This is a genomic window from Streptomyces sp. NPDC053750, assembly GCF_044544295.1.
Taxonomy (GTDB): domain Bacteria; phylum Actinomycetota; class Actinomycetes; order Streptomycetales; family Streptomycetaceae; genus Streptomyces.
This window is the reverse complement of the sequence record NZ_JBITXB010000019.1, coordinates 57,672-142,879: the sequence shown is the minus strand read 5'-3', so window position 1 is coordinate 142,879 and position 85,208 is coordinate 57,672. Positions and strand designations below refer to the sequence as shown.

Below are 85,208 nucleotides of genomic sequence, written 5' to 3'. Positions count from 1 at the left end.
CCGGACAGACCAACACAAGGACAGCCCAGCAGGGCGTCAGTCAGTGCCCGAGTCACGACCGCCGGAACCCGAGTATCAGCATCAATGTCAGTGCCGTGCTGTGCCCTCTGGGGGGCGACCCCCAGACCCCCGGTAGGGTTCTTGCGTGGAGCCCGACCTGTTCACCGCCGCAGCAGAAGAACGCCAGGAGAAGGACCCGACCGGCAGCCCCCTCGCCGTGCGGATGCGCCCGCGCACCCTCGACGAGGTCGTCGGCCAGCAGCATCTGCTCAAGCCCGGTTCGCCCCTGCGCCGCCTGGTCGGCGAGGGTGCCGCCGGCCCCGCCGGGCCTTCCTCGGTCATCCTCTGGGGCCCGCCGGGCACCGGCAAGACCACCCTGGCGTACGTCGTCTCCAAGGCCACCAACAAGCGCTTCGTGGAGCTGTCGGCGATCACCGCGGGTGTCAAGGAGGTCCGCGCGGTCATCGACGGCGCCCGCCGCGCGGTCGGCGGGTACGGCAAGGAGACCGTCCTCTTCCTCGACGAGATCCACCGCTTCAGCAAGGCCCAGCAGGACTCCCTGCTCCCGGCCGTCGAGAACCGCTGGGTCACCCTGATCGCCGCCACCACCGAGAACCCGTACTTCTCGGTGATCTCCCCCCTGCTCTCCCGCTCCCTCCTCCTCACCCTCGAACCGCTCACCGACGACGACGTCCGGGGCCTGCTGCGCCGCGCCCTCACCGACGAGCGCGGGCTCAAAGAGGCGGTGGGCCTCCCCGAGGACACCGAGGAGCACCTGCTGCGCATCGCCGGCGGCGACGCCCGTCGCGCGCTGACCGCCCTGGAGGCCGCCGCCGGGGCCGCGCTGGACAAGGGCGAGACGGAGATCGGGCTCACCACGCTGGAGGAGACCGTCGACCGGGCCGCGGTGAAGTACGACCGCGACGGCGACCAGCACTACGACGTCGCCAGCGCCCTGATCAAGTCCATCCGCGGCTCCGACGTGGACGCCGCCCTGCACTACCTGGCCCGGATGATCGAGGCCGGCGAGGACCCCCGGTTCATCGCCCGCCGCCTGATGATCTCCGCCAGCGAGGACATCGGCCTCGCCGACCCGAACGCCCTGCCGATCGCCGTCGCCGCCGCCCAGGCCGTCGCCATGATCGGCTTCCCCGAGGCCGCCCTCACCCTCAGCCACGCCACCATCGCCCTGGCCCTCGCCCCCAAGTCCAACGCCGCGACCACCGCCATCGGCGCCGCCCTGGACGACGTACGCAAGGGGCTCGCCGGGCCCGTCCCCGCGCACCTGCGCGACAGCCACTACAAGGGCGCGGGCAAGCTCGGACACGGCCAGGGGTACGTGTACCCGCACGACCTGCCGGAGGGCATCGCCGCCCAGCAGTACGCCCCGGACGCCCTGAAGGAGCGGACGTACTACACGCCGACCCGGCACGGCGCCGAGGCGCGGTACGCCGACGCCGTGGAGTGGACCCGGGGGCACCTCGGTCGCAAGCGGCCGTGAGCAGCCTGTAGACTCGGGGGGAGTGCCACGTCCCGTGCAGTCAGAACGGGGCGACCGGCCGGAACCCCCAGCGGGTTCCAGGAGCGTCGCGCACCGTCGATCGGTGTCGCGGGCAGCCCACCACCACCCGGAGCTCCGGGAGAGGTTGGTGGGCCACTCGCGTGCTGCACGTATGTGCCCAGACCAGGGGAGCGGCTGCCCGGCAGGTCCCACCCGGACCAGGCGGGTTTCCCCGGCTGCGGATGCGACCTCCCTCAACCCTGACAAGCCGGAAACTCAGAAAAGAGACACAGACAGTGGCGAACCAGTCCCGCCCCAAGGTCAAGAAGTCGCGTGCCCTCGGCATCGCGCTGACCCCGAAGGCCGTCAAGTACTTCGAGGCCCGCCCCTACCCGCCGGGTGAGCACGGCCGCGGCCGCAAGCAGAACTCGGACTACAAGGTCCGTCTGCTCGAGAAGCAGCGTCTGCGCGCGCAGTACGACATCAGCGAGCGCCAGCTCGTCCGCGCCTACGAGCGTGCCTCCAAGACCAGCATGAAGACCGGTGAGGCCCTGGTCATCGAGCTCGAGCGCCGTCTCGACGCGCTGGTCCTGCGTTCGGGCATCGCCCGCACGATCTACCAGGCCCGCCAGATGGTCGTCCACGGCCACATCCAGGTCAACGGCCAGAAGGTCGACAAGCCGTCCTTCCGCGTCCGTCCGGACGACGTCGTGCAGGTGCGCGAGCGCTCCAAGGAGAAGACGCTCTTCACGATCGCCCGTGAGGGTGGCTTCGCCCCCGACGGCGAGACCCCGCGCTACCTCCAGGTGAACCTCAAGGCCCTGGCGTTCCGCCTGGACCGTGAGCCGAACCGCAAGGAGATCCCGGTGATCTGCGACGAGCAGCTCGTCGTCGAGTACTACGCCCGCTGACCCCAGCCCCGGCGCAGTACACCCGCGGTACCTCAGCCCGCCGTCTCCCCGCCCTTCCGGGTGGGCGAGGCGGCGGGCTTCGCCGTCCGCGCTTCCTGGGCGGCACGCCGCCCGCCCCCGCGCGGCGCCGGCACCGAGCCCGGCGCGCCGGGCCGCCGCAGCGCCCGCGCCACCACCTCCCGGCGGCCGAGCCGCGCTCCGTGCCGCACGCACTCCTCGTACCGCTCGTCGCCCAGCTGTTCCCGGGCGGCCGTCTCGCACAGCTCGTGCGGCGCGTTGTAGTGCGCCGAGCCGAACAGCGGCAGCCCCACCGACGGCCACATCCGCCCGGCCGCGCCCTGGAGCACCGCCGCCTCGGCGGCGTCCCCCTCCGCCAGCGTGACCAGGGCGAGCAGCTCCACCGCCAGCACCGAGCCCAGCTGGTCCCGGAAGCGGTGCGCACTGCGCAGGCAGTCGGCCAGCAGCTCGTGGGCACGCGCCGGTTCGCCGTCGTTCCAGGCCGCGTAGGCCAGCACGTACAGCGCATAGCTCCGGGCCCAGCGCTCCCCGTGGTCCTCGCACACCTGGCGCACGTCCTCGCACAGCCGCACCGCGTCGGGCAGATCGCCCTGGAACGCCCGTGCCATCGCCAGCTCCACCTGGCCCATCAGGACATTGCTGTTGAGCTCGCCGATCTCCCGGTAGCGGTGCAGCGCGGAACGCAGCAGCGTCTCTGCGCGTGGCATGTCGTCCGTGACCAGCGCAAGACAGCCGGTGCGGTGCTCCGCGTACGCCATCGCCGTGGGGTTGGCCGACCGCTCGGCCTCCTCCCGGCACTCCTGGAGCGCCGCCAGCGCCGGCACCATGTCGCCCTGCAGGATCGCCACGTAGGCGAGCACCCACAGCGCCTTCAGCCGGGACTGCTCGCCCGCCGTCCGCTCGGCGTCCAGCCGCACCGCCTGCTCCAGCCAGTGCCGCCCCTCCGACAGCCGGCCGCAGCCCACCCAGTGGAACCACAGGGCGCCGGCCAGGTACTGGCCCAGGTGGGCCTCGTCCGGGTCGGCCAGACAGTGCTCCAGGGCGCTGCGCAGATTGGGCAGCTCCGCGTCCACGCGCGCGGCGACCTGGCGCTGACGGGGCGAGAACCACTCCAGCTCGCACCAGGTCGCCAGCCCCACGTACCAGTCCCGGTGCCGACGCCGCAGCCGCGCCGCGTCGCCTGTCGCCTCCAGCCAGTCGGCGCCGTACGCCCGCACGGTGTCGAGCATCCGGTAGCGCACCCCGGCAGGGCTCTCCTCGCGGGTCAGCACCGACTGGGCGAGGAGCGCGGAGAGCACGTCGAGCACGTCCTCGGCGGGCAGACCGCCGCCGCTGCACACGTACTCGGCGGCCTCCAGATCGAACGGCCCCGCGAACACCGACAGCCGCGCCCACAGCAGCCGCTCGCCGGGGCTGCACAGCTCATGGCTCCAGCCGATCGCCGTACGCAGCGTCCGGTGCCGCGGCAGGGCGGTGCCGTCCTCGCAGGTCAGCAGGCGGAAGCGGTCGTCCAGTCGCTGCAGTACCTGGCCGGGCGACAGCGTGCCCAGCCGTCCCGCGGCCAGTTCGATCGCCAGCGGGATCCCGTCCAGGCGCCGGCACAGCTCGCGCAGCTCCCCGCGACCCTCGTCCAGGTCGTCCTCGCACCCGTAGGTCACGTGCCGCTGCGCCGCCCGGACGGTCAGCAGTTCCACCGCCTCCTCCGAGGTCAGCGGCGCCAGCGGAACCAGCCGCTCCCCGGCCACCCCCAGCGGCCTGCGCCCCACCGCCAGGATGCGCAGCCCCGGGGCGCGGCCCAGCAGGTCCTTCGCCAGCGCGGCGCAGGCGCCCACCAGGTGCTCGACCCCGTCGAGGACCAGCAGCAGCTCCCGCTCGGCGAGATGCGCGAGCAGTGTCTCGCGCGGCAGCCGCGTCGTGTGGTCGGTCAGGCCCAGCGCCTCCACGACCGCGTAGTCGACGAACTCCCCGTCGCGCACCGGCGCCAGCTCCACCCGCCAGACCCCGTCCCGGGGCGCGCACCGCGCGGCCGCCCGCGCCGCCAGTCGGGACTTGCCGACCCCGCCGGTCCCGGTCACGGTCACCAGCCGCGCGGAGTCCAGCGCCCCGGCCAGCCCGGCGAGTTCCGGCGCTCTGCCCACGAAGGTGTCGAGTTCCAGCGGGAGGTTGCCGGGCGGGGTGCCGTCGCGCCGAAGTTCTCGCATGGAACACGAAGCGTACTCATTCGTATGCACTGCGTACAACCGCCGGACCCGACTCCACTGTGCGCGGACGGTAATCCGGTGCGGAGCTCCACGCCCGGCGCGATAGGCTCGGTGCACGACTTTCTCGATGTTCAGGCACGTCTTTCAGGGAGCGGGTGCACACAGTGTCCGGTGGCGAGGTGGCCGGGATCCTGGTGGCCGTCTTCTGGGCGATCCTGGTCTCCTTCCTCGCCGTCGCACTGGCGAGGCTGGCCCAGACGCTCAGGGCGACCACCAAGCTCGTGGCGGACGTGACCGACCAGGCCGTCCCGCTGCTGGCCGACGCCTCCTCGGCGGTGCGTTCCGCGCAGACTCAGATCGACCGGGTCGACGCGATCGCGTCCGACGTCCAGGAGGTCACCTCCAACGCCTCGGCACTGTCGACCACCGTGGCCTCCACCTTCGGCGGCCCCCTGGTCAAGGTCGCGGCGTTCGGGTACGGCGTGCGCCGGGCACTCGGCGGTCGCAAGGAGGACCAGCCGGCCAAGGAGCCGCGGCGCACTGTGATCGTCGGCCGTACGATCCCGTCCGCGCGGCGGACGAAGCGGAAGAAGGACTGATCCAGCGATGTTCCGCCGTACGTTCTGGTTCGGCACCGGCGTCGCCGCCGGCGTCTGGGCCACCACCAAGGTCAACCGGAAGCTCAAGCAGCTGACCCCCGACAGCCTCGCCGCGGCCGCGGCGAACAAGGCCCTCGACGCCGGCACCCGGCTCAAGGACCGGGCGGTGGGCTTCGCACTGGACGTCCGGGAGAACATGGCCCAGCGGGAGGCCGAACTGGACGACGCGCTCGGGCTGAACGCCCCCGTCGACCACGAACTCCCCACCCCCAGGCGCTACGCCGCCATCGAGAACCGCAACGACCCGAAGTCCGTCGTCGACGTCAGGACGACGTACTCGTACAACCGGAATGAGGACCACTGATGGAGTCGGCCGAGATTCGTCGCCGCTGGTTGAGCTTCTTCGAGGAGCGCGGTCACACCGTCGTCCCTTCGGCGTCGCTCATCGCGGACGACCCGACTCTGCTGCTGGTCCCGGCCGGCATGGTGCCCTTCAAGCCCTACTTCCTCGGTGACGTCAAGCCGCCCTTCAGCCGCGCCACCAGCGTGCAGAAGTGCGTGCGCACGCCCGACATCGAAGAGGTCGGCAAGACCACGCGGCACGGCACGTTCTTCCAGATGTGCGGCAACTTCTCCTTCGGCGACTACTTCAAGGAAGGCGCCATCAAGTACGCCTGGGAGCTGCTCACCAGCCCCCAGGACAAGGGCGGTTACGGCCTCGACCCCGAGCGCCTGTGGATCACCGTCTACCTGGAGGACGACGAGGCCGAGCGCATCTGGCGCGACGTCGTCGGCGTGCCCGCCGAGCGCATCCAGCGCCTCGGCAAGAAGGACAACTACTGGTCCATGGGCGTCCCGGGCCCGTGCGGCCCCTGCTCCGAGATCAACTACGACCGCGGCCCCGAGTTCGGCGTCGAGGGCGGCCCGGCCGTCAACGACGAGCGGTACGTGGAGATCTGGAACCTCGTCTTCATGCAGTACGAGCGGGGCGAGGGCATCGGCAAGGAGGACTTCGAGATCCTCGGGGACCTGCCGAGCCAGAACATCGACACGGGCCTCGGCCTGGAGCGACTCGCCATGATTCTGCAGGGCGTGCAGAACATGTACGAGATCGACACCTCGATGGCCGTCATCAGGAAGGCCACCGACCTCACCGGTGTCGCCTACGGCGACGCCCACGCCTCGGACGTCTCCCTGCGCGTGGTCACCGACCACATGCGCACCTCCGTGATGCTCATCGGTGACGGCGTCACCCCCGGCAACGAGGGCCGCGGCTACGTGCTGCGCCGCATCATGCGCCGCGCCATCCGCAACATGCGCCTGCTGGGCGCCACCGGCCCGGTCGTCAAGGACCTGATCGACGTCGTGATCGGCATGATGGGACAGCAGTACCCCGAGCTGATCACCGACCGCGAGCGGATCGAGAAGGTCGCCCTCGCCGAGGAGAACGCCTTCCTCAAGACGCTGAAGGCCGGCACCAACATCCTCGACACCGCCGTGAGCGACACCAAGGCCGCCGGCGGCACCGTCCTCGCCGGCGACAAGGCCTTCCTGCTCCACGACACCTGGGGCTTCCCGATCGACCTCACCCTGGAGATGGCCGCCGAGCAGGGGCTGTCCGTGGACGAGGACGGGTTCCGCCGCCTGATGAAGGAGCAGCGGGAGCGCGCCAAGGCCGACGCCCAGGCCAAGAAGACCGGCCACGCCGGTGTCGGCGCCTACCGCGAGATCGCCGACCAGTCCGGTGCCACCGACTTCGTCGGCTACACCGACACCGAGAGCGAGTCGACGATCGTCGGCATCCTCGTCGACGGTGCCTCCTCCCCGGCCGCCTCCGAGGGCGACGAGGTGGAGATCGTCCTCGACCGCACCCCGTTCTACGCCGAGGGCGGCGGCCAGATCGGCGACACCGGCCGGATCAAGGTCGACACGGGCGCCGTCGTCGAGATCCGCGACTGCCAGAAGCCGGTCCCGGGCGTGTACGTCCACAAGGGCGTCGTCCAGGTCGGTGAGATCACCGTCGGCGCCAAGGCCCACGCCGCCATCGACGGCCGGCGCCGCACGGCCATCGCCCGCGCCCACTCGGCCACCCATCTCACCCACCAGGCCCTGCGCGACGCCCTCGGCCCGACGGCCGCCCAGGCCGGCTCCGAGAACCAGCCCGGCCGCTTCCGCTTCGACTTCGGCTCCCCGTCCGCCGTGCCGACGGCCGTGATGACCGACGTCGAGCAGAAGATCAACGAGGTGCTCGCCCGCGACCTGGACGTGCAGGCCGAGGTCATGGGCATCGACGAGGCCAAGAAGCAGGGCGCCATCGCCGAGTTCGGCGAGAAGTACGGCGAGCGCGTGCGCGTCGTGACCATCGGAGACTTCTCCAAGGAGCTGTGCGGCGGCACCCACGTGCACAACACCGCCCAGCTGGGTCTCGTCAAGCTGCTCGGCGAATCCTCCATCGGTTCCGGTGTGCGCCGTATCGAGGCCCTGGTCGGTGTGGACGCCTACAACTTCCTCGCCCGGGAGCACACGGTCGTCGCCCAGCTCCAGGAGCTGATCAAGGGCCGTCCGGAGGAGCTTCCGGAGAAGGTCTCCGCCATGCTCGGCAAGCTGAAGGACGCCGAGAAGGAGATCGAGAAGTTCCGTGCCGAGAAGGTCCTCCAGGCCGCCGCCGGTCTCGCCGAGTCCGCCAAGGACGTCCGCGGTGTCGCCCTCGTGACCGGTCAGGTGCCGGACGGCACCACCGCCGACGACCTGCGCAAGCTGGTCCTCGACGTACGCGGCCGCATCCAGGGCGGCCGGGCCGCGGTCGTGGCCCTGTTCACCACGGTCAACGGCAAGCCGCTGACGGTGATCGCCACCAACGAGGCCGCCCGCGAACGCGGTCTCAAGGCCGGTGACCTGGTGCGCACCGCTGCCAAGACCCTCGGCGGCGGCGGTGGCGGCAAGCCGGACGTCGCCCAGGGCGGCGGCCAGAACCCGGCCGCCGTCGGTGACGCCGTCGACGCCGTCGAGCGCCTCGTGGCGGACACCGCCAAGTGAGCGCCGAGCAGCAGGACACCCCGGCGCTGCGCCGGGGCCGCCGCCTCGCCGTCGACGTCGGGGACGCCCGTATCGGGGTCGCTTCGTGCGACCCCGACGGGATCCTCGCCACCCCGGTGGAGACGGTCCCCGGCCGGGACGTCCCGGCAGCCCACCGCCGCCTGCGACAGCTCGTCGAGGAGTACGAGCCGATCGAGGTCGTCGTCGGCCTCCCTCGCTCCCTCAAGGGGGGCGAGGGCCCGGCGGCGGTCAAGGTCCGTCGCTTCGCGCAGGAGCTGGCGCAGGGCATCGCGCCCGTCCCGGTGCGCCTCGTCGACGAGCGGATGACGACCGTGACCGCCAGTCAGGGACTGCGCGCCTCCGGAGTGAAGTCCAAGAAGGGCCGGTCCGTCATCGACCAGGCCGCCGCTGTGATCATCCTCCAGCAGGCACTGGAATCCGAACGGGTGTCAGGCAGGCCACCCGGTGAGGGCGTCGAAGTGGTCATCTGATCGCGATACGGTAACGTTCCGCGCGATGCGGCGGCATTCGAACAGCCACCGCACAGCAAGAGGCGGAACGGAAGCCGGCCCTCATGACAGGCCGCGCACACCACCGTCTCGCGGCTCTAGGGGATCGATGACTGAGTATGGCCGGGGCCCAGGCTCCGAACCGTGGCATCCGGAGGACCCGTTGTACGGGGACGGCGGATGGGGCGGACAGCAGGCCCATACGGGTCAGCAGTCCCCCTACGGCGGCCAGCCGCAGCAGTATCCGCAGCAGCCGCAGCAGCCGCAGCAGCCGCAGTACGGCGACTGGGGCGACGGTGGCCAGGCCGCTTACGGCCCGCAGCCGCAGTACGACCAGTACGGCCAGCAGCACCCCGAGCCGCAGTACGACCAGTACGGTCAGCAGCCTTACGACCAGGGACAGTACGGCGGGCAGCAGTACGAGCAGCAGTACGGCTCCCCGGCCATGTCCCAGCAGGGCTACGACAACGGCGGCTGGGAAAGCGGGGCGCAGTCCCACCCCCAGTACCCCGCCGACCCGTCGGACCCCTACGGCGGGCCGACCGCCTCCTACGGCGCGGAGCAGCCCGACTTCTACGGCACGCCGGAGGCGTACCCCCCGCCGGAACCCCCCGCCCGCCGCCGCACCGAGCCCGAGCCGCAGCGCACCGACTGGGACCCCGGCCCCGACGAGGGTGAGCAGGCCTTCTTCGCAGGCGGGGACGCGGACGACGAGGGCGAGGGCGACGACGGCGACCGCGGCGACCGCAGGGGCCGGGGCGGCAAGCCCAAGAAGCGCCGCAACGGATGCGCCTGCCTCGTGGTCTGCCTGGTGCTGGGCGGAGGCGTGGCCGGGGTCGGGTACTTCGGCTACCAGTTCTACCAGGAACGTTTCGGCCCGGCCCCGGACTTCGCGGGCGACGGCAACGGCGAAGCGGTGACCGTCACCATCCCGAAGGGTGCGGGCGGCTCGACCATCGGCCAGGAGCTCAAGCGCAAGGGCGTGGTGAAGAGCGTCGACGCCTTCATCTCCGCCCAGCAGAGCAACCCCCAGGGCAAGAGCATCCAGGACGGCGTGTACACGCTGCAGAAGGAGATGTCGGCCGAGAGCGCGGTCAAACTCCTGCTCAGCCCCCAGAGCCGCAGCAACCTGATCATCGCCGAGGGCAAGCGCAACGTCGACGTCTACAAGCTCATCGACAAGCGCCTCGAGGTGGCCGAGGGCACCACGGCCAAGGTCGCCAAGACCGAGTGGAAGAACCTCGGCCTGCCCGAATGGGCGATGAACCACAAGAACGTGAAGGACCCCTTGGAGGGCTTCCTCTACCCGTCCAGCTACTCGGCGGCCAAGGGTCAGAAACCCGAGGACGTGCTGAAGCAGATGGTGGCACGTGCCAACGAGCAGTACGAGAAGGTCGGACTGGAGGAGAAGGCCGAGGGCCTGGGCCTCGACGGTCCGTGGCAGCTGCTCACCGTGGCGAGCCTGGTGCAGGCCGAGGGCAAGACCCACCAGGACTTCCGTCAGATGTCCGAGGTCATCTACAACCGGCTCAAGCCCACCAACACCGAGACCAACCAGGAACTTCAGTTCGACTCGAGCTTCAACTACCTCAAGGGCCAGAGCGAGATCCGTATCAGCGAGTCCGAGATCAACAGCAACCCGGACCCGTACAACACGTACACCAACGCCGGCCTGCCGCCCGGACCCATCGGCAACCCCGGCGAAGAGGCCCTGCAGGCGGCGCTGAACCCCACGTCGGAAGGCTGGATGTACTTCGTGGCCACCGACGGCGTGAACAAGACCGAGTTCGCCAAGACGCATGACGAGTTCCTGAAGCTGAAGGAAAAGTTCGATGCCGCATCCGGCAACTGACCGTCGCCGGGCCGCTGTTCTCGGCTCCCCGATCGCCCACTCCCTCTCCCCGGTGCTGCACCGCACCGCCTACGCCGAGCTCGGGCTCCGGGACTGGACGTACGACCGCTTCGACGTCGACGAGGCGGCCTTGCCGGGCTTCTTCGAGGAGCTCGGCCCCGAGTGGGCCGGCCTGTCGCTGACCATGCCGCTCAAGCGGGCGGTCATCCCGCTGCTCGACGAGATCAGCGAGACGGCGACCTCCGTGGACGCGGTGAACACCGTCGTCTTCACCGAGGACGGCCGCAGGACCGGCGACAACACCGACATCCCCGGCATGGTCGCCGCTCTGCGCGAACACGGCATCGAGAAGGTGGAGAGCGCCGCGATCCTCGGCGCCGGCGCCACCGCCTCCTCCGCGCTGGCCGCGCTGGCCCGGGTCTGCACCGGCGAGGTCGCCGTCTACGTGCGCAGCGAGGCGCGCGCCGCCGAGATGCGGGGCTGGGCCGAGCGGCTGGACGTCGACGTCCGCATCGCGGACTGGGCGGACGCCGAGGAGGCGCTGAGGGCCCCGCTGGTCGTGGCCACCACCCCGGCCGGCACCACCGACGCGCTCGCCTCCGCCGTCCCCGAGATGCCCACGACCCTCTTCGACGTGCTCTACGACCCCTGGCCCACCGCGCTCGCCGCCCGCTGGTCGGCGTACGGCGGTGCCGTCGTCAGCGGACTCGACCTGCTGATCCACCAGGCCGTGCTCCAGGTGGAGCAGATGACGGGGCGCACTCCGGCCCCGCTCGCCGCCATGCGGACGGCGGGAGAGCGCGCCCTCGCGGACCGTTAGCGCCTCGCCCTTCCCGCGGGCGAGCCCCGGCGCCGGCCCGTGTCCGCGCCCACGTCCGCCAGGTGGACCGGCGGCAGGGGCCGGTGCCCGGACGTGGGAGGATCGGAGGTGGCGGACCGGGGCCCGCGCACCCGGACCCGCCGTCGCCGTACGCACACAGGACGCGTACGCAGGGCATATCCGGGGCGCGAGCACTGAGGAGCACCGTTGAGCAGGTTGCGCTGGCTGACCGCGGGGGAGTCCCACGGTCCCGCACTCGTCGCGACGCTGGAGGGCCTGCCCGCCGGCGTGCCGATCACCACGGACATGGTGGCGGACCATCTCGCGAGGCGGCGGCTCGGCTATGGACGCGGTGCCCGGATGAAGTTCGAGCGGGACGAGGTCACCTTCCTCGGTGGCGTCCGGCACGGCCTCACCCTCGGCTCCCCGGTCGCGATCATGGTGGGCAACACCGAGTGGCCCAAGTGGGAACAGGTCATGTCCGCCGACCCGGTCGACCCGGAGGTGCTGGCGGGTCTGGCCCGCAACGCCCCGCTGACCCGCCCGCGGCCCGGCCACGCCGACCTGGCCGGCATGCAGAAGTACAACTTCGACGAGGCCCGGCCGATCCTGGAGCGCGCCTCCGCGCGGGAGACGGCCGCCCGGGTCGCGCTGGGCGCCGTGGCGCGGTCGTACCTCAAGGAGACGGCCGGGATCGAGATCGTCAGCCACGTCGTCGAGCTGTGCTCGGTGAAGGCGCCGCAGGGCGTGTACCCGGCCCCGGCGGACGTCGAGAAGCTGGACGCCGACCCGGTGCGCTGCCTGGACGCGGACGCCTCGAAGGCGATGGTCGCGGAGATCGACCAGGCCCACAAGGACGGCGACACCCTGGGCGGTGTGGTCGAGGTGCTGGCGTACGGCGTGCCCGTCGGCCTGGGCTCGCACGTGCACTGGGACCGCAAGCTGGACGCGCGCCTCGCCGGTGCCCTGATGGGCATCCAGGCGATCAAGGGCGTGGAGATCGGCGACGGCTTCGAGCTGGCACGGGTGCCCGGCTCCAAGGCGCACGACGAGATCGTGAACACGCCGGAGGGCATCAAGCGCGCCTCCGGCCGCGCCGGCGGCACCGAGGGCGGTCTGACCACCGGTGAGCTGCTGCGGGTGCGCGCCGCGATGAAGCCGATCGCGACCGTGCCGCGTGCCCTGCAGACGGTCGACGTGACCACCGGCGAGGCGGCGCAGGCCCACCACCAGCGCTCCGACGTCTCCGCCGTGCCGGCCGCCGGCATCGTCGCCGAGGCGATGGTCGCCCTCGTCCTCGCGGACGCGGTCGCGGAGAAGTTCGGCGGGGACTCGGTGACCGAGACCCGCCGCAACGTCCGGTCGTACCTCGACAACCTGGCCATCCGATGAGCACGCCGCTGATCGTCCTGGTCGGCCCCATGGGCGTCGGCAAGTCCACGGTCGGGCAGCTGCTGGCCGAGCGTCTCGGCACCCGTTACCGGGACACCGACGAGGACATCGTCTCCGCACAGGGACGGACCATCGCCGAGATCTTCGTGGACGAGGGCGAGCCCGCCTTCCGTGACCTGGAGAAGAGGGCCGTGCACACGGCCCTCGCCGAGCACGACGGCGTCCTCGCCCTCGGCGGCGGCGCGATCCTCGACGCGGACACGCGCGGCCTGCTCGCCGGACAGCGCGTCGTCTACCTCTCGATGGACGTCGAGGAGGCCGTCAAGCGCACCGGCCTGAACGCCGCGCGCCCGCTGCTCGCGGTCAACCCGCGCAGGCAGTGGCGCGAGCTGATGGAGGCCCGCCGGCACCTCTACGAGGAGGTCGCCACGGTCGTCGTGGCCACCGACGGCCGTACGCCCGAACAGGTCACCCAAGCCGCCCTGGACGCACTGGAGATGACTGTGATTCCCGGGGGACAACCCCCGGACCCCCGGCCGGAGGACGCTGTGGTGAACGATGTGACGAGGATCCAGGTCGGCGGCACCGCGGGATCCGATCCCTACGAGGTCCTGGTGGGCCGTCAGCTCCTGGGCGAGCTCGGCGGCCTGATCGGCCCGAAGGCCAAGCGGGTTGCGGTGATCCATCCCGAGGCCCTCGCCGAGACCGGTGACGCCCTGCGCGCCGACCTCGCGGAGCAGGGCTACGAGGCGATCGCCATCCAGGTGCCCAACGCGGAGGAGGCGAAGACCGCCGAGGTCGCCGCCTACTGCTGGAAGGCGCTCGGCCAGTCCGGCTTCACCCGCACCGACGTCATCGTCGGCGTCGGCGGCGGCGCCAGCACCGACCTGGCCGGGTTCGTGGCCGCGACCTGGCTGCGCGGGGTGCGCTGGATCGCCGTACCCACCACCGTGCTGGCCATGGTGGACGCGGCCGTCGGCGGCAAGACCGGTATCAACACCGCCGAGGGCAAGAACCTCGTCGGCGCCTTCCACCCGCCGGCCGGCGTCCTGTGCGACCTGGCCGCCCTGGACTCCCTCCCGGTCAACGACTACGTCTCCGGTCTGGCCGAGGTCATCAAGGCCGGCTTCATCGCCGACCCGGTGATCCTGGACCTGATCGAGTCCGACCCCCAGGCCGCGCGCACCCCGGCCGGACCGCACACCGCCGAGCTGATCGTGCGCTCCATCAAGGTCAAGGCCGAGGTCGTCTCCTCCGACCTGAAGGAGGCGGGCCTCAGGGAGATCCTGAACTACGGCCACACCCTCGGCCACGCCATCGAGAAGAACGAGCGCTACAAGTGGCGCCACGGCGCCGCGGTCGCGGTCGGCATGCACTTCGCCGCCGAACTGGGCCGTCTGGCGGGCCGGCTGGACGACGCCACCGCCGACCGCCACCGCAGCATCCTCGAAGCGGTCGGCCTCCCGCTGCACTACCGCTACGACCAGTGGCCCAAGCTGGTCGAGAACATGAAGGTCGACAAGAAGTCCCGCGGCGACCTGCTGCGCTTCATCGTCCTGGACGGCCTCGCCAAGCCCACCGTCCTGGAGGGACCCGACCCGGCCGTCCTCCTCGCCGCCTACGGCGAGGTGGGCGAGTAGTACCCCGGCGCACCTTCCGCCCGATTCGCCCTGCGGGACGGGCACTTCGGGCCGCCCCCGGCCGTTCACCAAACGACGGCCGGGGACGGTACCGTTCGGTAGCAGCGGGCGGGTCACCCCCTCCCGCCGTCAGCGCCCATCGCCTGTACGAGACGGAGTGGCACCGGATGCAGCACGCAGTGGGTTCTCCGCTGCCGCCGCCCCCTCAGCCGGGGCACGGACCGGCCGTCGGCTGGTCCCCGGCCGCACACCACCCGGGACCGCACCAGGGTTCCACCCCCGTGCCACCGCCTCCCGCGCCGGGCTACCCCGTGGGGGCCCCGCACCCTCCCGTGGCCCCGCAGCAGGCGCCCGCCCCGCAGCAGGTTCCGGGCCCGCCCGTGCCCGACACCACCGGCCATGTGGCGTTGCCGCCCGGCGGTCCCGTGGCCATGCCCAGCGCACCCCCCGCCGCGGCCGCCGCGCCCGACCCCACCACGACCACCCTCGCGGTGCTGCTCATCGGCCCCGCGGGTGCCGGCAAGACCAGCGTCGCGAAGTACTGGGCGGACCACCGCCGGGTCCCCACCGCGCACATCAGTCTGGACGACGTCCGCGAATGGGTCCGCTCCGGCTTCGCCGACCCCCAGACCGGCTGGAACGAGCACTCCGAGGCCCAGTACCGTCTCGCCCGGCGCACCTGCGGCTTCTCGGCGCGCAATTTCCTCGCCAACGGCATCTCCTGCATCCTCGACGACGCGGTCTTCCCGGACCGCCCGGTCGTCGGCCTCGGCGGCTGGAAACGGCACGTGGGCCCCGGCCTGCTCCCGGTCGTCCTTCTGCCGGGCCTGGACATCGTCCTGGAGCGCAACGCCGAACGCAGCGGCAACCGGCGGCTCACCGACGAGGAGGTCGCCCGCATCCACGGCCGCATGGCCGGCTGGTACGGCTCGGGCCTCCCCATCATCGACAACTCCCAGCTCGGCATACCGGAAACGGCCCAACTCCTGGACGAGGTCCTGTCCCGCTCCATAGCCAGCCCGCCGAGCTGGTGAGCGACGATCAGGGCAGCGCCCCGAAGGGGCGCGTGCCCTGAGGGCGCGGGGCTGCATCAACATGCGGCTTCGCCGCGGGGCGCGACCAGCCCCCACCGCCCCGCAGACGCCACACCACGACAATCCCCAACCCGCTGGGCGCACCTGCACACCTCCCCACTCGGCCCTCCCGAGCGGCGCCCCCCGAGCGGAGCTCTTACGCTCGGCTCATGTCAGAGGTGTACGCGGCCCGCCGGACGCGCCTACGAGAACGCTGCAACGCGGGCGGCAGCGCGGCGGCGCTCGTCTCCCGCCCCGCCAACGTGCGCTATCTCGCGGGCGCCGCCCCGCAGGGCGCCGTGCTGCTGCTGGGCAAGACCGAGGATCTGCTGGTCTGCGCCGGGCCTCCCGGCGACCGGCCGACGGAGGCCCGGCCCGACGAGTCCCTGCCGGTGCGCGCGCTGCCCGGCCCCGGCGGCGACCCGGCCGTCGCGGCCACCGGACTCGCCGCGGCGCAGGGCGCCGAGTCCCTCGCCGCGGAGGACCACCACCTCACCGTGGTCCGGCACCGCGCCATGCGCTCGGTTGCCCCTCGGCTGCGCCTCACCGACCTCGGCCAGGCGGTCGAACAGCTCCGGGTGGTCAAGGACGAGGAGGAGATCTCCTGCCTGCGCATCGGCGCCGAGATCGCCGACCAGGCCCTCGGCGAGCTCCTGGAGTCCATCCTGGTCGGTCGCACCGAGCGGCACCTCGCGCTGGAGCTGGAACGCCGCCTGGTCGACCACGGCGCCGACGGCCCCGCCTTCCCGACCTCCGTCGGCACCGGCCCCCACGCGGGACGCCGTGGACACCGGCCCACCGACCGGCGCGTGGAGGAGGGCGACTTCCTCTCCGTCTGCCTGGGCGCGACCTACCGCGGATACCGTTGCGAGATCGGTCGCACGTTCGTCATCGGTACCTCGCCGGCCGACTGGCAGATCGAGTTGTACGACCTCGTCTTCTCCGCGCAGCGGGCCGGCCGGGAGGCCCTGGCACCCGGCGCCGCCTGCCGCGATGTGGACCGCGCCGCCCGCCAGGTACTGGACGCCGCCGGGTACGCGGAGAACCTTCCGGCCCTCACCGGTCACGGTGTCGGACTCGAAATCGACGAGGACCCGCAGTTGGCCCCCGCGGCCATGGGTAAACTGGACGCTTGTGTGCCGGTCACCGTCGAACCGGGGGTCCACCTCCCGGGCCGGGGCGGGGTCCGGATCGATGACACGCTCGTCGTACGCCCCGAGGCGGACGGCGGACCCGAGCTACTCACCATCACGACCAAGGAGCTGCTCGCGCTCTAGCCTTCGCGCTGTGCGCCGGCCGGCACCGGGGTCGTCCACGTCAGTCCAGTCCAGGAGATTCCGCAACCGTGGCTTCCACGAACGACCTCAAGAACGGCATGGTGCTCAAGCTCGAAGGCGGCCAGCTCTGGTCCGTCGTCGAGTTCCAGCACGTCAAGCCCGGCAAGGGCCCGGCCTTCGTGCGCACCAAGCTCAAGAACGTGCTTTCCGGCAAGGTCGTCGACAAGACCTTCAACGCCGGCGTCAAGGTCGAGACGGCCACTGTCGACAAGCGTGACATGCAGTTCTCGTACATGGACGGCGACTACTTCGTCTTCATGGACATGGAGACCTACGACCAGCTGCACATCGACCGCAAGGCCGTCGGCGACGCCGCCAACTTCCTGGTGGAGGGCTTCACCGCCACCGTCGCGCAGCACGAGGGCAATGTGCTCTTCGTCGAGCTGCCCGCCGCCGTCGAGCTGACCATCCAGGAGACCGAGCCGGGCGTCCAGGGCGACCGCTCCACCGGCGGCACCAAGCCCGCCACGCTGGAGACCGGCCACCAGATCCAGGTCCCGCTCTTCATCACCACCGGTGAGAAGATCAAGGTCGACACCCGTTCGAGCGACTACCTCGGCCGGGTGAACAGCTAACCGTGGCTGCTCGCAACACGGCCCGCAAGCGCGCCTTCCAGATCCTCTTCGAGGGCGATCAGCGCGGCGCCGACGTCCTGACGGTCCTCGCGGACTGGGTCCGGCACTCCCGGTCCGACACTCGGCAGCCGCCGGTGAGCGAGTACACGATGGAGCTGGTCGAGGGCTACGCCGAGCGCGCGAAGCGCATCGACGAGCTCATCGCCCAGTACTCGGTCGGGTGGACGCTCGACCGTATGCCGGTCGTCGACCGCAACATCCTGCGTCTTGGCGCGTACGAGCTGATCTGGGTCGACGCGACCCCGGACGCCGTCGTCCTCGACGAGATGGTGCAGCTGGCGAAGGAGTTCTCCACGGACGAGTCGCCCGCGTTCATCAACGGCCTGCTCGGCCGGCTGAAGGAGCTCAAGCCTTCGCTGCGCCGGGACGAGGCCTGAGGGACCCCCGCCTACGCCTGAGGGCCCGCGGCGCGAGATTCGCGCCGCGGGCCCTCAGGCATGTGGGCAGGGTGCTGGGTGGCTGAGGGCTGGGCGCACCTCAGGCCCGTAGCACACCGCCGGGGGGGGGGGGCCCCCGGGGGGGGGCCCCCCCCCCGCCCCGGGGGGGGGGGGGGGGGGGGGGGGGGCGCGGCGCCGGCGTGGCCCGTCGCCCCCGGCGGGGGGGCCGGCACCCTGGGGGCCGGCCACCCCGGCGGCACGTTTCTGCTGAGGCGGCTGCGGGTCAGACGTCCTCGTGGGACGCCACCGCGCGGCGCGCGTCGGCGTCCAGGACGCCCCAGCTGATCAGCTGCTCGGTGAGGACCGAGGGGGACTGGTCGTAGATGACGGCGAGGGTGCGCAGGTCGTCCTGGCGGATCGAGAGCACCTTGCCGTTGTAGTCACCGCGCTGCGACTGGATCGTGGCCGCGTAGCGCTGGAGCGGGCCGGCCTTCTCGGGCGGCACCGTGGCCAGCCGCTCCAGGTCCAGGACCAGCTTCGGCGGCGGCTCGGCGGCACCGCCCGGGGTGGTGCCCGGCAGCAGCTCCTGCACGGGAACGCCGTAGAAATCCGCCAGCTCGGCGAGGCGCTGCACGGTCACGGCACGGTCGCCGCGCTCGTACGAACCGACCACCACGGCCTTCCAGCGGCCCTGGGACTTCTCCTCGACACCGTGGAGGGAAAGGCCCTGCTGGGTGCGGATGGCCCGGAGCTTGGCCCCGAGCTGTTTGGCGTATTCGCTGGACATATGGCTCCCCGGACAAGGTGTCGACGCGGCCTGCTGTGTTGCGTGCCGCGCGGCTGGTAACTCACTGTGAGGTTACGCAGCGTTACTCTTCTGCGTCAAGCCGAATGGTCCGCACCGACTCTTCCGTGGTATCGGTCATCCGTTACTCCGGGGGAGTGATGCGGGGGTGGCAGAAGGGTGACAGGGGGGCGATCAGGGCACTCTTCGGAGGCTGCTAACGTAGGTGGCGCAATTCCGACGTCCTTTAAGGTCCGTCCCGTGAGGCGGAGAAGGAGGTCCGTTTCGTATGGACAAGCAGCAGGACACCCAGCAGGACCCACAGTCCGATGCCCGGCCCGTTCTCGAAGGGCCCGACATCGCGCGGGTGCTGACCCGCATCGCCCACGAGATCGTCGAACGCGCCAAGGGCGCCGACGACGTGGTGCTCCTCGGCATTCCGACCCGGGGCGTCTTCCTCGCCCGGCGGCTCGCCGCCAAGCTCGAGCAGATCACCGAGCGCAAGATGCCGGTCGGCTCGCTCGACATCACCATGTACCGCGACGACCTGCGCATGCACCCGCCGCGTGCGCTGGCCCGCACCGAGATCCCCGGTGACGGCATCGACGGTCGCCTGGTCGTCCTCGTCGACGACGTGCTCTTCTCCGGCCGCACCATCCGCGCCGCCCTCGACGCGCTGAACGACATCGGCCGCCCCCGCGCGGTGCAGCTCGCGGTCCTCGTCGACCGCGGCCACCGCGAGCTGCCCATCCGCGCCGACTACGTCGGCAAGAACCTCCCGACGTCGCTGCGGGAGACGGTCAAGGTCCAGCTCGCCGAGGAGGACGGTCGCGACACCGTGCTGCTCGGCGCCAAGCCGGCCACCCCGGGCGCCCACCCGTAGCACCCCGCCGTACGCGCGCACCCGTGCCGTACGCCTGCTCGGCGCGCCCCCGCACGCGCCCGGCCGCCCGAATCATTCCGCTCTTCCGCATGAATCGCCCTACGGAGCCTGACAGATGCAGCGTCATCTCATCTCGGCCGCCGACCTCACCCGCGACGACGCCGTCCTGATCCTCGACACCGCCGAGGAGATGGCCCGGGTCGCGGACCGGCCGATCAAGAAACTCCCGACCCTGCGCGGCCGGACCGTCGTCAACCTCTTCTTCGAGGACTCCACCCGGACCCGGATCTCCTTCGAGGCCGCCGAGAAGCGGCTGTCCGCGGACGTCATCAACTTCACGGCCAAGGGCTCCAGCGTCTCCAAGGGCGAGTCCCTCAAGGACACCGCCCAGACCCTGGAGGCGATGGGCGTCGACGCCGTCGTCATCCGGCACAGCGCCTCCGGCGCGCCGTACCGTCTGGCCACCTCCGGCTGGATCGACGCCGCCGTGGTCAACGCCGGGGACGGCACCCACCAGCACCCCACCCAGGCCCTGCTGGACGCCTTCACCATGCGCCGCCGCCTGGTCGGCCGCGACGCCGGGCTCGGCAAGGACCTGGACGGACGCCGGATCACCCTCGTCGGCGACATCCTGCACAGCCGCGTCGCCCGCTCCAACGTCGACCTGCTGCACACCCTCGGCGCCCAGGTCACCCTCGTCGCCCCGCCCACCCTGCTGCCGGTGGGCGTCGAGACCTGGCCCTGCGAGGTCTCCTACGACCTCGACTCCACCCTGCCGAAGTCCGACGCCGTCATGCTCCTGCGCGTGCAGCGCGAGCGCATGAACGCCGCGTTCTTCCCGACCGAGCGCGAGTACTCCCGCCGCTACGGCCTCGACGGCGACCGCATGGCCAAGATGCCCGAGCACGCCATCGTCATGCACCCCGGCCCGATGGTCCGCGGCATGGAGATCACCGCCGAGGTCGCCGACTCCGACCGCTGCACCGTCGTCGAGCAGGTCACCAACGGCGTCTCCATCCGGATGGCCGTCCTGTACCTGCTGCTCGGCGGCAACGAGCCCGCCGTCACCCACGCCCGCCCCACCGAGGAGAAGTAAGAACATGAGCAAGATCCTGATCCGCGGTGCGAAGGTGCTCGGCGGCGAGCCGCAGGACGTGCTGATCGACGGCGCCGTCATCGAGGCGGTCGGCCAGAACCTGTCCGCCGAGGGCGCGGAGGTCGTCGAGGCCGACGGCAAGGTGCTCCTGCCGGGCCTGGTGGACCTGCACACCCACCTGCGCGAGCCCGGCCGCGAGGACTCCGAGACCGTCCTGACCGGCACCCGCGCCGCGGCGAGCGGCGGCTACACCAACGTCTTCGCCATGGCCAACACCTTCCCGGTGGCCGACACCGCCGGTGTCGTCGAGCAGGTGTGGCGGCTCGGCCAGGAGTCCGGCTACTGCGACGTGCAGCCCATCGGCGCCGTCACCGTCGGCCTGGAGGGCGCCAAGCTCGCCGAGCTGGGCGCCATGCACGAGTCCACGGCCGGCGTCACCGTCTTCTCGGACGACGGCAAGTGCGTCCACGACGCCGTGATCATGCGCCGTGCCCTGGAGTACGTGAAGGCCTTCAACGGCGTCGTCGCCCAGCACGCCCAGGAGCCCCGGCTCACCGAGGGCGCCCAGATGAACGAGGGCGTCGTCTCCGCCGAGCTGGGCCTGGGCGGCTGGCCGGCCGTCGCCGAGGAGTCGATCATCGCCCGGGACGTGCTGCTCGCCGAGCACGTCGGCTCCCGCGTCCACATCTGCCACCTGTCGACCGCCGGGTCCGTCGAGATCGTCCGCTGGGCCAAGTCCCGCGGCATCGACGTCACCGCCGAGGTCACCCCGCACCACCTGCTCCTCACCGACGAGCTGGTCCGGTCGTACAACCCGGTCTACAAGGTCAACCCGCCGCTGCGCACCGAGCGCGACGTCATGGCGCTGCGCGAGGCGCTCGCCGACGGCACGATCGACATCGTCGCCACCGACCACGCCCCGCACCCGCACGAGGACAAGGACTGCGAGTGGGCCGCCGCCGCCATGGGGATGGTGGGCCTGGAGACCGCGCTGTCGGTGGTGCAGGAGACCATGGTGGACACGGGCCTGCTGGACTGGGCCGGCGTCGCCGACCGGATGTCCTTCAAGCCCGCCAGGATCGGACAGGCCACCGGACACGGTCGTCCCGTCTCGGCTGGTGAGCCCGCCAACCTCACCCTCGTCGACACGGCATACCGTGGCCAGGTGGACCCCGCGGGCTTCGCCTCGCGCAGCCGCAACACCCCGTACGAGGGGCGTGAGCTGCCGGGCCGCGTGACGCACACGTGGCTGCGGGGCAAGGCCACGCTCGTCGACGGGAAGCTCACGTGACATCTGTAGCACCGGTAATCCTGCTGGCCGCCGAGAAGGAATCGGCGGAAGTGACCGACTGGGCCGCCCGCATCGGCTGGGTCGTCGGCCTCGGCCTGTTCGTCGCGCTCGTCTACTGGCTGATGCGCGAGGGCTGGAAGTGGCGCGGCACCCTCCAGGGCGACCTGCCGGAGCTGCCCAGCGCGCCGGAAGGCCCCGGCCCGGCGAAACTGGTGCTGAGCGGCCGCTACCACGGCTCGACCACCGCCGGTCAGTGGCTGGACCGCATCGTGGCGCACGGTCTGGGCACCCGCAGCCGGGTCGAGCTCACCCTGACGGACGCGGGACTGGACGTCGTACGCCCCGGCGCGAACGACTTCTTCGTCCCCGTCGCCGCGCTGCGCGAGGCCCGGCTCGACAAGGGCATCGCCGGAAAGGTCCTCACCGAGGGCGGCCTGCTGGTCGTCACCTGGGAGCACGGCGACAAGCTGATCGACTCCGGCTTCCGCTCCGACCACGCGGCCGAGCACAACGAGTGGGTCGAAACCCTGAACGACATGATCAACAAGACGGAAACGGAAGGCGCACGATGACGACCTCCACCCGGGGAGCTGTGAAAACTCCCGCCGTACTCGTCCTGGAGGACGGCCGGATCTTCCGCGGCCGTGCCTACGGGGCCGTGGGGGCCACGTTCGGCGAAGCCGTGTTCTCCACCGGCATGACCGGCTACCAGGAGACCCTCACCGACCCGTCGTACCACCGCCAGGTCGTCGTGATGACCGCCCCCCACGTGGGCAACACCGGCGTCAACGACGAGGACATGGAGTCCAGGAAGATCTGGGTCTCCGGCTACGTCGTGCGCGACCCCGCGCGCGTGCCCTCCAACTGGCGCTCCACCCGCTCCCTCGACGAGGAGCTGGCCGCCCAGGGCGTCGTCGGCATCTCCGGCATCGACACCCGCGCCCTCACCCGTCACCTGCGCGAGCGCGGCGCCATGCGCGTCGGCATCTTCTCCGGCAACGCGCTGCCCGACGAGGGCACCATGCTCGCCGAGGTCCGCCAGGCCCCCGAGATGAGCGGCGCCGACCTCTCCGCCGAGGTCGCCACCACCGAGCCGTACGTCGTCCCCGCGATCGGCGAGAAGAAGTTCACCGTCGCTGCCGTCGACCTCGGCATCAAGGGCATGACCCCGCACCGCATGGCCGAGCGCGGCATCGAGGTGCACGTGCTGCCGGCCACGGCGACCGTCGAGGACGTCTACGCGGTCAACCCCGACGGCGTGTTCTTCTCCAACGGCCCCGGTGACCCGTCCACCGCCGACCACCCCGTCTCCGTCATGCAGGGCGTCCTGGAGCGCGGCACCCCGCTCTTCGGCATCTGCTTCGGCAACCAGATCCTGGGCCGCGCCCTCGGCTTCGGCACCTTCAAGCTGAAGTACGGCCACCGCGGCATCAACCAGCCCGTGCAGGACCGTACGACCGGCAAGGTCGAGGTCACCGCGCACAACCACGGATTCGCCGTCGACGCCCCGCTCGACCAGGTCTCCGACACCCCCTACGGCCGCGCCGAGGTCTCCCACGTCTGCCTCAACGACAACGTGGTGGAGGGCCTCCAGCTCCTCGACAAGCCGGCCTTCAGCGTCCAGTACCACCCCGAAGCGGCAGCGGGCCCGCACGACGCCGCCTACCTGTTCGACCGCTTCGTGAACCTCATGGAGGGCCAGCGTGCCTAAGCGCACCGATATCCAGTCCGTCCTGGTCATCGGCTCCGGCCCGATCGTCATCGGCCAGGCCGCCGAGTTCGACTACTCCGGCACCCAGGCGTGCCGGGTCCTCAAGGCCGAAGGCCTGCGCGTCGTCCTGGTCAACTCCAACCCGGCGACGATCATGACCGACCCGGAGATCGCCGACGCCACCTACGTCGAGCCGATCACCCCCGAGTTCGTCGAGAAGATCATCGCCAAGGAGCGCCCCGACGCGCTGCTGCCCACCCTGGGCGGTCAGACGGCCCTCAACACCGCGATCTCGCTGCACGGCAACGGCGTGCTGGAGAAGTACGGCGTCGAGCTGATCGGCGCCAACGTCGAGGCCATCAACAAGGGCGAGGACCGCGACCTGTTCAAGGAGGTCGTCGAGGAGGTCCGCAAGAAGATCGGCCACGGCGAGTCCGCCCGCTCCTACATCTGCCACTCCATGGACGACGTCCTCAAGGGCGTCGAGGCGCTCGGCGGCTACCCCGTCGTCGTCCGCCCCTCCTTCACCATGGGCGGCGCCGGCTCCGGCTTCGCCCACGACGAGGAGGAGCTGCGCCGCATCGCCGGACAGGGCCTCACCCTCTCGCCGACCACCGAGGTGCTCCTGGAGGAGTCCATCCTCGGCTGGAAGGAGTACGAGCTGGAGCTGATGCGCGACAAGCACGACAACGTCGTGGTCGTCTGCTCCATCGAGAACTTCGACCCCATGGGCGTCCACACCGGCGACTCGATCACCGTCGCGCCCGCGATGACGCTGACCGACCGCGAGTACCAGGTGCTGCGCGACGTCGGCATCGCGATCATCCGCGAGGTCGGCGTCGACACCGGCGGCTGCAACATCCAGTTCGCGGTGAACCCGGTCGACGGCCGCGTCATCGTCATTGAGATGAACCCGCGCGTGTCGCGCTCCTCGGCGCTGGCCTCCAAGGCGACCGGCTTCCCGATCGCCAAGATCGCCGCGAAGCTCGCCGTCGGCTACACGCTGGACGAGATCCCGAACGACATCACGCAGGAGACCCCGGCCTCCTTCGAGCCGACCCTCGACTACGTGGTCGTCAAGGCCCCGCGCTTCGCCTTCGAGAAGTTCCCCAGCGCCGACTCCACCCTCACGACCACCATGAAGTCGGTCGGCGAGGCCATGGCCATCGGCCGCAACTTCACCGAGGCCTTCCAGAAGGCGCTGCGCTCGCTGGAGAAGAAGGGCAGCCAGTTCACCTTCGTCGGCGAGCCCGGCGACAAGGCCGAGCTGCTGCGCGAGGCCGTCCGGCCCACCGACGGCCGGATCAACGCCGTCATGCAGGCCATCCGCGCGGGCGCCACGCCCGAGGAGGTCTTCGAGTACACGAAGATCGACCCCTGGTTCGTGGACCAGCTCTTCCTGATCAAGGAGATCGCCGACGAGCTGGCCGCCGCCCCCGAGCTGACGAGTGAACTGCTCGCCGAGGCCAAGCGGCACGGCTTCTCCGACCAGCAGATCGGCGAGATCCGCGGCCTGCGCGAGGACGTCGTCCGCGAGGTCCGGCACGCCCTCGGCATCCGCCCGGTCTACAAGACGGTCGACACCTGCGCCGCCGAGTTCGCCGCGAAGACGCCGTACTTCTACTCCTCCTACGACGAGGAGACCGAGGTCGCGCCGCGCGAGAAGCCGGCCGTCATCATCCTGGGCTCCGGCCCGAACCGCATCGGCCAGGGCATCGAGTTCGACTACTCCTGCGTCCACGCCTCCTTCGCGCTCAGCGACGCCGGGTACGAGACCGTGATGGTCAACTGCAACCCGGAGACCGTCTCCACCGACTACGACACCTCCGACCGGCTGTACTTCGAGCCGCTCACCCTGGAGGACGTCCTGGAGATCGTCCACGCGGAGCAGCAGGCCGGACCGGTCGCGGGCGTCGTCGTCCAGCTCGGCGGCCAGACCCCGCTGGGCCTGTCCCAGGCGCTCAAGGACAACGGCGTGCCGATCGTCGGCACCTCGCCCGAGGCCATCCACGCCGCGGAGGACCGGGGCGCCTTCGGCCGGGTCCTGGCGGAGGCGGGCCTGCCCGCCCCCAAGCACGGCACCGCCACCACCTTCGCCGGCGCCAAGGCGATCGCCGACGAGATCGGCTACCCGGTCCTCGTGCGGCCCTCCTACGTCCTCGGCGGGCGCGGCATGGAGATCGTCTACGACGAGACCCGGCTGGAGGCGTACATCGCCGAGTCGACCGAGATCAGCCCGTCCCGCCCGGTCCTGGTCGACCGGTTCCTGGACGACGCGATCGAGATCGACGTCGACGCCCTGTACGACGGCGAGGAGCTCTACCTCGGCGGTGTCATGGAGCACATCGAGGAGGCCGGCATCCACTCCGGCGACTCGGCGTGCGCCCTGCCCCCGATCACGCTGGGCGGCTTCGACATCAAGCGGCTGCGCGCCTCCACCGAGGGCATCGCCAAGGGCGTCGGCGTGCGCGGCCTGATCAACATCCAGTTCGCGCTGGCCGGGGACATCCTCTACGTCCTCGAGGCCAACCCGCGCGCCTCGCGCACCGTGCCCTTCACCTCGAAGGCGACCGCGGTGCCGCTGGCCAAGGCCGCCGCCCGCATCTCGCTGGGCGCCACCATCGCCGAGCTGCGTGCCGAGGGCCTGCTCCCGGCCACCGGTGACGGCGGTGAGCTGCCGCTGGACGCGCCGATCTCCGTCAAGGAGGCCGTGATGCCGTGGTCCCGCTTCCGGGACATCCACGGCCGCGGTGTCGACACCGTCCTCGGCCCGGAGATGCGCTCCACCGGCGAGGTCATGGGCATCGACTCCGTCTTCGGCACGGCGTACGCCAAGTCGCAGGCGGGCGCCTACGGCCCGCTGCCCACCAAGGGCCGCGCCTTCATCTCGGTCGCCAACCGCGACAAGCGCTCGATGATCTTCCCGGCGCGTGAGCTGGTCGCCCACGGCTTCGAGCTGCTCGCCACCTCCGGCACCGCCGAGGTCCTCAAGCGCAACGGCATCAACGCCACCGTCGTGCGCAAGCAGTCCGAGGGCACCGGCCCGAACGGTGAGAAGACCATCGTCCAGCTCATCCACGACGGCGGGGTCGACCTCATCGTCAACACCCCGTACGGCACCGGCGGCCGCCTCGACGGCTACGACATCCGTACGGCGGCCGTGGCCCGCTCCGTGCCGTGCCTCACCACGGTCCAGGCGCTCGCCGCGGCGGTCCAGGGCATCGACGCCCTGGGCCGCGGGGACGTGGGAGTGCGCTCGCTCCAGGAACACGCGGAATTCCTGACCGCGGCCCGCGACTAGCAGCCCCGAGGGGGACACCGGAAACGGTGTCCCCCTCTTCATGAGGAAACCATGTACAAGACCTTCTTCTCTCTCGTCTTCAAGCGGATGGACCCGGAAGGGGCCCATCACCTGGCCTTCCGCTGGATCCGCCTGGCCGTGCGCATCCCCGTCCTGCGCACCTTCGTCGCGGCCCTGCTGGCACCCCGTTACAAGGAACTGCGCACCGAGGCCCTCGGCCTGCGCATGCACGGCCCCTTCGGGCTCGCCGCCGGCTTCGACAAGAACGCGGTGGCCATCGACGGCATGGCGATGCTGGGCTTCGACCACGTCGAGATCGGCACCGTGACGGGGGAGCCGCAGCCCGGCAACCCCAAGAAGCGGCTGTTCCGGCTCGTGAGCGACCGTGCGCTGATCAACCGCATGGGCTTCAACAACGACGGCTCCCGGGTCGTCGCGGCCCGCCTGGCCTCGCGCACGCCCGTCTTCAGGACCGTCGTCGGCGTCAACATCGGCAAGACGAAGGTCGTCCCGGAGGAGGAGGCCGCCGGTGACTACGTGAAGTCCGCCGAGCGCCTGGCGCCGTACGCCGACTACCTCGTGGTGAACGTCTCCTCGCCGAACACCCCGGGCCTGCGCAACCTCCAGGCCACCGAGGCGCTGCGGCCCCTGCTGAGCGCCGTCCGCGAGGCCGCCGACCGCGTGGTCACCACGCGGCGCGTCCCGCTCCTGGTCAAGATCGCGCCGGACCTGGCGGACGAGGACGTCGACGCGGTCGCCGACCTGGCCGTGGAGCTGGGACTGGACGGCATCATCGCCACCAACACCACCATCGCGCGCGAGGGACTCGGCCTGACCTCCTCGCCCGTCGTGGTCCAGGAGACCGGCGGCCTGTCCGGCGCCCCCCTCAAGGCGCGCTCCCTGGAGGTGCTGCGCCGCCTGTACGCGCGCGTGGGCGACCGGATCACCCTGGTGGGCGTCGGTGGCATCGAGACCGCCGAGGACGCCTGGCAGCGCATCCTGGCCGGGGCCACGCTTGTGCAGGGCTACAGCGCGTTCATCTACCAGGGGCCCTTCTGGGGCCGCGCAATCCACAAGGGGCTCGCCGCCCGCCTGCGGCAGAGCCCGTACGCCACCCTCGCCGACGCGGTCGGCGCCGATGTGAGGAAGCCCCGATGACCGGCCTGACCGAGCCCTTCGGCGCGCGCCTGCGCCGCGCGATGGACGAACGCGGCCCGCTGTGCGTCGGCATCGACCCGCACGCCTCCCTGCTCGCCGAGTGGGGCCTGAACGACGACGTGGCCGGACTGGAGCGCTTCAGCCGCACCGTCGTCGAGGCGGTGGCCGACCGGGTCGCCGTCCTCAAGCCGCAGAGCGCGTTCTTCGAGCGCTTCGGCTCGCGCGGCGTCGCGGTCCTGGAGAAGTCGGTCGAGGAGGCGCGGGCGGCGGGCGCACTGGTCGTCATGGACGCCAAGCGCGGCGACATCGGCTCCACCATGGCGGCCTACGCCGAGTCCTTCCTGCACAAGGACGCCCCGCTGTTCTCGGACGCGCTGACCGTCTCGCCCTACCTCGGCTACGGCTCCCTGAAGCCGGCCGTCGACATGGCACGCGAGAACGGCGCGGGCCTGTTCGTGCTGGCGCTGACCTCCAACCCGGAGGGCGGCGAGGTCCAGCACGCGGTCAGGACCGACGGGCGGAGCGTCGGGGCGACGATGCTGGCGCACCTGGCCGCCGAGAACGCCGACGAGGCGCCGCTCGGCTCCTTCGGCGCGGTGGTCGGCGCCACCCTCGGTGACCTCTCGTCGTACGACCTGGACATCAACGGACCGCTCCTCGCGCCGGGCATCGGCGCGCAGGGAGCCACACCCGCGGAGCTGCCGCGGGTGTTCGGCGCGGCGGTGCGCAACGTCGTTCCCAATGTCAGCCGGGGTGTTCTGCGTCACGGTCCCGATGCGGCCGCGTTGCGGAGGGCGGCGGACCGCTTCGCGGAGGAGATTCGGACCGCGGTCACGGCCGTCTGACTCTGGATACATCCTCAAATCCGAGGCAGTATGTCCTAAATGTCTGGCCTGATGGAGGCTGACCAGGACTTTTCCTCTGTTCTCGCTGACTCTGGCGGGCAGGACCGCTAGTCTCCGACGAGAGTCAACGGGCTAGCGTGTTGCTCGTGGCTCGCCAGGTGTGGGGCGAATAGGTTCCTCACCGGTCCGTATCCGACAGTTCGACATCCGAGGTGACGTAGGCGTGGCTCTTCCGCCCCTTACCCCTGAACAGCGCGCAGCCGCGCTCGAAAAGGCCGCCGCGGCTCGCCGGGAGCGGGCCGAGGTCAAGAATCGACTCAAGCACTCCGGCGCCTCCCTCCACGAGGTCATCAAGCAGGGCCAGGAGAACGACGTCATCGGCAAGATGAAGGTCTCCGCCCTCCTCGAGTCCCTGCCGGGCGTGGGCAAGGTCCGCGCCAAGCAGATCATGGAGCGACTGGGCATCTCCGAGAGCCGCCGCGTGCGTGGGCTCGGTTCCAACCAGATCGCATCCCTGGAGCGTGAGTTCGGCAGCACCGGCAGCTGAGTCCGGACCACTCCGGGATTGCTGGAATAATCGCTGCATGGCTGCAACACCCCGGGGGACGTCCCCCGTACCCCCGGACGCACGTCCGCGGCTGACCGTGCTCTCCGGCCCCTCGGGGGTCGGCAAGAGCACGGTCGTCGCCCATATGCGCAAGGAACACCCCGAGGTCTGGCTCTCGGTGTCGGCGACGACCCGTAAGCCCCGGCCGGGCGAGCAGCACGGAGTCCACTACTTCTTCGTCACCGACGAGGAGATGGACAAGCTGATCGCCAACGGCGAGTTGCTGGAGTGGGCCGAGTTCGCCGGCAACCGCTACGGCACGCCGCGCGCGGCCGTGCTGGAGCGCCTGGAAGCGGGTGAGCCGGTGCTCCTGGAGATCGACCTCCAGGGCGCGCGGCAGGTCCGCGAGTCCATGCCGGAGGCCCAGCTGGTGTTCCTGGCTCCGCCCTCCTGGGAGGAGCTGGTGCGCAGGCTCACCGGCCGGGGCACCGAGCCGCCGGAGGTGATCGAGCGCCGCCTCGCCGCGGCCAGGGTCGAGCTGGCGGCCGAGCCCGAGTTCGACAGCACCCTGGTCAACACCTCCGTCGAGGACGTGGCGCGCGAGCTGCTAGCCTTGACGAACGTCGTGTGATCGCTACTGGTCACCCTGACTGAATCTTTCCCATCCATCGGAAGGTAGAGCGTGTCCTCTTCCATCTCCGCGCCCGAGGGCATCATCAACCCGCCGATCGACGAGCTCCTCGAGGCCACGGACTCGAAGTACAGCCTCGTGATCTACGCGGCCAAGCGGGCCCGCCAGATCAACGCGTACTACTCGCAGCTCGGCGAGGGTCTCCTCGAGTACGTCGGTCCGCTCGTTGACACCCACGTCCACGAGAAGCCGCTCTCGATCGCCCTGCGCGAGATCAACGCGGGTCTGCTGACCTCCGAGGCCATCGAGGGCCCGGCGCAGTAACACCGGCGGTAGTATTTTCAGCCTGAAGCTGACTTATCCACAGGCCCGGCAGCCCGACTGTCGGGCCTGTGGTGTGTGATGGGTCGTACGCGATATCCGAGTCGGGGAGAGACGGTGGACAAGCCCAAGGTCGTTCTGGGGGTCAGCGGCGGCATCGCCGCGTACAAGGCCTGTGAGCTGCTGCGCAGGTTCACGGAGTCGGGGCACGAGGTCCGGGTCGTCCCCACCGCCTCCGCGCTGCACTTCGTCGGCGCCGCCACCTGGTCCGCCCTCTCCGGCAACCCCGTGTCCACCGAGGTGTGGGACGACGTCCACCAGGTCCCGCACGTGCGCATCGGCCAGCACGCCGACCTGGTCGTCGTCGCCCCCGCCACCGCCGACATGCTCGCCAAGGCCGCCCACGGCCTCGCCGACGACCTCCTCACCAACACGCTGCTCACGGCCCGCTGCCCGGTCGTCTTCGCGCCCGCCATGCACACCGAGATGTGGGAGCACCCGGCCACCCAGGAGAACGTGGCGACGCTGCGCCGCCGCGGCGCCCTCGTGATCGAACCGGCCGTCGGCCGCCTCACCGGCGTCGACACCGGCAAGGGCCGGCTGCCCGACCCGGGCGAGATCTTCGAGGTCTGCCGCAGGGTGCTCGCCCGCGGCGTGCGGGAGCCGGACCTCGCCGGACGGCACGTCGTCGTCAGTGCCGGCGGCACCCGCGAGCCCCTCGACCCCGTCCGCTTCCTGGGCAACCGCTCCTCGGGCAAGCAGGGCTACGCCCTCGCCCGCACCGCCGCCGCCCGGGGCGCCCGCGTCACGCTGGTCGCGGCGAACGCGTCGCTGCCGGACCCGGCCGGAGTGGACGTGGTCCCGGTCGGCACCGCGGTGGAACTGCGCGAGGCGATGCTGCGCGCCGCGGCGGACGCCGACGCCGTCGTCATGGCCGCGGCGGTCGCGGACTTCCGCCCGGCGGCGTACGCCACCGGGAAGATCAAGAAGAAGGACGACCAGGAGCCCGCACCGATCACCCTGGTGCGGAATCCGGACATCCTCGCGGAAATATCGGCCGACCGGGCGCGCTCCGGTCAGGTGGTCGTCGGCTTCGCCGCCGAGACCGACGACGTCCTCGCCAACGGCCGGGCCAAGCTGAAGCGCAAGGGCTGCGACCTGCTCGTGGTGAACGAGGTGGGGGAGCGCAAGACCTTCGGCTCCGAGGAGAACGAGGCCGTGGTCCTCGGCGCCGACGGCAGCGAGACCCCGGTGGCGCACGGCCCGAAGGAAGCGCTGGCCGAAACCGTGTGGGACCTCGTGGCGGAACGGCTCGGCTGAATGCCACATTCGTGCCACGGGTCCTCGCGAACCCCGCGCCTTCGAGCGTGGTGCCCCTGGCCAAGGGCGCCGCGTTCCGGGCATGATGCCCGTGCTGCAGGTCACAGCCCTTCCGAGAGGCGAGACGGGTGGGCCTGCGGCAGAGTGCGACCGATAAACTGTTCTCGGACGTCGCCGGGTGCAGCTCCCCGTGCCGTCCACCAATGATCAGCCAGCAGCCGCTGCAACCCCAGGGAGCGTTGTGTCCCGTCGCCTGTTCACCTCGGAGTCCGTGACCGAAGGTCACCCCGACAAGATCGCTGACCAGATCAGCGACACGATTCTCGACGCGCTTCTGCGCGAGGACCCGACCTCCCGGGTCGCCGTCGAAACCCTGATCACCACCGGCCTGGTGCACGTGGCCGGCGAGGTCACCACCAAGGCCTACGCGGACATCGCCACCCTGGTCCGCGGCAAGATCCTGGAGATCGGCTACGACTCCTCCAAGAAGGGCTTCGACGGCGCCTCCTGCGGTGTCTCGGTCTCGATCGGCGCGCAGTCCCCGGACATCGCGCAGGGCGTCGACACGGCGTACGAGAACCGGGTCGAGGGCGACGAGGACGAGCTGGACCGGCAGGGCGCCGGCGACCAGGGCCTGATGTTCGGCTACGCGTCCGACGAGACGCCGACGCTGATGCCGCTCCCGGTCTTCCTGGCGCACCGCCTGTCCAAGCGTCTCTCCGACGTCCGCAAGAACGGCACCATCCCCTACCTGCGCCCGGACGGCAAGACGCAGGTCACCATCGAGTACGACGGCGACAAGGCCGTCCGCCTCGACACGGTCGTCGTCTCCTCCCAGCACGCGAGCGACATCGACCTGGAGTCGCTGCTCGCTCCCGACATCCGCGAGTTCGTCGTGGAGCCGGAGCTGAAGGCGCTGCTCGAGGACGGCATCAAGCTCGACACCGAGAACTACCGCCTCCTGGTCAACCCCACCGGCCGTTTCGAGATCGGCGGCCCCATGGGTGACGCAGGCCTCACCGGCCGCAAGATCATCATCGACACGTACGGCGGCATGGCCCGCCACGGTGGCGGCGCCTTCTCCGGCAAGGACCCGTCCAAGGTCGACCGCTCCGCGGCGTACGCGATGCGCTGGGTCGCCAAGAACGTCGTCGCCGCGGGCCTCGCCGCCCGCTGCGAGGTCCAGGTCGCCTACGCCATCGGCAAGGCCGAGCCGGTCGGCCTCTTCGTGGAGACCTTCGGCACGGCCAAGATCGACGCCGAGAAGATCGAGAAGGCGATCGACGAGGTCTTCGACCTCCGTCCGGCCGCGATCATCCGCGACCTCGACCTGCTCCGCCCGATCTACGCCCAGACCGCGGCGTACGGCCACTTCGGCCGTGAGCTTCCCGACTTCACCTGGGAGCGCACGGACCGCGTGGAGGCGCTGCGGCAGGCCGCGGGTCTGTAGGGCGCCCGAGGCGCCGCGCGCAACGGCACGTCGCGAGGCCCGGTGTCCCCATGCGGGATGCCGGGCCTCGGCGCGTCGAGGGCTGCACGCGAGTGGGGTGGATATCCGTTCGCGCACCACGCGTGCGGGTCCCTACCCTGGCAGTCCGGGCGCCCGGTGCGAAGGTGACGGGTACTTCGGGCGATACGCCCTCGCGGGTTCGAATCCCGCCGCCGACCGGCCGAGTCCGGCGGTGTGGCCGAGTGGTCCAAGGCAGAGTCGGGCCGTCGCCGTGCCGAATGCTGTGCAGAACGGTGTGAACTCGGGCGCCCTCCGTTGTCAGTGGTCTTTGTAAGAATGCAGGCGTGAGCAGCGAGAACGAACGGGCGGGCGGTGGCGCGGAGGACGCGGCGCCCGAGCAGCTCGCGCTCATCCGGGAGAGCGTGCGCAAGGCGAAGGCGCCGCGGGCCAAGCCGCGGACCTGGCGTGGAGCCGCGCTCGCCAAGGAGCTGCCCGTCGCCCGGGTCCTGGTCGACAAGGGCGTACTCCATCTCGACCGGTACTTCGACTACGCCGTGCCCGAGGAGCTGGACGCCGACGCGCGGCCCGGTGTGCGGGTGCGGGTGCGCTTCGGGGCCGGGCGGCACCGGGTGCGGGACGGGCGGCGCGAGGGCGGGGGGCTCATCGACGGCTTCCTGATCGAGCGGCTCGCCGAGTCCGACTACTCGGGTCCCCTGGCCGCACTGGCCCAGGTCGTCTCGCCGGAGCCGGTGCTCGACGAGGAGCTGCTGGGACTCGCGCGGGCGGTCGCCGACCGGTACGCGGGCAGCCTCGCCGACGTGCTGCAGCTGGCCGTACCCCCGCGCAACGCGCGCGCCGAGCAGCGCTCCTCGCCCGACCCGCTGCCGCCCCCACCGGTGCCCGAGCCCGGCTCCTGGGCGCGCTACGAGCAGGGGGCAGCCTTCGTCGCCTCCCTGGCCGCGGGAGGAGCGCCGCGCGCGGTGTGGAACGCGCTGCCCGGCCCGCAGTGGAGCGAGGAGCTGGCGCGGGCCGTCGCGGCGACGCTGGCCTCCGGCCGGGGCGCGCTCGTCGTCCTCCCCGACGGGCGGGCCGTCGCCCGCGCCGACGCCGCGCTGACCGCCCTGCTGGGCGAGGGACGGCACGCCGTGCTCACCGCCGACGCCGGCCCCGAGAAGCGGTACGCGCAGTGGCTCGCGGTGCGCCGCGGAGCCGTACGGGCCGTCATCGGGACCAGGGCCGCGATGTTCGCCCCGGTCCGGGACCTCGGGCTGGTCGCCCTCTGGGACGACGGCGACGACAGCCACAGCGAGCCGCACGCCCCCCAGCCGCACGCACGCGAGGTACTGCTGCTGCGCGCCGCCCAGGACAAGTGCGGATTCCTTCTGGGCGGCTGGAGCTGCACCGTGGAGGCCGCCCAGCTCGTGGAGACCGGCTGGGCCCGGCCCCTGGTCGCCGCGCGGGAACAGGTGCGGGCCGCCGTCCCCCTCGTGCGGACCGTCGGCGACCAGGACCTCGCCCGCGACGAGGCCGCCCGGGCCGCGCGGCTGCCGACCCTGGCCTGGCAAGCCGTCCGGGACGGACTCCGGCGGGGGCCGGTGCTCGTCCAGGTGCCCCGGCGGGGCTATGTGCCGCGGATGGCGTGCGCCGCCTGCCGGACCCCCGCCCGGTGCCGGCACTGCTCCGGGCCGCTGGCGGGACAGGAGGCCGGGGCCGCGCTGCGGTGCGGCTGGTGCGGGCGCGAGGAGGGCGGCTGGCACTGCCCGGAGTGCGGGTCGTACCGGTTGCGCGCCCAGGTCGTGGGGGCGCGGCGCACCGCCGAGGAACTGGGGCGGGCCTTCCCGGCCGTTCCCGTGCGCACCTCCGGGCGCGAGCATGTGCTGGACACCGTGTCCGAGGCCCCCGCGCTGGTCGTGAGCACCCCGGGCGCCGAACCCGTCGCCGAGGGCGGCTACGCGGCGGCCCTGCTGCTCGACGGCTGGGCGATGCTCGGGCGGCCCGACCTGCGCGCCGGAGAGGACGCGCTGCGGCGCTGGCTGGCCGCGGCCGCGCTGGTGCGCCCGCAGAGCGCCGGGGGCACCGTCGTCGCGGTCGCGGAGGCGACCCTGCGGCCGGTGCAGGCGCTGGTGCGCTGGGACCCCGTCGGCCATGCGGTCCGGGAACTCGCCGAGCGCGCCGAGCTGGGCTTCCCGCCGGTGTCCCGGATGGCGGCCGTGGCGGGGCCGGCGGACGCGGTGAACGGCTTTCTCCGCACCGTGGAGCTGCCGCGCGAGGCCGAGGTGCTGGGCCCGGTGCCGCTGCCGGTCACACCGGCGGGCCGTCCGCGGCGCCTGGGTGCGCCGCCGCCCGGGGAGCATTGGGAGCGGGCGCTGGTCCGGGTGCCGCCGGGGCGCGGGGCGGCGCTGGCCGGTGCGCTGAAGGCCGCTCAGGCGGCGCGGATGGCGCGGGGGAGCGAAACGGCGGTGTGGGTGCGGATCGATCCGCCCGACATCGGCTGAGAGGCGTACACAGAGGGGGCGTACACAAAGGGGGGCCTGCACAAAGGGGGGCCTGCACAGAGCGGCCCGCTGCCCTCCCGGACGGAACCGGGGGCAGCGGGCCGGGGAGCCGCGATGGGTCAGCCGCTGCGCGGGCCGGGGAAGGCGGTCGGCCGGACGTCGTCGCGCAGGGCGGGACTGCCGGCCGTCGGCTGGGTCGGCATGGAACGGGCGGCCGGGACCGTGGGCACGGTCGTGGGCACGGCCGGGAGGCCGGAGCCCACGTTGACCGCGCGGGGACTCGTCGGCTCCGGTGCCTGCTCGGGGGACTCGGAGGTCGCTGCCGCCGCCTGGGCCGCGGCTCGGCGGGAGCCGTAGCGGCGGTGCACCGCCTGCTTGGTCACGCCCAGCGCGGAGCCCACCGCGTCCCACGAGAAGCCGAGCGAACGGTCGAAGTCCACGGCGGCGGTGACCAGGGTCTCGACACTGTCCCGCAGTTCCTGGGCGAGACGGACCGTCGGAGCCGGGGCTCGTCCGTAGACGACGAAGCCCGTGGAGGGGCCGGAGCGGCGCGGACGGTAGACGTTGCCCAACTGGGCGGTGAGGGTGCGCAGTGCGTCCACCTGCCGGCGGACCCGCTCGATGTCCCGCACCAGCAAGTGCAGGCTGGCCCGAGCCTGGGCGTCGTGGGTTGCGTGGTCGGCCATGAACAAGCCTCTCGAACCGGCGTTGAAAGGAATCGGGCCGCGCGGGCGGCCCGGGGTCAACTCTTCCTTGACCAACGCGTCAGCGCTCCGCGGGTCACGGGGTGGGGGCGTGGCGGCATATGCGTGCGCCCGGTGTGGCGGGGTTGCGCCTCGGCCTGCGGCCCTCGGCTTTTTGTTTCCCACCCGCGCACCACCCGTTTCCAGTCGGTCAAGAGGTCGAGCTCTGCCGTGGGGGTGCTGCGCCGTCGGCGGCTCGGCGGTCCGCCGTGGGCTCGTAGACTGGTGCGTCGCCCGCAACCAACCCTGTCCGAGAGGCCCGTCCCACCCATGAAGCTGGTCTTCGCCGGTACCCCCGAGGTCGCCGTTCCCGCCCTGGACGCCCTGATCGCCTCCGGACGCCACGAGGTGGCCGCCGTCGTGACGCGGCCCGACGCTCCGGCCGGGCGCGGGCGCCGGCTGGTCGCCTCTCCCGTGGCCGAGCGGGCCGAGGAGGCCGGGATCGAGGTGCTCAAGCCCGTCAAGCCGCGGGACGAGGAGTTCCTGGAGCGGCTGCGCGAGATCGCCCCCGACTGCTGCCCCGTGGTCGCCTACGGTGCCCTGCTGCCCCGCGTGGCCCTGGACGTCCCCGCCCAGGGCTGGGTCAACCTGCACTTCTCGCTGCTGCCCGCCTGGCGCGGTGCCGCCCCCGTCCAGCACGCGCTGATGGCGGGGGACGAGATCACCGGGGCGTCCACCTTCCTGATCGAGGAGGGGCTCGACTCCGGACCCGTCTACGGGACGGTCACCGAGACCGTCCGGTCCACCGACACCAGCGGCGACCTGCTGACCCGGCTCGCCTTCGCCGGGGCGGGTCTGCTCGCCGCGACCATGGACGGCATCGAGGACGGCAGCCTGAAGGCCGTACCGCAGCCGGCCGACGGCGTCACCCTCGCCCCGAAGATCACCGTCGAGGACGCCAGGGTCGACTGGGCCGCACCGGCGCTGCGCGTGGACCGGGTGGTGCGCGGCTGCACCCCGGCCCCCGGCGCCTGGACCACGTTCCGGGGCGAACGGCTCAAGCTCGTACAGGCCGCGCCCGTGCCCGACCGCACGGACCTCGCCCCGGGGCAGCTCGCCGCCGGCAAGAACAACGTGTACGTCGGTACCGGCTCGCACGCCGTGGAGCTGCTGTGGGTGCAGGCCCAGGGCAAGAAGCCGATGCGGGCGGCCGACTGGGCGCGCGGCGTGCGGATCGGCGAGGGCGAGCTGCTCGGCGGCTGACCTCCGCCGCCGTATCGGCGTCCACCTGTCCGACGTAGGCTGGTGAGCGCACTTCATCCCACACCCGGAGCACTTTCTTCGTGAGCGATCAGCCTCGTCGTCCCCGTAAAACCGGCAAGCCGTACCGCAGGCCCCAGAAGGACCCCGTCCGCATCCTCGCCTTCGAGGCGCTCAGGGCCGTGGACGAGCGGGACGCGTACGCCAACCTCGTCCTGCCGCCGCTGCTGCGCAAGGCCCGGGAGGGCGGCGACTTCGACGCCCGGGACGCGGCGCTCGCGACCGAGCTGGTGTACGGGACGCTGCGTCGGCAGGGGACGTACGACGCCGTCATCGCCGCCTGCGTCGACCGGCCGCTGCGGGAGGTCGATCCGCCGGTGCTGGACGTGCTCAGCCTCGGTGCGCACCAGCTGCTCGGGACGCGGATCCCGACCCACGCGGCCGTGTCCGCCTCCGTCGAGCTGGCGCGTGTGGTGCTCGGGGACGGGCGGGCGAAGTTCGTCAACGCCGTGCTCCGCAAGGTCGCCCAGGACGACCTCGACGGGTGGCTGGAGCGGGTCGCCCCGCCCTACGACGAGGACCCCGAGGACCACCTCGCCGTCGTGCACTCGCACCCGCGCTGGGTCGTCTCCGCGCTGTGGGACTCGCTCGGCGGCGGCCGGGCCGGCATCGAGGACCTGCTGGCCGCCGACAACGAGCGGCCCGAGGTCACGCTGGTCGCCCGGCCCGGACGGGCCACGCGCGAGGAGCTGCTCGACGAGGAGGCCGCCGTCCCGGGGCGCTGGTCGCCGTACGCCGTGCGGCTGAGCGAGGGCGGCGAGCCCGGAGCCGTCGAGGCCGTACGCGAGAACCGGGCCGGCGTGCAGGACGAGGGCAGCCAGCTCGTCGCGCTCGCGCTGGGCAACGCGCCCCTGGACGGACCGGACCGGCGCTGGCTGGACGGCTGCGCCGGACCGGGCGGCAAGGCGGCGCTGCTCGGTGCGCTGGCCGCCGAGCGGGGGGCCTTCCTGCTCGCCTCCGAGAAGCAGCCGCACCGAGCCGGGCTGGTCGCCAGGGCGCTGGACGGGAACCCGGGGCCGTACCAGGTGATCGCCGCCGACGGCACCCGTCCGCCGTGGCGCCCCGGCAGCTTCGACCGGGTCCTGGTCGACGTGCCGTGCACCGGGCTCGGCGCCCTGCGCCGCCGCCCCGAGGCGCGCTGGCGGCGCCGGCCCGAGGACCTGGACGGATTCGCCCCGCTCCAGCGCGGGCTGCTGCGCAGCGCCCTGGAGGCGGTGCGGGTGGGCGGCGTCGTCGGCTACGCGACCTGCTCGCCGCACCTCGCCGAGACCCGGTCCGTCGTCGCCGACGTGCTCAAGCAGGTGCCCGGCACCGAACTCCTCGACGCCCGGCCGCTGCTGCCCGGCGTACCGGACCTGGGCGAGGGCCCCGACGTACAGCTGTGGCCGCATCTGCACGGAACCGACGCTATGTACCTGGCGCTCGTCCGCCGGACGGCGTGAGGGGGACTGGTGAGGTCACGACGTCGCGTGTGACGGCACCGAGGCCGAGCTAACGCCGGCTGACCTTCACCCGTTCCCCGCCCGGCAGTTCCGGCTTCAGGTCCACCTGGACCTGATGGGTGGTCTGGCGGTCGACATTGCCGCCGAGTTCGGCCGTCACCACGCCGATCCGGACGCCGCCGCGGCCGGTGGCGGAGCGGTGGACCTGCACGGTGAAGTTCAGGCTCACGTTCTCCACGGTGAAACCGAGGGCCCGGCCCTCCGCCTCGGCGCGGGCCTCCTCCAGTTCGCCCCGGATCTGACGGATCACCTCGGCCAGCCCCACGAACCCCGGTTCGTTCGTCAAGTCGCCTCCACACAAGGCTCGTTCACCTCTTGTCGCACCAGTATGCGGCAGGAGCACGCGCCCGTATAGTTCTGCTATGGCTGCTGGCGGGGGAGTCCAGAGCGCCTCGTTGACGGGCACGCCGAGATGGGCGGTGCGGATCCGGGGAGCGGACGGCGAGATCGCGGGGGCCGGCATTCTGCTGAGCCCCGACCGGGTGCTCACCTGCGCGCACGTGGTGGACCGTGCGGCGGACCGGATCACCGCCGAGTTCGTCGGCGCGGCCGACCACAGCGTGCCCGCGGTCCCCGCCCGCGTGGAGGGTGACGCGTACGTGCCCGAAACGCAGGACGCCGACGGCGACCCCAGCGGGGACGTGGCGTTGCTGCGACTGGAGTGGCCCCGGCCCGCGGAGGAAACGGTACGGCTCCACCGGCTGTCCGCACCCGACCGCGAGGTGCGGATGTACGGCTTCCCCTACGACCACAACGGCGGCATCTGGTTCCGCGCCACCGTCGTCGGCGGCTGCGGACGCGACGGGCAGGTGCAGCTGAGCCCGACGAACCCGGGCGAACTGGCCGGCCCCGGATGCAGCGGCGCGGGCGTCGCCGACCGGGAGACCGGCGAGGTCATCGGCATGGTGCTGAGCGGCCAGCGGGACCAGCACGGCAACCGGTTCTCCTTCATGAGCCCCGCCGAGACCATCGCCCGTCACCTGCCCCGGCTCAAGCCGTACATCGTGGGGCCGCCCGCCGTCGACGACCGGCTGCGCTCCACCCGCGGCGACGCCTCACCGGACCTGCTCGACGAGCCGTTCGCCCAGCGCCTCGCCGCCTGGCTGCGCAACGACGGCAGCCGGGTGAAGATCAGCGTCGTCCGGCACGACGACGCCGCGCGCGACGCCACGCTGCTCCGCGCCATCGCCCTCGCCGACCGCGAGCTGCGCACCCCGGTCTCCGTCGACCGCGCCTCCCTCGACCCGCCCGGTACCGTCCCGTCGGCCGGCGGCCACGACCTCGCCGTGCACGCGGGTGGACTGACCTCCGCCGAGGTCGCCCGGCGGATCGCCGAACGCATGGGGCTGTGGCAGCACCCGGACGACCCTCCGCTCGACCGCATCCGCACCGCGAAGGCCACCCTCGACCTGGTCGTCGTCGGCGTCGACGAGGCGGTCGACCCGCTCGCCCTGCTGGATCTGCTGGACGTGCTGCGTGCCGGGGGCAGCCGCCTGCTGCTGGTCTTCCGCACCGCCGGCGACTGCCACCGCCGCGCCGTCGAACGGCTGGTGACCCGGCCCGCGCTGGAGCGCCGTACCCGGCTCGTCGCACGGCTGAAGGAGATCACCGGACCTCTGGCAGGGGCCCTGCACGAACGCCGCGCGGCCGTACTGCCGGACGGCGTGCGGCCCCTCGACTCGGACCTGGTCGCCGCGCACGCCGCCCTCGCCGACCTGCTCCGCGCCCAGGACCGCGACCCCGGCCACGGCCCCGACCCGGCCCGGTACGAGCGGCTGGCCGACCGGGTCACCGACCGGCTGCGGACGAGCGTCGGCCGGCTCGACCGGCTGCGCGACCGGCGCGACGAACTCACCGGCCGCCTGCGCAGCTACCACGTCCTGCACCAGCACACCACTCAGGGCGAGGAGGACCCGGCGGTGGACGCCCTCTACCTCCGGGCCCACGACCTGCTCCGGGCGAGACCGTGCGACGTGCGCGCGGCGGAATCAGCGGTGGAGGCCTACACCCGCCGCGTCGACGACCACGTCCAAGGAGGCGCGCGCGATGACGCCGAGAACGCCGGGGCGGCCGGGCGGCGGGACGGGGAGCCGCCGGTATGAGTGAGACGGCCTGTGTCAGACCCGGCTGCCGGGGCGGCCGCATCATGGTCACCGGCTTCTGCGACACCTGCCAGCGCCGCCCCCTCGCCCCCGAGCCTCCCTCGCCGCCGCCCGCCCCCGACCCGGTCGACCCCGCCGCGCCGGAACCGCACCCGCCGCGCCCCACCGCCGCGCCCGTCGGCGAGCTGGACCGCGACGGACTGCTGGTCCTGCCCGACCTGCCCTCCCCGGACCCCGCCAAGGCCGCCGACACCGCCGCCCGTCCCCCCACCGGCGGCCGGCGCTGCGGTGTCGACGACTGCGCCGGCACCATCGGCGTCGCGTACGACGACGGCCCCGCGCCCGACCACGGGTTCTGCCCGGCGTGCGGTGCGGAGTACTCCTTCCGGCCGAAACTGCGCCCCGGTGACCGGGTCGGGGGCCACTACAAGGTGCTCGGCTATCTCGCGGTCGGCGGCCACGGCTGGGTCTACCTGGCCGAGGACACCCGGGTGCCCGGTCTGTACGTCGTCCTCAAGGGGCTGATCAACACCGGGGACGCCGTGGCCCGGCGCGCCGCCGTCGAGGAGCGGCGCTCGCTCACCACGCTGCACCACCGGGACATCGTCCGCATCGTCACCCACGTCGAGCACCGGGCGCCCGGCGACGCCGAACCGACCGGCTACATCGTGATGGAGTACGTCGGCGGCCGTTCCCTCGCCTGGATCCGGTTCGCCCCCGAGGAGGAGCTGGCGCGGCTGTTCGGCGACGGCGGATTCCAGTTCGGGCACGTCATCACGTACGGCTGCAAGATCCTCGGCGCCCTGGAGTACCTGCACGACCAGGGCCTGCTCTACTGCGACATGAAGCCCGAGAACGTCATCCACTACGGCCGCGAGATCAAGGTCATCGACCTGGGCGCCATCCGCCGGATCGACGACCGCTCCTCCGGGCTCGTCCACACCCACGGCTACGCCCCGCCGAAGAAGGAACGCGACCAACGCGGCCTCGACGTGGACAGCGACCTGTACACCGTCGGCCGGACCCTGAAGGTGCTCGCCGAGCGGGCCGCTCCGCCCGCCGGGCTGGCCGCCCGCTCCTTCGACGCGCTGATCCGCCGTGCCACCCACCCCGAGCCCGCCGCCCGGTTCCGCTCCGCCGCGGAGATGTCCCGTCAGCTGTGGGAGGTGCTGCGCGAGCACCAGGCGCTCGGCGGGCACGAGCCGTACCCGGAGCGTTCGACCCGGTTCGAGCCGACCGCGGCGGTCTTCGGCGCCGCCCTCGGCACGGTCCCGGCACTGGAGCGCTGGACGCGCCGCGTCGGCACCGGGGCACCGGCACTGCCGGCCGGCGCCCCGGACCCCCGGGTGACGGCGCGGGCGCTGCCGGTACCCCTGCCCGACGCCTCGGACGAGGCGGCCGTACTGCTCGGCGGGCTCGCCGCCCAGACCCCCGACCGCATCGCCGCACGCGCCGACGGCGACCCGGCGCTGCGCACCGTGGAGACCGCGCTGTGGCTGTGCCGCGCCTACCTGGACGCCGGGAACGCCGAGCGGGCCGGGGCATGGGTGGCCCGGGCCAAGGAGTGGAGCGGCGACTACGACTGGCGGATCTTCTGGCACCAGGGCCTGGTCCGTCTCGTGCGCGGCGCGGTGGAAGAGGCGGAGGACGAGTTCGCCGCCACCTACGCCGCGCTGCCCGGCGAGGCGGCGCCGAAGCTGGCCCTCGGATACTGCGCCGAGTACCTGGCCGAACGGCTGCGAGAGCCGGCCCACAGTGAGCCCGCGCCGCGGGAGCCCGCCCCGCACGAGGCGGGCACGGAGGCCTCCGGGACGGCCCCGGCGCGGCCCCGGCCCGCCGAGCCGCAGGCCGCGCGGGCGCGGGCCCGTGAGCGGCAGGCCGAGGAGTACTACGAGGCCGTCCGGCGGCGCGACCCCACCCAGGGCAGTGCCGCCTTCGGACTGGCCCGCATCCGGCTGCTCCGCGAAGGCCGCGGCCGGGCCGTCGCCGTACTGGACGAGGTGCCGACCACCTCCCGGCACTACGACGCCGCACGCGTCGCCGCGGTGCGGGTGCTGGCCGGCCGGCTGCCCGGCGGACCCGGGCCGCTCGCCGCCGAGCTGCGCGAGGCCGCCGAACGGCTGCCCGAACTGCATCTGGACGGCAGCGGGGCCTGGGACCGGCTGGTGACCGAACTGCGGGAACACGCGCTCGTCTGCCGCCCGCCCGGCGGCTGGGGAAACGACTTCCCCGCCGGTGAGCTGTTCGGCCCGCAGGACACCGAGGAGGCCCTGCGCAGACTGCTGTCCCGGTCGCTGAGGCGACTCGCCGACCAGGCGGGCAGCCTCGGCGAGCGCGGCGACCTGCTGGACCGGGCGTACGCGGTGCTCCCGGAACCGGCGGGCCTTCGGGAGGTGCTGCGGGGGTGGCGGCGTACGGCGTGAGCGCGCGGCGGCGCGAGGGAGCGACGACGAGGCCGAGGGGGACGGACGGCGTGGAGACAGGAACGGCGCGGGGCGGCGAGGCCGGGCAGGTCACCGTCGGGCTGGAGATCAGCCAGTGGAAGTACCTGTCCAGCGAGGCGGGCGATCCGCAGATGCACGCCATCCTCAGCGTGCAGGTGGACGGCACCGGGGGCGGCGGCCGCTCGCGCGGCCCGGTGCTGGCGCAGGTCCTCGCCGTGGACTGCTCCAGCTCGATGACCTGGCCGGTGGAGAAGCTGCACGCCGCCCAGCAGGCGGCGGTCGCGGCCATCCGCAAGCTTCCCGACGGCACGCCGTTCGCCGTGGTCCGGGGCAACGAGCAGGCGGCCATGGCCTATCCGGACGCCCCGCGCATGGAACGAGCCTCCGCCCGCACCCGGGCGCGGGCCGAGCGGGCCGTGCACGCGCTGGTCGCGGGCGGCGGCACCTGCATCGGTGCCTGGCTGGACCTGAGCCGCCGGCTGCTGACGGAACAGGACGCGCCCATCGGGCACGTGCTGCTGCTCACCGACGGCAAGAACCAGCACGACGAGGAGATGCCGCTCGCCCGGGTGCTGGAGGACTGTGCCGGCCGGTTCGTCTGTGACGCCTGGGGCATCGGCGACGGCTGGGACGGGCAGGAACTGCTGCGCATCACCCGCCGGCTGCACGGCAGCGCCTCCTCGGTGCGTGAGGAGGCGGCGCTGCCGGCGGAGTACGAGCAGCTGATGAGCCGGCTCCTCACCAAGACCGTGCCCGAGCTGGCGATCTCCGTGACCGCGATGCCCGGGTGCACGGTGCGCTATCTGAAGCAGGTCTTCCCCACCGAGGCCGAGCTGGCCGCCGAGGACGGCACCGGCCGGTTCGTCACCCGGGCCTGGGGCGACGAGACCCGCCGCTACCAGCTGTGCCTGTCCGCCGACCCCTCCGGCCGCCCCCACCGCGAGGACCTCCAGCTCGCCGTGGTCGCAGTCGACGTACCCGGCGGCGAGGTGCGGCTGCCGCCGCCGCGGCCCTGCCTGGTGCACTGGACCGACAACCCGGCCCTGTCCCAGCACACCGACGCCCAGGTCGAGCACTTCGAGCAGCACCAGCGGCTCGGCGAGGCCGTCGCCGCCGCCACGGACGCCCACCGGCGCGGCCGGCGCGACCTGGCCGAGCACCAGCTCGGCCGGGCGGCGCAACTCGCCCGGGCCATGGGCGCCGACGAGCAGCTCGCCCGGCTGGCCCGGCTGGTGCGGATCGACGACGCGCAGGCGGGCCGGGTCACCCTGCGCCCCGATGCGCAGGCCGTCGACTTCCAGCACCTGATCACCGCGAGCAGCCACAGCACCTACGGCCCCGCGCCCGGCACCGGCGGCGGCAGCGCCGCGGGCGGCGCCCCGGGCGCGGGGCCGGGCGGCGGGGGCACCGTGCCCTGTCCGGCCTGCCCGGGCCGGGCGCCGGCCGCCGCCCGGTTCTGCCCGTCCTGCGGCCACCGCTTCCAGGAACAGCCGTGAGCACCACCGGCCGGGCCCTGACCCGAAGACTCAGGCTGCTGGTGGTCGTCGGGACCGTCACCACCCTCGTCCTGTTCCTCGCCTACCGGGGCGTGCACGACGACACCGTGCCGCTGTCCACCGCGAGCACGCCCGGCATCCTCGCCGTCGACACCGCGCAGGGCGCGATGCGCGAGGCGCACCGGGTGGTCCGCGACAGCGGCCCCGAGGGCGACACCAGCGGCGAGTTCCACACCCAGATCTCCGTCGCCCAGCAGAGCCTCGCCGTGGCCGCCTCCGAGAACGTCACGGGCCTGGCCGGCCGCCACGACCTCCAGACCCTCACCGGCCTGATCGCCGTCTACTCGGGCTGGGTGGAGCGCCGGGGTCGCGAGCCGGACGACTCGCCGCTGCGCGCCGCCTACCTCCACTACGCCGAGAAGGTCCTCGGCCTTGAGGCCGAACCGGGAACCGACGGCGACATCATGAACCGCCTCGAAGCCCTGCGCGCCGAACAGCTGGCGGAGGCCCGGCGGCAGGCCGCCTTCCCCTGGCAGCTGTGGCTCGGCTGGAGCACGGTCGCGGTGCTGTACGTGGTGCTGTGCGGGGCGCTGCTGGAGACCCAGCGGTTCCTGCGGCGCCGCTTCCGGCGGCCCGTGCAGCTGCGGCTGCTGGCCGCCACCGCGGTGTGCGCGCTCGGCGTGCCGGTGCTGGCCTGGCACACGCTCTCGGCGCACCGCGCGATGACGGACTCCCTCGCCGAGGTGAGCGTGGAGCGCGACGACCCGGCCGCCGTCCCCGACGTGGCCGACGAGGTGCACGGCGCGCTCGCGGACGCCGGGTTCTGGGCCTCACTGTCCGACTGGGTGCTGCTGGGAGGAGCCGTGGTGGTGGCACTGACGGTGTGGGGGCTGTGGCCGCGCATCGCCGAGTACCGGTTCCGGGGGCCGCGATGAGCCGCCCCGGAGCCCGCACGCTCGGCGTCCTCGGCCTCTGTCTGCTCCTGCTCGGCGCCGGTGTGATCGCCGGGGTGCGCTGGGCGCGCGAGTGGCAGGGTTCCGTCACCCTGCTCGCCAACTGGAGCGGCCGGGAGCGCGAGCAGTTCGAGAAGAACGTCATCGAGCCGTTCGAGGAGAAGCACCGGATCGACGTCGTCTACCAGGGCAGCTCCGCGCTCAGCCAGGTGCTGGCCGCCGACATAGCGGCCGGCAACCCGCCCGACGTGGCGGTGCTGCCCGGACCCGGCGAACTGCTCGCCTACGCCGTCGACGGCCGGCTCCACCCACTGGACGGCCTGTTCGACGCCGGGCACTACGACCGGTTCTGGGCCCCCGAGGTCAGCGTGCCGGGACAGGACGCCCACACGTACTGGCTGCCCGTGAAGACCGGCCTGAAGAGCATGGTCTGGTACGCCGGACACCAACCCACGGCGGAAGCGGCGAACCCTCCCGGCCGCTGGTGCCTCGGCATGGAGTCCGGCGCGACCTCCGGCTGGCCCGGCACCGACTGGGTGGAGGACATCCTGCTCCAGCAGGCCGGACCGCGGGTGTACGAGCAGTGGGCGGGCGGCAGGCTGCCGTGGACCGACGACGCCGTCCGCAAGGCCTGGACGACCTGGACGGACATGGTCGGCGCGGGGGACAGCGCACGGGTCGAGCGGGCGCTGACCACCGCGTTCGCCGCGGACTGCGCGCCGGGCCGCCTGGAGCACCAGGGATCCTTCCGCGCCGGGCACTGGCAGCAGGCGGGCGGCGACTACGTGCACTTCTCCCAGGTCGTCCCCGAGGCCGGGCCGGACGCCGGCGCCTGGGAGGTCTCCGGCGACCTCGCGGCCGTACTGAACCCGACCCCGCAGGCCGAGCAACTGATCCGCTACCTCGCCGACCCCGACACCACGCTGCCGGACTACACGGCGAACCGGGCGGCAACCGCGGACGGTGAGCAGGACGCCACCGAGCGGGAGATCGGCACCGTCCTGCGCGAGCCCGGCCGCGCCCGCTGCTGGGACGCCTCGGACGCAATGCCCCGCACCACCCGCGACGCCTTCCACCAGGCGGTACTACGCACCTTCGCCGCCCCGGACGAACTCCCCGCCCGCCTGACAGAACTGGAACGCCTCCGCAAACCCCAGAACCTCCCGGTATGCAGCGCAGGCTGAACGCGCCCCAAAGGGGCGCGGGGCTGTGACGACTTCGCGGCTCCGCCGCGGGGCGCGAGCAACCACACACCACCCGCACCCGAAGAACAACCGCCTCCACCCGAGGACCGATGCCGCTCACCCCCGGAGGGCATGGCACGCTTGGGGCATGCCCGCGCAGATCAACCCCAGCATCCTGTCCGCCGACTTCGCCCGCCTCGCGGACGAGGCCAAGGCGGTCGAGGGAGCCGACTGGCTCCACGTCGACGTCATGGACAACCATTTCGTCCCCAACCTCACCCTCGGCGTGCCGGTCGTGGAGTCCCTGGCCCGCGCGACGGACACCCCGCTGGACTGCCACCTGATGATCGACGCCCCCGACCGCTGGGCGCCCCAGTACGTGGAGGCGGGCGCCGGTTCCGTCACCTTCCACGTCGAGGCGGCCGCCGCGCCGGTGCGGCTCGCCCGGGAGATCCGGGCCAAGGGCGCCCGCGCGTCCATGGCGCTGAAGCCCGCGACGCCGATCGAGCCGTACGAGGACCTGCTCCCCGAGCTCGACATGCTGCTGATCATGACGGTTGAACCGGGCTTCGGCGGGCAGGCGTTCCTCGACATCGTGCTCCCGAAGATCCGGCGCACCCGTGAGCTGATCAGCAAGCACGGTCTGGAGCTCTGGCTCCAGGTCGACGGCGGGGTGTCGGCATCGACGATCGAGCAGTGCGCCGACGCCGGCGCGGACGTCTTCGTCGCGGGCTCCGCCGTGTACGGGGCATCCGACCCGGCCGAGGCGGTACGTGCACTGCGCACTCAGGCCGAGGCGGCGACCGCCAAGGCGTCCTGGGCGTGCGACCACTGAGGAACAGAACGTGAACGGCTCCCATCAGGGCTGATCAAGCGCGCCGAATCTGCAAGGATGAACGGCGAATCCAGAGTGTGAACAGCAGTGAGGAGATCGCCGTGTCGGGTATGTCGGCGGGCCGTTCAGCCATGCGGATGGGACCCGCTGAGCTGGTCCAGGCGGCGGCCATGGCCCGCCGCTTCTACCTCGAGGGCAAGTCCAAGATCCAGATCGCGGAGGAGTTCGGCGTCAGCCGCTTCAAGGTGGCCCGGGTCCTCGAGACCGCCCTCGAGCGGGACCTTGTACGAATCGAGATCCGGGTGCCGGCCGAGCTGGACGCCGAGCGCTCGGACGCCCTGCGGGCCCGCTACGGCCTCAGGCACGCCGTCGTCGTGGAGTCCCCGGCCGACGCCGAGGAGACGCCCGACCCGGAGAACCTGGGCGAGGTGGCCGCCGACCTGCTCGGCGAGCTGGTCAACGAGGGCGATGTGCTGGGCCTGGCCTGGGGCCGGTCCACGATCCACATGGCGGCGGCGCTGGACCGGCTGCCGCCGTGCACGGTGGTGCAGCTGACGGGCGTGTACGACGCCGGGACCGCCGAGCGCGGCTCGGTCGAGGCCGTCCGCCGCGCCGCCCAGGTGTCGGGGGGCGACGCCCATCCCATCTACGCGCCGATGCTGCTGCCGGACGCGGCCACCGCGCAGGCGCTGCGCCACCAGACCGGGATCGCCCGGGCCTTCGAGTACTTCGACAAGGTCACGGTCGCCTGCGTCTCCATCGGCTCCTGGGAGCCGGGCATCTCGACGGTGCACGACATGCTCAGCGACGAGGAGCGCGCGCACTACGCCTCGCTCGGTGTCGCCGCCGAGATGTCCGCGCACCTCTTCGACGCCGAGGGGCGCCGGGTCGGGCGGGACCTGGGGGAGCGGTGCATCACGGTCAAGGCCGACCAGCTCCGCCGTATCCCCGAGGTCGTGGCGATCGCGGGCGGGCAGCGCAAGGCGGCGGCCATCGACGCGGTGCTGCGCTCCGGGCTGGTCACCAGCCTGGTCACGGACACGTCGGCCGCGGACTACCTGATGACGGCGGGCTCTGCCCCGAAGTCGACGCTCAACAGGACGGACCCGGACGGGATCTGACCGCGGATCAGGACAGGAAGAAGGGCGCGAGATGACCGAGGATCCCGCGGGGCGGCTCGTGGTCACGCTGGACCTCGACGGGGTCACGGACAAGGCGGGCCTGATGGACCGCTGCGCCCGTGACCTGGCGCTGCCCGACTGGTTCGGCCGGAACTGGGACGCGCTCGCCGACTCCCTCTCCGACCCCTCCGTCTGGCCCGAGGGAGCGGTGGAGCGCGGACTGGTCCTCGTCGTCCAGGGCTGGCGGGCGTACGCCGAGGCGCGGCCGGACGAGTGGGCCGTGGCCGAGGAGGTCTTCGCCGAGGCGACGGACCGCGGCCCCGGGCTCTTCGTCACCCTGGGGCCTGGAGGATCCTCCAAGGAGGCCGCTGACCAGCCTGGATGATCTGCCCGGGGATTATCGGCCACCGGTCATGGGAGAATGAAGTACGTGCTCTTTCCCCCTGGCTGACCTGTCCGGGGGCCACCTCTGATCGACTGGGATGTGCAGCACGTGCGTTTCCTCAATGACATCCAGCCCTCGTACGACCTGACGTACGACGACGTCTTCATGGTGCCGAGCCGCTCGGCCGTCGGCTCCCGGCAGGGCGTGGACCTCGGCTCGCCGGACGGCACGGGCACCACCATCCCGCTGGTCGTCGCCAACATGACCGCCATCGCGGGCCGGCGGATGGCCGAGACGGTGGCCCGGCGCGGCGGTCTCGTGGTCATCCCGCAGGACATCCCGATCGAGGTCGTCACCGACGTCGTCACCTGGGTGAAGAGCCGCCACCACGTCCTGGACACCCCCATCGTGCTGGCCCCGCACCAGACCGTCGCCGACGCGCTGGCCCTGCTGCCCAAGCGCGCGCACAACGCCGGTGTGGTCGTCGACGAGGACCACAAGCCGATCGGTGTGGTCACCGACACCGACCTGACCGGCGTGGACCGCTTCACCCAGCTCGAAGAGGTCATGTCCAAGGACCTGATCCTCATCGACGCGGACATGGATCCGCGCGAGGCCTTCAACACCCTCGACGCCGCCAACCGCCGCTACGCACCCGCCGTGGACCAGGACGGCCGCCTGGCCGGCATCCTCACCCGCAAGGGCGCCCTGCGCGCCACGCTGTACACCCCGGCCACCGACGCGCAGGGCCGGCTCCGCATCGCCGCCGCCGTCGGCATCAACGGCGACGTGGCCGGCAAGGCCGAGCAGCTGCTGGAAGCGGGCGTGGACACCCTCGTCATCGACACCGCGCACGGCCACCAGGAGTCGATGATCAGCGCGGTCAAGCTGGTGCGCGACCTCGACCCGCAGGTCCCGATCGTCGCGGGCAACATCGTCTCCGCCGAGGGCGTGCGCGACCTGATCGAGGCCGGCGCGGACATCGTCAAGGTCGGCGTGGGCCCCGGCGCCATGTGCACCACCCGCATGATGACCGGCGTCGGCCGGCCGCAGTTCTCCGCGGTCCTGGAGTGCGCCGCCGAGGCCAGGAAGTACGGCAAGCACGTGTGGGCCGACGGCGGCATCCGCCACCCGCGCGACGTGGCCATGGCCCTCGCGGCCGGCGCGTCCAACGTGATGGTCGGCTCCTGGTTCGCCGGGACCTACGAGTCCCCGGGCGACCTCCAGCACGACGCCAACGGCCGTCCGTACAAGGAGTCGTTCGGCATGGCCTCCGCCCGCGCGGTGCGCAACCGCACCTCGGAGGAGTCGGCGTACGACCGGGCCCGCAAGGGGCTGTTCGAGGAGGGCATCTCCACCTCCCGGATGTTCCTCGACCCGGCCCGCCCCGGCGTCGAGGACCTGATCGACTCGATCATCGCGGGCGTCCGCTCCTCCTGCACCTACGCCGGTGCCGCCTCCCTGGAGGAGTTCGCCGAGAAGGCCATCGTCGGCATCCAGAGCGCCGCCGGCTACGCCGAGGGCAAGCCGCTGCACGCCAGCTGGAACTGACCCGCACACCCGCGCCGCACGGCCCCCGGTTCCTCCCGTCCACCGGGCGGGAACGGGGGCCGTTCCCTTGCCCCGCGCGCCACCGCACGAACCCCGCACACAACCCCGTGCGCAACGCCGTGCACCACCCGCGCAACGAACACCCGCCCCGCCCCGGTGAACGCAACGATCGTGCTCGGATGCGCAAGGTTGCTGCATTACCGGCGCGGCGCCCCCCTCGTAGTGTTCTGCGCTGTACGTGGCGTGGCGGGGACCCCGCTCGGTGGGTCTCCGTGCTTGTGCACGGGTGCCCGCCGCGTCCCCGCCGCTCCAGAGCCCGCCGCGAGCCCGTCCGCTCACACCGACGGGCCCGAACGGCAGCGACAAAGGAGTCAACGCGTGCTCGACCAAGGCGCACCCCCGCACCACGACACACCGGCCGGCCCCGCGTCCCCGGGCCTGGCCGCGCGCCTCATGCGCCGCAAGCCCGTGGAACGACTGGTCGCCGAGGGCGGCCAGGGCGAGGGCGGCACGCTGCGCCGCTCCCTCGGCCTGTGGCAGCTCACGATGATCAGCATCGGTGCCACCCTCGGCACCGGCATCTTCGTCGTCCTCGGCGAGGCCGTCCCCAAGGCCGGCCCGGCGGTCACGCTCTCCTTCGTCATCGCCGGTCTCACGGCGCTCTTCTCGGCCCTCTCCTACGCCGAGCTGGCCGGCACCATCCCGGTCTCCGGCTCCTCGTACTCGTACGCCTACGCGACGATGGGCGAGCTGGTCGCCTGGATCTGCGGCTGGTGCCTGGTCCTGGAGTACGGCGTGTCCGTGGCCGCCGTCGCCGTCGGCTGGGGCGAGTACCTCAACGAACTGCTCGACGGCACCATCGGCGTCACCATCCCGGCCGCCCTGTCCGCCCCGCCCGGCGACGGCGGCGTCTTCAACCTGCCGGCGCTGATCGTCGTGCTGCTCGCCATGACCTTCCTGCTGGGCGGCGCCCGTGAGTCCGCCCGCGCCAACACGATCATGGTCATCGTGAAGATCGCCGCGCTGGTGCTGTTCTGCGCCATCGGCGTGCAGGGCTTCCGCTCCGGCAACTACGAGAACTTCATGCCGCTCGGCATGGCCGGAGTCAGCGCGGCCGGCGCGACGCTCTTCTTCTCGTACATCGGCTTCGACGCCGCCTCCACCGCCGGTGAGGAGGCGAAGAACGCCCAGCGCGACCTGCCCCGCGCGATCATGCTCTCCCTCGTCATCGTCACGGTGCTGTACGTCCTGGTCGCGGCCGTCGCCGTCGGCGCCAAGCCCTGGCGGAACTTCACCGACTCCGAGGCCTCCCTCGCCCAGATCATGACCGACGTCACCGGCCAGAGCTTCTGGGGCACCCTGCTGGCCTTCTGCGCCGTCGTCGCCATCGCCAGCGTCGTCCTGACCGTGCTCTACGGCCAGACCCGCGTCCTGTTCGCCATGTCCCGCGACGGGCTCGTCCCCAAGGTGTTCTCCCGCGTCCACCCGAAGACCGGCGCGCCCCGCGCCAACACGCTGATCGTCTCGCTGTTCTGCGGCGTGCTCGCCGCCGCGATCCCGCTCGGGCAGCTCGCCGACGCCACCAGCATCGGCACCCTCTTCGCCTTCGCCCTCGTCAACGTGGCCGTCGTGGTGCTGCGCCGGACCCGCCCCGACATGCGCCGCACCTTCCGGGTGCCGCTGTCGCCGGTCCTGCCGGCGCTGGGCTTCGCCTTCTGCGTCTGGATGATGGGCAGCCTGTCCACCGTCACCTGGGTGGTCTTCGGTGTCTGGATGGCGGTCGGGCTCGTGTTCTACTTCGTGTACGGCCACCGCCGCTCCCGGCTGGCCGCACCGGACACCGTGACACCAGAAGCGAAGTGAACCACCCGCAGTGCTGAACGATCTCGACGAACGCATCGTGCACGCCCTCGCCGAGGACGCCCGCCGCTCCTACGCGGACATCGGGCAGTCGGTCGGCCTGTCCGCGCCCGCCGTGAAACGGCGCGTGGACCGGCTGCGCGCCACCGGAGCCATCACCGGCTTCACCGTACGGGTCGACCCCGCCGCGCTCGGCTGGGAGACCGAGGGGTTCGTCGAGATCTTCTGCCGCCGCAACACCTCGCCGGAGACCATCCAGCGAGGCCTGGAGCGCTACCAGGAGGTCGTGGCCGCGTCCACCGTCACCGGGGACGCGGACGCGGTCGCCCAGGTCTTCGCCTCCGACATGCGCCACTTCGAACGGGTCCTGGAGCGGATCGCCGGGGAGCCGTTCGTGGAGCGGACCAAGTCCGTGCTGGTGCTCTCGCCGCTGCTGCGGCGCTTCTCCTCGGGGTCGCCCACGTAAACCGGGGGACCGGGGCGCGCCACCCCGCTAGCATCGGTGCCATGACCTGGCGACATTGATCCACCAGCCGCGCCTCCTCCCGAGGGCCGCCTCGGACGCCGTACCTCCGGTGTCCGATCCGCCCCTTCGGGAAGGCCTCATGACTCTCTCACCCGAGCGTGCCCCCGCCACCGCCGGTGTCCGGCGGCTGACGCGCACGCTGTACGCCTCCGCGTTCTGCGACGAGTTCGTCCTGCTCTACCCGGTGTACGCGCTGCTGTTCAGCGACACCGGTCTGTCCGTCTGGCAGATGTCGTCCCTGTTCGCCCTGTGGTCGCTGACCGGCGTCCTGCTCGAGGTGCCCTCCGGAGCCTGGGCCGACGCGGTCTCCCGGCGACTGCTGCTCGTGCTCGGCCCGCTGCTCACCGCCGCGGGCTTCGCCCTGTGGGTCCTCGTGCCCTCCTACGGCGCCTTCGCGGTCGGCTTCGTGCTGTGGGGCGCCGGCGGCGCGCTCGGCTCGGGGGCCTTGGAGGCGCTGGTCTACGACGAGCTGGACCGGGCCGGCGCGGCCGACCGGTACGCCCGGGTCATGGGCCGGGCGCGGGCGATCGGCATCGCCGCCACGATGGCCGCGATGGGGCTGGCCGGTCCGGTGTTCGCCTGGGGCGGCTACGACGCGGTGGGCGCGGCGAGCGTGCTGGTCTGCCTGGCCGGGGCGGCCGTCGCGTCCCGGTTCCCCGAGCACCGCACGCCGTCCGCCGACGGCGACCGCTGGACCGCGACCCTGCGCGCCGGGCTCGCCGAGGCCCGCGGCGACCGCTCCGTGCGAGGAGCGCTGCTGCTCGTCCCGGCCGTCACCGCGGTGTGGGGCGCGCTCGACGAGTACACGCCGCTGCTGGCGCGGGACACCGGCGTGGCACAGGAGACCGTCCCCTGGCTGCTGCTGGTGATCTGGGCCGGTGCCACGGCCGGAAGCCTGCTGGCCGGTCCGGCCGAGCGCCTCACCACGACCGGGTTCGCCGTCCTGATCGCCGGGTCCGCGCTCGCCCTCGCGGTGGGCGCCGCGGCGGGCACCCCGCCCGCCCTCCTCCTCGTCGCCCTGGCCTTCGGCGGCTTCCAGCTGGCGACCGTGCTGGCCGACGCCCGCCTCCAGCAGCGCATCGACGACACCGGGCGGGCCACGCTGACCTCGGTCGCGGGCCTGGGCACCGAGCTGGGCACCCTCGCCACTTACGGCGCCTACGCGGCCACGGCCACGGTGACCGGGCACGGCACCGCGTTCGCCTGGGCGGCGGTGCCGTACCTGCTCACCGCGCTGCTGCTGGCCGGCGCCGCCCGGACTACAGCCGCGGCTGCCAGGGCACGACCCTGAAGTCGCCGGTCCCCTTCTTGACCTTCTCGAACGGCGCCGACGACACGCACCGGGGCAGCTCACCACCCTCGGCGGGGCTGCCCGTCGCGGCCCAGCTGTAGCCGAGCCGGTCGTGGCGGCCGCGGTCGTGGACCGTGATGCCGACCCGCCTGCCCTCGGCGCCGGGCAGGTCGGAGTCGGTGATGACGCCGGAGACCACCGCCACGTCACCGCCGGTCAGGAGGCAGTCGACGTCGGCCTTCGCACGGGCGCCCTTGCCGTTCAGGTAGTGGCTGAACTCGAAGGTGCCCGTGGCCTCGAGCGGGTCGTCGTGGTCCTCGGCCGCCAAGTGGGCGTCGAACGTGAAGGTGATGTCGTCCCCGGCCGACCGGTACAGCTCGGCGCTGCCGGTCAGCGCGGCGGCCTCCCTGGGCTGCCGGCCCTCGTGGGGGCCGGAGGCGACTGCGGCGCCGGTCGTGACGGCGGTGAGCAGCAGGGCGACGCAGAGTGCGGCGGTCGTCGTACGGCGTTTCATGGCGGTCCTCTCCGCAGGCGGAAGCCGGTGAACCGAACGGATCCGGTCGGAACCGAACGGTCACCACTGTTCCCGGCGCCGCGCCCCCACCACATCGCGCCCGGGGAGGGAGCGCCCTCCGCCGCACGGCGGGGGAGCACGCGCGCGCTGTGCCTCCCGGGGAGGAGCACGGCGTACGCCGACGGAGGGGGGCGACCGCCTGCGCGGGGGGTGCGCAACGAATCACCGCAAGGGCCCCGACGGACGCAACGATCCGCTCACCGGCGCGCAACAGGTCCTTCTTGTCCGGCCGAGTCCGCCGACCGTACCGTCTATCTGGCCCCCCGACCCCCTCCCACCGGTGAGGAACACGCATGCGCACCGCCCTGCTCCAGAGCTCCGGCCGGCCCGGCTCCACCGGCGAGAACCTCAAGGTCCTCGACGAGGCCGCGGGCCGGGCCGCCGCCGCGGGTGCCGGGCTGCTGGTCACCTCGGAGCTGTTCCTGACCGGGTACGCGATCGGCGACGACATCCCCGTCCTCGCCGAGCCCGCCGACGGCGACTCGGCCGACGCCGTGGCGGAGATCGCCCACCGGCACGGTCTCGCCGTCGCGTACGGCTATCCGGAACGGGACGGCGAGCGCGTCTTCAACTCCGTCCAGCTGATCTCCGCCGACGGCACCCGCCTCGCGGGCTACCGCAAGACCCACCTCTTCGGCTGCTTCGAGCGCGACCACTTCACGCCGGGCGAGCAGACCGTCGTGCAGGCGGAGCTCGACGGAGTGACCGTCGGCCTGATGATCTGCTACGACGTCGAGTTCCCGGAGAACGTCCGCGCCCACGCCCTGGCCGGCACCGACCTGCTCCTCGTCCCGACCGCGCAGATGCACCCCTTCCAGTTCGTCGCCGAGTCCGTCGTGCCGGTGCGGGCCTTCGAGAACCAGATGTACGTCGCGTACGTCAACCGCGTCGGGCAGGAGGGCGAGTTCGAGTTCGTCGGGCTCTCCGCCCTCGCCGGCCCCGACGGGACCGTCCGCGCCCGCGCCGGGCGCGCCGAGCAATTGGTCCTCGCCGACGCGGACCCGGTCTTCCTCGCCGCCTCCCGCGAGGCCAACCCGTATCTGACGGACCGCCGCCCCGGCCTCTACGGGTCCCTCGTCTGAACCCCCACCGCCATCCCCGTACCACCCGTGCAAGGAGTCCGTACCCCATGACGTCCACCGTGCCCAACGCGATCGAGCACGCAGACGAGCAGCAGCCGCCGATCACCATGTTCGGGCCGGACTTCCCGTACGCGTACGACGACTTCCTCGCCCACCCGGCGGGTCTCGGTCAGATACCGGCCACCGAGCACGGCACGGAGGTCGCGGTCATCGGCGGCGGCCTGTCCGGCATCGTGGCCGCCTACGAACTGATGAAGATGGGTCTCAAGCCCGTCGTGTACGAGGCAGACCGGATCGGCGGGCGCCTGCGGACGGTCGGCTTCGACGGCTGCGACCCGTCGCTGACCGCCGAGATGGGCGCGATGCGCTTCCCGCCGTCCTCCACCGCCCTCCAGCACTACATCGACCTGGTGGGCCTGGAGACGCGTTCCTTCCCCAACCCCCTGGCCGAGGCGACCCCCTCGACCGTCGTCGACCTCAAGGGCGAGTCGCACTACGCCGAGACGCTCGACGACCTGCCGCAGGTCTACCGGGACGTCGCCGACGCCTGGGCCAGGTGCCTGGAAGAGGGCGCCGACTTCTCCGACATGAACCGCGCCCTGCGCGAGCGCGACGTGCCCCGCATCCGGGAGATCTGGGCGAAGCTGGTCGAGAAGCTCGACAACCAGACCTTCTACGGCTTCCTCTGCGACTCCGAGGCCTTCACGTCCTTCCGGCACCGCGAGATCTTCGGCCAGGTCGGCTTCGGCACCGGCGGTTGGGACACCGACTTCCCCAACTCCATCCTGGAGATCCTCCGCGTCGTCTACACCGAGGCCGACGACCACCACCGCGGCATCGTCGGCGGCTCCCAGCAGCTGCCGCTCAGGCTCTGGGAGCGCGAGCCGGAGAAGATCGTCCACTGGCCGTACGGCACCTCGCTGAAGTCCCTGCACGCGGACGGCGAGCCGCGCCCCGCGGTGACGCGCCTCAACCGCACCGCCGGCAACCGCATCACCGTCACGGACGCCGACGGCGACATCCGCACGTACCAGGCGGCGATCTTCACCGCCCAGTCCTGGATGCTGCTCTCGAAGATCGCCTGCGACGACTCGCTCTTCCCGATCGACCACTGGACCGCGATCGAGCGCACCCACTACATGGAGAGCTCCAAGCTCTTCGTGCCCGTGGACCGGCCCTTCTGGCTGGACAAGGACGAGGACACCGGCCGGGACATCATGTCGATGACGCTCACCGACCGCATGACCCGCGGCACCTACCTGCTGGACGACGGTCCCGACAAGCCGGCCGTCATCTGCCTCTCGTACACCTGGTGCGACGACAGCCTGAAGTGGCTGCCGCTGTCCGCGAACGAGCGGATGGAGGTCATGCTGAAGTCGCTCGGCGAGATCTACCCGAAGGTCGACATCAGGAAGCACATCATCGGCAACCCGGTGACCGTCTCCTGGGAGAACGAGCCCTACTTCATGGGCGCCTTCAAGGCCAACCTCCCCGGCCACTACCGCTACCAGCGGCGCCTGTTCACCCACTTCATGCAGGACCGCCTGCCCGAGGACAAGCGGGGCATCTTCCTCGCCGGCGACGACATCTCCTGGACGGCCGGCTGGGCCGAGGGCGCCGTCCAGACCGCGCTGAACGCGGTCTGGGGCGTCATGCACCACTTCGGCGGCGAGACCGACGCGACCAACCCCGGCCCCGGCGACGTCTACGACGAGATCGCGCCGGTCGAACTCCCCGAGGACTAGCCTCGGCTAGATCCCGGCCGCCCGCGCCTTCTGGTACACCTCGGCGGCGACGTCCTTCAGCTCCTCGGCGTCCCGCACGGAGCCCTGGAGGTCGAGGAGGATCTCGTCCAGGCCGACCTCGGCGTGCGCGGCCAGGTCGGCCACGATCTGGTCGACGCTGCCGTGGAAGGGGCGGCGGTCGGCGGCGGCCCGGGTCGCCGCCGAGTAGCGGGCGTTGACCCGCAGCACCGTCCGGATCGGCTCCGTACGACCGCGCTCGGCGGCCAGGTCACGCAACTGCCGCCACTGCTCGGCCACCGCCTCGGCACCCATGCCCGTCGGCAGCCAGCCGTCGGCGTGGTCGACGAGCCGGCGCCGGGCCTTCCCGCTGCTCGCCGCCAGCAGGATCGGGATCGGCCGGGCGGGCTTGGGGCCGACCACGGCGGAGGCGATCTTCGTGAGGTGCCCGTCGTACACCACCGGGTCCGGGCCCCAGACCGCGCGGCACACCTCGATCAGCTCGTCCAGGGCCCGGCCGCGCTCGGCGAAGGGCCGCACGGACGACGCCGCGTACTCGTCGTGGGACCAGCCCGTGCCGAAGCCCGCGACCACCCGGCCACCGCTCGCGGCGTCCAGTGAGGCCAGCGCCTTGGCCAACTGGAACGGCACGTGCAGCGGGGCGACCAGGACGCTGCTGCCCAGCTCCGCGCGTTCGGTGGCCGCGGCGGCGAGGGTCAGGGTGATCAGCGGGTCCGCCACGTTGCGGTACTCGTCCGGCCAGGGAAGGCCCTCGACGCCGTACAGCCCCTGAGTGGCGGGCTCGGGGAACAGGGCCCGTTCGAAGACCCACAGGCTCTCGTACCCCATCCCTTCCGCCGCGCGTGCCACGTCGGGGACGTCCTTGCCGAGGTTGTACTGCCGCATCTGGGGGAGGCCGAGTCCGAGCCGGGTCGTCATACCTGGGTGCTCCTTCGCAGTCGGGGTGCGATGTTGCCCAAGGGGTCAACGTACAACGACCAACGGGGAGTTCCGGCTGTGCACACCGGACGGGCGCCGGACACGGGCCGGACCCGGCCCCGGAGCCGGATCAGTCCGGCAGCGGCGTGAGCAGCATGCGGCCCGCGAAGCCGACCGCCGCGTCCAGCCGCTCGGTGAACTCCCCGGCGAGATCCGGCAGCCGGCGCAGCGCCCACAGCGCGCGGGCCGCCGCCCAGGTGGCGTCACGGGCGCGCTCCAGGCTCCAGGAGCCGAGCAGATGGGTCAGCGGGTCGGCGATCTGGAGGAGGTCGGGACCCGGCATCAGCTCGTCGCGGATCCGCTCCTCCAGCGACACGAGGAGATCACCCACCCGGTCGAACTCGTCCTCCAGGTCGACGGGTTCGCAGCCGAGCGTACGACAGGTGTCCACCACGGCCAGCGCCAGATCGTGACCGATGTGCGCATTGATGCCCGCCAGCGCGAACTGCAGCGGCCGTACGCCCGGATGACGCCGGAACTGGAACAGGGGGCGCCAGCAGGCCGGTGGACGGCGGTCGTCCTCCGCCGCCTCGACGGCGGCCAGATACCGCTCCGCGAACCGTACGTCCAGCGCGGTCGCGGCCCGGGCGTCCGGGAACAGGCCGCTGTCGATCTGCCGGTCGACCGCCTCCGTGACGGCCAGGTAGACGCGGTTGAAGACCGCCACGCCGTCCCGGGCCGGCAGCGCCGTGTCGAGGGCGCGCATCCGGATCAGGACCGTGTCCACCCTCCGGACGGCCGCGGGGACTTGTTCGCAGTGCGCCATGGCGGCAGCGTGGCAGCTTTAGGGTGGTGGGAGCGTCGGCGGGCCCGACGCTTCCCCAGAACGGGGGAACGCGCCCGCCGCACGGGGGAGGGGGAACCGTACGTGTCAGGCCTTCGTGCCCGGCGCCTGGCCGCTCACAGGGCGGAGCGCAGGCGTGCCACCCGCCGCGGCGCGATGGTCGCCGCGGCGTCCGTCGTCGTCGCGGTCGGCACCGCGACCGGCATGCTGACCGCGTTCGGCGACGACGACGGCGGCGCGGACGAGGCGCGGCCGAATGTGTCGCGGTCCCCGCGACTGCAGTCCCTGCCGCTCGTGCCGTCCCCGTCCCCGTCGGCGAAGCCCTCGGTCTCCGCCTCGCCCTCCGCGTCGGCGACGAAGACGAGCCCCGCTCCCTCGCCGAAGCCGACGAAGAAGTCCGAGAAGACCGAACCCCGGACCACCGCAGCCTCCACCCGGCTCTACCGGCACCCCCGGTCCCAGGTGCTCGACTGGGTCCGGGCCCACCCCGGTGACCCGCGCCAGGACGTCATCGAGTCCCGGATAGCCGACCACCCGGCCGCCGTCTGGTTCGCCGACTTCACGCCCGCGAACATCACCTCGCGGGTCCGCGCCGTCACCTCGGGCGGTGCCGCCGCGGGCCGGGTGCCGGTGGTCGTGCCGTACGCGATACCCGACCGGGACTGCGGCGGCCACTCCGTGGGCGGCGCGCCCGACCTCGACGCCTACGACGACTGGATCGACCGCTTCGCCGCCGGGCTCGGCTCCGGCGACGTCGTCGTCGTCCTGGAGCCCGACTCGGTCGCCCAGGCCGAGTGCCTGCCCGCCGGTGAGCGCGCCGACCGCTTCGCCTCGCTGGCGCGGGCCGGCCGGGTGATGAAGGAGGCCAACCCGAACGCCCGGGTCTACTTCGACGCGGGTCACTCCGGCTGGCACGCGCCCGCCAAGCAGGCGGGCTGGCTGAAGCAGGCCGGCGCCGCCTCGGCCGCCTCCTCCGACGGCATCTTCAGCAACGTCTCCAACTTCCACACCACCGCCGACGAGATCGCCTACGACCGCGCGGTCCTGGACGCCCTCGGCGGCCCGGCGAGCCTGGGCGCCGTCATCGACACGAGCCGCAACGGCAACGGCGCCCCGCCCGACGGCGAGTGGTGCGACCCGGCCGGCCGCAAGATCGGCCGCACGCCGACCCTGAGCACCGGCATGGGGCGCATCGACGCCTACCTGTGGGTGAAGCTGCCGGGGGAGTCGGACGGCTGCAAGGGGGCGCCGGGGACGTTCACGCCGTCCTACGCCTACGACTTGGCGCGCTGAGGCGCCTCACCGTCCCCGCCCTTGGTGTCGTAGGACGACGTGCCCTCGTCCAGCAGCGGCTGCTGCGTCTTGAGATGGGGTGGGGCGAAGGCCCGCAGCGCGTGGTAGCCGGTGATGACGACCACGGTGCCCAGCGCGATGCCGCTGAGGGAGAAGGTGTCGGTGAACTCCATGCTGACGTTGCCGACGCCGATGATGATGCCCGCGGCGGCCGGCACCAGGTTGAGCGGATTGCGCAGGTCGACCTTGGCGTTGATCCAGATCTGGGCGCCGAGCAGGCCGATCATGCCGTAGAGGATGACCGTGATGCCGCCGAGGACGCCGCCCGGGATCGCGGCCACGACCGCGCCGAACTTCGGGCAGAGACCGAAGAGGAGGGCGAAGCCGGCGGCGGCCCAGTACGCGGCCGTCGAGTAGACCCGGGTCGCGGCCATCACGCCGATGTTCTCGGAGTACGTGGTGTTGGGCGGGCCGCCGACCGCGGTGGACAGCATCGAGCCCACACCGTCGGCGGAGATCGCCGTGCCCAGCTTGTCGTCGAGCGGGTCGCCGGTCATCTCGCCGACCGCCTTGACATGTCCCGCGTTCTCCGCGACCAGCGCGATGACGACCGGCAGGGCGACGAGGATCGCAGACCACTCGAAGCTCGGCCCGTGGAACGACGGCAGCCCGATCCAGTCGGCCTGGCCCACGGCGGAGAAGTCGAGGCGCCAGTGGTCGGTGACCTTGCCGCTGCCGTCCACCGAGTGGATCTTCCCGAATACCTGGTCGAGGACCCAGGACAGGACGTAGCCGAAGACCAGCCCCAGGAAGATCGCGATCCGGGACCAGAAACCGCGCAGGCAGACCACGGCCAGACCGGTGAACAGCATCACCAGCAGAGCCGTCCACTGGTCCTGCGGCCAGTAGGTCGAGGCGGTGACCGGGGCCAGGTTGAAGCCGATCAGCATCACCACTGCGCCGGTGACGATCGGCGGCATCGCGGCGTGGATGATCCGCGCCCCGAACCGCTGCACGGCGAGACCCACCAGGAACAGCGCGGCACCGACGACGAGGACGGCACCGGTCACCGTGGCGCTGGTGCCGCCCTGCGCCCGGATCACCGCGGCGACGCCGACGAAGGAGAGCGAGCAGCCGAGGTAGCTGGGCACCCGGCCGCGGGTGGCGAGCAGGAAGATGACGGTCGCCACGCCCGACATCATGATCGCGAGGTTGGGGTCCAGGCCCATCAGGACCGGAGCCACGAAGGACGCCCCGAACATGGCCACGACGTGCTGGGCGCCGAGCCCGACCGTGCGGGGCCACGAGAGCCGTTCGTCGGGGCGGACCACCGCTCCGGGGGCGGGGACCTTCCCGTCCCCGTGCAGCTTCCAGCGCACGCCGAGGTCCATGGTGAGGTTTCGCTTTCTCTGTACGTGAGGACTGACCGGACCATTGTCGGGGGTGCCCGCCCGTGCGGCTGACCTGCACCCTTCCCCGAAGGGTTGGCTGAGCGTCCGCTTAGGATGGCGGTGATCGCCGTACGCCCGCAGCAGCGCGTACCACCACGCACCACCCAGGAGCCTCCCGTGACCGCCGAAGCCCCCGCCGCGCCCGCCCTCTCCCACGGCCGACTGGTCCCCGTCACCGTCCACTTCGACGACCTGGACGCGCTCGGCCTGCTGCACAACGCCCGCTACCCGGTGATGGTCGAGCGGGCCTGGGCCGAGCTGTGGACCGAGCACGGCTTCCGGTTCGAAGGCGACTGGGCGGCGGCCGGCGACGCCTGCAACGCGGTCAAGGAACTCACGATCACCTATGAGGCGCCGGTCACCCGGCCCGGTGCGTACGCCGTCCACCTCTGGCTGGACCGGCTCGGCACGACCGGGCTGACGTACGGCTTCCGCTTCTGCTCGGCGGACGGCGCGACCACGTACGCCCGCGGCACCCGGGTGCTGGTCCGGCTGGACTCCGAGACGCTGCGCCCGGCGCCGTGGAGCGACACCTTCAGGACTGCCGGTCGGGCACTGCTGCGCTCGGCGGACTGATCTTCGGCCGGTCCCGGTCCCCGGCGCGCAGCACCTTCGCGAACACCACCAGGCAGCAGGCCAGCGCCGTCACCAGACCGAAGGACACCACCAGGCTGGTCGCCTGGGCCAGACCGCCGATCGCGCTCGGGGCGACCAGACCGGAGGTGTACGTGATGGTGGCGACGCCCGCGATGGCCAGACTCGGGTTGGAGCCCGCGCGGCCCGCCGCGGCGAAGCACAGCGGGACGACCACGGCGATGCCGAGGCCCATCAGCGCGAAGCCGGTCATCGCCACCGCAGGATGGCCTCCGAGGACGATGAGCAGACCACCGAGGGTGGCCAGCACGCCGCTCACCCGGACCGTGCGCACCGCGCCGAACCGGTCGACCACCTTGTCGCCGGCGAACCGGGCCAGGGCCATGGTGAGCGTGAAGCCCGTCGTGCACGCCGCCGCCAGACCGGCCGAGGTCTCCAGCTCGTCCCGCAGGTAGACCGCCGACCAGTCCAGGCTCGCGCCCTCCGCGAACACCGCGCAGAACCCGACCGCGCCGATCAGCAGCGCCGACCTCGGCGGCAGCGCGAACCGCGGCGGCGGGGCCTCGTCCTCGGCGGGCTGCAGGTCCAGCACCCAGGTGCAGGCCACCAGGCCCACCACGGTCAGCACCGCGGCGGCCAGCGCGTGGTGCAGCCGGGCGTCCGAGCCCAGGTGCGCGGCAAGCGTGCCGCCCGCCGAGCCGATCAGGGCACCCGCGCTCCACATGCCGTGCAGCCCGGACATGATCGACTTGTCGAGACGGTTCTCGATCTCGACGCCGAGCGCGTTCATCGCCACGTCCGACATGCCCGCCGTGGCGCCGTAGACGAACAGCGCGAGGCACAGGGTGAGCAGGTTCGGGGCGAGGGAGGGCAGGACCAGCGCCAGTGTCCACAGGGCCAGCAGGCCGCGCAGGGCGGTGCGGGCACCGAAGCGGTGGCTGATGCTGCCCGCCAGCGGCATGGCGACCGACGCGCCGAGCGCCGGGAACGCCAGCGCCAGTCCCAACTGGCCCGCGCTCACCCCGGCGTGGTCCTGGATCCACGGCACGCGGGTCGCGAACGAGCCGGTGACGGAGCCGTGCACGGCGAACACGGCGGCCACGGCGTACCGGGCGCGCCTCACCTCGCGCTGTTCGTGGACCACTGTGCTCATTCTCGGGCTCCTCCGTCGGGTCGGCACGGCCGGCTCGGCTACCTGGCGTCACTGCGCCGCGTAAACTATCAGGAACCCTGCCTGATAGATAGGGGATTATCGGCGTGGGCCCCCGCGCCGCCGATCTGGAAGGATCCCGGCATGCCCGCATCCCCGAGCACCGCCCGGGCCATCAACGACCGGCTCGCCCTGCGCCTGCTCCAGCAGGAGGGCCCGTTGACGGCAGGGCAGTTGAAACAGCTGACCGGCCTGTCCCGCCCCACCGTCGCCGACCTCGTCGAACGCCTCACCGTCTCCGGCCTGATCGAGGTGGCCGGGGAGTCGGGCGAGCAGCGCCGCGGACCGAACGCCAAGCTGTACGGCATCGTCGCCGGCCGCGCCCACCTCGCCGCCCTCGACGTGCGCACCGAGGGCGTCGCCGTGCTGGTGTCCGACCTGGTCGGCCGGGTGCTCGCCGAGGCGTCCGTGCCGATCGGCGACGACACCGGCACCGGCCCGGCGGTGGAGCAGGCGGTCGGCCTGGTCGAGCGGGCGGTGAAGGACGCCGGCGCCGACGCACTGCACACCGTCGGCATCGGCGCGCCCGGCCTGATCGACCCGGTCAGCGGCGAACTGCGGGTCTCCAGCGGCCTGCCCGAGTGGCACCGTCGGCTGATGGCCGCGTTGCAGGAGAAGTTCCCCGAGGCGCGGATCGGCGTCGAGAACGAGACCAACCTCGCCGCCCTGGCCGAGCAGCGCGACGGAGCGGCCCGGGACCGGGACACGTTCGTCCTGCTGTGGCTCGGCCTCGGCATCGGCGCCGCGGTCGTCCTCGACGGCACGCTGCGGCGGGGCGTGAGCGGCGGCGCGGGCGAGGTCGGCTTCCTGCCGGTGCCCGGCACGTCCCGCCTGCCGTCGGCCACGGACTGCGACGGCGGTTTCCACTCGCTGGCCGGCGCGGACGCCGTGGCCGCCCTCGCGGCGGAGCACGGGGTGCGTGCGACGCCCGCCGGGCCCGAGCCGCACGCGGCGGCCTTGGTGCGGGAGGCGGTACGTGAGTCGGCCGCGGTTCCGGCCGCCGGGGAGTTCCTCGACGCGCTGGCCGAGCGGGTGGTCCTGGGCGCCGCCGCCGTCGTCTCCGTCCTGGACCCCGGCTGCGTCGTGCTGGCCGGCGAGGTCGGCCTGGCGGGCGGTGAGGCGCTGGCCGGCCGGGTCCAGGACCGCCTCGCCCGGATGTCGCCCCTCGCCGCCGAGGTACGCCCCGGTGCGCTCGGCGGCGGCGCCGTGCTGCGCGGAGCCCTGCTGACCGCCCGCGACCGCGCCCAGGACGACCTGTTCGGGCCGCCGGAGAGGCCCTAGGAGGCACCCGGCCCTGTCACAGCACTGCACCCTGCCGGAGTGCGGCAGGGTGCGCTTGGGTGGCCCGGCGGCGGGCAAGGGCCGTCGTCACCGCCGCCGGACCGGTCTCGTCGGAGGTCAGCAGGCCCCGAGGTCCTGCCAGACGCCCCAGTCGCCGGTGGTGCCGGGCTCCTCGCCCTTCGTCCACCACTTGGCCTTCCACGAGTGCCCCTCGTGGGACACGGTGATGCCACCGCCGTACGCGTCGGCCGCGCTCCATGCCGGGGCCGAGCACTGCCCGGTGCCGCCCGTCGGGCTCGGGCTCGGGCTCGGCGACCCGGTACCCGTGGGCGTCGGAGTCGGCGTCGGTGTCCCCGGCTCCACCACGGTCGTGCCCCGGGCCAGGTCACCCGCGAGGGCGTACGACTTCCCGCCGAACGTCACCGTCCAGTTGGACGGCGTCGACACCGGCAGGTAGTACACGAAGTCCACCGTGGTGGACGCGCCCGGCGCCAGCGACTGCCAGGCCGGCAGCTTCAGCGAGACCCGGTGGTGGTCACCCTTCAGCCCGCCGGCGTTGCCACCGGTGTGGTCGCTGCGGATCACCGAAGTGCCCCAGCCGGACTGGTCCTTGGCGTTGCCCGGTGCGGAGGTGCCGTAGTCGAACTGGAACTCCGTACCGCCGGGCAGCGTCGTCCCCGTGTTGTTGGTGATCTTCAGCTTGGGGCCGATCGGGTAGTTGGAGTCGCCGAGCGGGAACTGCCCGAACTCCACGCCGATGTCCAGCGCCTCGGTGGGCAGGTCGGTCGTGGCGCGCTGCGCGCCGTACGGGGAGGCCGACTTGAAGGTCTCGTACATCGTGTCGGTCAGCGTCGAGCCCGGCCCGTACTGCCCCTTGGTCGCGTCCCAGGCGTAGTCGCCCGCGAGCTCCCAGATCATCGTGCCGCCGATGCCGCGGTCGGCCACGTAGTCGGCCTTGGCCTTGACCGACTGCTCGTCCTCGGTGGACAGGAAGACCTTCTTCTCGGCGTTCCACAGCCAGGGCGCGACCAGCGTGGCGTCGTACTTGCGGGCGTACGTCCCGGTCAGCCGCGTGTCGGCCGGGAAGCCGTAGTCGGTGACGTAGTCGCCGACGATTCCCTTCTCCAGGTTCTTGGCGTGCCACATCGGGTTGGAACCCGCGGGCGACTCCTTGCCGTTGCTGTCCAGGTCGTGCCACAGGTTGTCGATGCCGACGGCGCCGTCGCCGCACTTGGTCAGGCCCGAGCCCGCCGGGCAGTCGCTGGAGGGTGCCCTGCCCCAGAGCCCGTCGGTGCCGCCGGTGACGTTCTTGAAGCCCCGCGTGTAGTAGGGCAGGCCGATGTTGATCCGGCCGGCCGGCATCGAACCCCGGAAGTAGTGGTAGGCCCAGTCGGTGTTCAGATAGCCGATGCCGCCGTACTGGGAGGTGGTGTACACGCCCGCGGCGGCGAGCTCGGCGTCCTTGCCGTCGTCGAAGAGGGAGGCGTTCGGACCGACGTACTCGTTCCAGGCGCCGTGCAGGTCGTACGACATGATGTTGACGTAGTCCAGGTACTTCTGGACCTGGAAGGTCTCCATGCCGCGCAGCAGGTATCCGGAGGAGGGTGCGGCGACGGAGAGGAGGTAGTGCCTGCCGTCCGCGGCGCCCGCGCGGTCGAGCTTCTCGCGCAGCGTCTTCATCAGCGCCGCGTAGCCCTCGACCAGCCCGGCCCGGCGGCCGCCCGCGAACGACCAGTCGAGCGGGTTGCCCGCGTCCTTCATGGTGGTCGGGTACTCGTAGTCGATGTCGACGCCGTTGAAGCCGTACTTCCGCACGAAGTCGACCGCCGAGTCCGCGAAGGTCTCGATGCCGGCCTGGTTGACCGAGCCGTCGGCGTTGGTGGCCATCGAGTAGAAGCCGCCCGAGTCCACGCGGGTGCCGTCGTCCGCGAAGTAGCCGCCCGTCTCGGCCCAGCCGCCCACCGAGATCATCGTCTTGACGTTCGGGTGCTGCTTCTTGAACTTGTTCAGCTGATTGAAGTGGCCCTTGTAGGGGAGGCCCGGGTCCATCTCGGCGCCCTCGACGCCCGGCCAGGTCATCCCGGTCGCGGGGTTGGCCGCGCCGTCCGAGCCGACGGAGAGCTTGTTGCCGCCGTCGACGTGCGCGAAGGCGTAGTTGATGTGGGTGACCTTGTCCCAGGGGATGTCCGAGGCCAGGTAGGCGGGCTTGCCGTCCTTGCCGGTGCGCCAGCCGGTGAAGTAGCCGATCACGCGGCGCGGATGGTCGGCTCCCATCTTCTCCCGGCCCTCGGAGTCGTAGACCGAGCAGTAGGGGACGTCGGTGCCGGGTGTCCGGTAGAGCCCGTCGGGGCGACAGGACTCCTGGTCGGCGGCGTGCGAGACGGTCGCCGGGAGCCCGGCGAGGACCAGGCCGGCGACGGCGGCGGCCGCCGCGAACAGCGCGGGTCTCGCTCGATGGCGTGAGGGGGAAGGCACAGTCGGTTCCTCTCCACGGAAGTTGCGCAGACCCTAGAGAGGACTAGACCAGTGCGTCAATAGGTATGGACCAATCTCAACGCGGGGTGCCGTCGGCCGAGTTGGCGGCCCTCGCGGCCGCAGTCGGAGCACCCCGGCGAAACCTTCTGTGAGCCACTCCACACACCCCGTCCGCATGGACACCGACCGGGCGTGGCAGACTGGCCATGTACCAGAAGCAGCGCACTCCGGGGTCGGTGAAAGTCCGAACCGGCGGTTACAGTCCGCGACCCGGTCGCCTCCAGCGACCGGTTGACCAGGTGAAATTCCTGGACCGACGGTTAAAGTCCGGATGGGAGGCAGTGCGCGGCGGGCGAGCACACGTGCGCGCCGCCGATCTCTGGGCTCGCCCGTCGTCGGGCGGGTCCTGTCCGGCGTCGCCCCGGTGTCCTCGCTCGTACATTCTGTCGTCATCGACAGCCCCGGAGTCCGTGCCCGAAGAGGCAGGAGGACCCGGGAAGTGTTCACCGGAATCGTCGAAGAGCTGGGCGAGATCACCGCCGTCGAAACCCTCGACGACGCCTGTCGCTTCCGCCTGCGCGGCCCCGTGGTCACCGAGGGGGCACGGCACGGCGACTCCATCGCCGTCAACGGCGTCTGCCTCACCGTCGTCGACCACGAGGGCGACGAGTTCACCGCCGACGTGATGGCCGAGACCCTGAACCGCTCCAGCCTCGGCGTCCTCGCCGTCGGCTCCCGCGTCAATCTGGAGCGCCCCACCGCCGTGGGCGCCCGCCTCGGCGGCCACATCGTCCAGGGCCACGTCGACGGCACCGGCGAGATCCTCGAACGCAAGCCCTCCGAGCACTGGGAGCTCGTGAAGATCTCCCTGCCCGCCGACCTCGCCCGCTACGTCGTGGAGAAGGGCTCCATCACCGTCGACGGCATCAGCCTCACCGTCGTCGACGCCGGCCCGGACTTCTTCACCGTCAGCCTCATTCCCACCACCCTCGCCCTGACCACGCTCGGCATCAAGCAGCCCGGCGACCCGGTCAACCTCGAGGTGGACGTCATCGCCAAGTACGTCGAGCGGCTGCTCGGCACCCAGGGGGGCACCCGGTGAACTGGCTCAACTCCGAGGCCTTCACCCTCTTCGACCAGCACATCAAGTGGTCGGACATGATCGGCAACGTGATCGGTCTGCTCGGCCTCGCGCTCGGCTGGCGGCGCTCGATATGGACCTGGCCCGTGCAGTTCGTCTCCGGGCTGATCCTCTTCACGGCCTTCGCCACCGCCCACCTCTCCGGCAGCGCGGGCAAGCAGATCGTCGTCATGGTCGTCGCCGCCTGGGGCTTCTGGCAGTGGAACCGCGGCCGGCAGCAGACGCAGGACGGCTCCATCGCCGTCCGGTTCGCCACCTGGCGCGAGCGCGGCGCCCTCGTCGTCGCCGCTGCCGTCGGCACCCTCGCCGTCGGCGGCCTGTTCACCGCCTTCCCAACCCTGTCCTGGGACCCCTGGCCGGACGCGTACATCTTCGTCGGCACCGTCGTCGCCATGTACGCGCAGGCCCGCGGCATGGTCGAGTTCTGGTTCGCCTGGCTGCTGGTCGACCTGGTCGGCGTCCCGCTGAACTTCGCCAACGGCTTCGCCTTCTCCGGCTTCGTCTACGTCCTCTACGGCGCGCTCGTCCTGTGGGGCCTGCGCGACTGGTGGCTGCGCTCCCGCAACGCCACGCGGCCCATCCCGGAAGGAGCGCCCGCATGAGCACGGCACCCATCCTCTACAGCACCGAAGGTTTCGACGACCTCGGCCTCGACCCGGTCGAGCAGGCCGTCGCGGACATCGCCGCCGGCCGCCCCGTCGTGGTCGTCGACGACGAGAACCGCGAGAACGAGGGCGACCTCGTCATCGCCGCGGAGAAGGCGACCGAGGAGATCGTCGCCTTCATGATGAGCGAGTGCCGCGGCATGATCTGCGCCCCCATGGAGGGCGACGAACTCGACCGCCTCCGGCTCCCCCAGATGGTCGACGACAACACCGAGTCGATGAGGACCGCGTTCACGGTCACCGTCGACGCCACCGCCGCGCACGGCGTGAGCACCGGCATCTCCGCGTCCGACCGCGCCACCACCCTGCGGCTCCTGGCAAGCGGCACCGCCGAGCCGACCGACCTGGTCCGCCCCGGACACATCTTCCCGCTGCGCGCCCGCCCCGGCGGCGTCCTCGTCCGCAACGGCCACACCGAGGCCGCCGTCGACCTCGCCCGCCTCGCGGGCCTGCGCCCGGCCGGCGCCATCGTGGAGATCGCCGGGGAGGACGGCCGGATGCTGCGGCTGCCCGAGCTGATCCCGTTCGCCCGCAAGCACGGCCTGTCGATCATCTCCATCGAGGACCTGATCGCCTACCGCCGCAGCGAGGAACCCACCGTCCGCCGCGAGGCCGAGGTACACCTGCCCACCCGGCACGGCGAGTTCACCGCGTACGGCTACCGCTCCACCGTCGACGGCGTCGAGCACGTCGCCCTCGTCCACGGCGAGATCGGCGACGGCAAGGACGTGCTCGTCCGCATCCACTCCGAGTGCCTCACCGGCGACGTCTTCGGCTCCCAGCGCTGCGACTGCGGCCCCCAGCTGGACGCCTCCCTGGACCGCATCCAGGCCGAGGGCCGGGGAGTGGTGGTCTACCTGCGCGGTCACGAGGGACGCGGCATCGGCCTGATGTCCAAGCTGCGCGCCTACGAACTCCAGGAGCGCGGCCGTGACACCCTCGACGCCAACCTGGAGCTCGGCCTGCCCGCCGACGCCCGCGACTACGGGGCGGGTGCCCAGATCCTGGCGGACCTCGGCGTGCGCGCCGTCCGCCTGATGACCAACAACCCCGACAAGTCCGACGCCCTCGAACGGCACGGCATCGAGGTGACCGGCCGGGAGCCGATGCCCGTCCAGGCCGGCGAGCACAACCTCCGCTACCTGCGCACCAAGCGGGACCGGATGGGACACGACCTGCCCTGGCTGGACACGACCCCCGTGTCCACCTGCGGCAACCAGTAAAGCCCCGTAAGCAAGGCATTCGAGGAGAGACGTGAGCGGCAAGGGTGCACCGGAGCTGACCGTACGCAACGTGGGGGACCTGCGGGTCGCCGTCGTCGCGGCGCAGTGGCACGACAAGGTGATGGACGGACTGGTCGACGGCGCCCTGCGGGCCCTGCACGACCTGGGCATCGACGAGCCCACCCTGCTCAGGGTGCCGGGCAGCTTCGAGCTCCCGGTGGTCGCCAAGGTCCTCGCGGACCGCGGCTACGACGCCGTCGTCGCCCTCGGCGTCGTCATCCGCGGCGGCACCCCCCACTTCGACTACGTGTGCCAGGGCGTGACCCAGGGTCTCGTGCAGGTCTCCGTCGAGACCGGCGTCCCCGTCGGCTTCGGCGTCCTCACCTGCGACACCGAGGAGCAGGCCCTGGACCGGGCCGGCCTCCCCGGCTCCAGCGAGGACAAGGGGCACGAGGCGGTGACCGCGGCCGTCGCCACGGCGGCCACACTCCGCTCAGTATCCGAACCGTGGCACTAGGCCGGTCGGCACACCGCGTAAAGTGGGCGCCACCATGTCCAATAAGACGTTCGAGGAGCTCTTCACCGAGCTCCAGCACAAGGCCGCAAACGGCGATCCCGCCACGTCCCGCACCGCCGAACTGGTGGGCAAGGGCGTCCATGCCATCGGCAAGAAGGTCGTCGAAGAGGCCGCCGAGGTCTGGATGGCCGCCGAGTACGAGGGCAAGGAGGCGGCTGCCGAGGAGATCTCCCAGCTGCTCTACCACGTCCAGGTGATGATGGTCGCCCGCGGCATCTCGCTGGACGACGTCTACGCCCACCTCTGAAGCCGCACCCCTTCTCTCCACCCCCCTTCACACAAAGGAAGCCGACCTCATGCTGCGCATCGCCGTCCCCAACAAGGGTTCCCTGTCCGGCCCCGCGGGGGAGATGCTGCATGAGGCCGGCTACCAGCAGCGCCGCGAGTCCAAGGAACTGCGGATCGTCGACCCGGTCAACGAGGTCGAGTTCTTCTACCTCCGCCCCCGCGACATCGCGATCTACGTCTCCTCCGGCCGCCTCGACATCGGCATCACCGGCCGCGACCTGCTCCTGGACTCGGGCGCCGACGCCGAGGAGATCCTCCCGCTCGGCTTCGCCCGCTCCACCTTCCACTACGCGGGCAGGCCGGGCTCGGCCGACGTAGTGGCCGACCTCAAGGGCAAGACGGTCGCCACCTCCTACGAGGGGATCGTCGCCAAGCACCTCGCGGACAGCGGCGTCGACGCCTCCGTCGTCCACCTCGACGGTGCCGTCGAGACCGCCATCGAGCTGGGCGTCGCCGAGGTCATCGCCGACGTCGTCGAGACCGGCACCTCCCTGCGCAACGCCGGCCTGGAGATCTTCGGCGAGCCGATCATGAAGTCCGAGGCCGTCGTCATCCGCCGTACGGGCGCCGACACCGAGGACCCCAAGGTGCAGCAGTTCCTGCGCCGCCTCCAGGGCGTCCTGGTGGCCCGGACGTACGTCATGATGGACTACGACTGCCGGGTGGAGCAGCTGGAGAAGGCCGTCGCGCTCACCCCCGGCCTGGAGTCCCCGACCGTCTCCCCGCTGCACAACGAGGGCTGGGTCGCCGTCCGTGCCATGGTCCCCTCCAAGGAGGCCCAGCGGATCATGGACGACCTGTACGAGATCGGTGCCCGGGCCATCCTGACCACGGCCATCCACGCCTGCCGTCTCTGAGCGGGACCCGGAGCAACGCCATGCCCGACAATGCCACGCCGGACCTGCCCGCCCTGCCCGTCACCTTCCGTCCGGGCGTCACCCGTGCCGTCCTGACGGTCCTCGCCGTCGTCACCTTCGTGACCATCACGGCGGTCGGGATGCTGCTGGACGGCCTCGGCCTGGGGGAGCGCCTCAGCTTCGCGCTGACCGCGCTCCTCCTGGCCGGCGTCCTCCTCCTGCTGGCCCGCCCCCGGGTCGTCGCCGACGAGGCCGGCGTCACCGTGATCAACCTGACCAACAAGCGGCGCCTGGCCTGGCCCGAGATCCTCCGGGTCAACCTCCGCCAGGGCGACCCCTGGGTCTTCCTTGACCTCAGCGACGGCACCAGCCTGCCCGTGCTCGGCATCCAGCCCGGTATCGCCCGGCAGCGTGCCATCGACGACGCACGCACGCTGCGGGCCCTCGTCGAAGCCCGTTCCTCGGCCGCCCCCGGGGCCCCTCGCGGCTGACGCCGGGCGTGCCGCGGCACCCCCACGGACCCGTCGGGGACCGGCTCGGTGTCCGCCACCCTGCCGCAGGCCCCCTTTTCGTGATTAATCTGGGAACACGGACGCGGCCCCCGCGTCCGTGCCCCTGTCGCTCCGCCCGGTGCGCGGGGGTTCCTGCTACCCGAGGAGTGACTCCCTCCGGCGATGGACGGACCGTCCTGCAGTACCTGCGCCGCCCCCTGCTGCGACACCCGCCGGGCGGCGGCATCATGACCACCCCCCTGCTGCTCCTGGCAGCCGCGTTCCTGCTGATCCTCGCCAACGGCTTCTTCGTCGCGGCCGAGTTCGGCCTGGTGACCGTCGAACGGCCGGACGCCGAACAGGCCGCCGCCGACGGCGACCGGCGCGCCCGCCGGGTCGTCGAGTCCCTCAGGGAGCTGTCCTTCCAGCTCTCCGGCACCCAGCTCGGCATCACCATCACCTCCCTCGTCGTCGGCATGCTCGCCGAACCGGCACTCGCCCAGCTGCTGGACGGCCCGTTCAGCGCGCTCGGCATCCCCGACGGCGCCGTGCCCGGAGTCTCGGTCGTCGTCGGCATGCTGCTGGCCTCGGCCGTGCAGATGGTGATCGGCGAGCTCGTGCCCAAGAACTGGGCGGTCTCCAAGCCCTTGCAGGTCGCGCGGTTCGTCGCCGGCCCGCAACATGTCTTCGCCCGGCTCTTCCGCCCGGTGATCTCGGCCCTCAACACCGTCGCCAACCGGCTCGTGCGCGCCCTCGGCATCGAGCCCGCCGAGGAGCTGGCCTCCGCCCGCACCCCCGGTGAACTGGTTTCCCTGGCCCGGCACTCCGCCCGGGCCGGCGCCCTGGAGCAGGACACCGCCGACCTCTTCGTACGGACCCTGTCGCTGGGCGAACTGACCGCGCAGCACGTGATGACCCCGCGCGTGAAGGTGAGCGCCCTGCAGTCCTCGGCCACCGCCGAGGACGTGGTCAACCTGACCCGCGCCACCGGTCTGTCCCGCTTCCCCGTCTACCGGGAGAAGATCGACGAGATCGTCGGCATGGTCCACCTCAAGGACGCCCTCGCGGTCCCCGCGCACGAGCGGCTGCGCACCCCCGCCGGCCGCATCGCCCGCCCGGCGCTGCTGGTCCCCGAGACCCTGCCGGTCAGGCCGCTCCTCACCCGTCTGCGCAGCGAGCAGCCCATCGCGGTCGTCGTCGACGAGTACGGCGGCACCGCCGGCGTCGTCACCCTGGAGGACATCGTCGAGGAGCTCGTCGGCGAGGTCCGCGACGAGCACGACGGCCTGGACGTGCCCGAACTCGCCCCCGCCCCGCCCGAGGACGGCCGCCCCGCCTGGGACGTCGACGGCAGCTGCCGTGTCGACGCCCTGCGGCGCATCGGCCTCGAGGCGCCCGAGGGCCCGTACGAGACCGTGGCCGGACTGGTCGCCGACCTGCTCGGCCGTATCCCGGCCGTCGGCGACCGGGCGGAACTGCCCGGCTGGCGGCTCTCCGTCCGCCAGGTCGGCCACTACCGCGCCGAACGGATACGGCTGGTGCGCACGGCGCCGGTGTCCGTGCTGGAGGCTGCCCGATGAGCGTCCTGCAACTGGTCTTCGCCGCGCTGCTCGTGCTCGCCAACGGCTTCTTCGTCGGCGCCGAGTTCGCGCTCGTCTCGGTCCGCCGCAGCCAGATCGAACCGCTCGGCACCGCCCGGGCCCGGCAGGTGCTGTACGGGCTGGAGCGGCTGCCGCAGATGATGGCCGCCGCCCAGTTCGGCATCACCGTCTGCTCGCTCACCCTGGGCGCGGTCGCCGAGCCGACGGTCGCCCATCTGCTCGAGCCGGTCTTCGAGTGGATCCATCTGCCGCACGGCGTGATCCACCCGCTCGGCTACGTGATCGCGCTGGCCGCCGTGGTCTTCTGCCACCTCGTCATCGGCGAGATGGTGCCCAAGAACCTCGCGATGGCCGCCCCCGAGAAGGCCGCGCTGTGGCTGAGCCCCGGCCTGGTCGCCTTCGCCCGTCTGTGCAAGCCGGTCACCGTGGCCCTCGGCGCCTGCGCGCAGGGCATCCTGCGGCTGTTCCGCGTCGAACCCAAGGACGAGGTCGAGGCCGTCTTCACCAGCGAGCAGCTCAACCGGCTGGTGGAGGACGCCGGGCAGGCCGGCCTGCTCGACCCGGAGGAGCAGGAACGCCTGGAGGACGCCCTGGAACTGGGCTCCCGCCCGGTGACGGACGTGCTCCTGCGGCGCGAGTCCCTGGTCACGGTCAGCCCCTCGGTCACCCCGGCGGAGATCGTCGCGCTCACCGCCCGCACCGGGTACTCGCGCTTCCCGGTCGCGGCGGACAAGGGCGCCTTCATGGGATACCTCCACGTCAAGGACGTCCTCGACCTGGAGGACTCCGACCGGGCCGTCCCCCAGCACCTGTGGCGCCCGATGACCACCCTCCGCCCCGAACTCCCCCTGGACGACGCCCTCACGGTGATGCGCAGGGCGGCGACCCACCTGGCCCAGGTGACGGACGCGTCCGGCAAGGTCCTGGGCCTGGTCGCCCTGGAGGACGTCCTGGAACTCCTGGTGGGCGAGGTCAGAGACCCGGCCCACAGGGAGGTCACCCTGGCGACCTAGTCGCAGCCTGCGGGCAGTCGTGCCGCGCAGCCTGCGGGCAGTCGTGCCGCTGGGGCGGCACGGGTGGGCGCAGGCTGCACCCCGTCAGCGCGGGCGAGCGTCCACCCCCCCGGACGCCGGGCGCCTCACAGGGCCGACGGATCCTGCGGCCCCCTCCCCGACAGCACCTCCCCATACGCCTGCATCAAATCCGGCAACCGCAAGGTCGCCAGGTCATCCCGACTCAACACCCCGGGATACACCGACAACCGCAGATCCCGATACGCACAACTCTTCTCGTACAGCGTCCGCAGGAACCGCCCGTTCCCCAACTCGTCGATCCACCCCTGGTCCACCACATGCCCGGCGATCGACCGCAGCTCGTCCAGCGCCTCCTCGTCCCACACGTCCCCGTTCTCGGCCGCGAGCACCTCACCGATCGAGGTGAGCTCCAGCGGCCGGTACGACGGGAAGTCGACCCGCGTGGTGAAACGGGAGGACAACCCCGGGTTGGCGGTCAGCAGCCGGTCCATGCCCTCCGGATAGCCGGCCAGGATCACCACCAGGTGGTCGCGGTTGTCCTCGGCCCGCTTCAGCAGCACCTGGAGCGCCTCGTCGCCGTACGCGTCGCCCTTGCCGTAGCCGGAGTTGGACAGGGAGTACGCCTCGTCGACGAAGAGCACGCCGCCGAGCGCGGAGTCGATCAGTTCGTTGGCCTTCACCGCGGTCTGGCCGAGGTACTCACCGACCAGGTCGGCCCGCTGGGCCTCCACGAGGTGGTCGCCGCCGAGCAGGCCGAGGGCGTAGAAGACACGGCCCAGGATGCGGGCCACGGTGGTCTTGCCGGTGCCGGAGGGGCCGGAGAAGACGAAGTGACGTTTGGGCGGCTGGACCGGCAGGCCCTGCCCCGCCCGCAACCGCGCCATGTTCAACTGCGCGGACAGGGCCTTGACTTGCCGTTTCACCGGCTCCAGCCCCACCATGCGCTCCAGTTCGGCGAGCGCCTCCTCCAGTAACGCGGGGTCGGTGGGCCCGGTGGGCAGGGACGGGTCCGGTCCGTCGGTCTTCTCGCGCACCGACGGCCCGGTCAGCGTGGGCAGCGGGGCGGACAGCGGCGGCTCGGGCGTGGAGAGCTTGAGGTCGCGCTCGGTGCCGAAGAGGGGATCCAGTCCGTCGGTGCCGTCCAGGCCGTCCAGTCCCATACCGGCCTGCGCGAGCCCCGCGAGATCGACGGCGTCGTCGTACTCGTCGGCCTCGGCGATCGCCGCCAGTCGGGCCGACGTGTCCATGAAGGCGGGGTCGACGCGGTGCACCGCGCGGTACAGCGGCAGCGCGGCGGCGCTGCGGCCCGTGCCCTCGAAGGCGCGCGCGAGCCAGTAGCGCAGTTCCTTGCGCTGTGGCTGCTCGCTGCGGCACCGCATGAGGGCCGCCGACAGCAGGGGCTCGGCCTGCCCGTACATCTCCAGCCGCACCCGGGCCATGCCGCTGAACAGACCCGCCTCGATGCCCAGCAGTGGATCGCCGAGCAGTGGGTCGGTGTGCCGCACGAGCTGTTCCCAGTCCTTGACGAGGTAGGCGCGGCACGCGTGCAGGAAGCGGACCTGGGGGTCGGTGTCCACCGGCGGCAGCCCGGCCAGGGCGCGGTCCAGCTCCGGGACGTGGCGGCCGTCCAGCCAGTGGGACGCGTGCGCCAGCAGCAGGTCGCGGGGGTTCTCGAGCACGGGCTGCACCCACCAGCCCAGCCAGTACCAGGAGTTGAGCGTCCGGCGGTGGCGGGCGCGCTGCTCGCCGAAGCGGTCCCGATGCTGGAACATCCTGAGCAGCGCGTTGGTGGTGTCGACGCGCAGCGCGTGCAGCCCCAGCCAGCCGTCGGCCATCGCGGGGTCGATGCGCACCGCGGCCCGGAACTCCTCCTCCGCCTGTGGATAGGCCCCCATGGTGTAGGCGTCCACGCCGCGCAGCCAGGCGAGGTCGGCCGGGGCCTGCGGGCCCTGCGTGCCGAAGTCCATCCCGTCCCCCACGAACCGTGCCCCCGTCGGTACACCGCCGAGCCGTCGCCCGCCGGCCGCCTCGGTCAACGGCGGCACCGTGGACCGGAGTTCAAGGTGCGCGCGGCAACCGCCCACAGGTCGCACCGGGGGCATCGTACCTGCGGGGCTCTTCCCTCCGAAGGGTGCCCGGACAGGCCGTTCCACGAGGTGGGGGCGGACGGGGCGCACACGGGACGGTGACCGAGGGTGAGCGGGTCGCGTCGCGCAGCAGCCGAAAAACGCGCTCAGGGCAGAACGAAGCCCCCGATCACGGGGGAACAACCGGGGGCTTCGCGTCTGCGGGCGGCTCCGAATGGCCGCTCATTGAGAACGTAAGACCTGTACGACCCCTGGGTCAAGCGGAGTTGAGGCACGTCGGCGAGTTGTCGACGCGTTACCGGGCAGCGATCTTCACGAGTTCAGCACATTGCCGAGAGTCCGTCACCCTCCGTGAGGAAGTGGGCTTCGCCGGGGCGTCCCGCAGGCCCCGGGAGCACCTCGTACCCCTGCGTCCCCTGCCGTACCAGAAGGTGCGCGAAGGGGCGTGAGGGGTCGTGGGTGAAGTGCCGGCGCTCGGCCGGGATCCACCCGTCCCAGAAGGCCCGCTGCTCCGCCCCGTCGCGCGCCCGTCCGCGCGCCCAGGCCTCCTCGCGCGGCAGCTCCATCCAGAGCAGCCGGGCCAGATGTGGACGCAGCGCCTCGCGGCCCGCGCCGACCCCCTCCACCAGGACCACCGGCGCGGGCGGCAGCGGACGGAGCGTTCCGAAGGCGCGGGCCCGCCAGTCGTAAGGGGCGTAGTGCGCGGTGTCGCCGCGCCGCAGGGGCTCGACCACCTGGCTCAGTAGCCGCCCGGTCCAGTCGAAGAGCTCGTCGTGACTGGCGATGTCGTCGAGGTGCAGCACCGGCGCGCCGCCCAGCTCGGCGGCCAGCCGTCCGGCGAACGTGGACTTCCCCGAGCCGGCGTGTCCGTCGACGCCGATGAGACGGACGGGCCCGCAGGAGGGGGGAAGCCTGCGGAGCAGGGCTGCGAGGTCGTGAATGACGGGTCCTGGGTGGCGCGGGGGAACGGGTGTGTCGCCCGCACTCTAACGGGCCCCGCCCCTCCCTCCGTGGGGCGGGCGGGCCCTCCGTGCCACTGGTCGACACCAATATTGATGGCGTGGCGTGCGCGGAAGTGCTGGCAGGAGGGGGCGCCCACGGTCATAGTTGGCGCACAACCGTGCAAGGACCCGCCCCGACTCGGACACCTGGGGGTGTTCCACCCATGAGCAGAGCCGAACAGCCGTCCCGCAGAACCGTCCTGGCCGCCGCGGTCGCCGCCGCCGTGGCGGGCGGCGCGGTCCCGGCCACCGCCGCGGCCGTGCCCGCCGCGGGCACCGGCACCGCGGACACCGACCGTGCCGCCGCCCGACCGGTGGACTACCGTGCCTGGACCACGTTCCAGGACTGGCGGAGCGGGACCGTGCGGGGCGCCCGTCCCGTCGCGGGCGTTCGCCCCGGTGTCGTGATCGGCACCCCGGCCGGCACCACCGAGTACACCGACCCGCACACCGGCACGACCGCCGCCTGGGAGTACGCGACCTGGACGTCGCCGGTCCACCGGCTCGCCGTGCCCGCGACCGAGGTGATCGCCTCCTGGAACGCGCACACGCCGAGCGGCACCTGGATCCAGGTCGAGCTCAAGGGCACCTACTCCGACGGCACGGACACGCCCTGGTACGTGATGGGCCGCTGGGCCGCCGGCGACCAGGACATCAAGCGGACCTCGGTCGACGACCAGGGCGACGGGCGCAGCAGCATCTGGACGGACACCTTCTCGATCGACGACGCGTCCACGGGCCTGCGGCTGGCCACCTACCGGCTCCGGCTCACCCTCCACCGCCGCCCCGGTACGCGGACCACGCCCACGGTCTGGCGGCTCGGCGCGATGGGCTCCGACGTCCCGGACCGCTTCACCGTCCCGGCCTCCACGCCGGGCCTGGCCCGGGAGCTGCGCGTCCCGCGCTACTCGCAGGAGATCCACAAGGGCCAGTACCCCGAGTACGACAACGGCGGCGAGGCCTGGTGCAGCCCCACCTCCTCGCAGATGATCATCGAGTACTGGGGCGGCCGGCTCACCGAGGAACAGCTCGCCTGGGTCGACCCCTCCTACGCCGACCCGCAGGTCTGCCACGCGGCCCGGTACACGTACGACCACCAGTACGCCGGCTGCGGCAACTGGCCCTTCAACGCCGCCTACGCGGCCACCTTCAAGGACCTCCAGGGCGTGGTCACCCGCCTGGGTTCCCTCACCGACCTGGAGACGCTGATCGCGGCCGGCATCCCGGCCATAACGTCCCAGTCGTTCCTGGACAAGGAGCTGACCGGTGCCGGGTACGGCACCTCGGGCCACCTGATGACCGTGATCGGCTTCACCGCCGACGGCGACGTGATCGCCAACGACCCGGCCTCGGACGACAACGCCTCGGTGCGCCGCGTCTACCGGCGGCGCGAGTGGGAGAACATCTGGCTCAGGACCAAGCGGTACAACGCCAGTGGCAAGGTCGTCTCGGGCACCGGCGGCGTCTGCTACCTCTACTTCCCGGCCCGTCCGAGCGCACGCCAGCGCAAGGCGCTCGAGGCGGTGGGCGTGCGGTGACGGCTGCCCTGTGAGCAACGTCTCCGCCGCGGAAGCCGCTGACGGTGGCAAGGTGGACAGGGTTACGGGGGAGTCCACCGCACGTCCGAGATCAGCGAGAAGTGATGACCGCACACACCACCGCCGCCGCCCGGGTCCGCACCGGTGGCCCCAAGGACGACGGCCCCGAGATCCTCGAGCACGTCATGGGCTGGACCCTCGTCGTGGTGATCGCCATGCTCGTGGTCCAGCTCGGTCTGTTCTGACGTGACCTCTGTGTGACCTGCCCCACGTTCCGACCTGCCATACTGCGGGGGTCCTGCCGCCCGTAGGAACCAGGGTCGAAATTGAATATCAGTCAACAACGTGCCGCCGCCCGTCCCCGGGCGCGCGGCACGGAGCGTTCGCTGGCACGCCGCGCCGAACTCATCGCCATCGGGCGCAGGTTGTTCGCCGACACGTCGTACGACGCGCTCTCGATGGACGACATCGCCCGCCAGGCGCATGTCGCCAAAGGGCTGATCTACTACTACTTCCAGTCCAAGCGGGGCTACTACCTGGCGATCATCCAGGACTCCGTGGCCGGCCTGGTCACCACCGCCGCGGGCGGCACCGAACTGCCACAGGTGGACCGCGTCCACCGCACCATCGACGGCTATCTGCGCTACGCCGAGCACAACCAGGCCGCCTACCGCACGATCGTCAGCGGCGGCGTCGGCTTCGACGCCGAGGTCCATGCCGTCCGGGACGGGGTGCGCGAGGCGATCGTCGTCACCATCGCCGAGGGGGCGTACGGCCGCAGCGACATCGGACCGCTGGCCCGCATGGGCCTGCTGTCCTGGGTGTGCAGCGTCGAGGGCGCCACCCTGGACTGGATCGACCGCCCCGAACTGCCCCGCGAGGTCGTGCGCGACCTGCTGGTGAAGTCGCTCGGCGGCACCCTGCGCGCCATCGAGGAGCTGGACCCCTCGTATCCGGCCCCGGCCCCCGCCCGCCGGGACCCCTGACGACTTCTTGAAGTAAGCGGTCGTTAACTGGTGACTCCGTGCGTCCGATCGGGCATACTCACTGCGCACAGCCGCTGGTCAGCCGCTTCCGCGACCCGGGAGTGCGAGCATCGGCCAGGCCCGAGAGACCCGGCGGAACCGCCTCCACCCAAGGCGCACGTCCGTCGATGTGCCCGACAGGGAGGAGAGCGTCGCCATGCCCGACCGCGCCCCGCAGCCGGTGGACCGGCTACTGCCCACGGACGAGGCACGGGATCTGATCTCGCTCGTCCGCGACATCGCGCAGCGTGAGATCGCCCCGAGCGCGGCCGAGGAGGAGGACGCCGGACGCTTCCCGCGCGAGGTCTTCGCCCTGCTCTCCGACTCCGGACTGCTCGGCCTGCCCTACGACGCCGAGTACGGCGGCGGCGAGCAGCCGTACGAGGTCTACCTCCAGGTCCTCGAAGAGCTCGCCGCGGCCCGGCTCACCGTCGGCCTCGGCGTCAGCGTGCACACCCTCGCCTCCTACGCGCTCGCCGCCTACGGCACCAAGGAGCAGCAGACCGAGTACCTGCCCGCGATGCTCGGCGGCGGCCTGCTCGGCGCCTACTGCCTCTCCGAACCCGCCTCCGGCTCCGACGCCGCCTCCCTGCGCACCAAGGCGGTGCGCGCGGACGGCGGAGACTGGGTGATCACCGGCACCAAGGCGTGGATCACGCACGGCGGCATCGCCGACTTCTACACCGTCATGGCGCGCACCGGGGAGGAGGGCCCCCGTGGGATCACCGCCTTCCTGGTCCCCGGCGACGCCGAGGGGCTGAGCGCCGCGGCGCCGGAGAAGAAGATGGGGCTCAAGGGCTCGCCCACCGCGCAGGTCCACCTCGACGGCGTGCGGGTCCCTGACGCGCGGCGCCTCGGTGACGAGGGCCAGGGCTTCGCGATCGCCCTCTCCGCGCTCGACTCCGGGCGGCTCGGCATCGCCGCCTGCGCCATCGGCGTGGCCCAGGCGGCGCTGGACGCGGCGGTGTCCTACGCGGGGGAGCGGCGGCAGTTCGGCAAGCCGATCGCGGACTTCCAGGGGCTGCGCTTCATGCTGGCCGACATGGCGACCCAGATCGAGGCCGGCCGCGCGCTGTACCTGTCGGCCGCGCGGCTGCGCGACGCCGGTCTGCCGTTCGCCAAGCAGGCCGCCATGGCCAAGCTGCACTGCACCGACACGGCGATGCGCGTCACCACGGACGCCGTGCAGATCCTCGGGGGCTACGGCTACACCGCGGACTTCCCGGCCGAGCGCTACATGCGCGAGGCCAAGGTGCTGCAGATCGTCGAGGGCACCAACCAGATCCAGCGGATGGTCATCGCCCGTCACCTCGCGGGTCCCGAGGAACGCTGAAGTCGCCGGTGACCCGGAAGTCGCCGGTGACCCGGAAGTCGCCGGTGACCCGGCCGTCGGCGGTGGCGACGAAGTCCCCGAGCCCGCGCGGGGGCGCCACGAGTCTGACCCACTCCGGGTCGTGGCGCCCCGGCAGGGTGCGGCCGCGGTCGGCCCAGGCCCGCATCAGCTCACGGTAGATCGGCGGGTCCGGGAGCAGCGGGGCCGGCGGAACCGGTCCCGCGGGCACCGGGACGAACACGCGGCGCCGACGCCCGGTCTCCGAGTACGTGACGGTCATACCCGGGCAACGCGGCGAAGTGCGGACAGGTCACCGCCCCACAGAATCGGGCGTGCGTTCGCGGCCGTCCGGCGACAGCACACCGACCCGCGCCACGGCACCTGTGGGCCGTGGCGCGGGTCGGCGCGATGAGGCGGAGCCTAGGCCGCGTGGCGTCGCATCGTCGGCACGCGCATCGGGCGGGAGCCCGGGCCGCCGACGTGGGAGAAGGGCTGGGTCCGCCAGTCGAGGCCACGAGGGAGCGTCAACAGCAGGGCCGTGTCCTGCTCGTGGGGCTCGAACGACTCGTCCGCGGGGCGGGCCTCGGCGGCCCGGCGGCCGGTGCCGGCGCAGACCGTGAGCCCGAACGGATTCCACGGCGAGGCGCACAGCGCGTGCTCCGGCAGCACCTCCTCGTCAGCCAGGAGCGCGATGGGCTGCGCGCAGTCCGGGCAGATCACCCGGTACATCTCGAAGGTGTCGTAGGCGTCGACTTCCTCGTCGTCGAAGGCGTCGGGTTCGACGCCCTCCGATACGGGCTCGACGACCGGCTGCTGCCGCTTGGACGCGGTACGACCAGGGCGCTTAAGACTCTGCATGGGATTCTCCCCCTCGGGCTGGGCCGTGACGGCACTGCGGCCTCGACCACAGCAAGCACTTCCCGTCCCCCCTCCGGCGTAATCACGAGAACATCACGGAGACCGTCCCATCGGTGTGGTGTTCGTCACATGCCCCTCGCAGATGCCCCGTCGGGTGGATTTGTCCCCACCCGGCCGCGGGCCGGCTCCCCGTCACATCACGAAGCGGGCATGACCTGGGCTGCTCAGGTATCCGAGGAGATCAGGCGCACTGTAGGTTCTTGCGCCATGGAGGAGCTGGACCGACAGATCGTGCAGCTGCTCGTCAAGGACGGGCGGATGAGCTACACAGACCTGGGCAAGGCCACGGGCCTGTCCACTTCGGCCGTGCACCAGCGGGTGCGGCGGCTGGAGCAGCGTGGTGTCATCCGCGGTTACGCCGCGGTCGTCGACCCGGAGGCCGTCGGGCTGCCGATGACCGCCTTCATCTCGGTGAAACCGTTCGACCCCAGCGCCCCCGACGACATCGCCGACCGCCTCGCCGGCGTCCCCGAGATCGAGGCCTGCCACAGCGTGGCGGGCGACGAGAACTACATCCTCAAGGTGCGCGTGGCCACCCCGCACGAGCTGGAGGAACTCCTCGCCCGGGTGCGTTCCCTCGCCGGGGTCTCGACCCGGACCACGGTCGTCCTGTCGACGCCGTACGAGTCCCGTCCGCCGCGGATCTGACGGCCTCCGCAGGCCGCCCTGCGCGGCGCGATCGCCCCGCGTGCCCAGCGGTCCGTGCGAGGGGCGAGACTGGTGTCCATGAGTGAGTCCACCACCCCGTCCACGACCGTCCTGCTGCGCCGCGGCGAGGTCCACAGTCCCGCCGACCCCTTCGCCACGGCGATGGTCGTCGAACGCGGCCAGGTCGCCTGGGTCGGGTCCGAGGGCGCCGCGGACGCCTTCGCGGACGGCGTGGACGAGGTGGTCGACCTGGACGGCGCCCTGGTCACCCCCGCGTTCACCGACGCACACGTGCACGCCACCGCCACG

General features: G+C 72.3%; 76 protein-coding genes and 1 riboswitch (1 of these 77 only partly in view). Of the genes, 62 read left to right on the top strand and 14 right to left on the bottom strand.

Annotation, left to right across the window (positions count from 1 at the left end; translation table 11 throughout):
• The first annotated feature begins 145 nt into the window (after positions 1–145).
• Positions 146–1,501, top strand: a complete 1,356-nt coding sequence (locus ACIGO6_RS35445; protein WP_399883754.1) for a replication-associated recombination protein A — start codon at positions 146–148, stop codon at positions 1,499–1,501.
• 296 nt (positions 1,502–1,797) lie between these two features.
• Positions 1,798–2,412, top strand: coding sequence for a 30S ribosomal protein S4 (rpsD, locus tag ACIGO6_RS35440; protein ID WP_399883752.1), 615 nt, complete (start codon positions 1,798–1,800; stop codon positions 2,410–2,412).
• A gap of 32 nt (positions 2,413–2,444) precedes the next feature.
• On the opposite strand, the gene ACIGO6_RS35435 is transcribed toward rpsD, so the two are convergent.
• On the bottom strand, positions 2,445–4,631 hold the full coding sequence (locus ACIGO6_RS35435) for an ATP-binding protein (RefSeq protein ID WP_399883750.1): 2,187 nt from the start codon (positions 4,629–4,631) through the stop codon (positions 2,445–2,447).
• A gap of 155 nt (positions 4,632–4,786) precedes the next feature.
• Between ACIGO6_RS35435 and ACIGO6_RS35430 the strand changes: the two genes are divergently transcribed.
• The 12 genes from ACIGO6_RS35430 to nusB all read left to right on the top strand — a co-directional run bounded on the left by ACIGO6_RS35430 (position 4,787) and on the right by nusB (position 17,901).
• Complete coding sequence (locus ACIGO6_RS35430) at positions 4,787–5,230, top strand: DUF948 domain-containing protein (RefSeq protein ID WP_399883748.1); 444 nt, start codon at positions 4,787–4,789, stop codon at positions 5,228–5,230.
• A 7-nt stretch (positions 5,231–5,237) separates the two neighbouring features.
• A complete protein-coding gene (locus ACIGO6_RS35425) occupies positions 5,238–5,594 on the top strand; it encodes a hypothetical protein (protein WP_399883746.1) in 357 nt (118 codons plus the stop codon).
• Positions 5,594–8,266 carry an alanine--tRNA ligase gene (gene alaS / locus ACIGO6_RS35420; RefSeq protein ID WP_399883744.1) on the top strand — a complete coding sequence of 891 codons (2,673 nt, stop codon included), beginning with the start codon at positions 5,594–5,596 and terminating at the stop codon, positions 8,264–8,266. The genes ACIGO6_RS35425 and alaS overlap by 1 nt, the downstream gene beginning before the upstream one ends.
• Entirely contained in the window at positions 8,263–8,757 is a 495-nt protein-coding gene (ruvX, locus tag ACIGO6_RS35415) for a Holliday junction resolvase RuvX (RefSeq protein ID WP_399883742.1), read from the top strand. The genes alaS and ruvX overlap by 4 nt, the downstream gene beginning before the upstream one ends.
• A gap of 127 nt (positions 8,758–8,884) precedes the next feature.
• Complete coding sequence (gene mltG, locus ACIGO6_RS35410) at positions 8,885–10,627, top strand: endolytic transglycosylase MltG (protein WP_399883740.1); 1,743 nt, start codon at positions 8,885–8,887, stop codon at positions 10,625–10,627.
• On the top strand, positions 10,608–11,447 hold the full coding sequence (locus tag ACIGO6_RS35405; protein WP_399883738.1) for a shikimate dehydrogenase: 840 nt from the start codon (positions 10,608–10,610) through the stop codon (positions 11,445–11,447). The genes mltG and ACIGO6_RS35405 overlap by 20 nt, the downstream gene beginning before the upstream one ends.
• A gap of 207 nt (positions 11,448–11,654) precedes the next feature.
• Entirely contained in the window at positions 11,655–12,839 is a 1,185-nt protein-coding gene (gene aroC / locus ACIGO6_RS35400) for a chorismate synthase (RefSeq protein ID WP_399883736.1), read from the top strand.
• Positions 12,836–14,479, top strand: a complete 1,644-nt coding sequence (aroB, locus tag ACIGO6_RS35395) for a 3-dehydroquinate synthase (RefSeq protein WP_399883733.1) — start codon at positions 12,836–12,838, stop codon at positions 14,477–14,479. Before aroC ends, aroB begins: the two co-directional genes overlap by 4 nt.
• Before the next feature lie 167 nt (positions 14,480–14,646).
• Positions 14,647–15,513, top strand: coding sequence for a Pro-rich N-terminal domain-containing protein (locus ACIGO6_RS35390; protein ID WP_399883730.1), 867 nt, complete (start codon positions 14,647–14,649; stop codon positions 15,511–15,513).
• A gap of 209 nt (positions 15,514–15,722) precedes the next feature.
• Positions 15,723–16,829, top strand: coding sequence for an aminopeptidase P family protein (locus ACIGO6_RS35385; RefSeq protein WP_399883727.1), 1,107 nt, complete (start codon positions 15,723–15,725; stop codon positions 16,827–16,829).
• A gap of 68 nt (positions 16,830–16,897) precedes the next feature.
• Positions 16,898–17,464: an elongation factor P gene (efp, locus tag ACIGO6_RS35380; protein WP_399883724.1), complete on the top strand. Its 567-nt coding sequence runs from the start codon at positions 16,898–16,900 to the stop codon at positions 17,462–17,464.
• Positions 17,465–17,466: 2 nt separating this feature from the next.
• Positions 17,467–17,901: a transcription antitermination factor NusB gene (gene nusB / locus ACIGO6_RS35375; protein WP_399883721.1), complete on the top strand. Its 435-nt coding sequence runs from the start codon at positions 17,467–17,469 to the stop codon at positions 17,899–17,901.
• A gap of 283 nt (positions 17,902–18,184) precedes the next feature.
• Here the strand turns inward: nusB and bldD are convergent, their stop codons facing one another.
• On the bottom strand, positions 18,185–18,688 hold the full coding sequence (gene bldD / locus ACIGO6_RS35370) for a transcriptional regulator BldD (protein ID WP_399883717.1): 504 nt from the start codon (positions 18,686–18,688) through the stop codon (positions 18,185–18,187).
• A 286-nt stretch (positions 18,689–18,974) separates the two neighbouring features.
• Here bldD and pyrR point away from each other — a divergent pair, with 286 nt between their 5' ends.
• The 14 genes from pyrR to ACIGO6_RS35300 all read left to right on the top strand — a co-directional run bounded on the left by pyrR (position 18,975) and on the right by ACIGO6_RS35300 (position 35,734).
• Positions 18,975–19,568: a bifunctional pyr operon transcriptional regulator/uracil phosphoribosyltransferase PyrR gene (gene pyrR / locus ACIGO6_RS35365; RefSeq protein ID WP_399883714.1), complete on the top strand. Its 594-nt coding sequence runs from the start codon at positions 18,975–18,977 to the stop codon at positions 19,566–19,568.
• Positions 19,569–19,683: 115 nt separating this feature from the next.
• Positions 19,684–20,664: an aspartate carbamoyltransferase catalytic subunit gene (locus ACIGO6_RS35360; protein WP_399883711.1), complete on the top strand. Its 981-nt coding sequence runs from the start codon at positions 19,684–19,686 to the stop codon at positions 20,662–20,664.
• Positions 20,665–20,668: 4 nt separating this feature from the next.
• On the top strand, positions 20,669–21,955 hold the full coding sequence (locus tag ACIGO6_RS35355) for a dihydroorotase (protein ID WP_399883708.1): 1,287 nt from the start codon (positions 20,669–20,671) through the stop codon (positions 21,953–21,955).
• Complete coding sequence (locus tag ACIGO6_RS35350; protein ID WP_399883705.1) at positions 21,952–22,527, top strand: hypothetical protein; 576 nt, start codon at positions 21,952–21,954, stop codon at positions 22,525–22,527. The genes ACIGO6_RS35355 and ACIGO6_RS35350 overlap by 4 nt, the downstream gene beginning before the upstream one ends.
• Positions 22,524–23,666 (top strand): glutamine-hydrolyzing carbamoyl-phosphate synthase small subunit, encoded by a 1,143-nt coding sequence (gene carA, locus ACIGO6_RS35345; RefSeq protein ID WP_399883702.1) that lies wholly within the window; start codon positions 22,524–22,526, stop codon positions 23,664–23,666. The genes ACIGO6_RS35350 and carA overlap by 4 nt, the downstream gene beginning before the upstream one ends.
• Positions 23,659–26,967, top strand: coding sequence for a carbamoyl-phosphate synthase large subunit (gene carB / locus ACIGO6_RS35340; RefSeq protein ID WP_399883698.1), 3,309 nt, complete (start codon positions 23,659–23,661; stop codon positions 26,965–26,967). Before carA ends, carB begins: the two co-directional genes overlap by 8 nt.
• A gap of 51 nt (positions 26,968–27,018) precedes the next feature.
• Complete coding sequence (locus tag ACIGO6_RS35335; RefSeq protein WP_399883695.1) at positions 27,019–28,125, top strand: quinone-dependent dihydroorotate dehydrogenase; 1,107 nt, start codon at positions 27,019–27,021, stop codon at positions 28,123–28,125.
• A complete protein-coding gene (gene pyrF, locus ACIGO6_RS35330; protein ID WP_399883693.1) occupies positions 28,122–28,970 on the top strand; it encodes an orotidine-5'-phosphate decarboxylase in 849 nt (282 codons plus the stop codon). The genes ACIGO6_RS35335 and pyrF overlap by 4 nt, the downstream gene beginning before the upstream one ends.
• 223 nt (positions 28,971–29,193) lie before the next feature.
• Entirely contained in the window at positions 29,194–29,517 is a 324-nt protein-coding gene (locus ACIGO6_RS35325; protein ID WP_003977346.1) for an integration host factor, read from the top strand.
• 37 nt (positions 29,518–29,554) lie between these two features.
• Complete coding sequence (gene gmk, locus ACIGO6_RS35320; RefSeq protein ID WP_399883690.1) at positions 29,555–30,148, top strand: guanylate kinase; 594 nt, start codon at positions 29,555–29,557, stop codon at positions 30,146–30,148.
• Between the two features lie 51 nt (positions 30,149–30,199).
• A complete protein-coding gene (rpoZ, locus tag ACIGO6_RS35315) occupies positions 30,200–30,472 on the top strand; it encodes a DNA-directed RNA polymerase subunit omega (RefSeq protein WP_003977348.1) in 273 nt (90 codons plus the stop codon).
• A 114-nt stretch (positions 30,473–30,586) separates the two neighbouring features.
• The gene (coaBC, locus tag ACIGO6_RS35310) at positions 30,587–31,789 is read left to right on the top strand and encodes a bifunctional phosphopantothenoylcysteine decarboxylase/phosphopantothenate--cysteine ligase CoaBC (RefSeq protein WP_399883687.1); all 1,203 of its coding nucleotides are present in this window, start codon (positions 30,587–30,589) and stop codon (positions 31,787–31,789) included.
• Between the two features lie 241 nt (positions 31,790–32,030).
• Entirely contained in the window at positions 32,031–33,239 is a 1,209-nt protein-coding gene (metK, locus tag ACIGO6_RS35305) for a methionine adenosyltransferase (protein ID WP_399883684.1), read from the top strand.
• Positions 33,240–33,583: 344 nt separating this feature from the next.
• Complete coding sequence (locus ACIGO6_RS35300; protein ID WP_399883682.1) at positions 33,584–35,734, top strand: primosomal protein N'; 2,151 nt, start codon at positions 33,584–33,586, stop codon at positions 35,732–35,734.
• 119 nt (positions 35,735–35,853) lie between these two features.
• On the opposite strand, the gene ACIGO6_RS35295 is transcribed toward ACIGO6_RS35300, so the two are convergent.
• Positions 35,854–36,420: a hypothetical protein gene (locus ACIGO6_RS35295; protein ID WP_399883679.1), complete on the bottom strand. Its 567-nt coding sequence runs from the start codon at positions 36,418–36,420 to the stop codon at positions 35,854–35,856.
• A 327-nt stretch (positions 36,421–36,747) separates the two neighbouring features.
• Here ACIGO6_RS35295 and fmt point away from each other — a divergent pair, with 327 nt between their 5' ends.
• Positions 36,748–37,680, top strand: coding sequence for a methionyl-tRNA formyltransferase (gene fmt / locus ACIGO6_RS35290; protein ID WP_399883676.1), 933 nt, complete (start codon positions 36,748–36,750; stop codon positions 37,678–37,680).
• A gap of 80 nt (positions 37,681–37,760) precedes the next feature.
• Entirely contained in the window at positions 37,761–39,179 is a 1,419-nt protein-coding gene (locus tag ACIGO6_RS35285; RefSeq protein ID WP_399883673.1) for an RsmB/NOP family class I SAM-dependent RNA methyltransferase, read from the top strand.
• Between the two features lie 49 nt (positions 39,180–39,228).
• On the opposite strand, the gene ACIGO6_RS35280 is transcribed toward ACIGO6_RS35285, so the two are convergent.
• Positions 39,229–39,525: a trypco2 family protein gene (locus ACIGO6_RS35280; RefSeq protein ID WP_399883671.1), complete on the bottom strand. Its 297-nt coding sequence runs from the start codon at positions 39,523–39,525 to the stop codon at positions 39,229–39,231.
• A gap of 76 nt (positions 39,526–39,601) precedes the next feature.
• Between ACIGO6_RS35280 and ACIGO6_RS35275 the strand changes: the two genes are divergently transcribed.
• From ACIGO6_RS35275 to ACIGO6_RS35220, 12 genes are all read left to right on the top strand, one after another.
• A complete protein-coding gene (locus ACIGO6_RS35275; RefSeq protein ID WP_399883668.1) occupies positions 39,602–41,341 on the top strand; it encodes a serine protease in 1,740 nt (579 codons plus the stop codon).
• A complete protein-coding gene (locus tag ACIGO6_RS35270) occupies positions 41,338–43,764 on the top strand; it encodes a tetratricopeptide repeat protein (protein ID WP_399883665.1) in 2,427 nt (808 codons plus the stop codon). Before ACIGO6_RS35275 ends, ACIGO6_RS35270 begins: the two co-directional genes overlap by 4 nt.
• A 50-nt stretch (positions 43,765–43,814) precedes the next feature.
• A complete protein-coding gene (locus tag ACIGO6_RS35265; protein ID WP_399883663.1) occupies positions 43,815–45,281 on the top strand; it encodes a VWA domain-containing protein in 1,467 nt (488 codons plus the stop codon).
• The gene (locus tag ACIGO6_RS35260) at positions 45,278–46,216 is read left to right on the top strand and encodes a hypothetical protein (RefSeq protein ID WP_399883660.1); all 939 of its coding nucleotides are present in this window, start codon (positions 45,278–45,280) and stop codon (positions 46,214–46,216) included. The genes ACIGO6_RS35265 and ACIGO6_RS35260 overlap by 4 nt, the downstream gene beginning before the upstream one ends.
• Positions 46,213–47,418, top strand: a complete 1,206-nt coding sequence (locus ACIGO6_RS35255; protein WP_399883657.1) for an ABC transporter substrate-binding protein — start codon at positions 46,213–46,215, stop codon at positions 47,416–47,418. The genes ACIGO6_RS35260 and ACIGO6_RS35255 overlap by 4 nt, the downstream gene beginning before the upstream one ends.
• 148 nt (positions 47,419–47,566) lie before the next feature.
• Positions 47,567–48,253: a ribulose-phosphate 3-epimerase gene (gene rpe / locus ACIGO6_RS35250; RefSeq protein ID WP_399883653.1), complete on the top strand. Its 687-nt coding sequence runs from the start codon at positions 47,567–47,569 to the stop codon at positions 48,251–48,253.
• A 77-nt stretch (positions 48,254–48,330) separates the two neighbouring features.
• Positions 48,331–49,374, top strand: a complete 1,044-nt coding sequence (locus tag ACIGO6_RS35245) for a sugar-binding transcriptional regulator (RefSeq protein WP_087810377.1) — start codon at positions 48,331–48,333, stop codon at positions 49,372–49,374.
• Between the two features lie 31 nt (positions 49,375–49,405).
• Entirely contained in the window at positions 49,406–49,759 is a 354-nt protein-coding gene (locus ACIGO6_RS35240) for a barstar family protein (RefSeq protein ID WP_399883649.1), read from the top strand.
• A 108-nt stretch (positions 49,760–49,867) separates the two neighbouring features.
• Positions 49,868–51,310: a GuaB1 family IMP dehydrogenase-related protein gene (locus tag ACIGO6_RS35235; protein ID WP_399883646.1), complete on the top strand. Its 1,443-nt coding sequence runs from the start codon at positions 49,868–49,870 to the stop codon at positions 51,308–51,310.
• 378 nt (positions 51,311–51,688) lie between these two features.
• On the top strand, positions 51,689–53,173 hold the full coding sequence (locus ACIGO6_RS35230) for an amino acid permease (RefSeq protein ID WP_399883643.1): 1,485 nt from the start codon (positions 51,689–51,691) through the stop codon (positions 53,171–53,173).
• Between the two features lie 10 nt (positions 53,174–53,183).
• The gene (locus tag ACIGO6_RS35225) at positions 53,184–53,636 is read left to right on the top strand and encodes an Lrp/AsnC family transcriptional regulator (protein ID WP_003977367.1); all 453 of its coding nucleotides are present in this window, start codon (positions 53,184–53,186) and stop codon (positions 53,634–53,636) included.
• A 139-nt stretch (positions 53,637–53,775) separates the two neighbouring features.
• Positions 53,776–54,987 carry an MFS transporter gene (locus ACIGO6_RS35220; RefSeq protein WP_399883639.1) on the top strand — a complete coding sequence of 404 codons (1,212 nt, stop codon included), beginning with the start codon at positions 53,776–53,778 and terminating at the stop codon, positions 54,985–54,987.
• Here ACIGO6_RS35220 and ACIGO6_RS35215 read toward each other — a convergent pair.
• Positions 54,956–55,501, bottom strand: a complete 546-nt coding sequence (locus ACIGO6_RS35215; RefSeq protein ID WP_399883636.1) for a Repetin — start codon at positions 55,499–55,501, stop codon at positions 54,956–54,958. The two genes, ACIGO6_RS35220 and ACIGO6_RS35215, sit on opposite strands and share 32 nt — an antisense overlap.
• 353 nt (positions 55,502–55,854) lie before the next feature.
• On the opposite strand from ACIGO6_RS35215, the gene ACIGO6_RS35210 reads away from it, so the two are divergent.
• Both ACIGO6_RS35210 and ACIGO6_RS35205 read left to right on the top strand, forming a co-directional pair.
• On the top strand, positions 55,855–56,643 hold the full coding sequence (locus ACIGO6_RS35210; RefSeq protein ID WP_399883634.1) for a carbon-nitrogen hydrolase family protein: 789 nt from the start codon (positions 55,855–55,857) through the stop codon (positions 56,641–56,643).
• A 47-nt stretch (positions 56,644–56,690) separates the two neighbouring features.
• Positions 56,691–58,388, top strand: a complete 1,698-nt coding sequence (locus ACIGO6_RS35205) for a flavin monoamine oxidase family protein (RefSeq protein ID WP_399883631.1) — start codon at positions 56,691–56,693, stop codon at positions 58,386–58,388.
• Between the two features lie 6 nt (positions 58,389–58,394).
• Here ACIGO6_RS35205 and ACIGO6_RS35200 read toward each other — a convergent pair whose 3' ends face one another.
• Positions 58,395–59,324 (bottom strand): LLM class F420-dependent oxidoreductase, encoded by a 930-nt coding sequence (locus tag ACIGO6_RS35200; protein WP_399883628.1) that lies wholly within the window; start codon positions 59,322–59,324, stop codon positions 58,395–58,397.
• Between the two features lie 130 nt (positions 59,325–59,454).
• Positions 59,455–60,150, bottom strand: a complete 696-nt coding sequence (locus ACIGO6_RS35195) for a DUF5995 family protein (RefSeq protein WP_399883626.1) — start codon at positions 60,148–60,150, stop codon at positions 59,455–59,457.
• Between the two features lie 174 nt (positions 60,151–60,324).
• Here ACIGO6_RS35195 and ACIGO6_RS35190 point away from each other — a divergent pair, with 174 nt between their 5' ends.
• Positions 60,325–61,461, top strand: a complete 1,137-nt coding sequence (locus ACIGO6_RS35190; RefSeq protein ID WP_399883762.1) for a glycoside hydrolase family 6 protein — start codon at positions 60,325–60,327, stop codon at positions 61,459–61,461.
• On the opposite strand, the gene ACIGO6_RS35185 is transcribed toward ACIGO6_RS35190, so the two are convergent.
• Entirely contained in the window at positions 61,443–62,852 is a 1,410-nt protein-coding gene (locus ACIGO6_RS35185; RefSeq protein WP_399883623.1) for a uracil-xanthine permease family protein, read from the bottom strand. The genes ACIGO6_RS35190 and ACIGO6_RS35185 overlap by 19 nt on opposite strands.
• A gap of 177 nt (positions 62,853–63,029) precedes the next feature.
• Here ACIGO6_RS35185 and ACIGO6_RS35180 point away from each other — a divergent pair, with 177 nt between their 5' ends.
• Positions 63,030–63,488 carry an acyl-CoA thioesterase gene (locus tag ACIGO6_RS35180; RefSeq protein WP_399883620.1) on the top strand — a complete coding sequence of 153 codons (459 nt, stop codon included), beginning with the start codon at positions 63,030–63,032 and terminating at the stop codon, positions 63,486–63,488.
• On the opposite strand, the gene ACIGO6_RS35175 is transcribed toward ACIGO6_RS35180, so the two are convergent.
• Positions 63,448–64,659 carry an MFS transporter gene (locus ACIGO6_RS35175; RefSeq protein WP_399883617.1) on the bottom strand — a complete coding sequence of 404 codons (1,212 nt, stop codon included), beginning with the start codon at positions 64,657–64,659 and terminating at the stop codon, positions 63,448–63,450. The two genes, ACIGO6_RS35180 and ACIGO6_RS35175, sit on opposite strands and share 41 nt — an antisense overlap.
• Positions 64,660–64,800: 141 nt before the next feature.
• On the opposite strand from ACIGO6_RS35175, the gene ACIGO6_RS35170 reads away from it, so the two are divergent.
• The gene (locus tag ACIGO6_RS35170; protein WP_399883614.1) at positions 64,801–65,997 is read left to right on the top strand and encodes an ROK family transcriptional regulator; all 1,197 of its coding nucleotides are present in this window, start codon (positions 64,801–64,803) and stop codon (positions 65,995–65,997) included.
• Positions 65,998–66,114: 117 nt separating this feature from the next.
• Here the strand turns inward: ACIGO6_RS35170 and ACIGO6_RS35165 are convergent, their stop codons facing one another.
• Complete coding sequence (locus tag ACIGO6_RS35165) at positions 66,115–68,472, bottom strand: chitinase C-terminal domain-containing protein (protein WP_399883611.1); 2,358 nt, start codon at positions 68,470–68,472, stop codon at positions 66,115–66,117.
• A 218-nt stretch (positions 68,473–68,690) separates the two neighbouring features.
• Positions 68,691–68,821: riboswitch (FMN riboswitch) on the top strand.
• 150 nt (positions 68,822–68,971) lie between these two features.
• Between ACIGO6_RS35165 and ACIGO6_RS35160 the strand changes: the two genes are divergently transcribed.
• The 9 genes from ACIGO6_RS35160 to ACIGO6_RS35120 all read left to right on the top strand — a co-directional run bounded on the left by ACIGO6_RS35160 (position 68,972) and on the right by ACIGO6_RS35120 (position 76,328).
• Positions 68,972–69,574: a riboflavin synthase gene (locus ACIGO6_RS35160; RefSeq protein WP_399883608.1), complete on the top strand. Its 603-nt coding sequence runs from the start codon at positions 68,972–68,974 to the stop codon at positions 69,572–69,574.
• Positions 69,571–70,215 carry a nicotinamide riboside transporter PnuC gene (locus ACIGO6_RS35155; RefSeq protein WP_399883605.1) on the top strand — a complete coding sequence of 215 codons (645 nt, stop codon included), beginning with the start codon at positions 69,571–69,573 and terminating at the stop codon, positions 70,213–70,215. Before ACIGO6_RS35160 ends, ACIGO6_RS35155 begins: the two co-directional genes overlap by 4 nt.
• On the top strand, positions 70,212–71,501 hold the full coding sequence (locus tag ACIGO6_RS35150; protein ID WP_399883602.1) for a bifunctional 3,4-dihydroxy-2-butanone-4-phosphate synthase/GTP cyclohydrolase II: 1,290 nt from the start codon (positions 70,212–70,214) through the stop codon (positions 71,499–71,501). Before ACIGO6_RS35155 ends, ACIGO6_RS35150 begins: the two co-directional genes overlap by 4 nt.
• A 31-nt stretch (positions 71,502–71,532) precedes the next feature.
• On the top strand, positions 71,533–72,018 hold the full coding sequence (ribH, locus tag ACIGO6_RS35145; protein WP_399883599.1) for a 6,7-dimethyl-8-ribityllumazine synthase: 486 nt from the start codon (positions 71,533–71,535) through the stop codon (positions 72,016–72,018).
• 34 nt (positions 72,019–72,052) lie between these two features.
• Entirely contained in the window at positions 72,053–72,325 is a 273-nt protein-coding gene (locus ACIGO6_RS35140) for a phosphoribosyl-ATP diphosphatase (protein ID WP_020117406.1), read from the top strand.
• A 49-nt stretch (positions 72,326–72,374) separates the two neighbouring features.
• Entirely contained in the window at positions 72,375–73,223 is an 849-nt protein-coding gene (gene hisG / locus ACIGO6_RS35135; RefSeq protein WP_399883596.1) for an ATP phosphoribosyltransferase, read from the top strand.
• Between the two features lie 20 nt (positions 73,224–73,243).
• Positions 73,244–73,714: a PH domain-containing protein gene (locus ACIGO6_RS35130; protein ID WP_399883593.1), complete on the top strand. Its 471-nt coding sequence runs from the start codon at positions 73,244–73,246 to the stop codon at positions 73,712–73,714.
• Between the two features lie 248 nt (positions 73,715–73,962).
• Positions 73,963–75,294, top strand: a complete 1,332-nt coding sequence (locus ACIGO6_RS35125) for a hemolysin family protein (protein ID WP_399883590.1) — start codon at positions 73,963–73,965, stop codon at positions 75,292–75,294.
• Positions 75,291–76,328 (top strand): hemolysin family protein, encoded by a 1,038-nt coding sequence (locus ACIGO6_RS35120; protein ID WP_399883587.1) that lies wholly within the window; start codon positions 75,291–75,293, stop codon positions 76,326–76,328. Before ACIGO6_RS35125 ends, ACIGO6_RS35120 begins: the two co-directional genes overlap by 4 nt.
• 125 nt (positions 76,329–76,453) lie before the next feature.
• Here ACIGO6_RS35120 and ACIGO6_RS35115 read toward each other — a convergent pair whose 3' ends face one another.
• Together ACIGO6_RS35115 and ACIGO6_RS35110 are read right to left on the bottom strand one after the other, a co-directional pair.
• Complete coding sequence (locus ACIGO6_RS35115) at positions 76,454–78,316, bottom strand: AAA family ATPase (protein WP_399883760.1); 1,863 nt, start codon at positions 78,314–78,316, stop codon at positions 76,454–76,456.
• 440 nt (positions 78,317–78,756) lie between these two features.
• Complete coding sequence (locus tag ACIGO6_RS35110; RefSeq protein WP_399883758.1) at positions 78,757–79,377, bottom strand: uridine kinase; 621 nt, start codon at positions 79,375–79,377, stop codon at positions 78,757–78,759.
• Positions 79,378–79,601: 224 nt separating this feature from the next.
• Here ACIGO6_RS35110 and ACIGO6_RS35105 point away from each other — a divergent pair, with 224 nt between their 5' ends.
• The 4 genes from ACIGO6_RS35105 to ACIGO6_RS35090 all read left to right on the top strand — a co-directional run bounded on the left by ACIGO6_RS35105 (position 79,602) and on the right by ACIGO6_RS35090 (position 83,333).
• Entirely contained in the window at positions 79,602–80,975 is a 1,374-nt protein-coding gene (locus tag ACIGO6_RS35105) for a peptidase C39 family protein (protein WP_399883584.1), read from the top strand.
• Between the two features lie 104 nt (positions 80,976–81,079).
• Positions 81,080–81,220 carry an SCO1431 family membrane protein gene (locus tag ACIGO6_RS35100; protein ID WP_399883581.1) on the top strand — a complete coding sequence of 47 codons (141 nt, stop codon included), beginning with the start codon at positions 81,080–81,082 and terminating at the stop codon, positions 81,218–81,220.
• A gap of 81 nt (positions 81,221–81,301) precedes the next feature.
• On the top strand, positions 81,302–81,961 hold the full coding sequence (locus ACIGO6_RS35095; RefSeq protein WP_399883578.1) for a TetR/AcrR family transcriptional regulator: 660 nt from the start codon (positions 81,302–81,304) through the stop codon (positions 81,959–81,961).
• Positions 81,962–82,157: 196 nt separating this feature from the next.
• Entirely contained in the window at positions 82,158–83,333 is a 1,176-nt protein-coding gene (locus ACIGO6_RS35090) for an acyl-CoA dehydrogenase family protein (RefSeq protein ID WP_399883575.1), read from the top strand.
• On the opposite strand, the gene ACIGO6_RS35085 is transcribed toward ACIGO6_RS35090, so the two are convergent.
• Positions 83,296–83,613 (bottom strand): hypothetical protein, encoded by a 318-nt coding sequence (locus ACIGO6_RS35085; protein ID WP_399883572.1) that lies wholly within the window; start codon positions 83,611–83,613, stop codon positions 83,296–83,298. The two genes, ACIGO6_RS35090 and ACIGO6_RS35085, sit on opposite strands and share 38 nt — an antisense overlap.
• Before the next feature lie 140 nt (positions 83,614–83,753).
• Positions 83,754–84,191, bottom strand: a complete 438-nt coding sequence (locus tag ACIGO6_RS35080) for a hypothetical protein (protein ID WP_399883569.1) — start codon at positions 84,189–84,191, stop codon at positions 83,754–83,756.
• A gap of 267 nt (positions 84,192–84,458) precedes the next feature.
• Here ACIGO6_RS35080 and ACIGO6_RS35075 point away from each other — a divergent pair, with 267 nt between their 5' ends.
• Both ACIGO6_RS35075 and ACIGO6_RS35070 read left to right on the top strand, forming a co-directional pair.
• The gene (locus ACIGO6_RS35075) at positions 84,459–84,899 is read left to right on the top strand and encodes an Lrp/AsnC family transcriptional regulator (protein WP_019983923.1); all 441 of its coding nucleotides are present in this window, start codon (positions 84,459–84,461) and stop codon (positions 84,897–84,899) included.
• Between the two features lie 78 nt (positions 84,900–84,977).
• Positions 84,978–85,208: the 5' portion of an amidohydrolase gene (locus ACIGO6_RS35070; protein ID WP_399883565.1), read on the top strand. 1,374 nt of this gene lie beyond the right edge of the window; 231 of the gene's 1,605 nt are visible here — the first part of the coding sequence; it begins with the start codon at positions 84,978–84,980; the stop codon falls past the right edge of the window.

Bases quoted from the DNA above. Each gene is read 5' to 3' on its own strand.
- ACIGO6_RS35435 (WP_399883750.1), bottom strand. From the start codon at position 4,631: ATGCGAGAACTTCGGCGCGACGGCACCCCGCCCGGCAACCTCCCGCTG.
- ACIGO6_RS35425 (WP_399883746.1), top strand. From the start codon at position 5,238: ATGTTCCGCCGTACGTTCTGGTTCGGCACCGGCGTCGCCGCCGGCGTC.
- alaS (WP_399883744.1), top strand. From the start codon at position 5,594: ATGGAGTCGGCCGAGATTCGTCGCCGCTGGTTGAGCTTCTTCGAGGAG.
- mltG (WP_399883740.1), top strand. From the start codon at position 8,885: ATGACTGAGTATGGCCGGGGCCCAGGCTCCGAACCGTGGCATCCGGAG.
- ACIGO6_RS35405 (WP_399883738.1), top strand. From the start codon at position 10,608: ATGCCGCATCCGGCAACTGACCGTCGCCGGGCCGCTGTTCTCGGCTCC.
- aroB (WP_399883733.1), top strand. From the start codon at position 12,836: ATGAGCACGCCGCTGATCGTCCTGGTCGGCCCCATGGGCGTCGGCAAG.
- ACIGO6_RS35390 (WP_399883730.1), top strand. From the start codon at position 14,647: ATGCAGCACGCAGTGGGTTCTCCGCTGCCGCCGCCCCCTCAGCCGGGG.
- ACIGO6_RS35385 (WP_399883727.1), top strand. From the start codon at position 15,723: ATGTCAGAGGTGTACGCGGCCCGCCGGACGCGCCTACGAGAACGCTGC.
- bldD (WP_399883717.1), bottom strand. From the start codon at position 18,688: ATGTCCAGCGAATACGCCAAACAGCTCGGGGCCAAGCTCCGGGCCATC.
- pyrR (WP_399883714.1), top strand. From the start codon at position 18,975: ATGGACAAGCAGCAGGACACCCAGCAGGACCCACAGTCCGATGCCCGG.
- ACIGO6_RS35360 (WP_399883711.1), top strand. From the start codon at position 19,684: ATGCAGCGTCATCTCATCTCGGCCGCCGACCTCACCCGCGACGACGCC.
- ACIGO6_RS35355 (WP_399883708.1), top strand. From the start codon at position 20,669: ATGAGCAAGATCCTGATCCGCGGTGCGAAGGTGCTCGGCGGCGAGCCG.
- carA (WP_399883702.1), top strand. From the start codon at position 22,524: ATGACGACCTCCACCCGGGGAGCTGTGAAAACTCCCGCCGTACTCGTC.
- ACIGO6_RS35335 (WP_399883695.1), top strand. From the start codon at position 27,019: ATGTACAAGACCTTCTTCTCTCTCGTCTTCAAGCGGATGGACCCGGAA.
- pyrF (WP_399883693.1), top strand. From the start codon at position 28,122: ATGACCGGCCTGACCGAGCCCTTCGGCGCGCGCCTGCGCCGCGCGATG.
- gmk (WP_399883690.1), top strand. From the start codon at position 29,555: ATGGCTGCAACACCCCGGGGGACGTCCCCCGTACCCCCGGACGCACGT.
- ACIGO6_RS35295 (WP_399883679.1), bottom strand. From the start codon at position 36,420: ATGGCCGACCACGCAACCCACGACGCCCAGGCTCGGGCCAGCCTGCAC.
- fmt (WP_399883676.1), top strand. From the start codon at position 36,748: ATGAAGCTGGTCTTCGCCGGTACCCCCGAGGTCGCCGTTCCCGCCCTG.
- ACIGO6_RS35275 (WP_399883668.1), top strand. From the start codon at position 39,602: ATGGCTGCTGGCGGGGGAGTCCAGAGCGCCTCGTTGACGGGCACGCCG.
- ACIGO6_RS35270 (WP_399883665.1), top strand. From the start codon at position 41,338: ATGAGTGAGACGGCCTGTGTCAGACCCGGCTGCCGGGGCGGCCGCATC.
- ACIGO6_RS35255 (WP_399883657.1), top strand. From the start codon at position 46,213: ATGAGCCGCCCCGGAGCCCGCACGCTCGGCGTCCTCGGCCTCTGTCTG.
- rpe (WP_399883653.1), top strand. From the start codon at position 47,567: ATGCCCGCGCAGATCAACCCCAGCATCCTGTCCGCCGACTTCGCCCGC.
- ACIGO6_RS35240 (WP_399883649.1), top strand. From the start codon at position 49,406: ATGACCGAGGATCCCGCGGGGCGGCTCGTGGTCACGCTGGACCTCGAC.
- ACIGO6_RS35220 (WP_399883639.1), top strand. From the start codon at position 53,776: ATGACTCTCTCACCCGAGCGTGCCCCCGCCACCGCCGGTGTCCGGCGG.
- ACIGO6_RS35215 (WP_399883636.1), bottom strand. From the start codon at position 55,501: ATGAAACGCCGTACGACGACCGCCGCACTCTGCGTCGCCCTGCTGCTC.
- ACIGO6_RS35210 (WP_399883634.1), top strand. From the start codon at position 55,855: ATGCGCACCGCCCTGCTCCAGAGCTCCGGCCGGCCCGGCTCCACCGGC.
- ACIGO6_RS35205 (WP_399883631.1), top strand. From the start codon at position 56,691: ATGACGTCCACCGTGCCCAACGCGATCGAGCACGCAGACGAGCAGCAG.
- ACIGO6_RS35200 (WP_399883628.1), bottom strand. From the start codon at position 59,324: ATGACGACCCGGCTCGGACTCGGCCTCCCCCAGATGCGGCAGTACAAC.
- ACIGO6_RS35195 (WP_399883626.1), bottom strand. From the start codon at position 60,150: ATGGCGCACTGCGAACAAGTCCCCGCGGCCGTCCGGAGGGTGGACACG.
- ACIGO6_RS35190 (WP_399883762.1), top strand. From the start codon at position 60,325: ATGGTCGCCGCGGCGTCCGTCGTCGTCGCGGTCGGCACCGCGACCGGC.
- ACIGO6_RS35185 (WP_399883623.1), bottom strand. From the start codon at position 62,852: ATGGACCTCGGCGTGCGCTGGAAGCTGCACGGGGACGGGAAGGTCCCC.
- ACIGO6_RS35175 (WP_399883617.1), bottom strand. From the start codon at position 64,659: ATGAGCACAGTGGTCCACGAACAGCGCGAGGTGAGGCGCGCCCGGTAC.
- ACIGO6_RS35170 (WP_399883614.1), top strand. From the start codon at position 64,801: ATGCCCGCATCCCCGAGCACCGCCCGGGCCATCAACGACCGGCTCGCC.
- ACIGO6_RS35150 (WP_399883602.1), top strand. From the start codon at position 70,212: ATGAGCACGGCACCCATCCTCTACAGCACCGAAGGTTTCGACGACCTC.
- ACIGO6_RS35140 (WP_020117406.1), top strand. From the start codon at position 72,053: ATGTCCAATAAGACGTTCGAGGAGCTCTTCACCGAGCTCCAGCACAAG.
- hisG (WP_399883596.1), top strand. From the start codon at position 72,375: ATGCTGCGCATCGCCGTCCCCAACAAGGGTTCCCTGTCCGGCCCCGCG.
- ACIGO6_RS35130 (WP_399883593.1), top strand. From the start codon at position 73,244: ATGCCCGACAATGCCACGCCGGACCTGCCCGCCCTGCCCGTCACCTTC.
- ACIGO6_RS35125 (WP_399883590.1), top strand. From the start codon at position 73,963: ATGACCACCCCCCTGCTGCTCCTGGCAGCCGCGTTCCTGCTGATCCTC.
- ACIGO6_RS35120 (WP_399883587.1), top strand. From the start codon at position 75,291: ATGAGCGTCCTGCAACTGGTCTTCGCCGCGCTGCTCGTGCTCGCCAAC.
- ACIGO6_RS35115 (WP_399883760.1), bottom strand. From the start codon at position 78,316: ATGGACTTCGGCACGCAGGGCCCGCAGGCCCCGGCCGACCTCGCCTGG.
- ACIGO6_RS35105 (WP_399883584.1), top strand. From the start codon at position 79,602: ATGAGCAGAGCCGAACAGCCGTCCCGCAGAACCGTCCTGGCCGCCGCG.
- ACIGO6_RS35100 (WP_399883581.1), top strand. From the start codon at position 81,080: ATGACCGCACACACCACCGCCGCCGCCCGGGTCCGCACCGGTGGCCCC.
- ACIGO6_RS35090 (WP_399883575.1), top strand. From the start codon at position 82,158: ATGCCCGACCGCGCCCCGCAGCCGGTGGACCGGCTACTGCCCACGGAC.
- ACIGO6_RS35085 (WP_399883572.1), bottom strand. From the start codon at position 83,613: ATGACCGTCACGTACTCGGAGACCGGGCGTCGGCGCCGCGTGTTCGTC.
- ACIGO6_RS35080 (WP_399883569.1), bottom strand. From the start codon at position 84,191: ATGCAGAGTCTTAAGCGCCCTGGTCGTACCGCGTCCAAGCGGCAGCAG.
- ACIGO6_RS35075 (WP_019983923.1), top strand. From the start codon at position 84,459: ATGGAGGAGCTGGACCGACAGATCGTGCAGCTGCTCGTCAAGGACGGG.